This window comes from Halobellus limi, assembly GCF_004799685.1.
Classification (GTDB): Archaea; Halobacteriota; Halobacteria; order Halobacteriales; family Haloferacaceae; genus Haloquadratum; species Haloquadratum limi.
Genome location: NZ_CP031311.1, coordinates 1740826 through 1851892 on the forward strand (window position 1 = coordinate 1740826; position 111067 = coordinate 1851892).

109 protein-coding genes, 1 tRNA gene and 2 pseudogenes (2 of these 112 running past the window's edge) are annotated in these 111067 nt (G+C 69.1%); 52 read left to right on the forward strand and 60 right to left on the reverse strand.

Features of this window, described 5'->3' with window-relative positions; all coding sequences use genetic code 11:
• The 3 genes from DV707_RS08570 to DV707_RS18600 all read left to right on the forward strand — a co-directional run.
• Positions 1–1479: the 3' portion of an acetate--CoA ligase family protein gene (locus DV707_RS08570; protein WP_103992147.1), read on the forward strand. It extends 615 nt beyond the left edge of the window; 1479 of the gene's 2094 nt are visible here — the last part of the coding sequence; its start codon lies beyond the left edge, outside the window; its stop codon occupies positions 1477–1479.
• 6 nt (positions 1480–1485) lie between these two features.
• The gene (locus tag DV707_RS08575; protein WP_103992148.1) at positions 1486–2625 is read left to right on the forward strand and encodes a phosphotransacetylase family protein; all 1140 of its coding nucleotides are present in this window, start codon (positions 1486–1488) and stop codon (positions 2623–2625) included.
• A 134-nt stretch (positions 2626–2759) separates the two neighbouring features.
• Positions 2760–2936, forward strand: coding sequence for a hypothetical protein (locus DV707_RS18600; protein ID WP_170216824.1), 177 nt, complete (start codon positions 2760–2762; stop codon positions 2934–2936).
• A gap of 40 nt (positions 2937–2976) precedes the next feature.
• Here DV707_RS18600 and DV707_RS08580 read toward each other — a convergent pair whose 3' ends face one another.
• Complete coding sequence (locus DV707_RS08580) at positions 2977–3588, reverse strand: plastocyanin/azurin family copper-binding protein (protein WP_103992149.1); 612 nt, start codon at positions 3586–3588, stop codon at positions 2977–2979.
• A gap of 171 nt (positions 3589–3759) precedes the next feature.
• Here DV707_RS08580 and DV707_RS08585 point away from each other — a divergent pair, with 171 nt between their 5' ends.
• On the forward strand, positions 3760–4005 hold the full coding sequence (locus DV707_RS08585; protein WP_103992150.1) for a DUF7543 family protein: 246 nt from the start codon (positions 3760–3762) through the stop codon (positions 4003–4005).
• A gap of 91 nt (positions 4006–4096) precedes the next feature.
• Here the strand turns inward: DV707_RS08585 and DV707_RS08590 are convergent, their stop codons facing one another.
• Both DV707_RS08590 and DV707_RS08595 read right to left on the reverse strand, forming a co-directional pair.
• Positions 4097–4882 (reverse strand): CBS pair associated ParBc domain-containing protein, encoded by a 786-nt coding sequence (locus DV707_RS08590; RefSeq protein WP_103992151.1) that lies wholly within the window; start codon positions 4880–4882, stop codon positions 4097–4099.
• A 115-nt stretch (positions 4883–4997) separates the two neighbouring features.
• Entirely contained in the window at positions 4998–6473 is a 1476-nt protein-coding gene (locus DV707_RS08595; protein ID WP_103992152.1) for a DHH family phosphoesterase, read from the reverse strand.
• 289 nt (positions 6474–6762) lie between these two features.
• Here DV707_RS08595 and DV707_RS08600 point away from each other — a divergent pair, with 289 nt between their 5' ends.
• Positions 6763–7161, forward strand: a complete 399-nt coding sequence (locus DV707_RS08600) for an NUDIX hydrolase (protein ID WP_160113936.1) — start codon at positions 6763–6765, stop codon at positions 7159–7161.
• Positions 7162–7695: 534 nt separating this feature from the next.
• On the opposite strand, the gene DV707_RS08605 is transcribed toward DV707_RS08600, so the two are convergent.
• The 14 genes and pseudogenes from DV707_RS08605 to DV707_RS08670 all read right to left on the reverse strand — a co-directional run bounded on the left by DV707_RS08605 (position 7696) and on the right by DV707_RS08670 (position 22258).
• The gene (locus DV707_RS08605; protein WP_103992154.1) at positions 7696–9210 is read right to left on the reverse strand and encodes an NADH-quinone oxidoreductase subunit N; all 1515 of its coding nucleotides are present in this window, start codon (positions 9208–9210) and stop codon (positions 7696–7698) included.
• Positions 9210–10736: a complex I subunit 4 family protein gene (locus DV707_RS08610; protein ID WP_103992155.1), complete on the reverse strand. Its 1527-nt coding sequence runs from the start codon at positions 10734–10736 to the stop codon at positions 9210–9212. The genes DV707_RS08605 and DV707_RS08610 overlap by 1 nt, the downstream gene beginning before the upstream one ends.
• Complete coding sequence (gene nuoL / locus DV707_RS08615) at positions 10733–12751, reverse strand: NADH-quinone oxidoreductase subunit L (protein ID WP_103992156.1); 2019 nt, start codon at positions 12749–12751, stop codon at positions 10733–10735. The genes DV707_RS08610 and nuoL overlap by 4 nt, the downstream gene beginning before the upstream one ends.
• A gap of 1 nt (position 12752) precedes the next feature.
• Positions 12753–13055 (reverse strand): NADH-quinone oxidoreductase subunit NuoK, encoded by a 303-nt coding sequence (gene nuoK / locus DV707_RS08620; protein ID WP_103992157.1) that lies wholly within the window; start codon positions 13053–13055, stop codon positions 12753–12755.
• Positions 13055–13411, reverse strand: a complete 357-nt coding sequence (locus DV707_RS08625; RefSeq protein ID WP_103992158.1) for a proton-conducting membrane transporter — start codon at positions 13409–13411, stop codon at positions 13055–13057. Before DV707_RS08625 ends, nuoK begins: the two co-directional genes overlap by 1 nt.
• Positions 13408–13668 (reverse strand): NADH-quinone oxidoreductase subunit J, encoded by a 261-nt coding sequence (locus tag DV707_RS08630; protein ID WP_103992159.1) that lies wholly within the window; start codon positions 13666–13668, stop codon positions 13408–13410. Before DV707_RS08630 ends, DV707_RS08625 begins: the two co-directional genes overlap by 4 nt.
• Positions 13669–13781: 113 nt before the next feature.
• Positions 13782–14243: a NuoI/complex I 23 kDa subunit family protein gene (locus tag DV707_RS08635; protein WP_103992160.1), complete on the reverse strand. Its 462-nt coding sequence runs from the start codon at positions 14241–14243 to the stop codon at positions 13782–13784.
• Entirely contained in the window at positions 14240–15298 is a 1059-nt protein-coding gene (locus tag DV707_RS08640) for a complex I subunit 1/NuoH family protein (protein WP_103992161.1), read from the reverse strand. Before DV707_RS08640 ends, DV707_RS08635 begins: the two co-directional genes overlap by 4 nt.
• The gene (locus DV707_RS08645) at positions 15298–16968 is read right to left on the reverse strand and encodes an NADH-quinone oxidoreductase subunit D (RefSeq protein ID WP_103992162.1); all 1671 of its coding nucleotides are present in this window, start codon (positions 16966–16968) and stop codon (positions 15298–15300) included. Before DV707_RS08645 ends, DV707_RS08640 begins: the two co-directional genes overlap by 1 nt.
• Positions 16965–17675: an NADH-quinone oxidoreductase subunit B gene (locus tag DV707_RS08650; protein WP_103992163.1), complete on the reverse strand. Its 711-nt coding sequence runs from the start codon at positions 17673–17675 to the stop codon at positions 16965–16967. The genes DV707_RS08645 and DV707_RS08650 overlap by 4 nt, the downstream gene beginning before the upstream one ends.
• Positions 17672–18085 carry an NADH-quinone oxidoreductase subunit A gene (locus DV707_RS08655; protein WP_103992164.1) on the reverse strand — a complete coding sequence of 138 codons (414 nt, stop codon included), beginning with the start codon at positions 18083–18085 and terminating at the stop codon, positions 17672–17674. Before DV707_RS08655 ends, DV707_RS08650 begins: the two co-directional genes overlap by 4 nt.
• 93 nt (positions 18086–18178) lie before the next feature.
• A complete protein-coding gene (purE, locus tag DV707_RS08660) occupies positions 18179–18829 on the reverse strand; it encodes a 5-(carboxyamino)imidazole ribonucleotide mutase (protein WP_103992165.1) in 651 nt (216 codons plus the stop codon).
• Positions 18830–18917: 88 nt separating this feature from the next.
• A pseudogene (locus DV707_RS08665) lies at positions 18918–20077 on the reverse strand (5-(carboxyamino)imidazole ribonucleotide synthase).
• A 126-nt stretch (positions 20078–20203) separates the two neighbouring features.
• Positions 20204–22258 (reverse strand): flippase activity-associated protein Agl23, encoded by a 2055-nt coding sequence (locus DV707_RS08670; protein WP_136361838.1) that lies wholly within the window; start codon positions 22256–22258, stop codon positions 20204–20206.
• 211 nt (positions 22259–22469) lie between these two features.
• Here DV707_RS08670 and ribH point away from each other — a divergent pair, with 211 nt between their 5' ends.
• The 3 genes from ribH to DV707_RS08685 all read left to right on the forward strand — a co-directional run bounded on the left by ribH (position 22470) and on the right by DV707_RS08685 (position 25505).
• Positions 22470–22874: a 6,7-dimethyl-8-ribityllumazine synthase gene (ribH, locus tag DV707_RS08675; protein WP_103992167.1), complete on the forward strand. Its 405-nt coding sequence runs from the start codon at positions 22470–22472 to the stop codon at positions 22872–22874.
• A complete protein-coding gene (locus DV707_RS08680; RefSeq protein ID WP_103992168.1) occupies positions 22871–24019 on the forward strand; it encodes a pyridoxal phosphate-dependent aminotransferase in 1149 nt (382 codons plus the stop codon). Before ribH ends, DV707_RS08680 begins: the two co-directional genes overlap by 4 nt.
• A gap of 109 nt (positions 24020–24128) precedes the next feature.
• Positions 24129–25505, forward strand: a complete 1377-nt coding sequence (locus tag DV707_RS08685) for an MATE family efflux transporter (RefSeq protein ID WP_235010795.1) — start codon at positions 24129–24131, stop codon at positions 25503–25505.
• 23 nt (positions 25506–25528) lie between these two features.
• Here DV707_RS08685 and thiD read toward each other — a convergent pair whose 3' ends face one another.
• The 6 genes and pseudogenes from thiD to DV707_RS08710 form a co-directional block, all read right to left on the reverse strand.
• Positions 25529–26887, reverse strand: coding sequence for a bifunctional hydroxymethylpyrimidine kinase/phosphomethylpyrimidine kinase (gene thiD, locus DV707_RS08690; protein WP_103992169.1), 1359 nt, complete (start codon positions 26885–26887; stop codon positions 25529–25531).
• Complete coding sequence (locus tag DV707_RS18450; RefSeq protein ID WP_160113937.1) at positions 26884–27033, reverse strand: hypothetical protein; 150 nt, start codon at positions 27031–27033, stop codon at positions 26884–26886. The genes thiD and DV707_RS18450 overlap by 4 nt, the downstream gene beginning before the upstream one ends.
• Complete coding sequence (locus DV707_RS08695; protein WP_103992170.1) at positions 27030–28574, reverse strand: sodium:solute symporter family transporter; 1545 nt, start codon at positions 28572–28574, stop codon at positions 27030–27032. The genes DV707_RS18450 and DV707_RS08695 overlap by 4 nt, the downstream gene beginning before the upstream one ends.
• Position 28575: 1 nt before the next feature.
• A complete protein-coding gene (gene tenA / locus DV707_RS08700; RefSeq protein ID WP_103992171.1) occupies positions 28576–29259 on the reverse strand; it encodes a thiaminase II in 684 nt (227 codons plus the stop codon).
• Between the two features lie 183 nt (positions 29260–29442).
• A pseudogene (locus tag DV707_RS08705) lies at positions 29443–31124 on the reverse strand (aldehyde ferredoxin oxidoreductase family protein).
• Between the two features lie 54 nt (positions 31125–31178).
• Positions 31179–31811 carry a cyclase family protein gene (locus DV707_RS08710; RefSeq protein ID WP_103992173.1) on the reverse strand — a complete coding sequence of 211 codons (633 nt, stop codon included), beginning with the start codon at positions 31809–31811 and terminating at the stop codon, positions 31179–31181.
• A 157-nt stretch (positions 31812–31968) separates the two neighbouring features.
• Between DV707_RS08710 and DV707_RS08715 the strand changes: the two genes are divergently transcribed.
• Together DV707_RS08715 and DV707_RS08720 are read left to right on the forward strand one after the other, a co-directional pair.
• Positions 31969–33474 carry a sodium:solute symporter family transporter gene (locus DV707_RS08715; RefSeq protein WP_235010796.1) on the forward strand — a complete coding sequence of 502 codons (1506 nt, stop codon included), beginning with the start codon at positions 31969–31971 and terminating at the stop codon, positions 33472–33474.
• A complete protein-coding gene (locus tag DV707_RS08720) occupies positions 33471–33701 on the forward strand; it encodes a hypothetical protein (protein ID WP_136361839.1) in 231 nt (76 codons plus the stop codon). Before DV707_RS08715 ends, DV707_RS08720 begins: the two co-directional genes overlap by 4 nt.
• On the opposite strand, the gene DV707_RS08725 is transcribed toward DV707_RS08720, so the two are convergent.
• The gene (locus DV707_RS08725) at positions 33702–34670 is read right to left on the reverse strand and encodes an NrpR regulatory domain-containing protein (protein WP_103992176.1); all 969 of its coding nucleotides are present in this window, start codon (positions 34668–34670) and stop codon (positions 33702–33704) included.
• A gap of 224 nt (positions 34671–34894) precedes the next feature.
• Here DV707_RS08725 and DV707_RS08730 point away from each other — a divergent pair, with 224 nt between their 5' ends.
• The 4 genes from DV707_RS08730 (at position 34895) to rbcL (ending at position 40823) form a co-directional block, all read left to right on the forward strand.
• On the forward strand, positions 34895–36226 hold the full coding sequence (locus tag DV707_RS08730) for an aspartate aminotransferase family protein (RefSeq protein WP_103992177.1): 1332 nt from the start codon (positions 34895–34897) through the stop codon (positions 36224–36226).
• Between the two features lies 1 nt (position 36227).
• Positions 36228–37268, forward strand: a complete 1041-nt coding sequence (locus tag DV707_RS08735; RefSeq protein ID WP_103992178.1) for an agmatinase family protein — start codon at positions 36228–36230, stop codon at positions 37266–37268.
• Between the two features lie 67 nt (positions 37269–37335).
• Positions 37336–39387, forward strand: a complete 2052-nt coding sequence (locus tag DV707_RS08740; protein ID WP_103992179.1) for a DEAD/DEAH box helicase — start codon at positions 37336–37338, stop codon at positions 39385–39387.
• 149 nt (positions 39388–39536) lie between these two features.
• Positions 39537–40823: a type III ribulose-bisphosphate carboxylase gene (gene rbcL / locus DV707_RS08745; protein WP_103992180.1), complete on the forward strand. Its 1287-nt coding sequence runs from the start codon at positions 39537–39539 to the stop codon at positions 40821–40823.
• Between the two features lie 19 nt (positions 40824–40842).
• Here the strand turns inward: rbcL and DV707_RS08750 are convergent, their stop codons facing one another.
• The 5 genes from DV707_RS08750 to DV707_RS08770 all read right to left on the reverse strand — a co-directional run bounded on the left by DV707_RS08750 (position 40843) and on the right by DV707_RS08770 (position 43890).
• The gene (locus DV707_RS08750; RefSeq protein ID WP_103992181.1) at positions 40843–41454 is read right to left on the reverse strand and encodes a hypothetical protein; all 612 of its coding nucleotides are present in this window, start codon (positions 41452–41454) and stop codon (positions 40843–40845) included.
• A 119-nt stretch (positions 41455–41573) separates the two neighbouring features.
• Positions 41574–42542, reverse strand: coding sequence for a ribose 1,5-bisphosphate isomerase (locus tag DV707_RS08755; protein ID WP_103992182.1), 969 nt, complete (start codon positions 42540–42542; stop codon positions 41574–41576).
• Between the two features lie 80 nt (positions 42543–42622).
• Entirely contained in the window at positions 42623–43054 is a 432-nt protein-coding gene (gene trxA / locus DV707_RS08760; protein WP_103992183.1) for a thioredoxin, read from the reverse strand.
• Between the two features lie 168 nt (positions 43055–43222).
• On the reverse strand, positions 43223–43516 hold the full coding sequence (locus DV707_RS08765; RefSeq protein WP_103992184.1) for a DUF7521 family protein: 294 nt from the start codon (positions 43514–43516) through the stop codon (positions 43223–43225).
• The gene (locus DV707_RS08770) at positions 43516–43890 is read right to left on the reverse strand and encodes a winged helix-turn-helix domain-containing protein (RefSeq protein ID WP_103992185.1); all 375 of its coding nucleotides are present in this window, start codon (positions 43888–43890) and stop codon (positions 43516–43518) included. The genes DV707_RS08765 and DV707_RS08770 overlap by 1 nt, the downstream gene beginning before the upstream one ends.
• A 125-nt stretch (positions 43891–44015) precedes the next feature.
• On the opposite strand from DV707_RS08770, the gene DV707_RS08775 reads away from it, so the two are divergent.
• Positions 44016–45047, forward strand: a complete 1032-nt coding sequence (locus DV707_RS08775; RefSeq protein ID WP_103992186.1) for a succinylglutamate desuccinylase/aspartoacylase family protein — start codon at positions 44016–44018, stop codon at positions 45045–45047.
• 25 nt (positions 45048–45072) lie between these two features.
• On the opposite strand, the gene DV707_RS08780 is transcribed toward DV707_RS08775, so the two are convergent.
• The 4 genes from DV707_RS08780 to DV707_RS08795 all read right to left on the reverse strand — a co-directional run bounded on the left by DV707_RS08780 (position 45073) and on the right by DV707_RS08795 (position 48627).
• Positions 45073–46146, reverse strand: a complete 1074-nt coding sequence (locus DV707_RS08780) for a hypothetical protein (protein WP_103992187.1) — start codon at positions 46144–46146, stop codon at positions 45073–45075.
• A 6-nt stretch (positions 46147–46152) separates the two neighbouring features.
• The gene (gene glpK, locus DV707_RS08785; RefSeq protein WP_103992188.1) at positions 46153–47685 is read right to left on the reverse strand and encodes a glycerol kinase GlpK; all 1533 of its coding nucleotides are present in this window, start codon (positions 47683–47685) and stop codon (positions 46153–46155) included.
• Between the two features lie 200 nt (positions 47686–47885).
• Positions 47886–48092: a hypothetical protein gene (locus tag DV707_RS08790; protein WP_103992189.1), complete on the reverse strand. Its 207-nt coding sequence runs from the start codon at positions 48090–48092 to the stop codon at positions 47886–47888.
• Positions 48093–48111: 19 nt separating this feature from the next.
• Positions 48112–48627: a macro domain-containing protein gene (locus DV707_RS08795; protein WP_103992190.1), complete on the reverse strand. Its 516-nt coding sequence runs from the start codon at positions 48625–48627 to the stop codon at positions 48112–48114.
• Between the two features lie 132 nt (positions 48628–48759).
• Here DV707_RS08795 and DV707_RS08800 point away from each other — a divergent pair, with 132 nt between their 5' ends.
• The 5 genes from DV707_RS08800 (at position 48760) to DV707_RS08820 (ending at position 53149) form a co-directional block, all read left to right on the forward strand.
• Positions 48760–49602: an inositol monophosphatase family protein gene (locus tag DV707_RS08800; RefSeq protein WP_103992191.1), complete on the forward strand. Its 843-nt coding sequence runs from the start codon at positions 48760–48762 to the stop codon at positions 49600–49602.
• Between the two features lie 91 nt (positions 49603–49693).
• Positions 49694–50413 carry a YqjF family protein gene (locus DV707_RS08805; protein ID WP_103992192.1) on the forward strand — a complete coding sequence of 240 codons (720 nt, stop codon included), beginning with the start codon at positions 49694–49696 and terminating at the stop codon, positions 50411–50413.
• Between the two features lie 117 nt (positions 50414–50530).
• Positions 50531–50989: a CopD family protein gene (locus DV707_RS08810; RefSeq protein WP_103992193.1), complete on the forward strand. Its 459-nt coding sequence runs from the start codon at positions 50531–50533 to the stop codon at positions 50987–50989.
• An 8-nt stretch (positions 50990–50997) separates the two neighbouring features.
• On the forward strand, positions 50998–51465 hold the full coding sequence (locus tag DV707_RS08815) for a PH domain-containing protein (protein WP_103992194.1): 468 nt from the start codon (positions 50998–51000) through the stop codon (positions 51463–51465).
• 1 nt (position 51466) lies between these two features.
• A complete protein-coding gene (locus tag DV707_RS08820) occupies positions 51467–53149 on the forward strand; it encodes a PH domain-containing protein (RefSeq protein ID WP_103992195.1) in 1683 nt (560 codons plus the stop codon).
• Between the two features lie 97 nt (positions 53150–53246).
• On the opposite strand, the gene DV707_RS08825 is transcribed toward DV707_RS08820, so the two are convergent.
• The 6 genes from DV707_RS08825 to DV707_RS08850 form a co-directional block, all read right to left on the reverse strand.
• Positions 53247–55745, reverse strand: coding sequence for a DUF2309 domain-containing protein (locus DV707_RS08825; RefSeq protein WP_103992196.1), 2499 nt, complete (start codon positions 55743–55745; stop codon positions 53247–53249).
• Positions 55735–57231, reverse strand: a complete 1497-nt coding sequence (locus DV707_RS08830; RefSeq protein WP_103992197.1) for a proton-conducting transporter transmembrane domain-containing protein — start codon at positions 57229–57231, stop codon at positions 55735–55737. The genes DV707_RS08825 and DV707_RS08830 overlap by 11 nt, the downstream gene beginning before the upstream one ends.
• Positions 57232–57593: 362 nt before the next feature.
• Positions 57594–58058, reverse strand: a complete 465-nt coding sequence (locus tag DV707_RS08835) for an Lrp/AsnC family transcriptional regulator (RefSeq protein WP_103992198.1) — start codon at positions 58056–58058, stop codon at positions 57594–57596.
• A gap of 107 nt (positions 58059–58165) precedes the next feature.
• Positions 58166–58825, reverse strand: coding sequence for a bifunctional 4-hydroxy-2-oxoglutarate aldolase/2-dehydro-3-deoxy-phosphogluconate aldolase (locus DV707_RS08840; protein ID WP_103992199.1), 660 nt, complete (start codon positions 58823–58825; stop codon positions 58166–58168).
• Between the two features lie 41 nt (positions 58826–58866).
• Positions 58867–59628, reverse strand: coding sequence for an ABC transporter permease (locus DV707_RS08845; protein ID WP_103992200.1), 762 nt, complete (start codon positions 59626–59628; stop codon positions 58867–58869).
• Positions 59625–60626: an ABC transporter ATP-binding protein gene (locus DV707_RS08850; RefSeq protein ID WP_103992201.1), complete on the reverse strand. Its 1002-nt coding sequence runs from the start codon at positions 60624–60626 to the stop codon at positions 59625–59627. The genes DV707_RS08845 and DV707_RS08850 overlap by 4 nt, the downstream gene beginning before the upstream one ends.
• Positions 60627–60776: 150 nt before the next feature.
• Between DV707_RS08850 and DV707_RS08855 the strand changes: the two genes are divergently transcribed.
• Positions 60777–62216 (forward strand): PQQ-dependent sugar dehydrogenase, encoded by a 1440-nt coding sequence (locus DV707_RS08855; protein ID WP_103992202.1) that lies wholly within the window; start codon positions 60777–60779, stop codon positions 62214–62216.
• Between the two features lie 37 nt (positions 62217–62253).
• Here DV707_RS08855 and DV707_RS08860 read toward each other — a convergent pair whose 3' ends face one another.
• Together DV707_RS08860 and DV707_RS08865 are read right to left on the reverse strand one after the other, a co-directional pair.
• A complete protein-coding gene (locus DV707_RS08860; RefSeq protein ID WP_235010797.1) occupies positions 62254–63426 on the reverse strand; it encodes a DUF7547 family protein in 1173 nt (390 codons plus the stop codon).
• Between the two features lie 76 nt (positions 63427–63502).
• Positions 63503–64591, reverse strand: coding sequence for an NADH:flavin oxidoreductase/NADH oxidase (locus tag DV707_RS08865; protein ID WP_103992305.1), 1089 nt, complete (start codon positions 64589–64591; stop codon positions 63503–63505).
• A gap of 113 nt (positions 64592–64704) precedes the next feature.
• Here DV707_RS08865 and DV707_RS08870 point away from each other — a divergent pair, with 113 nt between their 5' ends.
• Complete coding sequence (locus DV707_RS08870; RefSeq protein ID WP_103992203.1) at positions 64705–64890, forward strand: hypothetical protein; 186 nt, start codon at positions 64705–64707, stop codon at positions 64888–64890.
• Between the two features lie 171 nt (positions 64891–65061).
• Here the strand turns inward: DV707_RS08870 and DV707_RS08875 are convergent, their stop codons facing one another.
• A complete protein-coding gene (locus DV707_RS08875; protein ID WP_103992204.1) occupies positions 65062–65853 on the reverse strand; it encodes a GTP cyclohydrolase III in 792 nt (263 codons plus the stop codon).
• A 165-nt stretch (positions 65854–66018) separates the two neighbouring features.
• Between DV707_RS08875 and DV707_RS08880 the strand changes: the two genes are divergently transcribed.
• The 3 genes from DV707_RS08880 (at position 66019) to DV707_RS18605 (ending at position 67961) form a co-directional block, all read left to right on the forward strand.
• Complete coding sequence (locus DV707_RS08880) at positions 66019–66831, forward strand: HAD-IIA family hydrolase (protein WP_103992205.1); 813 nt, start codon at positions 66019–66021, stop codon at positions 66829–66831.
• Positions 66832–66902: 71 nt separating this feature from the next.
• Positions 66903–67493, forward strand: a complete 591-nt coding sequence (locus tag DV707_RS08885; protein ID WP_103992206.1) for a DJ-1/PfpI family protein — start codon at positions 66903–66905, stop codon at positions 67491–67493.
• A 294-nt stretch (positions 67494–67787) separates the two neighbouring features.
• Positions 67788–67961 (forward strand): hypothetical protein, encoded by a 174-nt coding sequence (locus tag DV707_RS18605; RefSeq protein WP_170216826.1) that lies wholly within the window; start codon positions 67788–67790, stop codon positions 67959–67961.
• 46 nt (positions 67962–68007) lie between these two features.
• Here the strand turns inward: DV707_RS18605 and DV707_RS08890 are convergent, their stop codons facing one another.
• Both DV707_RS08890 and DV707_RS08895 read right to left on the reverse strand, forming a co-directional pair.
• Entirely contained in the window at positions 68008–68406 is a 399-nt protein-coding gene (locus DV707_RS08890; RefSeq protein WP_103992207.1) for an OsmC family protein, read from the reverse strand.
• A 132-nt stretch (positions 68407–68538) separates the two neighbouring features.
• Positions 68539–69255: a metal-dependent hydrolase gene (locus DV707_RS08895; protein ID WP_103992306.1), complete on the reverse strand. Its 717-nt coding sequence runs from the start codon at positions 69253–69255 to the stop codon at positions 68539–68541.
• Positions 69256–69380: 125 nt separating this feature from the next.
• Between DV707_RS08895 and DV707_RS08900 the strand changes: the two genes are divergently transcribed.
• The 12 genes from DV707_RS08900 to DV707_RS08950 all read left to right on the forward strand — a co-directional run bounded on the left by DV707_RS08900 (position 69381) and on the right by DV707_RS08950 (position 79063).
• A complete protein-coding gene (locus DV707_RS08900; protein WP_103992208.1) occupies positions 69381–70115 on the forward strand; it encodes a fumarylacetoacetate hydrolase family protein in 735 nt (244 codons plus the stop codon).
• A 276-nt stretch (positions 70116–70391) separates the two neighbouring features.
• Positions 70392–71003, forward strand: a complete 612-nt coding sequence (locus DV707_RS08905) for a gluconate 2-dehydrogenase subunit 3 family protein (RefSeq protein ID WP_103992209.1) — start codon at positions 70392–70394, stop codon at positions 71001–71003.
• Complete coding sequence (locus tag DV707_RS08910; RefSeq protein ID WP_103992210.1) at positions 70996–72603, forward strand: GMC family oxidoreductase; 1608 nt, start codon at positions 70996–70998, stop codon at positions 72601–72603. Before DV707_RS08905 ends, DV707_RS08910 begins: the two co-directional genes overlap by 8 nt.
• 133 nt (positions 72604–72736) lie before the next feature.
• Positions 72737–73834 (forward strand): histidinol-phosphate transaminase, encoded by a 1098-nt coding sequence (gene hisC / locus DV707_RS08915; RefSeq protein WP_103992211.1) that lies wholly within the window; start codon positions 72737–72739, stop codon positions 73832–73834.
• Positions 73831–74403 carry an adenylate kinase family protein gene (locus DV707_RS08920; protein ID WP_103992212.1) on the forward strand — a complete coding sequence of 191 codons (573 nt, stop codon included), beginning with the start codon at positions 73831–73833 and terminating at the stop codon, positions 74401–74403. Before hisC ends, DV707_RS08920 begins: the two co-directional genes overlap by 4 nt.
• Positions 74400–75023: a CDP-alcohol phosphatidyltransferase family protein gene (locus DV707_RS08925; RefSeq protein WP_103992213.1), complete on the forward strand. Its 624-nt coding sequence runs from the start codon at positions 74400–74402 to the stop codon at positions 75021–75023. Before DV707_RS08920 ends, DV707_RS08925 begins: the two co-directional genes overlap by 4 nt.
• Positions 75024–75304: 281 nt before the next feature.
• Positions 75305–75523: a zinc ribbon domain-containing protein gene (locus DV707_RS08930; protein ID WP_103992214.1), complete on the forward strand. Its 219-nt coding sequence runs from the start codon at positions 75305–75307 to the stop codon at positions 75521–75523.
• On the forward strand, positions 75523–75696 hold the full coding sequence (locus DV707_RS18610; protein ID WP_170216828.1) for a hypothetical protein: 174 nt from the start codon (positions 75523–75525) through the stop codon (positions 75694–75696). Before DV707_RS08930 ends, DV707_RS18610 begins: the two co-directional genes overlap by 1 nt.
• A 48-nt stretch (positions 75697–75744) precedes the next feature.
• Positions 75745–76857, forward strand: a complete 1113-nt coding sequence (locus DV707_RS08935) for a S1C family serine protease (RefSeq protein ID WP_103992215.1) — start codon at positions 75745–75747, stop codon at positions 76855–76857.
• 161 nt (positions 76858–77018) lie between these two features.
• Positions 77019–77558, forward strand: a complete 540-nt coding sequence (locus DV707_RS08940) for a multiprotein bridging factor aMBF1 (RefSeq protein WP_103992216.1) — start codon at positions 77019–77021, stop codon at positions 77556–77558.
• Between the two features lie 82 nt (positions 77559–77640).
• Positions 77641–78285, forward strand: a complete 645-nt coding sequence (tpiA, locus tag DV707_RS08945; RefSeq protein ID WP_103992217.1) for a triose-phosphate isomerase — start codon at positions 77641–77643, stop codon at positions 78283–78285.
• Positions 78286–78310: 25 nt separating this feature from the next.
• The gene (locus tag DV707_RS08950; RefSeq protein ID WP_103992218.1) at positions 78311–79063 is read left to right on the forward strand and encodes a DICT sensory domain-containing protein; all 753 of its coding nucleotides are present in this window, start codon (positions 78311–78313) and stop codon (positions 79061–79063) included.
• Positions 79064–79069: 6 nt separating this feature from the next.
• Here the strand turns inward: DV707_RS08950 and DV707_RS08955 are convergent, their stop codons facing one another.
• The 6 genes from DV707_RS08955 to aroC all read right to left on the reverse strand — a co-directional run bounded on the left by DV707_RS08955 (position 79070) and on the right by aroC (position 88026).
• A complete protein-coding gene (locus tag DV707_RS08955) occupies positions 79070–80911 on the reverse strand; it encodes an ATP-binding protein (protein WP_103992219.1) in 1842 nt (613 codons plus the stop codon).
• 543 nt (positions 80912–81454) lie between these two features.
• A complete protein-coding gene (locus tag DV707_RS08960) occupies positions 81455–82885 on the reverse strand; it encodes a DNA polymerase Y family protein (protein ID WP_103992220.1) in 1431 nt (476 codons plus the stop codon).
• A gap of 196 nt (positions 82886–83081) precedes the next feature.
• Positions 83082–83510: an HTH-type transcriptional regulator LrpA1 gene (gene lrpA1, locus DV707_RS08965; protein ID WP_103992221.1), complete on the reverse strand. Its 429-nt coding sequence runs from the start codon at positions 83508–83510 to the stop codon at positions 83082–83084.
• Between the two features lie 187 nt (positions 83511–83697).
• Positions 83698–84636: a thiamine pyrophosphate-dependent enzyme gene (locus DV707_RS08970; RefSeq protein ID WP_103992222.1), complete on the reverse strand. Its 939-nt coding sequence runs from the start codon at positions 84634–84636 to the stop codon at positions 83698–83700.
• A gap of 2 nt (positions 84637–84638) precedes the next feature.
• A complete protein-coding gene (locus tag DV707_RS08975) occupies positions 84639–86534 on the reverse strand; it encodes a 2-oxoacid:acceptor oxidoreductase subunit alpha (protein ID WP_103992223.1) in 1896 nt (631 codons plus the stop codon).
• Positions 86535–86874: 340 nt separating this feature from the next.
• Positions 86875–88026 (reverse strand): chorismate synthase, encoded by a 1152-nt coding sequence (gene aroC, locus DV707_RS08980; protein WP_103992224.1) that lies wholly within the window; start codon positions 88024–88026, stop codon positions 86875–86877.
• 138 nt (positions 88027–88164) lie between these two features.
• Here aroC and DV707_RS08985 point away from each other — a divergent pair, with 138 nt between their 5' ends.
• Positions 88165–88626 carry a pyridoxamine 5'-phosphate oxidase family protein gene (locus DV707_RS08985; protein WP_103992225.1) on the forward strand — a complete coding sequence of 154 codons (462 nt, stop codon included), beginning with the start codon at positions 88165–88167 and terminating at the stop codon, positions 88624–88626.
• Between the two features lie 46 nt (positions 88627–88672).
• On the opposite strand, the gene aroA is transcribed toward DV707_RS08985, so the two are convergent.
• Both aroA and DV707_RS08995 read right to left on the reverse strand, forming a co-directional pair.
• Positions 88673–89974 (reverse strand): 3-phosphoshikimate 1-carboxyvinyltransferase, encoded by a 1302-nt coding sequence (aroA, locus tag DV707_RS08990; RefSeq protein ID WP_103992226.1) that lies wholly within the window; start codon positions 89972–89974, stop codon positions 88673–88675.
• 86 nt (positions 89975–90060) lie between these two features.
• Positions 90061–91317: a PGF-CTERM-anchored ABC transporter substrate-binding protein gene (locus tag DV707_RS08995; protein WP_200820905.1), complete on the reverse strand. Its 1257-nt coding sequence runs from the start codon at positions 91315–91317 to the stop codon at positions 90061–90063.
• A 61-nt stretch (positions 91318–91378) separates the two neighbouring features.
• On the opposite strand from DV707_RS08995, the gene btuC reads away from it, so the two are divergent.
• The 3 genes from btuC (at position 91379) to DV707_RS09010 (ending at position 95078) form a co-directional block, all read left to right on the forward strand.
• A complete protein-coding gene (gene btuC, locus DV707_RS09000; protein WP_103992228.1) occupies positions 91379–92398 on the forward strand; it encodes a vitamin B12 ABC transporter permease BtuC in 1020 nt (339 codons plus the stop codon).
• Positions 92395–93741: an ATP-binding cassette domain-containing protein gene (locus DV707_RS09005; protein WP_103992229.1), complete on the forward strand. Its 1347-nt coding sequence runs from the start codon at positions 92395–92397 to the stop codon at positions 93739–93741. The genes btuC and DV707_RS09005 overlap by 4 nt, the downstream gene beginning before the upstream one ends.
• A 275-nt stretch (positions 93742–94016) precedes the next feature.
• Positions 94017–95078 carry a transcription initiation factor IIB gene (locus DV707_RS09010; protein WP_103992230.1) on the forward strand — a complete coding sequence of 354 codons (1062 nt, stop codon included), beginning with the start codon at positions 94017–94019 and terminating at the stop codon, positions 95076–95078.
• 125 nt (positions 95079–95203) lie between these two features.
• Here DV707_RS09010 and DV707_RS09015 read toward each other — a convergent pair whose 3' ends face one another.
• On the reverse strand, positions 95204–95719 hold the full coding sequence (locus DV707_RS09015; protein WP_103992231.1) for a halocyanin domain-containing protein: 516 nt from the start codon (positions 95717–95719) through the stop codon (positions 95204–95206).
• A gap of 101 nt (positions 95720–95820) precedes the next feature.
• On the opposite strand from DV707_RS09015, the gene DV707_RS09020 reads away from it, so the two are divergent.
• The 4 genes from DV707_RS09020 (at position 95821) to DV707_RS09035 (ending at position 97989) form a co-directional block, all read left to right on the forward strand.
• Complete coding sequence (locus tag DV707_RS09020) at positions 95821–96174, forward strand: Htur_1727 family rSAM-partnered candidate RiPP (RefSeq protein ID WP_200820906.1); 354 nt, start codon at positions 95821–95823, stop codon at positions 96172–96174.
• The gene (locus tag DV707_RS09025; protein WP_103992232.1) at positions 96171–97385 is read left to right on the forward strand and encodes a TIGR04347 family pseudo-SAM/SPASM protein; all 1215 of its coding nucleotides are present in this window, start codon (positions 96171–96173) and stop codon (positions 97383–97385) included. Before DV707_RS09020 ends, DV707_RS09025 begins: the two co-directional genes overlap by 4 nt.
• Before the next feature lie 78 nt (positions 97386–97463).
• The gene (locus DV707_RS09030) at positions 97464–97694 is read left to right on the forward strand and encodes a hypothetical protein (RefSeq protein WP_103992233.1); all 231 of its coding nucleotides are present in this window, start codon (positions 97464–97466) and stop codon (positions 97692–97694) included.
• Between the two features lie 91 nt (positions 97695–97785).
• Positions 97786–97989: a hypothetical protein gene (locus DV707_RS09035; RefSeq protein WP_103992234.1), complete on the forward strand. Its 204-nt coding sequence runs from the start codon at positions 97786–97788 to the stop codon at positions 97987–97989.
• A gap of 83 nt (positions 97990–98072) precedes the next feature.
• Here DV707_RS09035 and DV707_RS09040 read toward each other — a convergent pair whose 3' ends face one another.
• The 5 genes from DV707_RS09040 to DV707_RS09060 all read right to left on the reverse strand — a co-directional run bounded on the left by DV707_RS09040 (position 98073) and on the right by DV707_RS09060 (position 101724).
• A complete protein-coding gene (locus tag DV707_RS09040; RefSeq protein WP_103992235.1) occupies positions 98073–98762 on the reverse strand; it encodes a DUF7546 family protein in 690 nt (229 codons plus the stop codon).
• A 147-nt stretch (positions 98763–98909) separates the two neighbouring features.
• Complete coding sequence (locus DV707_RS09045) at positions 98910–99125, reverse strand: CbaC protein (RefSeq protein WP_103992236.1); 216 nt, start codon at positions 99123–99125, stop codon at positions 98910–98912.
• Positions 99125–100921 (reverse strand): b(o/a)3-type cytochrome-c oxidase subunit 1, encoded by a 1797-nt coding sequence (locus DV707_RS09050; protein ID WP_103992237.1) that lies wholly within the window; start codon positions 100919–100921, stop codon positions 99125–99127. Before DV707_RS09050 ends, DV707_RS09045 begins: the two co-directional genes overlap by 1 nt.
• A 1-nt stretch (position 100922) precedes the next feature.
• A complete protein-coding gene (locus DV707_RS09055; protein WP_103992238.1) occupies positions 100923–101438 on the reverse strand; it encodes a cytochrome c oxidase subunit II in 516 nt (171 codons plus the stop codon).
• A gap of 4 nt (positions 101439–101442) precedes the next feature.
• Positions 101443–101724 carry a ba3-type terminal oxidase subunit CbaD gene (locus DV707_RS09060; RefSeq protein ID WP_235010798.1) on the reverse strand — a complete coding sequence of 94 codons (282 nt, stop codon included), beginning with the start codon at positions 101722–101724 and terminating at the stop codon, positions 101443–101445.
• Between the two features lie 99 nt (positions 101725–101823).
• On the opposite strand from DV707_RS09060, the gene DV707_RS09065 reads away from it, so the two are divergent.
• The 7 genes from DV707_RS09065 to DV707_RS09095 all read left to right on the forward strand — a co-directional run bounded on the left by DV707_RS09065 (position 101824) and on the right by DV707_RS09095 (position 108421).
• Positions 101824–102039 (forward strand): hypothetical protein, encoded by a 216-nt coding sequence (locus tag DV707_RS09065; protein ID WP_103992239.1) that lies wholly within the window; start codon positions 101824–101826, stop codon positions 102037–102039.
• A gap of 42 nt (positions 102040–102081) precedes the next feature.
• On the forward strand, positions 102082–102882 hold the full coding sequence (locus DV707_RS09070; RefSeq protein ID WP_103992309.1) for a sulfite exporter TauE/SafE family protein: 801 nt from the start codon (positions 102082–102084) through the stop codon (positions 102880–102882).
• A gap of 147 nt (positions 102883–103029) precedes the next feature.
• Positions 103030–105774, forward strand: coding sequence for a heavy metal translocating P-type ATPase (locus tag DV707_RS09075; protein WP_103992240.1), 2745 nt, complete (start codon positions 103030–103032; stop codon positions 105772–105774).
• 5 nt (positions 105775–105779) lie between these two features.
• The gene (locus DV707_RS18810; protein WP_200820907.1) at positions 105780–106274 is read left to right on the forward strand and encodes a hypothetical protein; all 495 of its coding nucleotides are present in this window, start codon (positions 105780–105782) and stop codon (positions 106272–106274) included.
• Between the two features lie 82 nt (positions 106275–106356).
• The gene (locus tag DV707_RS09085; RefSeq protein ID WP_103992241.1) at positions 106357–107226 is read left to right on the forward strand and encodes a universal stress protein; all 870 of its coding nucleotides are present in this window, start codon (positions 106357–106359) and stop codon (positions 107224–107226) included.
• Between the two features lie 74 nt (positions 107227–107300).
• The gene (locus DV707_RS09090) at positions 107301–108293 is read left to right on the forward strand and encodes a class I SAM-dependent methyltransferase (RefSeq protein ID WP_103992242.1); all 993 of its coding nucleotides are present in this window, start codon (positions 107301–107303) and stop codon (positions 108291–108293) included.
• Positions 108294–108348: 55 nt separating this feature from the next.
• A tRNA-Thr gene (locus DV707_RS09095) sits at positions 108349–108421 on the forward strand.
• Positions 108422–108565: 144 nt separating this feature from the next.
• Here the strand turns inward: DV707_RS09095 and DV707_RS18615 are convergent.
• Positions 108566–108736, reverse strand: a complete 171-nt coding sequence (locus DV707_RS18615) for a hypothetical protein (RefSeq protein ID WP_170216829.1) — start codon at positions 108734–108736, stop codon at positions 108566–108568.
• 88 nt (positions 108737–108824) lie between these two features.
• Positions 108825–111067, reverse strand: the 3' portion of a protein-coding gene (locus DV707_RS09100) for an alpha-amylase family glycosyl hydrolase (RefSeq protein WP_103992243.1). It continues 289 nt past the right edge of the window; the window shows 2243 of its 2532 coding nt (coding positions 290–2532); its start codon lies beyond the right edge, outside the window — the gene reads right to left on this strand; it ends in the stop codon at positions 108825–108827.

Genomic DNA, 111067 nt, shown 5'->3' on the forward strand with positions numbered 1-111067 from the left:
GTCGTGATCGGCTACCTGGAGGGCATCGACGACGGGCAGGCGTTCATCCAGACCGCCAGGGAGGTCACCCAGGAGACGCCGATCGTCCTCGTCAAGTCCGGCCGCACCGACGCCGGCGCGCAGGCGGCCTCCAGTCACACGGGCACCATCGCCGGCTCGGATCAGGCCTACGAGGCGGGCCTCGAACAGGCGGGCGTCATCCGCGCGGAGTCGGTTCAGGAACTGTTCGACGCCGCGCGCGTCCTGGAGAGCCAACCCCTCCCCGAGACCGACGGCGTCGCGGTCATCACGAACGCGGGCGGCCCGGGCGTGATGAGCACCGACTCCATCGGCGACTCGCGGCTCTCGATGGCCTCGTTCGCCGACGAGACGCTCGAGGCCTTCTCCGAGACGCTGCCCGCGGAGGGGAACATCTACAACCCGGTCGACGTCGTCGGCGACGCGGACAACGAGCGGTTCCGCGACGCCCTCGACGTCGCCCTCGCCGACGAGAACGTCGGCAGCGCGATGGTGCTGGCCTGTCCCACCGCGGTGCTCGACTACGGCGAGTTGGCCGAGGACACGGTGGCGATGCAGGCGAAACACGACAAGCCGGTCGCCGCCTGCTTCATGGGCGGCGCGCGGGTCAAGCCCGCCGCGGAGACGCTCTCGGAGGCGGGCATCCCGAACTACTTCGATCCCGCGCGGGCGGTCGCGGGCCTCGACGCCCTCTCGCGGTTCCGCGACATCAGCGAGCGCGAGTACCGCGAGCCGACGACCTTCGACGTCGACCGCGAGCGGGCCCGGGAGATCCTCTCCTCGGTCGAGGGACGGACCGACACGCGCCTCGGCGTCGAGGCGATGGGCCTGCTCGACGCCTACGGGATCCCGACGCCCGACGGCGACATCGTCGACGCGCCGGCCGACGCGCTGGAGGTCGCAGAGCGGATCGACGGCGACGTCGTGATGAAGATCGTCAGCCCCGACATCCTGCACAAGTCCGACATCGGGGGCGTCAAGGTCGGCGTCCCGAACGAGGAGGTCTACGACGCCTACGAGGACCTCGTCTCCCGCGCCCGCAACTACCAGCCGGACGCGACGATCATCGGCGTGCAGGTGCAGGAGATGGTCGACCTCGACAGCGGCGTCGAGACCATCGTCGGGATGAACCGCGACCCGCAGTTCGGCCCGCTCCTGCTCTTCGGTCTCGGCGGCATCTTCGTCGAGACGCTCGAAGACACGACGTTCCGCGTCGCGCCCGTCTCCGAGCCCGAGGCCGAGGCGATGACCCGCGAGATCGACGCCGCGCCGCTCCTCCGGGGCGCTCGCGGCCGCGACCCCGCCGACGTCGAGGGCGTCGTCGAGACGATCCAGCGCCTCTCACAGCTCGTGACCGACTTCCCGGCCATCCTCGAACTGGACATCAACCCGCTCGTCGCCACGCCGGACGGCGTCGAAGCCGTCGACGTGCGACTCACCGTCGACCCCGACGAACTCTAGAGACCAATGAACACGCACACCCTACTCGTCACTTCGATCGCGGAAAGCACCGGCAAAACGGCAGTCACGCTCGCGCTCGGCGGCCTCGCTCAGGAGCGCGGTCTCACGGTGGGCTACATGAAGCCCAAGGGGACGCGGCTCCAGTCGAACGTCGGCAAGACGCTCGACGAGGACCCGATGCTCGCGCGCGAACTCCTGGGCCTGGAGAGTGAAATGCACCAGATGGAGCCGATCGTCTACTCGCCGACGTTCGTCGACGGCGCGATCCGCGGCCAGGAGGACCCCGACGAACTCGGCGGGATCGTCGAGGAGCGCTTCGGGGAACTCGCCGCCGACACGGACCTGATGCTGATCGAGGGCGGCGGCTCCTGGACGGTCGGCGGAATCGTCGAACTCACCGACGTCGACGTCGCCGACCGACTCGACGCGGAGGTCCTGCTCGTGGCGGACTACGAACAGTCGAGCGACCTCGACGACGTCGTCGCCGCCGCCGAGGCCTTCGGCGACCGGCTCGCGGGCGTGCTGTTCAACGGCGTGACCGACGCCGCCTTCGACGACCTCGAACAGGAGGCGGTCCCGTTCCTCGAAAGCCGGGGGATATCCGTCCTCGGCGTCGTCCCGCGCGAGCGAGAACTCGCGGGCGTCCGCGTCGACGACCTCGCCGAGGAGCTGGGCGCGAACGTCCTCACCGGCGGCGACGACGACGCCTACGTCGAACGGTTCCTCGTCGGGGCGATGGGCGGCGACGCGGCGCTGCGGTACTTCCGCCGGACGAAGAACGCCGCGGTCATCACCGGTGGGGACCGCTCTGAGATCATCGCGGCCGCGCTCGAAGCCCCAGGCGTCAACGCCATCATCCTGACCGGCGGTCACCGTCCGACGTCGGCGGTACTCGGCAAGGCCGAACAGCGCGGCGTGCCCGTACTCTCGGTCACCGGCGACACGCTCTCGGTCGTCGACCGCGCGGAGGGCGTCGTCAACACCGGCCGGGCCCGCGACGAGGAGACCATCGCGCGGATGCGCGAACTGCTCCACGATCACGCGGACGTCGACGCGATGCTCGGCGCGGAGGCGGCCGCAGCGGATGAGGACGTGACCGATACGGACGCCGGTCCCGACGCGGACGACGACCCCGACGCGGAGTGAGAGTCACCGTCGGCGGGTGACGGATCCGTCGTCGGACCGACGCGGGGTTTCTGACCGGTGAGTGCCGACATAAATGCCCTCCTTCCGGGCCGTAATCGGCGATTAATTATTACTACGCCCTCCCGTGTGGGTGTATGGACTTCGACTGGCCGACATACTTCGAGTGCGCGGCGTGCGGGTCCGAATTCCCGGCGAAGGACGTCCAGTACGACGATCTGGGCTATCCCGAGTGTCCCGACTGCGAGGCGCGCACCGGTCCGCTCGCCAGTCTGGAAGCCGTCGACGCGGTCGAGAGCGGTATCGCCGATTAGCGACGGTCGTGAACCGGCCCGCTGGGGCGGATCCCCTCGATCATCGCTCTTCTTCGTCCATCATCTCGTAGTCGCCCCCGTATTTCAAAAAGAAGTACGCGAGCGCGACGACGGCGACGAACGCACCCGTCACCGCCACGAGCAGAGTCTTCGCGGCGTCGGGGACGGTCGGGACCGCCGGTCCGCCCGCCTCCGTCTCCGCGCCGCCCGGCGTGACGTCGACGCTCCCGAGCATCCCCACGCTCTCGTGAGGGATACAGAAGTACTCGTACGTCCCTTCGACCTCGAAGGTGTGCTGGTAGGTTTCCCCCTCGGGGACGTCGCCGCTGTCGGGATCGCCGGCCGAGTAGGCGCCGCGCGCGTCCGCCTCGTTGTCGAACCCCCCCGACGCGAAGTACGCGGCCTCGTCGGGGATCTCGTCTTCGTAGGCGGTGACCGAGTGGCCGACGGTTCCGACGGTCTCCCAGACGACGGTGTCGCCGGGGGCGATCGTTATCGAGTCCGGATCGAAGACCAGGTCGTCGGTCATGTCGATGCTGTGGGTCGTTCCCTCCTGCGCGGTCGCCGTTGCGGTCGCACCTCCGGCCGCACCGACGCCGACCGCGGCCTGAAGGAGTCCGCGTCGCGAGAGCCGCTTCGAGGTCTGGGCCATAGGATAGGGACGCGGTGTCACGAATTAGTAAGTCGGAGATTTTCTCGATTTGATGCGGCTAACTGAGTCACGTTCGAGAGATTTCTCCGATCTCACGCGGACGCGGACGCGGTCGCGTCACGAACCCGGCGCAGTCGGAAGATACAGGCCGGAGACGCGCGACCGATCGGTATGGAGTGGACGCGGAACCGCAGCGAGGAGGACCTCGTCGAGTGGACGCGCGCGGACGGGTACGTGACGATCCGACGGCGACGCCGGGCCGACGGCGGGTGGGTCGTCAGACTCGACCGACTGTATCAGGCACCGGAGGGCAGCGGCTACCGGCGCGAACGCGTCGACGACGTCGAGTCGGCCGAGCGGTTGGTCGAAGCCTGGAAGGACGAGCACGGGGCGGCCGAAGAGCAGTCGTCCACGTGACCTAGTCGCCGCCGTGTTCCGATGTCGGGCGTCGCCGTCGGATCCCGGCATCGGCCGTCGCAGTGCCTCCGACAGCGGACGCCGTCGACCGTCACTCCTGAAGCCGGTGCGTCGTCTCGATGAGGGGATGCCGGCCGTAGTCGGCGATCTCGATGTCTTCGAGCGAGGAGAGCCCCTCCTTCTCGGCCGTCCGCTGCATCCCCAACTCCACCGGTTCGTCCAGGACGATCACGGAGGCGTCCATCTCCTCGATTCCGAGCTGGTGGGCGGCCATCACGCGGTGGTGGCCGTCGGCCAGCAGCAGATCGCCGCCGTTGTCGATCACGACGAGCGGTTCGGCGAGTCCGCGTTCGAGTTCGTACTGCCGCCCTTCGAGTTCGTCAGCGTACACGCGCCCCTGCGTCGGAGTGAGGTCGTCGAGTTCGACCACTCTCGGCTCCTGACGTAGCGAGATGCCGTGGATCTGTTCGAGCGTCCGCATCAGTTTCCCCACCTTTTCCGGCGTCGCGCGCTCGATCTGTGAGCGGACGACGTCCGTGTTCGAGATGATCCCGACGAGGTTGTCGGCGTCGTCGACGACCGGGAGCTTCTGGATCCCCGAGCGGAGGATCACGCGCGCGGCGTCGATCACGTCCATCTCGGGGTGGGCGACGATGATGTCCTCGGTCATCACGGTGAAGATCGGCGCCTCGTCGTCGACCAAGAGGAGGTCGCTGGCCGTGACGAACCCCTCGACTTTCCGACTCTGCGCGACCGGGAATCCGTTGTGGCCCTCGCTCTCTTTGATCCGCCGCGCGACGTCTGCGACGGTGTCCGTCGGCGCGACGGTTTGCACCTCGCGCGTCATGTACTCCTTGACTTTCGGTCGCCCACTCATTGTCGTGGGTACGCGGGCGGGCCGCAAAAACGTGCGCCTCTCGTCGTCGAGCACGTGCGCCCCTCTCGCCGACCGCGTCGCCACCGGCGATCGGACGGCCCACCGTGACCGATGATCACTCCTCGAAGGAGTCGAAGGGCGACTCGAACACCCACTCGGCGCCTTCCGGGCCGACGTCGAGAAGCGTCGTCGCGTCTTCGAGCGTCTCGAAGATCCGCCCGGCGATCACCTCCGTAACGATCGCGGACAGCTCCTCCGTGGATTCTTCTCCGGTGTCTCCCAGGATGCCGAGGGGGACCTGCGCGCCGGCCATATCGGCGTGGCCACCCGCGCTGCCGATCGCGCCGAGCGCGTCTCGGAGGGACTCGCCGAGGTCCACGTCGGTCCCGCGCGCCCGCCCGGAGACGTAGACCGTCCCGTCTTTGAACCCGTAGACGACCGCGATGCGGATCCCCTCCATATTCAGCAACCGGTCGGCGGCCTGAGCGAGCGCGTCGCGGTCGGAGATGGGGCCGACGTTCGACGCGAGCGCGTCGCCGCGGACGTCGCGGTCCCGGATCGCCCGCGCCAGCGTCTCCAGGACGGCGGAGGTCATACTCGGCGATTCGACTCGATCCAGCGCGGAGAGGTCGGCGTGCGTGAGCAGCCACGCCGCGGCCTCGAAGTCCGTCGTCGACACCTCCCGCGCGAAGTCGTTCGTGTCGATTCGGATCCCGAAGAGCAGCGCCGTCGCCAGCGACTCCTCGGGATCGATGCCCGCCCGGCGGAGGTACTCCGCCAGGAGCGTGCTGGTCGCGCCGATGTCGCGTCTGAGGTCGACGAAGTGCGCCTCGACGGGGGCGCGGGGCGGGTGGTGGTCGACCACGATGTCGATCTGGGTATCCTCCGGAAGCCCGTCGTTGACGCCGGGGCGAGAGTGGTCGACGAGCGCGACGCCGTCGTACGCGTCGAGGTCCGCCTCGTCGTCGAGTTCGATCAGATCGAGATCCAGCAGATTCACCAGCGCCCGGTTCTCCTGGTGGGAGATGTCTCCGAAGTAACAGGAGTCCGCCGAGACGCCCACGGCGGCGGCGATCCGCGAGAGCGCGAGCGCGCTCGCGATGGCGTCGGGGTCCGGGTTGTCGTGCATCACCACGGCCAACCGACCGTCGATGCGGCGAAGCGCGGCGAACAGTCGTTGCAGGCGGTTCGCACCGAGCCCGAGCGTCAGATCGCGGATCCGATCCCCGAGTACGCGTTCGGCGTCGACGACGCGGTCGGCGACGCGTTCGACCGTGGCCCGCGTTTCCTCGGCCGCGCCGACGCCGAGGTAGACGATCACCTGCGCGTCGGGATACTGCGCGCGCGCCCGGGCGGCGGCGTCGGCGTTCGTCTCGGCGTCGTCGCTCGCGACGAACACCAATTCGGCGTCCGGCGGGTACGCGCCCGGGTCCTCAGGCGCTCCACGTTCGACCGTGACGCCGCTGACCCCGGTCTGGAGGCCCTCGCAGCCACTCTCCGCGACGACTGTCAACTCGCCCGGCCACTCGGCGAGGCGCTCTACGGCCTCGCGCGCGTCCGACCCGCACCCGAGGACCAGCCGCCGTTGCATACTCTGCCGTCTGGTCGCCTGCGCAAAAACCCTGCCCCTCCCGAGGTTTGGGCGGACGAAACCCCGCCGTGAGAAACACGGACAGTTCGTTCGACGTGGGGCCTTCCCGGCCGGACCGCCAGAACGGGTATACGCCGTATAACCGGTTACTTGCTGATAAGCGGGCGGGTAACTATACTCGGAACGCCCGAACGAAGAGACTCCTATGGCGGATCATCGGCTTCGACCAGACCCGCAACGAACGTCTGCGATCGAGCAGGACATCGATAGCGCAGTCTCCCCCCGCGTGATGGACACGGTCCGAACCGGGGCGAAGGCGCTGTTTGCCTCCCGGTCGAGGGTCCTGCTGATCGAGGAGCGGCGGGCCGATGGCTCGACGTTCTGGACGTTACCCGGTGGCGGAGTCAAACCGACGGAATCGTTGCGAGACGGACTTCACCGCGAACTCAGAGAAGAGCTCCGCTGCGCTGCGCGCCTCTCTGAGGACGTGGACAGTTGTCTGTATCGTCACCGTACGAAACCCGACACCGTGACCCACTACACGATCGTCTCGGGAACACTACTGACGTCTCCCGACCCCAACGCATCGGAGGACGTCGTCGGTTACGAGTGGGTGGACCCGGAGAATCCCCCCGAAACAACGCTCCCTCCGATCCAGGACGTTATTCGCGACTCGGGGCCCCTGTAGGCTCCCCGCTGGTTAGTACGCGGGTCCAACAGTCCAGCGTCGCGAGCCGATCGGAACAGGGAGGTTTCGATGGCGGCGCAGCACACCGTCGACGAGCGGGTGTCTCACCGACGGAGCCGCCGGAGTTCCCGTGAGCGACTGACGGGAGCGAACGGGAGCACGGAAGAGCTCTGCTCTTCCGGAGGCGGCGGAGTCGGGCCCTTTTGATCCAGCTGTACTGGACGTTTCAGAGTACACGAGCGGGTTGCTGTCTCACCGATTTGTACCGCGAGGCGAGCCGGGCGGGACCGAAGGTCCCGCTGGAAGCCGGCGCGTAGCGCCGGCGACGAACGCGAGCCGAGCGGAATTTTTCCTCCGCCGTGAGACGCTGCGCGTCTCACGAGCCTTGCTTCGCTTCGCTCAGCAAGACAGGTTTTGCGCGGTGGGTTCCCGCAGCGAGCGGAGTTCCCGTGAGCCGAAGGCGAACGGGAGCACGGGAGAACGGAGTTCTCCCGGAGCGAGCGAGGAAACCCACCGCGACAAAAAGGTGGGTGGTTAGAACAAGGCGGCGGCGACGGCCTGGGCGGTCTCGATGACCGGGCCGAACGCCGGCAGCAGCAGCAGCGTACCGAGGCCGGCGAACAGCACCGCGGCGTAGAGGCCGACCGGTCGGCTCGTGATCTCGAAGTCCTGTGCGGGCGACTCGATCCACATCGCCTTGACGACGCGGCTGTAGTAGAACAGCGACAGCGCGCTGTTGATCGCGCCGACGGCGGCGAGCCACCAGAACCCGGCCTCGATGGCCGAGAAGAACAGGGCGTACTTCGAGAGGAAGCCGCCGAACGGCGGCAGCCCAGCGAGGCTGAACATGAACACCGTCATCGCCACCGCGGCGATCGGTGCGGTCGAGGCGAGGCCGTTGTAGTCCTCGAACGTCCGGCCGACGCCCCAGTGTTCGACCAGGGCGATGAACAGGAACGCGCCGGTGTTCATGAAGCCGTAGACGAGCAGGTGCGCCATCGACGCGCCGAGGACGTCGCCGTTCGGTCCGCCGGCGGTCAGCGCCGCGAGGCCGATGAGCGCGTAGCCCGCGTGACCGATCGAGGAGTACGCCAGCATCCGCTTGACGTTCTCCTGGGTCGCGGCGGCGAAGTTGCCGAGCGTCATCGTGACGACGGCGAGCACCTGGAACGCCAAGACCCAGTCGACGCCCGCCGGGATCGCGCCGAGCGGGAACGCCTCGACGAAGACGCGGAAGGCGACGGCGAAGCCGGCGGCCTTCGACGCCGACGAGAGGAACGCCGAGATCGGCGCGGGCGCCCCCTCGTAGGCCTCCGGCGCCCAGAAGTGGAACGGCACGGAGGCGGTCTTGTAGGCGACGCCGCCGACGATCATCAGCACGCCCATCCCGAGGACGCCGGCCATCTCGGTGTCGCCGATGGCGGCGGCCACGTCACCGAGCACGAGCGATCCCGTGACGGCGTAGACGAGGCTGATCCCGAAGACCATCACGCCCGAGGAGACCGAGCCGACGAGGAAGTACTTCAGGCCCGCCTCGACGCTACCGCGGTTCTTCTTGAGGAACGCGACGAGCGCGTAGGAGGGCAGCGACGCGAGTTCGAGGCTGATGAAGACCGTCGCCAGCGAGTTCGCCATCGACATCATCGTCATCCCCGTCGCGGCGAAGAGCACGAGCGAGTAGAACTCCGCGCGGTGGGACTGCTCGCGCAGGTAGTCGTAGGCGGCGACGGTCACCATCGCGGTGACGACGGTGAAGATGAGCGTGAAGAAGAGGCTCATCCCGTCGACGACCAGCGTGTCGCCGTACAGCGATATCGGGCCGCCGGTCCGCTCCTGTCCGGTGCCGGCGACGAGGAACCACGCCGCGACGGCGAACGCGAGGAGCGAACCGCCGGCGGACACGCCGGCCAGGAGCGTGTTGCTCGTCTCCTTCGGGGAGATGGTGTCGATGCCGAGAAGCACCAGGCCGGTCAGCCCGAGCAGCAGCGCCGGGGCGAGTGCGGTCCACGCGGCGGCGGGTTCGGTCTGCAGTGCGATCGTATCGAACATCACAGTCCACCTCCCGTGAGGATCGGGTTAACGGCCTCCTGGATCATCCCGAAGAAGAGGTCGGGAGCGACGCCGAGCACGATCGTGAGCAGCAGCAGCACCGCGAGCGGCGCGACGTCGTGGAACGGCGCGTTCGTGATCTCGTACTCGCCGTCGAAGCTGAAGGGGCCGAACAGCGTCCGCTGCATCGCGAAGAGCAGGTAGCCCGCGACGATGACGATGCCGAACATCGCCGCCGCCGTGAACAGCGGCATCCCCGCGTGGACGGTCGACTCGAAGGAGCCCTTGAAGATGAAGAACTCGCCCGCGAAGCCGGCCATCAGCGGCAGGCCCATGTAGCCGAACGCGCCGGCGACGAAGATGCCCGCGGTGAGGGGCATCCGGTCTGCGATCCCGGACATATCGCCGACCATCCGGGTGTGCGTCGTGTTGTAGATGACGCCGACCGCCATGAACATCAGCCCCGAGATGAGGCCGTGGGCGATCATCTGGAACGTCGCGCCGCCGACTCCGTAGGTGGTGTACGCGACGAGTCCGAGGATGACGTAGCCCATAGAGGACACCGAGGAGTACGCGACGATGCGCTTGAGGTCCTGCTGGGCCAGCGCCAGCATCGCGCCGTAGATGACGCTGATGACGGCGATGCCCGCGATCGGGACGACGAGCGCCGTCGCGACGTCCGGCATCATCGTGAAGTTGAACCGCAGGAGCGCGTACGTCCCCATCTTCAGGAGGACGCCCGCCAGCATCACCGACACCGGCGTCGGCGCTTCGACGTGAGCGTCCGGAAGCCACGTGTGCAGCGGCGCGACCGGCACCTTCACCGCGAAGCCGAGGAACGTCGCCACGAAGGCGACCGTCTTCAGCGTCGCGGCGTCGAGGCCGGCGAACGCGCCGAGTTCACCGGCGCGGAGCGCCTGGGCGATCTCGGGCAGGCGCATCGACGACACCGAGTCGCCGAGGCCGAACACCAAGGCGATGAAGCCGATGAACATCACGAGCGACGCGACGTTGGTGTACACGAAGAACTTGATCGCGGCGTAGCGGCGGTTCGGACCGCCCCAGACGCCGATGAGGAAGTACATCGGGACGAGGACGGCCTCCCAGAAGACGAACCACGCGAAGAAGTCGAGCGCGGTGAAGACGCCGATGAGGTTCGCCTCCATAAAGAGCATCAGTCCGTAGAACTGCGACTCCCGCTCCGTGATCGGCGTCCACGCGCTGACGATCGCCAGCGTGGAGAGGATCGTCGTGAGGACGACGAGCGGCAGACTGATGCCGTCGACGCCGACGAACCAGTGGAGGTCGAGGCCGCCCAGCGTCAGCCAGACGGCGTCCGTCTCGAACGCGATCGAGCCGCCCAGCAGGGCGTTCCCGCTCGCGTCGTACTGTGCCCACATCCAGAGGCTCCCGAGGATCGGGAGCGCGCTGAGTGCCGCCGCGAGTCGGCCGGCGTACTCGTCGGGGGCGACGAACACGACCAGCGCGGCGAGGAACGTGACTGCGATGAGCGCTTCGATTATCATACGAACCACCCTCCGAGAACTCCGAAGGCGAGAAGCAACGCGGTCAGGCCGAGCGTCAGGAGCGCCGCGTAGTTACTCACGACGCCGGTCTGGATCCGCCGGACGCGGCCGCCGGCGAACAGGCTGACGCCGGAGACGCCGTTGACGACGCCGTCGACGACGCCGCCGTCGAACTTGTTGGCCGCGCGGGCGACCGGTCGGGTCACCCCGTTGGCCAGCCAGACCTGGTACTCGTCCTGGTAGTAGTTGTTGTACAGCACTTTCTTGATGCCGCCGAGCCGGTCGGTGTGGCGGACCGGTTCGGGGACGTTGTACAGCAGGTACGCGAGGCCCGACCCCGCGAGCGCGAGCCCCAGCGAGACCGCACCGGGAAGCAGCGGGCTCAGGTGGAGCCCCGCCGCGCCGTAGCCGGCGAAGTCGTGCAGCAGCGTGCTGTAGTGCTCGGTCGTCAGGCCGGCGTATCCGTGTTCGAGCCACGTGTGGAGGAACTCGATGTGGAGTCCCGTCAGCTCGGCGACGGGAACCATGTTCACGAACCCGGCGACCGCGGCCAGCACGCCGAGCACGGCGAGCGGGAACTTCACGTTCCAGCGCACGCCGTGTGGGTCCTCTGCCGTCTGCGTCCGGGGCTTTCCGTGGAACGTCAAGAAGACCATCCGGAAGGTGTAGAAGCCGGTGAAGAAGACGGCGACGAGCCCCATCGCGTAGGCGGCGAGCAGGATCGGGTTCCCGTCGAGGCCGTGCAAGAGCGTCTCATAGAGCACCTCGTCCTTCGACCAGAAGCCGGCGAACGGGAAGATGCCCGCGAGCGCGAGCGATCCCGAGAGGAACGTGTAGTAGGTCACGGGCATCTTGTCCTTCAGGCCGCCCATGTCCCACATGTTCTCGTTGTGGTGCATCGCGATGATGACCGACCCGGCCCCGAGGAACAGCAGCGCCTTGAAGAACGCGTGCGTCATCAGGTGGAAGGTCGCGGCCACGTAGCCGCCGCCGCCCAGCGCGAGCATCATGTACCCGTACTGCGAGATCGTCGAGTACGCGAGCACCTGCTTGAGTTCGCGCTTGACGAGCCCCATCGACGCGGCGAACAGCGCCGTGAAGCCGCCGACGAAGGCGATGATCGCGAGCGCGGTCGGCGAGACGGCGTAGAAGCCGTACATCCGCGCGACGAGGTAGACCCCGGCGGCGACCATCGTCGCCGCGTGGATGAGCGCCGAGACCGGCGTCGGGCCCTCCATCGCGTCCGGCAGCCACGTGTGCAGCGGGAACTGCGCGGACTTGCCGATCACGCCGCCCAGCACGAGCAGGCCGACGATCGTGAACCACGTCTCCGGCGCGAAGCCGAACGTGGTGACCGAGGCCTCACCGCGGAGCGCGGCTTCGGCGAGCGCGGGGAACGACTCGGAGCCGACGAACGACGCCGTGCCGAACGTCGCGAAGACGGCGACGACGCCGACGAGGAAGAAGTAGTCCCCGAAGCGCGTGACGAGGAACGCCTTCTTCGCGGCGCTCGGCGGGCCCGGCTCCCGGAAGTGGAAGCCGATGAGCAGGTACGAGCAGAGCCCGACCAGCTCGAAGAACATAAACGCCATGAGCAGGTTGTCCGCGACGACGAAGCCGAGCATCGACGCCGTGAACAGCCCGAGACCGGCGTAGTAGCGCGGAAGGCCGGTCTCACCCTCGTCGTTCATGTAGCCGAGACTGAAGACGTGGACGAGGAAGGCGATCAGCGTGACGATGAGAAGCATCATCGCCGACAGCGGGTCGATCAGGACGCCGAACGTCAGATCGACCGCGTCGAGCCCCTCCGCCCAGGTGTAGACGGTCGCGTCGTACGTCTGTCCCCCGGCGACGGTCAGGACCGTCGCGATCGAGAGGACGAGCGATCCCGCCGTCGCGGCGATGCCGGCGTACGCGCCGCCCTTCGGGAGGCGGTCGCCGACCGCGAGCGCGACGAGGAACGAGACGAACGGCAACAACACGATCGCGGGTGCGAAGTCGAGTATTCCTGCCATCTTACCACCTCATCGTCGTCGCCTCGGTGACGTCGACGCCGTCGAAGTTGCGGTACAGCACCAGGATGATCCCGATCCCGATCGCGACCTCGGCGGCGGCGAGCGCCATCACGAACAGCCCGAACGTCTGCCCCGTGACGTTCCCCCAGACGAAGGAGAACGCGACGAGGTTGACGTTCGCGGCGTTCAAGAGCAGTTCGACCGACATCAGGAACAGCAGCGCGTTGCGCCGCGTCAGGATGCCGAACAGGCCGATACAGAAGACGGCGGCGGAGAGAAGCAGGTAGTACTCCGGCGGGACCATCACTCCTCACCCCCGAACAGCGTGCGTTTGAGTTCCCGACCGCCGTCGGCCAGGAGCGTCCGCCCGTCGCCGTCGCCCTCCCGCGTCGCGAGGTGGACGGCCCCGTCGAGGGCGACGTCCAGCGTCACCGCGATCAGGAGGAAGGCGACGAGGAAGCTCTCCCCGGCGACGTCGCCGAGATCGAGGTTGAACATCGCGTAGCCGATACTGGCCGTGATGTTCGCGCCCTCGGCGAACCCCTGCGGTTCGGGGAACGACGCCGCGAGGATCGTCGCGGCCATTACGACGAATAGGGCCGCGGCGGCGAGACCGGGAACCAGGTGCGAACCCAGGTTCAGTTCCGGTTTCGTGGTCATGTGCTACTCACCTCCGGTTGTGTGCGCGTCAGCATCACGGCGAACGTGATGAGGATGAGAACCCCGCCGACGTAGACGAGGATCTGCATTGCGGCGAGAAACTCCGCCTGCAACATCACGTAGTGCACCGCGACGCTCAAGAGCGCGCCCCCCAGCAGGAGTGCGGAGTGCCAGACGTCCCGCACGAGGACGACGCCCAGGCTGCAGCCCACGGTCACGAGGGCGAACAGCGCGAACGCGATGGTTTCATAAACCATTGTGTGTGTCTCCTTGAGGTATCCCTTTGAAGATTTCGAGAAGTCGCCGGCCGGACGCGCCCGGGCCGAGCGGACTTTGATCGGCTGTCTGTTCCGCGCTGTGAGAGATCACCTCACTGGTAGTCCACCTCGCCCTCTCCCTCGCCGATCCACGCGTCGCGGTCGGGCTCTCTGGAGTTGAGCGGGTCGATGTCCTTGTACCACGGAACGTTCTTCAGTTGCTCTTTGTTGTACACGAAGTCGTCCTTCGTGTCGGCGGTGAACTCGAAGTTCTGCGTGAGCAGGATGGCGTCGACGGGACAGACCTCCTCGCAGAGCCGACAGTAGATGCACTGCCCGATGTGGAGGTTGTACTGCTCGCCGTTGCGCTGGTCGTCCTGGACGATCTGGATCGTGTCGTTCGGACAGACGTTCTCGCACTGTCGACACCAGATGCAGCGCTCCTGGCTGAACTTGTGGACTCCGCGGAAGCGCGGGCTCACTTCGGGTGCGACGTCGGGGTATTCGACCGTGAACGTCTCCCCGTCCAGTGCGTGTTTCATCGTCGTCGCCATCGATTTGAGTACGCCGATCATGCTATCACTCCCACGATTACGGCCGTGAGCACCAGGTTCGCGAAGGAGAGCACGAGCATCCCCTTCCAGCCGACGTCGAGGAACTGGTCGATGCGGAGGCGGGGGATCGCGGATCGCGCCCACTGGGTGAACAGGTAGAACGCCCAGATCTTGATCGTGAACCAGACGAATCCCGGCAGGACCGGTCCGGCCGGGCCGCCGAGGAACAGCGTCGCCGCCAGCGCGCCGCCGAGGAAGATGTGGATGAACTCGCCGAGGTAGATGAGCACGAAGTACACCGAGGAGTACTCAGTCTGGAACCCGGCGACGATCTCGGTCGGCGCCTCCGGCACGTCGAAGGGGTTGCGGCCGACCTCCGCGAGGTTCGCGATCACGAACAGCACGAACGCGAACGGGTTGACGAACGCGAACCACTGCGGGATCGTGACGCCCGCGATAGAGAGCAGCGGGTCGGTCTGCTGGGCGACGATCTCGCTCATCTGCAGCGTGCCGGTGAAGATGATCACCGACGCCGCGGTGACGATCAGCGGGATCTCGTAGGCGATGTTGGAGGCGATCGCCCGGAGGCCGCCGAGCAGCGAGTACTTGTTGTTCGACGCGTAGCCCATCATCACGATGCCGAGCGAGGCGATCGAGGAGGCCGCGAAGGCGAACACCGCGCCCGTCTCGGGGTCGGCGAGGTGGATGCCGTTGCCCATCGGGATGACGGCGAAGCCGAGCAGCGCCGAGAAGGGAACCAGAAGCGGCCCCAGGTCGTACGCCGGTCGGTCGACGCCCTCCGGAATCACGAGCTCCTTCGAGAGCAGTCGGACGGCGTCGGCGACGATGACGACCAGGCCGAACGGGCCGACCCGGTTCACCGCGATGCGGTCGGTGAACGCGGCGGTGATCTTTCGCTTGGCCCACGGGCCGGCGACGGCCGTCTGGACGAGCAGTAGGTTGGCGATCAGGAACGCGCCGAGCAGACCGCCGACGATCTGCCCGACCGTCCCCGAAAGCCCCAGGAGGCCGGCGATCCGCTCGGGTAAGAGCACCTGCGACTGCAGCGGCACCATTATCGGTCCACCTCTCCGAGCACGATGTCTAAGCTACCCAGCGAGGCGACCATGTCCGGGATGTACTCGCCGGTGGACATCTCCGGCAGCGTCTGGAGGTTCGAGAAGCACGGACTGCGGATCTTAAAGCGGCCGGGCTTCTCGGTGCCGTCCGCGCGGATGTAGATGCCGAGTTCGCCCTTGGCGGCCTCGACGGCGCGGTAGATCTCCGTGTCGTCGTCGGGGCGGAGCGTCCGCGGCACGTTCGCCTGGATGTTCCGCTCGTCCTCGGGCCAGTCTTCGAGCAGGTCGACGCACTGCTCGATGATCTTCGCGGACTCTTCGACCTCGCGGAGGCGGACGAGCAGTCGGCTGAAGTTGTCGCAGCCGTCCTCCGTGATGACGTCCCACTCGAGTTCGTCGTAGTAGCCGTAGGGGTCGTCCCGACGGAGGTCGTAGTCGATGCCGGAGCCGCGAGCGACGGGGCCCGTCGCGCCGTAGGACTTCGCGACCTCCGGCGGGAGCACGCCCGTGTCGATCGTCCGCGACTGCAGGATCTCGTTGGAGGTGATGAGGTCGTGGTACTCCTCGACGGCCTGCGGAAGCTCGTCGAGGTAGTCTCTGATCATCTCGAAGAAGTCCTCGCGCGGCTCGGGGAGGTCCCAGACGACGCCGCCCAGGCGGAAGTAGTTGAACATCATCCGCTGGCCGGTGAGTTCTTCGAGGACGCTCTGGACCTTCTCGCGGTCCCGCATCGCGTACATGAAGATCGCGGTGAAGTCGCCGTAGACGTCCAGCGCGAACGTCCCGACCGCGAGCATGTGCGAGGCGATGCGGCAGAACTCCGCGCCCATCGTCCGGATGATCTGCGCGTACTCCGGGACCTCGATGTCGTTGAGGTCCTCCGCGGCGCGGGCGTACGCCCACTCGTTCAGGAGCCCGGAGGAGGCGTAGTCCCAGCGATCGGGGTACGGCATGATCTGGTGGCGGTACGTCTTCGTCTGACACATCTGCTCCTCGCAGCGGTGGAGGTAGCCGATGTCGGGGTCGACGTCCGCGACCTGCTCGCCGTCGAGCACCGTCTTGACGTGGAGGACGCCGTGCGTTGCGGGGTGGTGCGGCCCGATGTTGACGTACATCGTGTCGCCCTCCTCCTCGCGGTGGTCGTCGGCGAGGGGGTTCTCCCACTCTTTGAGCGTGACGATCTGCGGGCGGTCCTGGTCGTAGTTCTGCGAGAGCGGGTGTCCCTGCCACGTGTCGGGCAGGAGGATCCGACGCAGATCGGGGTGGTCGTCGTACTCGATGCCGATCAGGTCGTAGGCCTCCCGCTCGTGCCAGTCGGCCGTCCGGAACACCGGTTCGGCCGACTCGCTGACGGGGTCGTCCTTCGTCGTCGGGACGACGACGCTGACCTCGCGCTGTCGGTCGTCGAAGCTCGTGAGGTGGTAGATCGACTCGTAGCGGTCCTCGCGCTCCTCGGCGGTGACACACGAGAGGTGGTCGAACCCGGCCTCGTCGCGGAGGCGACGCAGCGTCTCTTGGACGCTGTCGGGCCGGATGACGAACCCGGGCGCGTTGACGTGCTCCTCGCGGTCGACGACGAGGTCGCCGAGCAGTTCGGCGATCTCGTCGCCCTCCGTCGGGAGGACCTCGACTGCGCCGTCCTCTGGGGTCGGTTCTTCGAGGCTCATGGCGAATCAGCCCAGTTGTACCGCATGACCAGGTCGTCCTCGTCGATCTGGTCGGCGAGCTTCTCGACGATCTCGTCCTGTTCGAGGTCGTCGAACTGTTCGAGCTCGTAGGGTTTGACCGTCACCGGGCTCGACTCGCCCTCGGCGATGCGCTGTTGCAGCTTCGCGACGCCGTAGATGAGCGCCTCGGGACGCGGGGGACAGCCGGGGACGTGGATGTCCACGGGGATGACCTCCTCTGCGCCCTTGATGACGTTGTAGCCCTCCTGGAACGGACCCCCGGAGATCGTACAGGAGCCCATCCCGACGACGAACTTCGGCTCGGGCATCTGGTCGTAGACGCGCTTCATCCGCGGGGCGAACTTCGAGACGATCGTTCCCGGAACGATGATCACGTCCGCCTGCCGCGGCGACGCGCGGGGGACCCCGGCCGCGAACCGGTCGAGGTCGTGTTTCACCGAGTAGGTGTGCATCATCTCGATGCTGCAGCAGGCGATCCCGAACTGCAGCATGAACATGGAGGAGCCGCGGACCCAGTTCATAAACTGGTCGAACTTGGTGAGGATGAACGGCGAGGAGCCGAACGCCTCCCGGAGTTTCGAGTTGAACCGGTTGTCCGCGCCGCCGCCCGTCATCCGGGCGTCCCGGGTGTCGGTCTGTACCTGCGTGTCGTCCGTGACGAATGGTGTGTCTCGTTCGCTGCTCATGCGTTTCTCTCCGTCTTCCGGCGGTTCGCCAGCGGGCTTTTGACCCACTTGACTGCGCCGTTGCGCCACGCCCAGACCAGTCCGACGACGAGGATGCCGACGAATGCGAGCATCGGCAGCAACACCGTCGAGAGGGCGACGCCCTGGTCCAGTGCGGACCGGTAGATGACGGCCCACGGGAAGATGAGAACGGTTTCGACGTCGAACACGACGAACAGCAGCGCGACCATATAGTACTGTATGTTGAACTGGACGCGCGCCGTGCCGGTCGGTACCTCACCGCTCTCGTAGGTGGCGCGTTTGCCTTGTTCGGGTACCGACGGGCGTAGTATCGCCGAGACCGCCATCATCCCCAGTGGGATTCCGACGGCGACGAGCCCGAGGGCCCCGATTGCGATCCATTCACTCATTCCGTAGTCTCCCTGACGTTCGATGGGTTAGAAGCGCCCCCCCATAAGCGTTGATTTATACCGCGGCTGCCCCCGCGACGGCCGAGGCCGCCGTCAGTCGTCGCGTCGGCTCTCGACGTACGCCTCGACCCCGAGGTCGTGGAGGTCGCGGGAGTCGCGTGCGACCCCGCCGACGAGCCCCTCGTGGTACTCGACCAGTCGCTCGCGCAGTTCCTCGTGCTCGCGGGAGAGTATCTGTGCGGCCGAGAGCGCGGCGTTGAACGACTTGCCGGCGTCGACGGCGACGATCGGCGCGCCGGTCGGCATCCCGATCACCGAGTCGACGGACTTCTCCTGAACCGGCACGCCCACGACCGGGAGCGGGTACGCGATGGAGGCGGTCATGTTCGGGAGGTCGGCGGACTTCCCGCCCGCGCCCGCGATCACGACGTCGAGGCCGCGGGCCTCGGCGGTCTCGCCGTAGGCGTACATCAGCTCGGGCGTCCGGTGCGCGGAGACGACGTACGTCTCGTAGGTGAAGCGCGCGTCGGGCGCGTCGCGGAAGTCGGTCTGCTCTTCGAAGCCGAGTTCGTCGAGCGCGTCGTGCGCGCCGGACATCGTCTCCAGGTCCGAGTCCGATCCCATGATGATCCCGACGTCGGGCGTCGACTCGGGGTCGACGTCGGCGTCGGCCTCGGCGTGCAGTCGGTCGATCAGGTCCTGTACGGTCACGTCGGCGTCGTCGTCGGGCGTGTAGTCTGTCATCGTGGGTGTGGTCTGGATAGTCGGTCGCGGGGCCGTCACGAGAGGTCGGCGAATCCCGTCCGTCACTCGCGTCGGCGCGTCCCGTCCGTCACTCGAAGGTCAGCGCGTCCCGAACGTCTCTCGCGTGCGCGAGGAGGTCGTCCGGAACGTGGTCGTCCCCCGCGCCGTTTCCGGTCACCGTGAGGTGGCCCATCTTCCGGAGCGGGCGGACCTCGTCCTTGCCGTACCAGTGCAGGGAGGCGTCCGGGTCGGAGAGGGCGGCCTCGACGTTCCCGAGCCGCGCCGATCGCGGCTCCTCGACGGTGCCGAGGACGTTCGCCGTCACGGTCGGACAGCGCAGGCGGGTCGACCCCAGCGGCCACCCGAGAACGGCGCGGACGTGCTGTTCGAACTGGGAGGCGCGCGCGCCCTCGATCGTCCAGTGCCCGGAGTTGTGCGGGCGCGGGGCGATCTCGTTGACCGAGATGGACCCATCAGAGGTCTCGAACAGTTCGATCCCGAACACGCCGCGTCCCGACAGCGTCTCCAGGACGTCGCGGGCGACCTCGTCGGCGCGGGCCTGCACCTCGTCGGTCGTCCGCGCGGGCAGGATCGTCTCCCGGAGGATCTCCTCCTCGTGGACGTTCTCGCCCGCGGGGAACGTGCGGACCTCGCCCTCGCCCTGCACGGCGATCACGGAGAGTTCGCGCGCGAAGTCGACGAACGTCTCGGCCATCGCGGGGCCGCCGACGGCCGCCATCGCGTCCTCGGCGTCGTCGGGATCAGTCACGGGAACGTTGCCGCGGCCGTCGTAGCCGCCGGTTCGGGCCTTCAGCATCACGGCGCCGAACTCCTCCAGGGCGTCGCGGAGGTCGTCGGCGTCGTCGACCCGACGGAACGGCGGGACCGGCACGCCCGCGTCCGCCAGCGCGCGCTTCTGGACGAGTTTGTCCTCGATCATCGAGAGCGTCTCGGGGTCCGGATTCACCGAGAGGTCGAACTCCGCGGCGACGTCGTCGAGCAGTTCGGCGTCGGCGAGTTCGATCTCGAACGTGAGCGCGTCGACCTTCGAGGCGAGTTCGCGGAAGGCCTCGGGGTCGTCGAAGTCGCCGACGATCTGATCGCGGGCCACCGGCGAGGCGGGACAGTCGGGCGTCGGGTCGAGGACGATCACCTCGACGCCGAGGGGGCGGCCGCCTCGGCGAGCATCCGGCCGAGTTGGCCGCCGCCGACGACGCCGAGCGTGGGTCCGGGTACGGTGACGGTCACGGGCGACGGTACTGGAGGATACTGAATAAAGTTTGCCGAACGGAACGGAAAGTGTGCACGGACGTGTCTATTCCGTGGGCGCACGACGGTCTCCACGCATCGACCGCTATCGGCACCGTCGATTCTTCACGACGACGGTTCGCCTTCCGAGGACGTCTCCGAAACCCGCTCCGGCGCGACGCGTTCCAACTGCTCGTTCTCGACGAAGACCACGACCCTGTCGTCCCAGAGGCGGAACCGGTGCTCGAAGGCGGTGTAGCCCGACAACTGCCGGGAGACCGCGTTGCGATCGTAGTCCTTCGCGATCACGACCGGCGGCGGGTCCGCGAGCGTCTCGCTCAGGTCGGCGTCGGGTGCCGAACTGGTCACGTTCGCGTCGTAGCGTTCCAGATACCAGGGGAGCGGCAGTCGGTCGTGCCACGCGGGGCCGCCCGGCGGCGCGGTCGACAGCGACGACTCGTTTCTGACGTAGAACACCTCGCCGTCGCCTCCCGGCGGCCGACTGCCGACGAAGAGGACGTCCGCGCCGTCGTCGTCGGCGGCCGAGACCTCGCCGACGACTTCGACCGTCGGCTTCAGGGAGTTCTCGGGCTGGGCCCACTGCAGCACCTGTCTGTCGGCCTCCTCGGTGGAGTTGAAGTACGCGGCGTTCGCGGCCAGCGCGCCGCTCAGGGCCGCGAGCACGACGAGCGCCGCGAGGCCGACGCTCACGGCGTCGCGGGCGGCGAGCGCCTCGCGCGCGGAGTCGATCACGAACCCGACGCCGACCGCGGCCGGGACGGCCAGCGGCACGACGACGTGGACCGCGGCCCAGGGGGCCTGGATGTCGGTCGCGATCGGGTAGCCGAACAGCGACGCGACCGCCCAGTAGGTCGCGAACGTGACGGTCTCGCGCGGTCCCTCGCCGGTGAACCCGTACCGGTCGACGACGACGCCGACGAGGCCGAAGGCGAGGACCGCCGGCGCGCCGTAGATCAGCGTCTCCGCGAGATCGCCGAGGTAGGGCAGGTACGGGTGGTCCTGATGCCCCCCGCCGCCCCAGGTGTCGAACAGCTTCTCGGCCGCGCCGACGGTTCCGGCGTCGACGACGCCCGGGAGCTGTGCGGGGTTCGCGAGGGCTCCCCAGAGGTCCGGTCGCGGCGCGTAGAAGAACACGGTGATGACGAGAAAGAGCGCGACGCTCCCGAGTGCGGTCCCGAGTACGCGAGCGAGTGAAGCCTGCGCCGACGACCCGTGGCCCAGGAGCCGCTCCCGGGCCGACGCCCCCCACGCCGCGAAGACCGCGCGGGCCGACTCGCCGCGGGCCCGCGCCCCGAGCAGTCGGTGGTCCGCGAGCAGCGCGCCCGCCCCCAGGAAGCAGAGCACGTAGAGAAGCGCGTTCGCCTTCGTCGTGAACGCCAGCGCCAGCGAGACGGTCGCGGGGAACGCGTAGCGGAGCCGACCGGTGTCGAGCCCGCGGACGACGAACCCGAGGGCGACGACCGAGAACGCGGCCACGAGGACGTCGTTGCGCATGAACCGCGAGTAGTAGACGACGAGCGGGTTCAGCGCGAGCACCGCCGCGAGCGCGACGAGTTCGGTGTCGCGCAGCCGCTCGCGGAAGAGCCACGCGACGAGCGGGAACAGCCCGCCGACGAGCGCGACCGGGAACCGCGCCGCGAAGTCGGAGACGGGAATCAGGGCGAACAGCCAGTCGTTGACGATCGGGAGGAAGGGGCCGTGGACGATCGGTCGGTACGTGTGCACGCCCGTCTCGTGGTACCGGAGGATCCAGTAGCCGACGCGGCCCTCGTCCCAGTGGAAGATCCGCCCGCCGAGCGCGACGAGGCGGAGGCAGAGTGCGACCACGGTGAAGCCGACGACGCCGAGGAGGACGCGGCGCTCCCGGAGCCGTTCGGCGGTAATTCCGTCTGCGATCGTTTCGGGGGTATCGGCGACCGCGGATTTCTTCGGGGTATCGGCGGCCGCGAACTTCTCGGGGGTATCGTCGCCCGCGGGGCTCCCGGCGGCGCCGACGTCCGAAGGCGTCTCGACGGCGTCGCTCCGGGCGGCCCGGTCGTCCCGTCCTTCCCGGCGTACACCGTCGCTCGCGCCGTCGACCGGCGAATCGGAGGGAGGGTCTGACGCACCGTCGGGGTCGGGGGCCCCGTCCGTCTCGCGCGGGCCCTCGTCAGGGCTCATTGCTGGTGTGTGTCCACCAGGCGGTTACAACTCTTGTGTTTGCCGACGCGCGCGCCGGCCGCAGTCCGTCGCGGACCGCTCGCCACGTCCGTTCGGATATCAGACACGTTGTGCTCGCGTCGGGAGACCGACCGCCTATCGCGCCCCGCGCCCCGCGGCCTGCCGGCGGCGTGCCGATACCTCTTTGACGCCGCCGGCGGACCGCATCGGTATGGTAACGCTCGGATTAGTGGTGGCCGAGTTCAACGCGTCGGTCACCGAGGGAATGGCGTCGGCCGCTCGGGAGGCCGCCGCCGAACGGGACGTCGAGATCGCAGCGGAACTGTCGGTCCCCGGCGCGTACGACTCGCCGCTGGCGGCCGACCGCCTGGCGCGGCGCGAGGACGTCGACGCCGTGGCCGTCGTCGGCGCCATCGTCACCGGCGACACGGACCACGACCGCGTCATCGCCGACGCGACGGCGAAGTCGCTCACGGAGGTGAGCCTCGACCGCGACGTGCCGGTGACGTTCGGGGTCTCCGGCCCCGGGCAGAGCGGGGCCGAGGCGCGAGAGCGGATCGACAAAGGTGCGGAAGCGGTAAACGCCGCGGTCGATATGGTGGAGACGTTGGCATGAGTTTCGACTTCGCAGCCCGCGTCGAACGGGTGGAACCGAGCGCGACGCTGGCAATCAGCAACAAGGCGAGCGAACTGGAGGCGGAGGGCGTCGACGTCGTCGACCTCTCGGTCGGCGAACCCGACTTCCCGACGCCGGAGAACATCGTCGCGGCCGGCCAGGACGCGATGGACGCCGGACACACCGGTTACACGTCCTCGAACGGGATTCCGGCGCTTCGGGAGGCGATCGCCGCGAAGCTCCGCGGCGACGGCATCGACGCCGCGAGCGAGGAGGTCATCGTCACGCCCGGCGGCAAGCAGGCGCTCTATGAGACGTTCCAGACGCTCATCGACGACGGGGACGAGGTCGTCCTGCTCGACCCCGCGTGGGTCTCCTACGAGGCGATGGCGAAGCTCTCGGGCGGCTCGCTGAACCGCGTCGACCTCGCGCCGTACGACTTCCAGCTCGAACCCGCGCTGGAGGACCTTTCGGAAGCAGTCTCGGACGACACCGAACTCCTCGTCGTCAACTCGCCGTCGAACCCGACGGGCGCGGTCTACTCCGACGAGGCACTCGAAGGCGTCCGCGACCTGGCCGTCGAGCACGACGTCACCGTCATCTCCGACGAGATCTACCAGCAGATCACCTACGGGGTCGACCCGACGAGCCTCGCGACGCTCGACGGGATGAGCGAGAGAACGGTCACGATCAACGGCTTCTCGAAGGCGTACTCGATGACGGGCTGGCGGCTCGGCTACCTCCACGCGCCCGAGTCGCTGATCTCCCAGGCCGCGAAGCTGCACTCCCACTCGGTGTCGTGCGCCGTGAACTTCGTCCAGCACGCCGGCCTCGAAGCGATCGAGAACACCGACGAGGCGGTGACTGAGATGCGCGACGCGTTCCGCGACCGCCGCGATATGCTCGCGGATCTCTTCGCCGACCACGGCGTCGACGTCCCGGTCGGCGACGGCGCGTTCTATATGATGTTGCCCGTCGCCGATGACGATCAGGAGTGGTGCGCCGGCGCGATCGAGGACGCCCACGTCGCGACCGTTCCGGGCTCGGCGTTCGGCTCGCCCGGCTACGCGCGGATCTCCTACGCCGCCAGCGAGGAGCGACTCCGCGAGGCGGTCGATCGGCTCGCCGAGCACGGCTACATCTAGTCGGCATCGCTGCCTTCTGGACGACTTCCCCCGACCGATCCGCGTTTCTTCCCGCCGCTCAGCCCGCCGGACACAACCTATTTTATCCGTGCACGCGCACCGTCGAGCGTTGCTTCCCCGCCTCGACGACAGGGCGCGTTCGGTCGGGAGAGAGGCCCTCGACCTCGGGTGGCCGGTCGCCGTCCAGCAGACGCTCAACACGCTGATGCGGACGGTCGACATCCTCGTCACCGGCTTCTTCTCACCGGTCGCGGTCGCGGCGATCGGACTCGCGGACCTCTACTCGCGCATCCCGCTCCGGATCGGGATGGGCCTCGGAAGCGGGGCGATCTCCCTGTCGAGCCAGGAGACGGGCCGGGAGTCGACGGCGACCCGGGACCGCGCTGTCTCTCAGGCGCTGCTCATCGGGGCTCTCTGTGGACTCCCGCTCGTCGCCGTCGGCCTGCTGTTCAGCGAGGCGCTGATCGCGCTGCTCGGTGCCGACGCCCCCGTCGCGCGGGAGGGCGGCCGCTACCTGACGATCGTGTTCGCCGCCGCGCCGATGCGGATCGTCGGCTTCGTCGGCGCGCGGGCGCTGCAGGGGAGCGGCGACACCCGCACCCCGATGGTGATCAACGGCGGGGCGACGGGGCTGAACATCCTCCTCTCGATCACGTTGGGGCTGGGACTCGCGGGGGCGCCGCGCCTGGGGATCGTCGGCGTCGGCGTCGCCACGGCGGTCGGCCGGACCGTCGAGGCCCTCCTCGTCGTCGGCGTGCTCCTCAGCGCGCGCACGTCGCTGTCGCTGGCCCGGCCGCGCGGACTGCTCCTCACTCGCCAGTTGCTCGAAGTGAGCGTCCCCGACATCGCCGGCGGGCTGAGCACCGAGGTCGCGAACTTCCCGTTCAACTCGCTCGTGCTGCTCTTCGGGACCGAGGCGAACGCCGCCTACCACATCGGAAAGCGGATCTACCAGCAGTTCACCGCCCCGCTGTTCAGAGCGTTTCGCACCGTCTCCAGCATCCTCGTCGGACAGGCGTTGGGGGCCGCGCGCCCCGACGAGGCGCGTTACACCGCCCGCGCGATCTCGGGGTTCAGCCTCGCCGCTCTCGGGGCGATGGGCGTCCTGCTGTTCATCGCCGCGGAACCGCTGGCGACGCTCTTCACCCGGGACGCCGCGACCGTCGGGTTCGCGACCGACTTCAACCGCGCGTTCGCCGTCGCGATGGCCTTCATCGGGATCTACTTCCCCCTCTCGGGCGCGCTGAAGGGCGCCGGCGACACGCGGACGCCGTTTTACGCCGGGGTCGTCGGCTCGTACGTGTTCCTCCTGGGCGCGTCGTACCTGTTCGCGGTGGTCCTCGACTTCGGGCTCTCCGGCGTGTACCTCGGCATCGTGCTCTCGTACGTCTCGCGAGCGGCGATCGTCGGGGTCGCGATCCGCAGCGACGACTGGACGGACCTGGCCGCGCGGATGATCGCCGAGCGGGACTCGGCGGACGGGTGAGGCGGCCGCCGTGGTCCCGCGGTTCACTCGCCGTCGCCGACGGCGTCGTCCAGTTCCGAGAGGCGTTCCCGGAGTTCGGCCGGCGAACCCGCGAACAGCCGGCACATCGCTTCCTTCCCCACCGCGCCGCGGTCGTATATCGCGTCGGGCACCGATTCGCGGCCGCGCATCGCGCGCTCGACGGTCCAGGCCATCGTCCCGCCCGCCCGCGCCTCGGTCGGGTCCGCGTCGGGTTCGGTGGTCCTGTCGACCTCGACGGCGTCGAACCGCTCCTCGACCGCGGCGGCGACGGTGTCGTCGAGGCGGACGTTGGCCGCGGCGCCGAGGGTCGGATCGCGATCGCGAGCGGCGAGCAGGAGCCGAGCGACGTGGCTCGACGCGCCTGGCCGGACGTCGCCCGTCGCGGCGACGCCGTCGACGGTCCGGTGGAGTCGCCCCTCGACGGCGGCCACCTCCTCCGTCGAAACCGCGTACGGCGTCGCGACGGCGACGTTCAGCCCGACCTCGGGGACGAGCGCGGAGACGTCGCGGTCACAGAGCGCGCGAACCACGCCCCTCACTGACTCTACCGCGTCGTGCCGGGCGGCGTCGTTGCGGACCCCCGCCAGGTGGTGGACGGATCCGGCCCCCCCGCCGACGTCGAGGCCGTACCGGACCGCCCGGTCGACGAGCGCCTCCGCGCGCCCGACGGCGGCGTGGAGGTCCTCGCCGCCGGCGAGCCCCGCGGCGACGGCCGAGGAGAGTGTACAACCGCTTCCGTGGGTGTTCGCGGTGTCGACGCGGCGCTTCCGGAACGTCCGCGTCTCGCCTCCGGAATAAAGGACGTCGACGAGTTGGTCCTCGGCGAGGTGGCCGCCGGTCACGAGGACGGCGTCGGGGCCGTCGTCGGCGATGGTCTCGGCGGCCGCGCGCATCTCGCGCTCGCCGCCGACGTCGACGCCGGCGAGGACCGCCGCTTCGGGGAGGTTCGGCGTGACGAGCGTCGCCCGGGGGAGCAGTTCCGTCCGCAGGGTCGCCTCCGCCTCGGGAGCGAGCAGTCGGTCCCCGCTCTGGGCGACCATCACCGGGTCGACCACGAGCGGGAAGTCGTAGCCGGCGAGGCAGTCCGCGACGGTCTCGATGATCGCCGCGGAACTGAGCATCCCCGTCTTCGCCGCACCGACGTCGAAGTCCTCGGCGACGGCGCTGATCTGTGCCTCGATCACGTCCGTCGAGACGTCTTCGACGGCCTCGACGCCGCGGGTGTGCTGCGCGGTGACGCTCGTGACCGCGCTGGTGCCGAAGACGCCCAGCGCCTCCATCGTCTTCAGGTCCGCCTGCACGCCGGCGCCGCCGCCGCTGTCCGACCCGGCGACCGTGAGCGCGACGTCGCGGTCGGTCATCGCTCGGCCCTCCGGCCGGCGCTTCTCGCCCGCCTCTCGGTCACGTCTTCCCGAAGCACGACCCACAGCAGACAGCCGAAGGTGACGACGACCGACGCGAGGCTTCCCCAGACGAGCACCGCGAAGGCGCCCGCACCGAGAGTCATCGGTCCACCCCCGTTCCGCCGTCCACGACGGCGTTCCCGTCCTCGGGACTCCGAGCCGACCGATCGTCGAGCGAGTGGACCTCCGACGCGAGCGAACCGCCGTCGAACCGGCTGTCGGTCGCCCGCCCCGCGACTACCGAGAGGACGGCCGAGACGGCCGCCGCGCCAGCGAAGGCGTGGACGAACGAAGCGCCGGGGAGGATCGGGCCGACCACGGGGAGACCGGTCAGAGCGCCGTGGAAGGTCGGGAAGTAGGCGAGTCCGACGGCGAGTCCCAGGACGCTCGCGACCAGGGCGCCCCACTGGGTGGCTCGTTCGGAGTAGAGCCCGTGCAGGAACGGAACGAACGTCGCGGCCCCGAGCAGGTCCGCCAGCAGGAACAGCTCGAGGACGCTGTATCCCTGTGCGCCGACGGTGATCGCACCGGCGGCGACGACCGCGGTGAGCCCGCGAGCGACCGCCTGGAGGGTTCGTTCGTCGGGGTCGTCGAGCACGCGGGACAGGTCGACGGTGACGAGGCTCGCCAGCGCGTTGAACATCGTGTCGGCCGAACTCGTCACGAGCAGGACGACCAGCACGACGACGGCCAGCGTCGCCCACTCGGGGAGCGCCTCCGCGACGACGAGGAAGAAGGCGACGCTCGCGTTGCCCTCCGCGAGCAGCCCCAAACCCGCGGCGGCGACCCCGAACAGCCCCGCGAGCAGGATCATCGGGACGCCGGCGATCGCTGCGGCCGCGAACCCGCGGCGGACGGCGGCGTCGCTCTCGGCGGCGAAGACGCGCTGCCACTGGCCCTGGTTGAACACGTTCGCGCCCGTGATGCCGATCGTCACGAACGCCCCGAAGGCGACCCCCGGCAGGAACGTCGGATCGAGGAGGTCGGGGTTCGTCGCGAACACCGCGGCGTGTATCTCGCCCGGACCGCCGAGTCCCAGGACGACCGCCCCGAAGCCGACCGCGAGCAGCGGCAGGACGACGAGCGTCTGGACCGTGTCGGTGAAGATGCTTGCGACCAGTCCCCCGTAGCCGGTGTACGCGAGTACGAACGCGCCGATGGCGCCGGCCGTGACCCAAGTCGGCACTCCGGCGACGTACGCGAGAGCGCCCGAGGCGGCCGTCATCTCCGCCGCCAGGAAGATGAACATGTAGAACGACGCGATAGCGACGGCGTAGGCGTACATCCACGCGCCGTAGCGCGCGTAGACGTATTCCGTCAGCGAGTGCCCCCGGGGAATGGACTCGCGGATTCGCACGCCGACGGAGACGAAGAGCAGGAGCGGGACCGCGCTGCCGATCGCGTAGCCGAGGACCGCCGCCACGCCGCCGAAGGCCGCGCCGGCCTCGGCGGGGCTGAACAGGATCCACGCGCCCATCCCGGAGGCGACGAGCGTGGCCGCCGTGCCGCCGGTGCCGGTCGACCCCCGGGCGCTGACGTAGTCCTCGACCGAGAGCATCCGCCCCCGCGAGTAGAGCAGCCCCGCGACGGTTACGCCCGCGAGCGTCAGCACCGTCGCGCCCAGTGCGAGCCCGGCTTCGACCACTCTAGACCACCTCCGGACCCGCTCGCTCGTGCGGCCACCGCTCCTCGGTGTAGGCCATCTCCCAGAAGGCGTGTTCGAGTTCGGCGCTCCGGCGGAAGGCGGCCTCCATCTCCTCGCGGAGCGACGGATGCTCCTCGGCGCAGCGGTCGACCAACCCGCGCATCCAGGCGACGGACTCGCGGAACGCCTCGCTCGTGTACTTCTCGATGAAGGGCGTGTATCGGTGCTCGCCGTCGGCGCGGTCGGCCATATGCTCGGCAACGTCGAGGTACCCCCGTCCACAGGGGAAGATGGCCGCCGCGCCCACCGGAAGGGGACTCCCTCGCGCCGTCCGGAGCAGGAAGTCGGTGTACGCCTCGCACGTCGGCGTCTTCCGAACGTCCGTGAGGTCCGCGGCGGTGAGGCCGTGCTCGGCGGCGAAGGACCGGTGGAGGTCCATCTCCTCGTCGACGATGGCGTTCGCCACCTCGAAACAGTGCGCCATCGTCCCCTCGTCGGTCGCCTTCGTCCCGAGGATCGCGAACGTCCGCGCGTAGTCGAGCAGGTACAGGTAGTCCTGTTCGAGCCAGGTTCGGAACGCCGCCTCGTCGAGGCTGCCGTCGGCCAGCTCGCGGACGAACGGGTGTCGCTTCTGTGCGTCCCAGAGACTCTCCCCGGTTTCGAGGAGGTGGTCGCTGAAGCCCATATCCGTCCGGAGCCTCAGCCGCCGCGAATATATAACTGACGAATACAACCAAGTAATATCGAAGTACACGGCCTCCCGGTCCGATGAGTTCGGTTCCGGAGGTCGTCGGGTCCCGGGGGCTCGCCGACGCCAGCCGCAGCATTCCGACTCGGGTCTTATCGGCTCCCCGGCGGCTCGACGCCGTCAGTCCGCGGCCGCGGAAGGCGCGCCCGGCTCCACGTCGGGGACGACGCCCTCTTCGGTCCACCCGCGGGCCTCGTAGTAGTCGTCCAGCGCCGTCTCGAAGCCCTCGATGTCGTAGGGGAGCCGGTCGTCCGCGCGGTCGAAGCCGCGCTGGTTGTTGAAGTGTCGCTCCAGTTCGACGACCCGCGACCCGACGTCGAGGAGGTCCTCGTAGTCCGCGTCGAACAGCGCCTCGAAGCGGTCCGGCGTCATGAAGTCACGCGAGAACCGGCAGACGACCCCGCAGTCCTCGAGCGCCCGCGCGTTCTCCAGTTCGACGAGCTTCTCGGCCTTCGCCGCGTCGAGGCCGTCGGGATCGAACGCGTCCTGGCGCGGGACGAGCGGGTACTCGTAGGCGTAGAAGGTCGCGTACATGTGGTCCGCACCGCGGTTGGCCGTCGCGAACGAGAGTCCCTGCCCGTTCAGCGCGCGGCCGTCGTGAGCGGGGAACTCCAAGCCCTTGACGGTCCAGTTCTCGATCCCCAGTTCCTCGTGGGCGCGGTCGATCCCCTCCGCGAGCGTGTCGCCGACGCCCTCGCGCGCGGCGATCTTCTCGACGGTCTCGCGGACGAGTTCCGCGTCGCCGAAGGCGTCCTCGCTGGCGAGGTAGCCGGCGACGGTGTCGCCGCAGGAGATCACGTCCAACCCGAGGCGGTCACACAGCTCGTTCGACCGCATCACGTCGACGATGTCGTCGACGCCGCAGTTGCTGCCGAAGGACATCACCGTCTCGAACTCCGGACCCTCCGTCTCGACGCCGGTGGCCTCGTCGCGGGTCGGGAGTTTGCAGGCGAACGCACACTGCGAGCAGGTCCCCTTCTTGTACTTCTTCTCCTCGACGCGGTCGCCGTTGATCCCCTCCGCGCCCTCGAAGGACTGCTCGGCGAAGTAATACGAGGGCAGCGCGTCGGTCTCGTTGGCGAGGTCCGTCACCGACGTCGTCCCCTGTCGCTTCATGATGTGGTCGTCGGTCGCGGCCTCCCGGTGGACCTCCATCTGGACCGAGGGGATCTCGACGCCCGGGTCGGCGTCGCCCGCGAAGGTGAGGAGCTTGACGTTCTTCGCCCCTAGCACCGCGCCGAGGCCGCCGCGGCCGAACGCCCGCGACTCGCTGGTCATAATCGACGCGAACCGAACCCGGTTCTCCCCGGCGGGGCCGATGCAGGCCGTGTGCTCCGGTTCGAGCCCGTGTTCGTCGGCGGCGTAGGCGACGGTCTCGGGGACCTCCGCCCCCGCCAGTTCCGGCACCTCCTCGAACTCGACGCCGTCCTCGCGGACGTGGACCGCCAGGAGTTCGTCGCTCTCGCCGGTCACCTCCACCGCGGCCTGGCCCGCCCCGACGAAGTTCCGCGAGAGGAAGCCGCCGGCGTTCGACGAGAAGAGCCCGTCGGTCAGCGGCGACACGCCGGTACAGTTCATCCGACCGGTGAACGACATCCGCGACGCCTGCATCGGACCGGTCGTGAAAAACAGGCTGTTCTCCGGGCCGAACGGGTCCGCGTCGAACGGGATCCGGTCGTGTGCGAGCGCCGTCGCCACCCCCGACCGCCGACGAACTCGGCGAGCGTCTCCTCGATCGGTTCGGTCGCGGTCTCGCGTGCACCCACGTCGATCGTACGAAGCGGTCCCTGCGTGTGCAACATACGAATTTCAACTCGGGGCTCGATAATAAAATGGTGGCATAGATGTGCCGGTGTTCAGACGACCCCGACCGCCCTGACGGGGGCACCGTCGCCGCCGAGCGCCAGGGGGTAGGCCCGGAGTTCGAACCGGTCTTCGACCGCATCCAGACCGGTGAGGTTCTCCAGGACGAGACAGTCGGCCTCGAGCAGCGCGTGGTGGGCGGCGAACCCCTCCGGTTCGCCGTCGTCGGCCGCCGGCGTCGGCGTCGGATCGGGGTTCAGCGTGTCGGAGGCGACGGCCAGTCCCCGATCGGCACACCGCCGTGCGGCCGCCGGCGAAAGGTACGGGTGATCGGCGTATCGGTCGGACCCCCAGTGGTCGTCCCAGCCGGTCCAGAGCACCAGACACTCCGCCTCGGTCGCGGGAACGCGCGCTGCGGGGATCGGTTCGCGCGCGCCGAGGTCCCGGCAGTCGACGCGCACCGCGTCGAAGACGAACCGGTCGAGGGGGTAGTCGTCGAGCGTCTTTCCGTCCGGAACCACGTGCGAGGGGGCGTCGACGTGCGTTCCCGTGTGGCTGCCCAGGTCGACCGACGAGACGCGGTAGCCGTCGGCGTCGTGCGACGCGTGGTCGTGAACTGCCACGTCCGGGTCCCCCGGATACGTCTGCATTCCCGTCTCGATCGGATGGGTCAAATCGACGTGCATTCGAGCGGTGGTTCGTGCTACGGGTACGTAAGCCATGTCACTCGCCACCACAATTTTTATATGTGTCGTCTCACTCTGCTTCTCTTGATATGGTAATACATTACCACCATCGGTGTCGGGCGGGCGATCGGTTCTCCGACCGGGGTGATCGGCCGTGGTGACGCAACTCACGGGCGCCGGGCTCTTGGCGGCCTGGGGGGTCGCGATGATCGCGCTGAGTTACTACATCTACCAGCGGCAGTCGGTGAACGACACGGAGGAGTTCATCACCGCCGGCGGGCGAGCCCAGGTCGGGCTGACGACGGCCTCGTTCGCCGTGACCTGGATGTGGGCGGGCGACATCCTCGGCGTGCCACAGTACGTCGGCATCACCGGCGTCGCGGGCACCTGGATGTACGCCGCCCCCGCCGTGCTCTCCTCGTTCGTGGTCATCCCCTTCGCGCTGCGGATGCGCAAGCTCTTCCCGCAGGGACTGACCTACAGCGAGTACTTCATCGAGCGGTTCGGCAAGTGGGCGCATCTGGTCGTGATCTTCGTGATCCTGTACACGATGGTTCTCGGCGGGGTGATCCAGCTGTTCGTCGGCGGGACGGTCATCGGTGGACTGACCGGCATCGACCCCAACATCGTGATGGCGGTTCTGATGGGCGTCATCGGGGTGTACATCCTCCTCGGCGGCCTCTGGGGGTCGATGACGACCGACTTCGTCCAGTTCGTCAGCGCGCTGGTGTTGACGCTGGTCTTCGTCCCGCTCCTGCTGCTCGAAACGGGAGGACCGGGCCAGGTGTACGACCAGATGGTCGCGAACCTCGGGTCGCAGGCGTCGTCGTTCCTCTCGATGGCGAATCTCAACGCCATCGAGGGGCTGTTCCTCCCCTACGCGCTCGGGCTGGGCGTGTGGGGCGTCGTCTCGCTCGCGACCTGGCAGCGCGTGTTCGCCGTCCGCCGCGACAAGACCTCGCGGTTCCTCACGATCGGCGGGATCGGCGTGTTCACGACCATCGCGATGTACTCCGTCATCGGGTTCGTCGGCCTCGCGGCGTTCACCGACGTCGCGCCGGGCAACCTCTCGATCGAGGCGCTCGGCCTGCTGCCCGACTGGGCGGCGATCCTGTTCCTGCTCGTGGCGCTTATGGTCCTGGGATCGTCCGTCGACTCGTACCTGACGGCCATCGCCAGCCTCACCTCGCGTGACATCTACTACCGACACCTCGACACCGGGGCGTCGGACGAGCAGCAACTCCGGGTCGCCCGCGCCGCTTCGATCGGGTTCGCGGTCGTGATCTTCGTGGCCACGGTGTTCGCGCTCGGTTCGATCAGCTTCGTGCAACTGCTCCTCATCGGCGGCATCGGCGCGTCCGCGCTCGTCGGCCCGTTCGCGCTCTCGCTGTTCTGGAAGAAGACCTCGCAGGCCGGGTTCGTCTCCGGCGTCGTCGTCTCACAGGTCGTGACGGGGTACCTGCTCGCGGCGAGTTACGGCGTCGTTGTCAGCACGCCGGCGCTCAAACTGTGGGAGATAATGGCCGTCGGCCACCTGGTGTCGACGGGGCTCGCCGCCGCCCTCAGCGCGGCCGCCCCCGACGACTTCCGGTTCGATTCGATCGCTCAGAAGGGCTCAGAGATCGCTGCCGACGGCGGCGTCGACGGAGGTGAGGACCGATGATGAGCCAGGGCCTCTTCACCGGGATGATCGTCCTGTTCTGGGTGGCCGAGGCGCTGTTCGGCGCGCTCGTCGTGTACTGGTTCCTCACCCAGGGGTTCGACAGCGATCGGGAGACCGCCGACACGGGGCCGGTAGAGCTCGAAGACAGGACGGAGACGCTGCGGTCGCTGGGACTGTGGGCCGCGTTCTTCGGCGTGCTCATCGTCGGCATCGTCGTCGGCGCGTAGTCACAGCCGTTCGCGGAGCGTCGGCGCCGGTTCGAACGCGCTCCGCGGTCGTACTCCGCCCAGCGACTCCCACTTCCGTAGTAGGTCGTGTTCGTACAGCAGCGCGAACGCCGCCTCGCTGACGCCGCCGTAGGTGAGCGAGGCGAACTCCCAACCGGACCGACCGGCCGGGATCTGGCCGGTCTCCCGAGGACGACGGAAGTCGAGCACGCCGCCCAGTTGGTCCCGTGCGGCCGTCGAGAGGTCCCGCGCCTCGTCGAACCGGGTCAGCGGAAACTCCCGGCTGTCGACGATCAGGATCCCCTCGCGTTCCTCGAGGATCGCGTCGACGTCCGTCCGACCGGCCTCGACGAGCAGGCGAACGACGTCCATCGTCGAGCCCTCCCCGCTGATGGCGTCGATGTAGCGGTCGATTTCGCCGTCGTATTCGACGAGACCGCCGGTGACGAGCCGAGCGTTGATCCCGCGGGAGAGGAGGATTCCGTCCAGCGTGATGCTCGACGGGGCCGCGATCTCCACCTCGGACTCGGAGTCGGTCTCGATCAACGAGACGGGGACCGGACCCACGGACGACCGGTGGAGCGCGGTCAGCAACGCGAACGCGTCGTCGACCCGGTCGGCCGGCACTCGACCGGAGCCGAACACCACTTCGCCGCCGTCCTCGGAGGGGTCGTAGGTGACCTCGCTCGTCAGGGTGGCGATCCGCTCGCGGATCCGCTCGAACCGACCGCTCACGTCCCCGCGCCGGAGTTCCTCGCGTCCCTCGGGCGTCAACCGCCGCCCCTTTCCGGTGACTTTCTCCGTGAGGTTCTCCTCGTCGAGTTCCGACAGCATCAGGCGGATCGTCCGGTCCTTGATCGAGTAGCCGCGCTGTTGCATCAGATCGACGAGCCGGATGCTCCCGATCGGTTCGTTCTCGTCGATGAGGCGGAGCAGATCGTACCGTCGCCTCTCTCCACCGGTGGCCATTTGCTTACTTCGAGCCACGACAGGGGCGGGTAAAAATCCTCCACACCCACGGATCTAAGCGGAAACAGATTACCATATCTCATCCCGACGATCCGTCGCACGTACCGCACCGGGAAATCGCTATTCGCATCTTTGACCCGTTTCTGGTCGGCTCGCTCACCTCAAGATTTTTGAACGCATCGAAACAAGAGCCACTCAAGGTGGAATAGGGATTCCATATAAATATGTCACAGCAAACAGACTCACCACCGTCGAACGAGCGGGTCGAAGCACAGTACGACGAGTATCTGATGCCCATCTGGAAGAATCTCAACGTTCCGATCAAGCGCGCGTCCGGGAGCACGGTCGAGGACTTCGACGGCAACGAGTACCTCGACGTGTTTTCGGGGATCTCGGTGACCAACGCGGGCCACAACAACGAGGCCGTCGTCGAGGCGGCCAAAGCGCAACTCGACGAGTTCGTCCACGGGTGCACGTACGTCCATCCGAACCAGCCGGCCGCGGCGCTGGCGGAGCGACTCGCGGAGGTCACGCCCGGCGACCTCCAGAAGACGTTCTTCTGTAACTCCGGCACCGAGGCGGTCGAGGGCGCGATCAAACTCGCGCGGAAGTACACCGGCTCGAAGGAGGTGCTGGCCCTGGAGATGTCGTTCCACGGCCGCACGCTCGGCTCGCTCGCGCTGACGGGCAACAAGTCCTACAAGGCGGACATGGCCCCGACGATCAACGACGTCGCACACGTCGCGCCGCCGTACGCCTACCGCTGTCAGATGTGCGACGGCGGGCCGTGCTCGTGCGCCTGCGCCGAGGACGTCGAACGCGTGATCGAGACGCACACCGCCGACGACCTGGCGGCCGTCGTCGTCGAGCCCGTGATGGGCGAGGGCGGAATCATCGTTCCGCCGGAGGGGTGGCTCTCGCGCGTCAAGGAGATCGCGCACGATCACGGCGCGCTCCTCGTCGTCGACGAGGTGCAGGCCGGGTACGGCCGGACCGGCGAGATGTGGGCCTCGGACCACTTCGACGTGGTCCCCGACATCATGCCGCAGGCGAAGGGCATCGCGAACGGCCTCCCGCTCGGCGCGTTCACGGCCAGCTCGGAGGTCGCGGACGCGTTCGAGGCCGGCGACCACCTGTCGACGTTCGGCGGCAACCCCGTCGCGTGCGCCGCCGCGCTGGCGACGATCGACGAACTCGAGGGCGGCCTGATCGAGAACGCGAGCGAACAGGGCGCGTGGCTGAGCGACCGGCTCGCGGAACTGGAAGCGGACTACGACGTCGTCGGCGACGCGCGGGGACTGGGGTTGATGCAGGGCATCGAACTCGTCGATCCCGACGAGACCGGACCGATGGGCGTCGCGCCCGCCCCGGACGCCGAACTCGCGAAGTCGGTCGGAAAGCACCTCCGAGAGCGGGGGATCATCATCGGCGTCGGCGGCTTCCACAAGAACGTGATGCGGTTCCAGCCGCCGCTGTCGATCTCCCGCGACCAGCTCGAACGCGCCGTCGAGGGGCTCCGGACGGCCGTCGAGGCGACCCGCGACGGGGGCGCGTGAGATGGACCGAGGCCAGGGAACCAGCGGCGCCGCCGGGGGCCAGGGCACCAGCCGCGCCGCCGCGTTCCGCGAGTCCAACCCGGGGAGCGCGGTCGAACTCCCCTACGCGGGCTTCGACACGTTCCTGAAGCGCGAGATCGCCGACGTCGAGGAGGTCGCCGGCGCGGACGCCGCCGTCCTCGGCGCGCCGTACGACGGCGCGGTCAGCAACCGGCCGGGGACGCGCTACGGACCCCGCGCCCTCCGCCGCGCCAGCGGGTGGCTGGCGTACCTCTCGGGCTACAAGGGCGGGTTGACGAACGTCCGGACCGGCCGCGAGGTCGACTTCGGCGCGCTCGACCTGGTCGACTGCGGCGACGTCCCCGTCTTTCCGATGGACCGCGAGACGACGGCCGAGTCCATCTCCGCGCACGTCGCGACCGTGGCCGACCAGGGCGTGATGCCGGTCCTCCTCGGCGGCGATCACTACTGCACGTTCCCGTCGTTCAGGGGGTTCGCCGAGGGCAGTGACCACGACACCGTCGGCCTGGTCCAGATCGACGCCCACACCGACACGGTGGCCGAGAGCGCCGTGCTGGGCGAGCACTTCCACGGCTCCTCGACGCACCACATCGCCGAGTCGCCGCACACCGACTACGAGCACGTCTCGCAGGTCGGCATCCGCGGCTACGAGTCGCCCGGGTTCTTCGAGTTCGCCGAGGAGAGCGGGCTGTCGCTCTTCACCGTCCGCGACGTCGAGCGGGAGGGGATCGAAGCCGTCGTCGAGGCGGCCGTCGCCGACGCCGCGGCCGACGCCGACGCCGTCTACGTGACCTTCGACATCGACTCCGTGGACCCGTCGGTCGCGCCGGGGACCGGGACCCCCGAACCGGGCGGGTTGAGCGCCTCGCAGGCGCTGACCGTGATGGAGACGCTCGGGCGGCACGGCTCGGTGGGGGCCGTCGACCTGATGGAGGTCTCACCGCCGCTCGATCCGACCGACAACACCTCGCGGCTGGGCGCGTACCTGCTCACGACGCTCCTCGAACAGCGGTTCGCGTAGTCGGGCGCGACTTCCGACTTCGGTGGCACGCGGGAGTTTTTATGTGATGACGCGCCCACTCGGAGGTGTGCACGTCAGCGACCTCCCCGTCCCCGCGGCCGTCCGCGAGCACTACCGCGCGTCGGGCATCGAGGAACTGTACCCGCCGCAGGCCGCCGCCGTCGACGCCGGGATCACCGAGGGCGAGAACGTCGTGGCCGCGATCCCGACGGCGTCGGGGAAGACGCTGATCGCGGAACTGGCGATGCTGACCGCCGACGGCCCGGCGCTGTACGCCGTTCCGCTGCGCGCGCTCGCCCGCGAGAAGTACGAGTCGTTCGCGGAGCTTCCGGGGGTGAGCGTCGGCATCTCGACGGGCGATTTCGACTCGCCCGACGAGGAACTCGGCGAGGAGGACGTCGTCGTCGCGACGGCGGAGAAGGTCGACTCCGCCATCCGGAACGGGGCCTCGTGGGTCGAAGACCTCGCCTGCGTCGTCGTCGACGAGGTCCACCTGCTCGGGCGGGAGCGTCGCGGCCCGACGCTGGAGGTCACGCTCGCGACGCTGCAGCGGCGCGCGCCGGGCGTCCAGATCGTGGCGCTGTCGGCGACGGTCGACAACCCCGAAGACGTCGCCTCGTGGCTCGACGCCGAACTCGTCGAGTCGACGTGGCGGCCGGTGTCGCTCCGGACGGGCGTCTACGACGGCGACGACGTGACGTTCGACGACGGGTCGACGCTCGGAGTCGACGTGCGCGACGTCGGTCCCGACGAGGAGCGCGACACCGAGGCGACGGCCTCGTTGGTGGAGGGGGCGATCGACTCGGGCGGGCAGTGTCTCGCGTTCGTCCGCTCGCGCCGGGAGGCGGAGTCGCTGGCGGCGCGGCTCGCCGAGGCGGAGCTGGCCCCCGACGCTGCCGCCGCGGGCGACCTCGCCGAGGAGATCCGCGGCGTCGACGGGACCGCGACGGGGAGGCGCCTGGCCGCGGCCGTCGAGTCCGGGGTCGGATTCCACCACGCGGGGCTCGTCGACGAGCACCGCGCGCTCGTCGAGTCCGCGTTCCGGGACCGCGAACTCGGCGTGATCTGCGCGACGCCGACGCTGGCGGCGGGGGTGAACGTCCCCGCGCGGCGCGTCGTCGTCCGCGACCTCGAACGCTACACCGGCGAGGAGATGTCGAAACTGCCGGTCCTCGAGGTCCACCAGATGTGCGGCCGCGCGGGCCGGCCGCACCTCGACCCCTACGGCGAGGCCGTCCTCGTCGGCGACGAGCGCACGGCCGAGGACCTCTGGGACCGCTACGTCGACGCCGGCCCCGAGGCCGTCGAGTCGCAACTGGCCGCGCGGGAGGCCCTGCGGACGCACGTCCTCAGCGTGGTCGCCTCCGGGTTCGCCGACTCGACGGCGGGCGTCCTCGACCTGCTCGACGCGACGTTCTTCGCCCCCCAGTCGCCCGACGTCGACCTCTCGGGGCTGCTCGCGACGGTCGCGGGCGAACTCGCGGAGATGGAACTGCTCGACGTGGACGGCGACGCGGGCGGCGCCGCGAGCGCCGACGCGGAGCGGGGTCGCGGGGACGGACCGGATCCGAGGGCGACCGCCAGCCGGGCCCTCGCCGCGACGGACCTCGGGGAAACCGTCTCCAGACAGTACGTCCGCCCGGAGACGGGCGCGCGGTTGATCGAGGGAGTCCGGACGATCGAGTCGATGGCGGACGCCGACGTCACCGCGCTCACGGCGCTGGGCGTCGTCTGCGCGACGCCGGACATGCGCGGGACGTACCTCGGCAACCGCGAGCGCGCCGACGTCTACCGGTACGCCTCGCGGCACGCCGCGGAGTTCACGACCGCACCGGAGGAGGCCGAGGACTTCGAGGCGTGGCTCTGTGCGGTCAAACTGGCGCGACTCGTCTTCGAGTGGAGCGAGGGCGCGTCCATCGAGGCGCTCGTCGACCGCTACCGCGTCGGCCCGGGGGACGTCGAGTCCCACGTCGAGCGCGTGGTCTGGCTCCTCGGGGCCGGCGACGCCCTCGCGGGGACGCTCGGCGCAGACGTCGACGTCTTCGATCGGGTTCGGCGGCGACTCGCCGATTCGGTCGAGGACGCGCCCGGTGACGAGATCGGACGACAACCGCGGTGACGTCGCTGACGACACGAGATCGGACGACAACCGCGGTGACGTCGCGGACGGCGCAGGGACGGGTGACAACCGAAGCGACGTCGGGGCGGGCGGACGACAGCGCCGCCCCCGACGAGGTTTATCAGCCTCCGCCGTGAACTTCGACGGGTATGGCTGGAATCACCTACGAGGACTTCATCGACCTGTCGTTCGAGCCGTCCGACGCCGACCTGGTCTGTACGTTCCGGATCGACCCCGCCGACGGGATGGGCGTCGAATCGGCGGCCTCCCGGGTCGCCTCAGAGTCGTCCAACGGGACGTGGGCGGCGCTCCCGACGGGCGAGGGGTTCACCGATATGCGGGCGATGGCGTTCGAGATCGGGGAGATCGACGACGACTCGGGCACGGGCGCCACGACCGACGCCGCGGAGATCAAGGTCGCCTACCCAGAGGGCCTCTTCGAGCCGGGGAGTATGCCGCAGATCCTCTCCTGCATCGCGGGCAACATCATGGGGATGAAGGCCGTCGACACGATCCGGCTCGTCGACTGCGAGTGGCCCGAGGGGCTCGCGACGTCCTTTTCGGGCCCGCAGTTCGGGTCGTCGGTGCGCCGGGAGATCTTCGGCGTCGACGACCGGCCGATCCTCGCGACCGTGCCGAAGCCGAAGGTCGGCCTCTCGACCGAGCGGCACGCCGAGGTGGGCTACGAGGCCTGGACCGGCGGCGTCGACCTCCTGAAGGACGACGAGAACCTCACTGACCAGGAGTTCAACCCGTTCCACGACCGCCTCGTCGAGAGCCTCGCCGAGCGCGACCGGGCCGAAGACGAGACCGGCGAGCCGAAGTCGTACCTGATCAACGTCACCGCGGGCACGAACGAGATGCTCGAACGCGTCGACCAGGTCGCCGCCGAGGGCTGCGAGTACGTGATGGTCGACGTCGTCACCACCGGCTGGGCCGCGGTGCAGACGGTGCGGGAGCGCTGCGAGGAACTGGGCCTGGCGATCCACGCCCACCGCGCGATGCACGCGGCGTTCGACCGCCTGCCCGAGCACGGCGTCTCGATGCGCGTGCTCGCGCAGGTCGCCCGCCTCGTCGGCGTCGACCAACTCCACACGGGAACGGCCGGACTCGGCAAGCTCGCCAACGAGGACACCGTCGGCATCAACGCGTGGCTCCGTGACGATCTACACGGCCTCGACGACGTCCTGCCCGTGGCATCGGGCGGGCTGCACCCCGGACTGGTCCCGGACCTGCTGGACGCGACCGGCACCAACGTCTGCGTGCAGGCCGGCGGCGGCATCCACGGCCACCCCGACGGCACGCACGAGGGCGCGAAGGCGCTGCGTGCGGCCGTCGACGCCTACGCCGAGGACCGGTCGCTGGAGTCGAAGGCCGAGGAGAGCCCCGCGCTCCGGGCGGCGATCGACGAGTGGGGGACGGAGACGCCGCGGTAAGAGACGAGAGCAATCAGTATCAGTCGGTGTCGGTCCCGACCGGGTCGCCGCCGTGATCGGCCGCCGCCGATCCCGACCGAACCCGGCTCCGATACAGCGCGGTCGCGGCCGCGAAGACGGTCGCCCCGGTCGTGTTGAGGACGAGGTCGACGACCGTGTCCTCCACGTAGAACGCCAGGGACCAGCGGTGCCAGAACGCCTTGAAGAGGAACTCGTAGACCTCGAAGCCGGCCCCGATCGCGAGGACGGCCGGGACGAGCCAGACGGGTGACCGAAGCGTCGGCCCGCGGAAGGTGAACGCCAGGAGCGCCGCCACGCCGAGGCCGCCCATGGCGTGGGTCATCAGGTCCCACCACGGCATCGTGGTGTAGACGTTGTAGTAGACGCCGCCGAAGTGCAGCCCGGAGACGGCGACCGACCAGAGCGCGACCGCGACCCACGCGGCGGTGAGGTGGTCGCCGCGGGGGAGTTCGTTTCGGAGCCGCGAGCCGAGGACCTTCGGCCACGCGGGAAGCGACCGCTCTGCGGGGTAACCCGACGTGCGCATCGTCGCCCACGTCGCGACGAGCGCCAGGAGGAGGGAACCGACCCCGACGACGAGTTTCGGGGAGAGGTGCGGGGGAGTCGCCATCGCTCCTGGGTCGCTCCCACGTCGGTAAAACTCTTCTGTGGCGGATCTGCGTCGCTTCGGTGCGGCCGGCAGTGCCCGACGCGGTCGTCTGCGCCGGCGGACCACTCGTGGACGCCCGCTCAGGCCTCCGCCCACGGTTCCGTCGTGCTCTCGCCGAACAGCTCCCGCATCAGGCTGACGATGCTCTCCGGCGGGAACTGACCGCGCTCGGTGACGATGGCGTCGACGTAGCGCGGCGGCGTCACGTCGAAGGCGGGGTTCAGAACCTCCGGGTCGCCGATCTCCTCGGCCGTCTCCCTATCGACCACCTCGCGCTCGTCGCGCATCTCGATGTCGACGGTGTGGCCGGTCAGGGTATCGGGGTGGAGCTTGATCGTCTGGGCGGCGCAGACGATCGGAGTCCCCCGGTCGCGGGCGTTGACCGCGAGGCCGCTCGTGCCGATCTTGTTGATCACCGACCCGTCGGCGGCGATGCTGTCGGCCCCGACGAGGACGTGGTCGACGTCGTTGAGGTACCGCCGCGCCGCGGAGTCGACGATCAGCGTCACGTCGACGCCCAGCTCGCCGAGCGCCTCGGCGGTGATGTGACCCTGGTTCCTGGGCCGGGTCTCTTTGACGAACGCCGACAGCGACTTCCCCTGCTCGACGGCGGCCTCGACGCAGGCGAGGACGTCCGTCGAGTGGCAGTGGGTCATGATCGTGTCGCCGTCGCGGAGGCGGTTCGCACCCACGCGTCCGAGGTCGGTCTGTGCGTTGTCGAGCCGTCGACAGAACTCCGAGACGCTCGCCCGGACGCTGGCCCGGAGGCGTTCGACGGTCTCGCCTTCGACGTCGCGGAGGACGTACCGGAGCGCGTTCGGGAGGCTGACCGCCGTCGGACGGGTGTCGTAGAGGACGCGGGCGGCCGCCCGGAGTTCCGCGCGGAACGCCTCGGGGGAGTCGGCGTCGCTCCCGGCGGCCTGTTCGCCGAGCGCCTCGGCCGCCGCGGCGGCGATGGTCGCCGCGCCGCGGATCTCCATCGAGCCGATGTCCTCGGCGGTGCGGGCGACGGCCGGCGATACCTCGACCTCGGGTGGCGAATCGCTCATACGGCTCCTTCGGGCCCCCGACAAAAAAGCGCGCGCCCGGCGCCGCGGCGGTCACGCGAGGGGCGGCCGGCGCGGTCGCTCTATAGGTACTGCTCGATCAGCGACCGGAGCGTCGACTCGTCGCGGACGCCGACGACCTGCTCGACGGCGTCGCCGTCGCTGAAGAGCTGGAGGGTCGGCACGCCGCGGACCTGGTACTGCTGGGCGAGCTGCTGGTTCCGGTCGATGTCGACCTTCGCGACCGCGGCGTCGGTCGAGGCCGCCAGCGACTCGACGGTCGGTTCGAGCATCTTGCACGGACCGCACCAGTCCGCGTAGAAGTCGACCAGCACGACGTCGTACGTCGAGATCGCGTCCTGTAGCTCGTCGGACCCGTTGACGTGGATCGGTTCGCCGGGCACGGAGGCCTCCTCTTCGGACTCGTCGGCGGTCTCGTCCCCGTTCAGCTGGGAAGCAAGCTCCTCGCGCTTCTGCGCGCGGATCTCGTCGATCTCGTTGGGTGATTCGCTCATCACCACCTCGTTGGAGGGCGTAGAATAAAACAGTTTTGCAAACTACGGGCAATACAATCGCACAAAACGATCCGGTACCGGGCGTCGGGCGGATGCCGGAACCGCGGGAGAAAGTGAGACGTTCGACCGACGCCGGCCGACGGCGGGTGACGGCCGACGCGGCGCCGATCAATCGGCGTACAGCGAGTAGGTGATGACGGCGAACCCGACGAACGTGAGGATCGCGTCGATGAGCAGTCCGGTCGCGAGGTCGACGCCGAGGATGAAGTCGAACGTTCCACCGAGGAGCGCGCCGAGGGTGATGATGCCGAATCCCATCGCGAGCGCTCGCAGCGCCCTCGTCCCGGTCTTGCGGTACGCCTTCAGCGAGAAGTACGTGATGAGTCCGCCGAGGATGAGGATCCCCGTCTTCACCACGATGATTCCCGTCGCGATACTCGTCGTCGTAGTCGTGTGTACCATTATGTTTCCTCCCGTACGGCGGTCCAGATGTCCGCGAGCCGTTCTTCGGGCCCCTGTTCGAGGCGAGCGACCTCGACGTCGAGCTCTCGGGACTCGGTGAGCGCGATCCGGACTTCCTCGAACGCGACGGCGTACGTCGTCGTGTGATGTCCGTCCGAGCGGATCTCCGTGCCCTCTTCGAGCAGTCCCGCGTCGGTGAGTAGATCGAGCTTTCGGTACGTCGTCGACAGCGGAATGTCGCACTGTTCGGAGAGCTCACTCGCCGTTCGCGGCTCGTCCAACGCCCGGACGATAGCTCTCGCGTCTTCGTCGTCGAGCGCGTCGAGGACGGACTGGAGGTCCGCCGACTCGTTCGCGGACGGCTCGCGCGCCATTATCAGATGCTGGAGTACCGCCCGTATTAATCTCCCGGGATGTACTCGCTCGGCGGCGCGGGCCGTCCCGCGGTCGACGCGAAAACGCAGCCGCTACTATATGACGCGCGGTCGAAGCCCGGCGCGTGAGCGACCCGAAACCGTTCAGATACGACACCGAGGTGCCGCCGGGGCAGACGCGGCACCTGCGATACGAGATCAGCGAGACGTACCTCGGCGACCCGGTCGAGATCCCCGTGACCGTCGTCAACGGCGAGCACGGCGGGCCCACGGCGTTTCTCTCCGCGGCGATCCACGGCGACGAACTCAACGGCGTGAAGGTCCTCCAGGAGGTCGCCGACCGGTACGATCCGGCCGCGGTCCACGGCACGATCGTCTGCGTGCACGTCGCCAACGTGCCCGGCTACCTCGCACAGCAGCGGTACATCCCCATCTACGACCAGGACCTGAACCGCTCGTTCCCGGGGAGCGCCCGATCGAACACCGCCGAGCGGATGGCCAACGTGATCTACGAGCGATTCGTCCGCCCCTGCGACTTCGCGCTCGACTTCCACACCTCGACGCGCAACCGGACGACGATGTACCACGTGCGGGCGGACACCAGCAGGCCGGAGGTCGACAGGCTCGCCCGCGCGTTCGGATCGAACCTCGTCCTCTCGGGCGAGGCCGACGCGGGGTCGCTTCGCACCGTCGCGACGAACGACGGCATCCCGACGATCACCGTCGAGATGGGCCGCGCCCACCGGTTCCAGCCGGAACTGATCGACCGCGCCCTCGACGGCGTCGAGAGCGTCTTCGCGGAGTACGGGCTGTTGCCCGACGCCGCCGTCAGGTGGCCGGGGTGGACCCGCGTCGTCGACGGCAACGGCGACAAGAAGTGGCTCCGCGCCGACACGGGCGGGCTCGTCGAGATGCAGTACGGACCCGTGCCGCTGGTGTACGAGGGCGACACGATCTGTACCGTCTCGGATCACTTCAAGGAGCGCGAAAAGCGCGTCGCCGCCCCGTTCACCGGCCTCGTCATCGGTTCGTTGCAGAACCCCGTGGCGGCCCCGGGGCACCCGCTGTGTCACCTCGTCGGCGTCGACGACGCGACGCTCCGGGAGATCGAACGCGAGATAGACGCCGGGGAGTTCTCCGAACGGCCCTGGGTGTGACGCCCGCGCCACCCGCCGAACCCGATCAGAACGCGAGGTAGCCCGCGTTCGGGAGCAGCCCCGAGAGGTACAGCAGCGCGACGGCGGTCATCGTGACGGCGATGGCCATCGCCGGCGGATCGACGTGCGTCCCCGAGTGCGCGTAGAACACGCGCTGGGTGACCTCGCCGACGATCCCGGTGAGCCCGCCGAACGCGCCGGCGACGAGGAGGACCAGCGGGTCGCTGCCGACGACGGGGAGCGCGACCACCGCGCCGACGCTGCCCAGGAGCGTGACGTGGTGGGTGACGGGGATCCGCTCGACGCCCAGGTTGAGAAACAGCAGGCTCATCGCCGAGATCGCATACCCCAGGAACACGCTCCCGGTTTCGAGCCAGATGTAGCCCGCGAGGACGCCCCCGACCAGCCCGATCGCCGTGACGCCGCTCCAGGTGTACTGGTGCGGGAGCCACGGCTCCGTCGCCGGCCGCCCCTCGACCGTCCCGCCGTCGGGCGCGGGCCGCGGCTCGTCGCGCTCGAACGGCGACATATCGAGGACGTTGCGGCCGGCGATCCGACCGACGATCGGGTACCCGAAGGCGACGCGAGCGAGCAGGGCCGTCGCGACGACAGACAGCGCGATCGTGTCCGTCGGAGCCCCGAGGCCGCTCGCGAGGCGGGTGATGAGCATCCCGAGGACGCCGAAGATCCCCCCGACCGCCAGGACGTCCGGTTTCGTCCCGAACGCGAAGCCGATGTTCTTCCCGAAGTGGTAGCTCCAGCCGTCGGGCTCCATCTCCGGGTAGCGCTTGGCGGCGTAGGCGGCCGCGGCGACGCCGCCGGCGAAGGAGACGTGCGGGCCGGTCACCATTCCGAACCCGATCACGCTCGTCACGCCCGTCGCGAGTTCGCCCTGCGGGGCGAGATCGACCGCCTCGATCTCCCGCTGGAGGATCCCGAGTCCCTCCCCGAGGAAGACGACGAACCCGGTGAAGACGAACGCCGGGAGCGCGCCGAGCGCCGCGCCGAACGCCCCGCCGGCGAGGGCGGCGATCACCAACACCGCGAGCCCTTCGACGCCGACCCCGAGCAGCGGCACCTGGAGCGGCAGGTCCAACACGGGCCCTTACTCCTCTCTGGCCCAGTCGAGGGAGCGTTCGACGGCGTCGCCCCACCGCCCGTAGCGTCGATCGGCGGTCGCAGCCGGCATCTCGGGGGCGAACTCCCTGTCGATCTGCCAGTTGTCGCGCAGTTCGTCGACGCTCCCCCAGTAGCCGACCGCCAACCCCGCCGCGTAGGCGGCCCCGAGCGCCGTCGTCTCGTCGACCTGCGGGCGGGCGATTTCGATCCCGAGGACGTCGGACTGGAGCTGACACAGGAAGGAGTTCTTCACGGCCCCGCCGTCGACCCGGAGCGACGTCGTCTCGATGCCCGAGTCGGCCTCCATCGCCTCGGCGACGTCGCGCGTCTGGTAGGCGATCGACTCCAGGGCGGCGCGAACGATGTGTTCCTTTCTGGTCCCGCGGGTCATCCCCACGATGGTCCCGCGGGCGCGACCGTCCCAGTGGGGCGCACCGAGTCCGGTGAAGGCCGGGACCAGATACACGCCGTCTGTCGACTCTACCGAGCGAGCGAGTTCTGCGGTCTGGGCGGCGTTGTTGATGAGATCCACGTCTTCGAGCCACTCGATCGCCGCGCCGGTGATGAAGATCGACCCTTCGAGCGCGTACTGGACCGGCTCGCCCGAGAGCTGGAACCCGATCGTCGTCAGCAGGCCGTGATCGGAGTCGACCGCCTCCGTGCCCGTGTTCATCAGGTAGAACGATCCCGTCCCGTAGGTGTTCTTCGCGTCGCCCCCGTCGAAGCAGGTCTGGCCGAACAGCGCCGCCTGCTGGTCTCCGAGCGCGCCCGCGACCGGAACTGCGGCTCCGAGGAACCCCTCGGGGTCCGTGTGACCGTAGAGCGCCTCGTCGGAGGACGGCCGCACCTCCGGAAGCATCTCCGCCGGCACGTCGAACTCCGCGAGGAGGTCGTCGTCCCACGCCAACTCGTGGATGTTGTACAGCATCGTCCGCGAGGCGTTCGTCACGTCGGTGACGTGGTTGCCGGTGAGGTTGTAGATCAACCACGCGTCGACCGTCCCCATCAGCAGCTCGCCCGCCTCCGCCCGCGATCGGAGGTCGTCGTCCCGCCTGCTCTGCATCTTCAGCGGTTCGGCGTTGTCGAGCAGCCACTCGGTCTTCGTCGCCGAGAAGTACGCGTCGGCTTCGAGGCCGGTCTTCCCGCGGATCCACTCGACTTTGTCTGCCGACTCCAGCTCCTCGACGCGGTCGGTGGTGCGGCGGTCCTGCCACACGAGGGCGTTGTGGACCGGCCGCCCGCTGTCGGCGTCCCAGACGACCGTCGTCTCGCGCTGGTTCGTGATCCCGAGCGCGTCCAACCGCTCGGCCTCGATACTGGCCTCCCGGAGACCGCGCTCGACGACGGCCTGCGTGTTCTCCCAGATCTCGACGGGATCGTGTTCGACCCAGCCCGGCTCCGGGTAGATCTGCTCGTGTCTCTCGTAGGCGTTCGCGACGATCCGTCCGCTGTGGTCGAACGCGATGAACCGCGTTCCGGTCGTCCCCTGATCGATCGAACCGACGTAGGTGGTCGTCATTGATAGCTCTCGGGCGGACGAGCGAGATCGGCGGATCCCGACGTTGTCCTACCGCAGTGACGGCCTCCGCGTGTATAACGATTCCCCACACAATTTCACAGAGGTCAATTTCTGGTGGTATCTGCAGAAATTCAGGTAGAAAAGATCCGAATAGGCGGATACATATCGAACGGGATCGGCTTCGCGTCTCCGGGTCCACCTCAGTCGCCGGAATCGGCCTGTTCGTGCGTGTGGTGGTAGAACCGGACCCGCGCCTCGCCGTCGACGAGGACGGGGTCGAAACAGACCCGCCGGTACCGCTCGTTGTCGAGGAGGTTCACCATCAGTCCCGCGGCGTGTTCGGAGACCGAGTCGTAGTCGGCCCCGCAGACGGGACAGTTCGCCGGGGAGTCGTCTGGAACGTCCATCTGGTGGCAAAGTCGCTCGTCACTCGCGGCCCGAACGGACCTCGTCGGCGACGCGCGAGACCGTCTCGTACCCGTCGTCGCCGTACGTGATGAACCGGACGTCTTCGAGCGTCGCTGGACGGTACGACCGTATCTCCTCGGCGATGATGCGCGCTCCCTCCGCGAGGTCGAACCCGGCGACGCCGCACCCGAGCGCCGGGATCACGACCGACTCGCAGCCGAGGTCGTCGGCGCGTTCGAGGCTGTTACGGGTCGCGTCGCGGACGCTCTCGGCGGTCGCCTTCCCGTCGCCGTAGTGAGGCATCGCGGCCGCGTGGATCACGTACGCCGCGTCCAGATCGTAGGCGTCGGTGACGGCGACCTCGCCGAGGTCGACCGGCCCCTTCGTCACGGCGGCCTGGTTCAGCGCCTCCCCGCCGGCGCGACGGAGCGCGCCCGCGACGCCCGATCCCATCTGAAGGCTCGTCCCGGCGGCGTTGACCAGGGCGTCCGCCGACTGCCGTGCGATGTCGCCCTGGATGACGGTGAACTCCATACCGCCGGTTTGGTCGGCCACGGACAAAAATCTCGGCGGCCGTCGGTCCGACGGCGCGAGGACCGAACCGGGTTCCGGAACCGACCGCGAGAACCGAACGGTTCTTTCCGCGTCCGCCCCCTGCTCGCAGTTATGAGCGACCACGCAGTCGATCCGCCGCTGCTGGAAGCCGTCGCCGCGCGAGCGGTGCGGGCGGGCGGCGACTACCTCGCCGACGCGTTCCGCGACGTCGACGTCGAGGCCGAGTACGGCACCCACGACGTGAAATCGGCCGCAGACCGGATCGCCGAAGACCGCGCGCTGGCCGTCGTCGAGGACGCGTTCCCCGACCACGCCGTGCACGGCGAGGAGTCCGGTCGCGACGGCGAGCACCGCTACGAGTGGGTCGTCGACCCGCTCGACGGAACGAACAACTTCGCCGCCGGACTCCCCTCGTTCGCGACGGCGGCGTGCGTGCTGGAGGAGGGGACTCCGCTGGTGTCGGCCGTCTACGAACCGCTCCCCGACTCGCTGTATCTCGCGCGCCGGGGCGAGGGCGCGACGGTCGACGGCGAGCCGCTGGCCGCCGACAGCGACCTCGAACTCCCGCAGGGGACCGTCTCCTTCGTCGTCGGGCTTCCCGCGGTCCGCGACGACGACCACCGGGCCGTCGCCCGCGAGGTCGAATCGGCTGTCGACGCCCGCTGCAAGCGCGTCGTCAACACCTGGTCGCCCTGCGTCGACTGGGGGCTCCTCGCCCGCGGGGGACTCGAGGGCCTCGTCGCCTACCGCCCGGACGTCTACGAGCAGTACGCCGGCGCGTTGCTGGCCGAGGAGAGCGGCGTCATCGGCCGCGCCTTCGACATCGGCGCGGGTGGCGGCGACCTCCAAGAGGCCGCGGACCCGAGGGCGACCGGCGTCGACGGTCTCTACGTCGCGGCACCGGACCGCGAGACGTGCGACCGACTCGTCGAGGCGGCGACAGAGGCACTGTAGCGGCCCTTCGCGGACCGATCCTCGCCTCGGGCACGACGCCCGACTCGCCCGCCGGAGAAGCCCGAAGTACCTGCGGACCCTACGTTCGGGTATGGATGTCCTCCGAATGCGGTGGACCGACGCCCTGTTCGCACACTGGCCGGTCGACCCGAGCGTCGTGTCGGCCCGGCTCCCGGCGGGGTTGGAGGCGGCGACCTACGACGGACGGGCGTGGCTCGGCGTCGTCGGCTTCGCGATGGAGGACATCAGGCCGCGGGGGTCCCCGGTCGGGCTGTCGTTCCCGGAACTGAACCTCCGGACGTACGTGCGACGCCCCGGGAGCGACGACCACGCGGTGTACTTCTTCAGCCTCGATGCGGACGACCGGGTCGGCGTCGCCCTCGCTCGAAGACTCTTCAGACTGCCGTACTTCCGCGCGGAGATACGCGTCACCCGCGAGAGCGGGGAAATGATCGACGACGACGCAGGAACTCGTGACGACGCGGTGACGCTCCGACACCGGCGGACGCACGCGGACGCGCCGCCGGCGCGGTTCGGGGGGACGTACCGCCCGCTCGAAGATCCCTCGCCGCCCGCCCCGGAGACGCTCGAACACTTCCTGACGGAGAACTACCGGTTCTACACCGAGGGGGACCGGCTGTACTACGGCGACATCGATCACCCGCCGTGGCCGCTCGCAGCGGCCGAGGTCGACATCGAGTCGAACACGCTGTTCGCGGCGAACGGCTTCGAGCGCCCCGCAGGCGACCCCGTCGTTCACTACGCGCCGGGAACGGAGGTGACCGCGGGCCGGCTCCACGCCGTCCGGTAGGTCGAAATCGCGGAACCGCCCCGGTCGCGTATCAACTGCAGAGAACCGCGACGCCGGGGGCCGACGCCCGCGACCGAACCGCCGGGTTTCAAGCGCCGTCGGTCCTTCTCGCACCCTATGGTACTCGACACCGTGATGACGACCCTGCACGTCCTCGTCGGGGCGCTGTGGGTCGGCAGCGTCGTCTTCGTCGCCGGAGCGATCCTCCCCGCCGCGGTCGAGGGAGCCCTGGACGCGGCCCCGCTCGAGAAGATCGCCGACCGGCTCGTCTACCTCTCTCGCGGGTCCTCGGTCGTGATGTTCCTCACCGGCGGCCACCTCGCCGGCACGCGGTACACGATCGAGACGCTCACCGGCACCGGCCGGGGACACCTCGTCCTCGCGATGCTCGCGCTGTGGCTCGCCCTCGCGGCGCTCGTCGAGGTCGGACGGAGCCGACTGGTCGACGGGTTACAGGAGAAGCGCGTCCGGACGCCCGCGGCCGAGGTGACGACGGTCTTCCGCGTCGCGGCGGTCGTCGGAATCCTGCTCCTCGTCGACGCGGGACTGCTCGCCTCCGGACTCGCGCTCTACTGATCGACCAGATGAACCGACTCCACCCCCGCATCCGACTGCTCTGGGTCGGCCGATCCCTTCTGACGGCCGTGATTTTCGCCGGCATCGTCTTCGGGGTCGGCCGCGTCGTCGATCCCGCCTGGCTCCCCGCGTGGGCGCCCGCGGCGGTCCTCGTCGCGTTCGGCGGGCTCGGGTCCGCCTTCGCCGTGCTCCGGTACCGCGCCTGGCGCTTCGAGGTCCGCGAGGACTCGCTGTACCTCGAACGCGGCGTGCTCACGAAGGTCCGGACGGTGGTCCCGTTCGTCCGCATCCAGCACGTCGACACCTCGCGCTCGCCGACCGAGCGACTCGCCGGCCTCGCGAGCACCGTGGTCTACACGGCCGGCTCCCGCGGTGCCGACGTCTCGGTGCCGGGGCTGACCCCGGGCGACGCCGACGACCTCCGCGAGCGGCTGAAGCGGCTGGCGATCCGTTCGGAGGGCGAGGACGCCGTCTGAGATGCCCCGATCGCTCTCACCGCTGTCGGTCCCGTACCGCGTGCTCCAGCGCGGCGGCGGTCTCGCCGTCGGTCTCGCGTTCGTGCTGAGCGGCGGTGTCAACCTCCCGTTTCTCGGTCCCGCCGGGCCGCTCGTCGTCCTGGCCGTCGCCGGCGTCGCGGCGGTCGCGCTCGTCGGCTACGAGACGGCGTACGTCCGCCGGTTCAGCTACGAACTCACCGCCGACACGCTCGATATCGACTCCGGCGTCCTCTCGCGCCGGAGCCGAGAGATCCCGCTCCGTCGGATCCAGAACGTCGACATCTCGCGGAACGTGATCCAGCGGCTGCTCGGCATCGCCGTCGTCTCCTTCGAGACCGCCGGCGGCGGCGAGACCGAGGCACAGCTCCGGTACGTCACCTTCGAGGAGGCCAAGCGGCTGCAAACGGAGCTCGCGCGGCTGAAGCGGAGCGCGTCGACGGACGCGGAGGGTTCCGCGGCCGACGCCGCCGACGCGGGGTCGGTCGAACCGGAATCCACGGAGCTGTTCGCGCTGGACCGAGGCGAACTCGCGATCCTCGGCGCGCTGTCGGTCGACCTCCGGGTCCCCGGGGTCCTCTTTCTGCTCGTCTCGACGCTCGGGTCGACGGTCGTCTCGACGTACCTCTCGGCGGTCCCCGGCGCCGCGCTGGTGGTCGTCGCCGGCGTCCTCTTCGTGGCCGTCGCGGCCGTCTCCTGGATCGTCGGGGCCGCGGCCGCGATCGTCGAGTACTACGACTTCAAGTTGGTCCGCTCCGGCGACGAACTGCAGTACGAGCGCGGCCTGCTCCAGCGCTACGACGGGTCGATCCCCTTCGACAAGATCCAGACGCTGACGATCGCGGACAACCCGCTGAAGCGGCACTTCGGCTACGCGACGCTGTACATCGAGACGGCGGGCTACACGCCCGGGGGCTCCTCGGGGTCGCGCGGGTCGGAGGCCGCGATCCCGCTGGCCGAGCGCGAGCACGTCCTCGACCTGGTCGAAGAACTCGAACCGGTCGGGGACGTCGACTTCGAGCGGCCGCCCCGTCGCGCGCGGCGGCGGTACCTCGTCCGCTCGCTCCTCGCGGTCGGCGCCCTGACGGGAGTCCTCTACGCCGCGCGCGCGCTGCTGTCGACACCGTTCCCCTGGTGGCCGCCGCTGCTTCTGCTCCCGATCGCGGTCCTGTACGCGCACGCGACGTGGCGTCACCGCGGCCGCTGGCTGGGCGACCACCACGTCGTCACCCGCAACGGCGTGCTCAGGCGGAGGACGAAGATCGTCCCCTACTACCGGATCCAGACGATCATCGACTCGCGGAGCGTCTTCCAGCGCCGACTCGACCTCGCGACCGTCACGGTCGACACCGCCGGGTCGCTCTCGCTGGGCGGGCAGGACGCCGCGGCGGTCGACGTGTCGGGGGCGACCGCCGACGGACTCCGTGACGAACTGGAGACGCGTCTCAGTCGCGCAGTCGACGCCTACCGCGCCGGCCGCGCCGGGATCGGGATCGAGGACGAGTACGCGCACGGACAGAACGGGGCGACCTCCGAGGACGGCGGCGACTCGGCGGCGAACACGGGAGCCGATCCCGGAGCAAACACCGGGGAAGGTCCGGTGAAAGACACCGACGGTGGCGACGCCGGAAATGCACGGACGTCGTCCTCCGACGAGGACGCGTGACGCGCCCTGACGGCTCTCGTCCTGTCTGAGGGGTGCCCGTGAGTAATTCGCTGCCTCGCGGTAGCGGACATCTCGAAGACGCGAACGGCCGACAGCGTCAGTCGTCGGCGGCGGGCGGCGCCACCGCGCGCTCGGGGGAGACGGGTTCTGCCTCCGCTTCCAGGCCCGTCCACGAGAGTTCCTCCTCGTAGTGGAAGGGCTCGTGTCCGCGAGTCGGATCGACGACCGTCAGCGAGAGCCAGTCGTTGTCGAGGAGCGTGGTGAGTTCCGGGTGCTCGGCGAGGACGTCGGTCACGCGGTCGACGGGCGCGTGGATCACCGTCGAGAGCCGGAGCGGCTGGTGGTGGGGTTCGCCGTCCGTGCCCGTCACCGACTGGAGGGGAAGCCCGCGCATGAGGTCGCCGCCGTTGCCCTGGAAGACGCCGACGTTGCCGACAGGGTTGTGGGTCACCTTCGAGCCGCTCCCGTAGACGGCCGTGTCGACGGTCGCGAAGTAGTACTGGGCGCTGATCCACTGGGTGACGACCATCGGGCCGGTGAGGATCCCCTCAAGCGCGTCGCCGTCTGGGTCCGCGCGCCAGTCGTAGGAGTGGAGGAAGGCGCGCCCGTTCAGGTCCAAGTCGGCGGTGAGGTCCCGCGGCCCGACGACGAACCCCGCGTTGCCGGCGAGGCCCCACTCGGGGCGTGTTTCGGCCCAGTCGCCGGCGCGCCGTTCCGTCTCGCGCTCGGGGTTCGAGGGGTCCGCACTCAGCGATTCGGCGCGCTCTGCGGCCGCGCCCTCGGCGGCGGTCGCGAGGTCGGCGCGCAGCCGCTCGACGTCGGCCTCGTGGCTGGCGGGGACGGCGTCGTCGTACAGCGACACCTCGTCGGTCGTGGTGTTGTGTTCGGCGGCGACGAAGACCGTGTCGTCGGGAATCTCGATGCCCCGCGACGCGAGCGCCGCGCGCACCGCGTCGTCGTTGCAGATCGACGCGAGGACGCGGGCGTTCGGGCCGCCGGGGTTGCCGGCGCAGGCCCCGCAGTCGAGGCTCGATCCGAAGGGGTTGTTCGACGTCTCGCTCGCGTGACCCGCGAACACGACGACGCGGGCGAACTCGTCCCACCCCATCAGCTCGAAGGCCGTCGCGGCGTACTCGACGCGCTCTTCGAACGTCATCCCCAGCGGGAGGTCGTCACCGGCGTCCTCGTCGCGTTCGAGGGTCTGACCGCAGAACTCCCGCGCGTTCGGAACCCGCTCGTCGACCGCGCTCAGGAGGTCGCGGACGCGACCCGGCAGGAGCGTCCGGGCCGCGAGCGCCGCCCCGTACCCGCTCCCGGACGTCTCCACGAAACTGAACGCGGTCGCGGCGTTCGACTTGAGCGAGTGGAGGAGCGTCTCGCCCGCCTCGACCGCGTCGGTCCACCGGTCGTGGCTCGCGTGGCGGTGGTCGTGGCCGTCGGTCGGGCGCTCTTCGATCCGGTGGGCGGCGTCGACGATCGGCGGACACGCGTCGGTTCCGACGTCGGAACCGTACCCCTCGTAGCGCATCGGGACGCCGAAGAACCCGGCGTACCCGTGCGTCTCGTAGTCGCCCGTCGATTCGATGTGCCGGCGGACGACCTCCGAGCGCGTGTCGATACAGAAGACCAACTGCGCGTCGGGGCGGTCTTCCTCTTCGGCTTCCTCGCGGGCGGCGCTCTCCTCGGCGACGGCGTCGACTAGTTCCCCGCGGTACGTCGCCTCCCAGGCGTTCAGCCACGCCTCGGCCAGCGGGACGTCTCCGTCGCCGTCGACCTCGGCGCCGGCGGACGTGACCGGGACGTCCGCCGTCTCACCCACCGCCGCTTCCGGCGCGATGGGCGCACCGAACGCGTCGGCGAGCGTCAGCCGGACGGCCAGGTACCCCGGGAGCGAGATCGGGTGCGCCGACTGCCAGGGACCGCCGTCCTCGACGCGCTGTCTGATCAGGCCCGTCCAGCCGGGGAGCGCCGAGAGGTGGTGCTCGAAGATTCCCACCCACTCGTCCCGCGAGTGCCCGTCGAGACGGTCCGCGAGGGCGTCGATCGGGTCCTCCGGGAGGTCGGCGATCGCTGCGCTGTCGGGAATCTCCCCGTCGTAGCGTGCGACGGACCGGAACGCGCGGTAGAACCCCTCCGAGCGGTCCGCCATCGGCCACTCCGCGCGGCCCTGATCGAGGAAGGCAGCCAGCCACTTCGTCAGGACGCCGTCGACTCGATCCGACGGGGTCGTCTCGGACTCGTCGTCGGCGTCGTTGTCGGCGGCGGCCTCGACGGACGTGTCACCGTCATCGGACTCTGCGGACGCCATCCGATCGAGGAGCGTCTCGGGGTCGGCGTCGTACCCGTTCCGCTCCAGTTCCTCGCTGAGGACCTCCGTGTCGATCCGTCCCCGCTCCCACGCGCGGCGGAAGACCGCGGCGCTCGGATACCCGTCGCCGCCGAACAGCCGCTCGCCCTGGGCCACCGCCTCGTGGAAGGGCCGGTCCTCGAACCCGGCGAGAGGGTTGGCCGTCACGAACGAGTGGAGCGGCCAGACGCGGCCCACTGCGCTCTCTGCCTGCTCGATGCTGTCGCGGATCGCGGTCTCAGTACTCATTGTAGTCCTCCGTCGAATTCAGCACCGTCGCGGACGGCGGGCGGGACGCGTTCAGGAGCGTCACGTAGAGACGCCGACTGCGACGGTAGACGCCCGTCTCGATCGCGAGGTACGCCAGGACGAACGCGGCGGCGACGAGGCCGTGCCCCGCGGTCAGCGGCGCCGGTGCGGCGACGACCGGCAGTCCTGCCAGTACGGCCTCCACGGCGCGATAGACCATTCCGTAGACGGCGATTGCGGGAAGGAACACCAGCGGGACGACCGCTGCCCGGGCCACCACCGGGAGCGCGGTCTGGGAGATCGTCTCCCGCGTCGCGTGCAGCGTCGTCAACACGACGACGAGCGCCAGCAGGAGTCCGCTGTCGAGTCCCGCGCCCTTGCCGGTGAGCCACACGAACACCGCCCCGCCGGCCACTGCCGAGAGGATCGTCGCGACCGTGCCGACGGCCCCCAGGGAGTCGCCGTTGGACTCCGCTGTCGGGCTCGTCCGTTCGACCCGGCTCCCCGACGAGAGGAACTTGTAGGCCTTGTAGAACCCGTGCAGGACGAGGTGGGTGATGGCCGCGCCGAAGAAGCCGAGGCCGGCCTGCATAATCATAAAGCCCATCTGACCGACCGTCGAGCAGCCGAGCCGACGCTTGACGTCGGGTTGAACCGACTTCAGGAGCTTCCCGCCCAGCGCGCTGACGGCACCGACGACGACGATCCCGAGCATCACCTCCGGGTTCGCCGTCACGACGGGCGCGAACCGCACCAGCAGGATCCCGCCCGCGTTGACGAACCCCGCGTGCATCAGCGCCGACGCCGGGGTCGGGGCGGTCATCGAGGCGAGGAGCCAGGCGTGAAACGGGAGCAGCGCCGACTGGATCATCGCCGCCAGCACGAGGAGTGCGGAGACGAGAAGCACCGTCGACGCCGGGAGGGACCCGACCGATGCGGCGATCCCGGCGACGGTCGTCGCGCCGGTCTGCCACCACAGGACCGCGACGGCGAGGCTCAGCAGGCCGCTGCTCGCGAGGAAGTACCGGCGGGCGAGGGCGGCCGCCGCCTGCGCCTGCGGCCACCCGCGGACGTGACCGATCAGGTCGGCCATCACGAGCCCCATCGCCAGCCACGCGACCGCGAAGAGCGCCGCGTGGTTCGCGGCGACGAGGACCATCACGACCAGCGTGAAGGCGAACACTCTGGTGAAGAACCGGGCGACCCCGTCGTCGCCGGCCATATACCGGCGCGAGTAGCTGTGGACGATCCCGCTGAAGAACGTCACGACGACCCACAGCAAGAGCGTCAGTCCGTCCACGGCGACGACGTCACCGAGCGTCCCGGTCGCCGACCACCACCCCAGGAGTCGCGCGGCGAGCGCCCCGAGGCTCGCGACACAGAGCGCCCACACGAGTCGCGTGAACGCGACCGGCACGAGCGTCGTCCGCTCCGGACTGGCGTTCGGCAACTCTCCGACCGTCGTCGACTGGTTCTCTCCCGTCATTCTCGAACTTGTGGTCGGTCGGGGACCGCGGCGGCGGATCGGACCGCCACGAACGGAACCCGTCCGAATCACCTCTTCGTAGAACAAATTGCCTATTAAATCTACTTATCTGAACAGAACGTTCTATAATAGAACATTATAGAACATTATGTTCTTGGAGAGAAAGGGAACGAAGGGGGAGGAGAGAGGTGGGGACGAGGAAGGAAAGAAGAGGGTAAGCAGGGGGAGACGAAGGGAACCCCGACTGGTCGGTCCGCCGCTGCGAACCGGCGAGTACCGCGGTACCCACCGGACACCGGACCCAGCGCTCCGGGCGAAAATGAGTCGAGCGGTCGACAGCGCCGTTCGGTAGCCGGTTCCGGTCAGTCGGGGTCGAACGCGCCGAACGGTTTCGTCTCGTGACTCCGGACGAGCACCTCGTCGGCGACGGTCAGGCCCATCTCCAAGAGTTCCTGTGCGACGGGCGTGATGTCGTCGTCCGTGTGCCCGACGACGGTGACGAGGAGGTTGCGCTCGCCCGTGACTAGCTCCTGGACCGAGACCACGCCGTCGATCTCCAAGATGTCCTCGACGAGTTCGCCGCGTTCGGGGATCGAGGCGGTACAGAAGAGCAGCATCCGGAGCGGGTACCCGGAGGCCTGGTAATCGACCTCGGCGCTGTACCCCTTGATGATCCCGTCGTCTTCGAGGCGGCGAATTCGCTTACGGACGGTGCTGTCGGAGGTCCCAGCACGTTCGGCGATGTCGCCCGACGACACGTTTCGCGCGTCCTCCTGGAGCGCGTGGAGTATCGCCTTGTCGACGCCGTCTATCTCCCGGTCGGACATAGCGGGGCGTTCACGCGGCGCAGACTAAGGTACTTCGGCTCGGTCGGTGTGACGAGGGGTATCGCGACCGCCGGCCCCGGAGCGGTTCGCGTTCGCGGCCGACCGGATCACGCCTCTCGGGCGTCTTCGATCTCCCGTCTGAACTCCCGCGCCGTCTCGGTGATCGTCTCGAACTCGCCCGCGGCGATCGCCTCCTCGTCCATGATCGCGCTGCCCGCGCCGACGACGACCGCGCCCGCTTCGACGTAGTCGGCGACGTTGTCGAGGTCGATCCCGCCGGTCGGCATCAGCGGAATCTGCGGGAGCGGCCCCGCGATGCTCGACAGGTGCGAGGGCCCCATCGACGAGGCGGGGAATATCTTCACCAGATCCGCGCCCGCCTCGTAGGCGCTGATCGCCTCCGTCGGGGTGAGCGCGCCGGGGGCGACGAGCGTCCCGTAGCGGTTGCACGTCTCGACGACGCCCTCGTCGACGGTCGGGCCGACGACGAACTCGGCGCCGCTCGCGATCGCCGACCGGGCCGTCTCCCCGTCGAGGACGGTGCCCGCGCCGACGATCGCTTCCTCCTCGGTGAACGACGCCGACACCTCCTCGATCAGGCCCATCGCCTCGGGGTTGTCGGCGGTGATCTCGAAGGCCGTGACGCCGCCGGCCGCGAGCGCGTCCGCCACCTCGATGATCGTGTCCGCGTCGGCGCCGCGCATCACCGCGACGACGCCGCTGTCCACCAGCCGCTGCATGTCCTCGCTCGCGTCGAGTGTGACCATCTCCCCTCAGTGTGTGAACTGCGTCGAGATAAATCCGACCGTCAGTCCGTCCGCGGGACGGCGAGCGCGCCGGCGACGAAGAACGCCACGGCGAGGACGGCCACCACGAGGAGGTTCGGGAGGGCGGCCGTCGCCGCGTCGGCGTAGGTCACCGCGCGGATTCCGCGGGCGACGTAGGTCAGCGGCGAGAGTCCGAGCGCGGGGCGGAACCAGACGGGCAGCAGGTCGGGCGTGACGAACGTCTCCGAGAGGAACAGCAGGGGAAGCGCGATGGCGTTCGAGGCCGCGATGACGCCGTCCTGGGAGTCCGCGACGCGTCCGATGACCGCGCCGAGCCCGCAGAACAGCACGACGCCGAGCGCGACGAACGGGACGACGAGCAGCGTCGCGGGCGTCACAGGCAGCGCGGTCCCGGTGACTGCGACCGAGAGCGCGAGCAGCAGGAGCGCGGCGATCCCGATGACGACGACGTTGACGAGCGACTGGGCGAAGAGCCACTCCGCCCGGGTCAGCGGCGTCGTCGCCAGCTTCTCGAACCGGCTCCCCTCGCGGTATCGCGCCACAGTGCTCCCGATCCGCGACAGCGGCGTGAACAGCACGACGACGGCGAGGTAGCCCGCGACGTAGTAGCCCTTCGGCTCCGCGAAGAGCCCCCCGCCGGTCGGCTGGGTCTGCACCAGCGCGCCAAAGATCACCACGATGATCGCCGGGAAGAAGAACGTGAAGAAGACCGCCGTCCGCCGACGGAGGAACGCGTGCCAGGCGGCGGTGAACTCCGCACGGACGCGTCCGAGGCGGGTCATCGGTCCGCCTCCTGCGATCCGCTGTGGTCTATGTCGCCGTCGACACCGGGGCCGACGGCGACCCCGGTGTCGCCACCCCCGTCCGCGAAGAACTCGCCGGTGAGTTCCAGGTAGACGTCTTCGAGGTCGGGCTGTTTCCACGTCAGCGACTCGAAAGGGACGCCTCGGTCCTCCAGCGCGTCGACGACGTCGCCGATCTCTCTGGGATCGACGCCCTCGACGACGAGGCGACCTCCGGAATCCGAGACGTCGAAATCGAATCCCTCGCCGTCGAGGTCCGCGAGCACGGCGTCGGACCCCGCCACGTCGGCATCGGTGTCGACGAGCAGCCGACTCCGACCGCCGTGGGTCTCGATCAGGTCGCGCGGGGGGCCGACCGCGACGAGGCGCCCGTCCTTCAGGAATCCGACCCGGTCGGCGAGCCGTTCGACCTCGGCCATCGAGTGGCTGGTGAGGAACACGGTCGTCCCGCCCGCGGCGAGCCCCTCCAGCAGTTCCCAGAGGTCGCGGCGGCCGGCGGGGTCGATCCCCGTCGTCGGCTCGTCGAGGAAGAGCACCTCCGGGTCGTTCACGAGCGCGATCGCGACGCAGACGCGCCGCTTCTGCCCCCCCGAGAGCGTCTCGTACCACTGCTCGGCGGTCTCGCCCTCGATACCGACGTCCGCGAGCACCGCGTCGGGGTCGCGCGAGTCGTCGTAGAGACCCGCGTACTGCGCGAGGAGTTCGCGGGCGGTGAGGCGCCCGGCGGGCGAGAACGACTGCGGGAGGAGGCCGATCCGGGACTTCTCGATCTCGGCCGGGTCCGCGCTCAGGACCGAGACGCCCCCCTCGACCGCGGTGGTCCCGGTGAGCGCGCGGACCAGCGTCGTCTTGCCCGCGCCGTTCGGGCCGACGAGCCCGAACACCTCTCCGGTGTCGACCGAGAGCGAGACGCCGTCGAGCGCGGTCACGTCGCCGTAGGACTTTCTGACGCCCTCGGCGACGAGTGCCCCTGTCATACCTCCCCGTCGGGACCGTCCGGTGGTAAGCCGTTCGGATCCGGTCCGTCGGCGTCGACTCCGGTCCCGTTCGACACCCGCCGGACGACCGCCCGGTTCGCCCCCGGCGGCGGCCGAATCGTCCTTGTGTCCAGGGACCGTCGTGCGGATATGGACCGTCTCCGTCGCCGCCGGTTCCTCCGAACCGGTCTCGCCGCTGGAATCGCCTCCTTCGCCGGGTGTGCGACCTTCGAGCGTCACGAAGAGGCGGCGGGCTCGTCGGGAACGGAACCGGCCGACGCGGGGGCGGAATCCGAATCCGATGCCGACTCGAACGCCACCCCCGGCGAGTCGGGAACCGAACCGCGAATTCCGACGCCGCGCGAGACCGGCGGTCCCCGGCCCGCCCTCGACGACGCGGCGGTCGCGCTCGACCCGGTCGCCGACGGACTCGCGGCCCCGCTGGATTTCCTCGCGCCCGCCGGAACCGACCGGCGATTCGTCGTCGACCGCGACGGCCGGATCTGGGAGGTCGGCGCCGGCGGCCGGCGGTCGGCTCCGTTCCTCGACCTCTCCGATCGGGTCCTCCTCGGGGGCGAGCGCGGCCTCCTCGGTGCGGCTCCTCACCCGGAATTCGCCGACAACGGGCGGCTGTACGCCCGCTACAGCGCTCCCGCCCGACCGGAAACGCCGGGCGACTACAGCCACACTTCCGTACTCGCGGAGTTCACCGTCGACCCGGAGGCGGACGTCGCTTCCGACGCCGAGGAACGGACTCTCCTCGACGTCCCGCAGCCGCAGTCGAACCACAACGCCGGCGCGCTCGCGTTCGGCCCCGACGGCTACCTCTACGTGGGGTTCGGGGACGGCGGCGGGGCGAACGATATCGGGTCAGGTCACGTCGACGACTGGTACGACGCCGTCGACGGCGGCAACGGTCAGGACGTGACCGAGAACCTGCTGGGGAGCATTCTCCGGATCGACGTGGACGGCCGCGGCGGCGTCGACCGCGACGGAGAACGGCCGTACGCGATCCCCGAGGACAACCCGCTCGTCGGCCGCGAGGGCCTCGACGAGCAGTACGCCTGGGGCTTTCGGAACCCCTGGCGGTTCTCCTTCCACGGCCGGGACTGCTACGTCGCCGACGTCGGGCAGAACGCCTGGGAGGAGCTGAACCTGCTCGAAGCGGGGGGCAACTACGGCTGGAACGTCCGCGAGGGCGCCCACTGCTTCCGAGCGGAGGGGTGTCCGACCGCGACTCCCGACGGCGATCCGTTCGTCGATCCCGTCGCGGAGTACCCCCACGACGGCGACGGCGTCAGCGGGATCTCGATCATCGGCGGTGTCGTCGTCGAGAGCGATACTGTCCCCCACGTCGGGGGCGCGTACCTCTTCGCCGATTACGTCGCGCAGGGACGGCTGTTCGCCGTCGACCCCGGCTCGGAGCCCCCGTGGACGGTTCGCACCGTCCCGGTCGTCGGCGGCGACGACCTCGGGCGGTTCGTCCTCGGGTTCGGTCGCGATCAGGAGGGAGCGGTGTACGTCCTCACGACCGACGAGAGCGGGGGCGACGGCAGCACGGGCGCGGTGGCGCGACTGGCCGCGCCCTGACGCGGAGCGACCGGACGTGATCCGCTCGCTACGATACCTACCGCCCCGCGTCGGTTCCGTTTCCGACGCCGCGGTCCCCCCTCTCGTCGACGTCGTCGGCTTCGTCGGTCTCACCGGCCGCCTCGTCCGGTTCATCGCCTGCCACGTCGTCCGTCCCGTCCCGTTCGGCGTTGTCGTCCGTCTCGTAGTCAGGCCGTTCAGCGTTGTCGTCCGTCCCGTCGGCGTCGTCACCGGCCTCGCCAGCGTTGTCACCGGACTTATCGGCGTCGTCACCGGCCTCGCCAGCGTTGTCACCGGACTTATCGGCGTCGTCACCGGCCTCGTCTGCATTGTCACCGGCCTCCTCGGCCGCCTCGCCGCCGGCGTCCTCCGCAGCGCCACCACGGCCCGCTCGCGGTTCGACCTCCTCCTTGATCGACGCCAGCTCCGCCTCCACGTCGACTTCGGGAGCGTCGTCCGCGACGCCGTCGTCTCTCCTGCCGGAGTCGCTCCCGTCGTCTCCCTCCTCGTCCGTCGTCTCGTCCTCCGCGCCGAGTCCCGCGTCCGTGACCTCGATCTCGACCGGGCCGGAACCGCCGCTCGCGTCGGCCGCAGAACGGCCCCCGGGCGTTCCGCCGGCGTTCGACGCGCGTCGGGAGCCCGAACGCCCGCGTTCACGCTCCCCGGAGGCTTCTGCGAGCCGTTCGGACACCTCTTCGGAGAGCCGCCTGGCGTCTTCGAGGAGGTCTCTCGCGGGCTCGTCCTCGGGGAGTTCCGATTCGGAGAGGGCCGTCTGGAGTTCCGAGAGCGCGCGTTCGACCCCCGTGACCGCGCCGCGGCCGACGCCCGCGACGCCGTCGGTCATCCGTGCGGCTGACGACCGCCCCGAACGGTTCTCGGGATCGAACGCCGAGCGTTCGGGGTCGGCCAGTCGGAGGACGCCGCGGAGCAACTCCAGCGACTGGATGGCCGTCTCCAGCGTCGCGATGAGCGTCGGCAGCGTGTACTGTTCGGTGAACCGAAACAGCTCCGAGAGCGACGGCGGTCGCGGACGCTCCGGAACCGATCGCCGAGCGGGACCCGCCCGTCGGCCCGCGCGGTCCCGCACCGGATCGGATCGGCCGCCCTCTCCGCTCCCGCCCTCGCGGAGTTCACCGCGGAGGTCCGTGAGCGTCGCTTCGAGTTCGTCCACCAGATCACGGAGGTCGTCGTCGCGGTCGGCAGGGGGCATACCCGACCTTGGGTTCGCGCGGGCAAAAGCGTGTGCGCCGCGGTCGGCAGCCAGTTCTCCGCGTCGCCGGAGACGATCAGCGGAACCGACCGCGCTCGTACTGCACCGGCCACTCGACGTCGACCCCGAGTTCGTGGGCGGCCTCCAGCGTGAAGTACGGGTTCCGGAGGTGCTCACGTCCGACTATCGCCAGGTCCGCGCGGTCGTTTCGGATCAACTGATCGGCCTGCTCCGGCGTCGTGATCCCGCCGACGGCACCGACGGCGGCGTCGGTGGCCTCGCTCACGCGCTCGGCGTAGGGAACCTGGTAACCGGGGCCGCTCTCGGGGACCCGCTGGTCGGGGTGGATCCCGCCCGAACTGACGTCGATCAGATCCGCGCCCGCCGCGGCGAGAAGCGGCGCGAGCCGCGCGGAGTCGTCGAGGTCCCACGACGGCCGGTCCGGCAGCCAGTCGGTCGCGGAGATCCGCGCGAAAACCGGTCTGTCGTCCGGCCAGACGTCTCGGACCGCCTCGACGACTTCGAGCGGGAAGCGGGCGCGGTTCTCGAAGGACCCGCCGTACTCGTCGTCGCGGTCGTTGGCGACGGGCGAGAGGAACTCGTGGAGGAGGTAGCCGTGGGCGAGGTGGACCTCCGCGATCCCGAACCCGACGTCGCGGGCGCGTTCGGCCGCCAGCCGGAACTGCTCGATCACCCGCTCCATATCGTCCCGCGTCATCGCGCGGGTCGGGACCGGTTCCCCGTCGGGGTGCGGGTACGGGACCGCACTCGGCGCGAGCGTCTCCCAGCCGCCCTCGGATTCGGGGATCGGTCCGCCGCCATCCCAGGGGCGTTCGACGCTGGCCTTGCGTCCGGCGTGGGCCAGTTGGATCCCCGGGACCGCCCCCTGCTCGCGCATAAACTCGACCGTGTCCGAGAGGGCCTCGGCGTGGTCGTCGGACCAGATTCCCAGGTCGCCGGGAGAGATCCGTCCGGCCGGCGAGACCGCCGTCGCCTCCGTCATCACGACGCCCGCACCGCCGACGGCGCGGCTCCCGAGGTGCACCCGGTGCCACTCCGTCGCGAACCCGTCGTCCGCCGAGTACTGACACATCGGAGAGACCATCACGCGGTTCGGCAGCTCCGTCTCGCGGAGTTCCAACGGGGTGAAGAGCGAGTCGGTCATCGTCGGAGCCTCGTTCCGAGCGCTCATACGCTTGACGTCCGCGGAATATCCGAACGACGGATCGTTTTAGGCCTACCAAAAGCATTATCACCGGTCCACGACCTCCCTCTGGTATGGACCTGAGGGACGCCGTCGACGGAGCGAGAACGAATCAGGAAGCCGGCGAGGAACAGCGGGCGGAGTCACCGGCCGTGTCGGCCCTCCGATCGTCGCCGGATCGCGTCGTCTTCAGCGAGGACGGGAACAGCGACGGCTGGATCTCGATCGACGCGGAACTGACGTTCCAAGTCGAACGGTAGCGGCGAGATCAAATCGATCGATAGCAGCGGGACGAAAACCGACCGATAGCGGCGAGATCAGACCGATAGCGACGGAGCCCGACGGACGCTCGTTGTTCGGTGCTCGCTACTCGGCGGTCACGACTCCTCGTCTACGGCGGCGTCTGCGATCGACCGCCCACCCGATCTGACTCAGTCGGTCGTGATGCCCACTTCGTCGACGGGACGGCTGAGTTCGACGACGGTGCCCTCGTGTCGACACGTCTCGAGCGCGTGTTTCGCGTCCATCCCCGCGACGTGGGGATTCGAGGCGACGCCGACGCCGACTTTGAGTTCGACCCCCGCCTCCGCTTCGACGTGGTCGATCGCGTCGCGGTAGTCGTCGCCGTCCATCGCCGGACAGATCGAGATGATGTTGTCGCCGCCGACGAAGAAGGAGAGCGCGCCGTACTCCTCGCGGAGGTACCGCATCAGGGTCGCGTACCCCTGTTCGATCTGGATGAACGAGTCGAACTCGTTGAGCTGATCGGTGTACTTGCCGGTCGCGTCGTTGACGTCGAAGTGTGCGATCTGGACGTCGGAACTCGTCCGCTCCGGCTCGGCGAGGAACTCCCCCGACAGCACTTCGCGACGGTCGCCGTCCTGGGCCGATCCCGCGTGTTGGAGCCCGGCCGTCGCCGCTTCGAGCGCTTCGACCGGGGAGGCGTCGATACCGGTGCCGAGGCTGATCGTGACCGGATACCGGTTCCCGATCGTCTCCTGTAGCAGGCGGTGGTCGTCGGCGTCGAGCCCGTTGGTGATCGCGACCATGTTGTCGAAGCGCGTGAAGAAGACGTACCCGTCGCGACTCCCGACGAACTGTGCCAGGTCGGCGAAGAGCCGGGACTGGAGCGTCTGGAGGTCCATCTCGCGTCGGGGTTCCGGCGTCACGGTCCACGGCCCGTAGTTGTCGATCTGAACGAGGGTGAGCTGGGAGTTCGTCACAGTCGTTTTCTGGGACCTCGCATATATGCCTCTTTCCGTATCAGATTAGATTACCTTCTCAGTTCTGAGATAGCGCGGGACCGACCCGTCCGTCACCCCGAACGGATCGCGACGCCTGCGGGCGCGCCCGTCACGTTCAATATTTACACCTCCCTACGGCGTCCGATGGGTGTTCGCGGAGTCATCTTCGACGTCGACGGGACGCTGGTGCGAGGCGAGGAACCGATAGCCGGCGCGGGGGCCGGACTCGACGCCGTCGACGCGACGGGGCTGCGCCGCCTGCTGGTCTCGAACAACCCGACGAAGCCGCCCGAGGCGTACGAGCGCCGGCTCCGTCGCGCGGGCTTCGCCGTCGATCCGAGCGAAGTCATCACCGCCGGGTCCGTGACCGCGCGCTACCTCTCGGAGAACCACCCGGAAGACGAGATCGCCGTCGTCGGCGAGTCGGGCCTGATCGATCTGCTCCGGGCGGCCGGACTCGCGGTCGATCCCCTCGGCGGCGACGCTTCCCCTCGGGCCCCGGACGTCCTCGTCGCCTCCGTCGATCGGGAGTTCTCCTACGAGACGCTCCGGCGCTGCCTGCAGGTCCTCGAAGACCGGTCCGTCACGTTCGTCGGGACCGATCCGGACGTCGTCATTCCCGCCGCGGACGGCGACGCGCCGGGGTCGGGCGCCATCATCGACGCCATCGCGAACGTCGCGGGTCGCGACCCGTCGGTCGTTCTCGGGAAGCCGAGCGAGAGCGCCCGAGAGATGGCGCTCGAACGGCTCGGTCTCCCCCCGGAAGACGTCCTCGTCGTCGGCGACCGACTCGATACCGACGTCGCCTTCGGCGAACGCGCCGGGATGACGACGGCGCTGGTCCGGACCGGGATCGCCGGCGCGACCGATCCCGGGGCGCCCGGGATCGACCCGGATTACGTGCTCGACTCCCTCGAAGGACTCGATTCCGTTCTCGACGACCTCGCGACGTCCTGATCGCGGGAAGTGCCGAACGTAGGCAACAATAGTTATTGATCCTGCGACGAAACGTTCAACGAGGTAAAACGATGAGCAAACAGATCCTGATGATCGTCGGCGACTTCGGCGAGGACTACGAGACGATGGTACCGTACCAGGCCCTAGAGATGGTCGGCCACGAGGTCGACACCGTCTGTCCGGAGAAGGAGGCCGGAGACACGGTCAAGACGGCGGTTCACGACTTCCGCGGCGATCAGACGTACCTCGAGACGCGCGGGCACGACTTCGAGGTGAACGCGACGATGGACGAGATCGACCCGGCCGACTACGACGCGCTCGTCGTCCCCGGCGGGCGGGCCCCGGAGTACCTCCGCACGTACGAGGAAGTCTTAGACGCGGTCAGGCACTTCTTCGAGGAGGACAAGCCGGTCGCGGCGGTCTGCCACGGGCCGCAGATCCTCGCCGCCGCCGGCGTCCTCAACGGCTACGAGATGACGGCGTACCCGGCGGTTCGGGCGGAAGTCGAGGCCGCCGGCTGTTCGTGGGTCGACGAGGTCACCGTCGACGGCAACCTCGTGACGGGGCAGGCCTGGCCCGACCACCCCGAGTGGCTGGCGGCGTTTCTCGACCTCCTCGGGACGGAGATCGAGACCGGCGAGGCCGCCGTCGCCGACGATTAGGGTCGGACGTGTCGCCGTCGTCGACGAGTCGATCCGGACGCGCGTCGTCGGCGACGAGCGCGGGATTGGACGGGCCGTCGTCGTTGAGGAGTGATGCCGGACGGGCCGTCGTCGTCGACAATAGAGGCCGGACGGGCCGTCGTCGTCCACGAGTGAGGCGCCGAAACGGGAGTCGACGCGGCCGCCGCAGGGGAACCGTCCTGTCCACGCTCCCGTACGTATCCGCCGCGGACGACCGAGTGGTGTGGTACCGTCTGACAAAGGTTTATGTACTATCGAGACGTTCCTGAGAGTATGGACAGTCAGCCGAACAGTCCGTACGTCTACTCCGAGGACGTCTCGGAGCCGGCCGAACCGTACGTCTCGCACGACGAAGTCGAAGAAGACGCCTTGCCCGACCCCGAGGGTCGAGACGTGATCATCGCGGACGGACAGGCGATGAGTTACCGCGCGTACCACCGGCGGTGAACTCGTTTTCGGAACTGTTCGATCGAGGCGGCGAGAGCCGCTCGCCCTAGAACGCGTCGCCGTGGACCGTCGCGTCCGCGTGGAGTTCCTCGCGGAGCGCCGAGTGGACGTGACAGATGCCCTTCGCGCGCTCGAGGATCTCGTCGAGCGTCTCCTCGTCGAGGTCCGCCTCGACGTAGATGTCGAAGCGGATCGCTTCGAGGTCGTCGTCCTCGTCGAGGTCCGCGTCGGCGTCGATCTGGACCTTGCCGAGGTCGTCGTGGCCGCGCTGTTGGCCGCCGACGCGGAAGGCCGGCAGGAAGCAGGAGGCGTAGTCGGCGACGAGAACGGCGTTGGGGTTCGGTCCCTCCTCGTCGGTCGCGTCGATGGTGAGCTCGAAGTCGCCCACCTGGCTGGTGCTCGCGAACCCTTCCTCGCTGACGGTCGAAGTCTGAATGTCGCTCATTCTGACTGAGGGGACGGTCGGGAGCGCCCTAAAGGTTGGCTACCGGGTCGTTTTCGCCCCGATCTGTGACCGACGAGAGCGCGGACCGAACCGGCGTGGTGCGGGCGGTTCCGGCGCTACGCCGCTCTGACGCTACTCCAGGGTGAACGACTCGTCGCCGTCGAGGACGTGAACGTCCGCCGAGGAGCCGGTCGCCTTCACCTCGCGGACGAAGTCGTCGGTGTCGATCTCGATCGGCGGGAACGAGTCGTAGTGCATCGGGAAGACGTGATCGACGTTCAGCCAGTCGGTGGCGATGGCCGCCTGCACCGGGCCCATCGTGAAGTGGTCGCCGACGGGCAGCGCCGCGGCGTCCGGCTCCAGGTACGGCCCGATGACGTCTTTCATTTCGGACATCAGCCCGGTGTCGCCGGCGTGATAGAACGTCGTCGCGTCGGCGTCGGACTCCTGGGTGGGCTTCTTGTCGCTGATCAGGAAGCCGACGGGGACGCCGAGGCTGGTCTCATAACCCGTGTTGAGTCCGTTCGTGTGGTCCGCCCGGTGCATCGTCACGAAGGCCTCGCCGCACTCGACGGTGCCGCCGATGTTCATCCCGATACTCTCCCCGAAGCCGACCTCGGACTCCATATAGCCGGTCATCTCGGGGACGCCGACGACCGTCGCGTCGGTGAATTCCCCGGCGTCGCTGATGTGGTCGGCGTGGCCGTGCGTCAAGAGCAGGTAGTCCGGGGTCTCGACGTCCGCCGCCGAGAGGTCGGTCTTGGGGTTGTCGAAGAACGGGTCGATCAGGAAGGTTGTGCCGTCGACGTCGACGTGCCACGTCGAGTGGCCGTGCCAAGTGAGTTCCATCGTCATGTTCCACCTCTACATTCCATCGGATCGACAATAAAGCGTACTGTAGACAGATAATCACACGCACACCTCTGTCCGCGGAGATGGAAAGAACGAAGCGACGCGCCGCCGACTGCCCGCGTATGCGCACGGTCAGATTCAGAGACCCGGCGGGATCGGTTCGAACGGGCGAGTGGCACGGCGACGGCGTCTCCTTCGGCGGGGAGACCTACGACCTCGGCGACGTCGACGTGCTGCCGCCGTCGGACCCGACGAAGATCGTCTGCGTCGGCCGCAACTACGCCGACCACGCCGCGGAGATGGACAACGAGATCCCGGACCGGCCGCTGCTCTTTCTGAAGCCGCCGAACGCGCTCTCCGGACACGGCGACACGGTGACGCTGCCCGCCGGCAAGGAGCGCATCGACCACGAGGCGGAGATCGCCGTCGTGATCGGCGAGGCCGCCCGGAACGTCGACGCCGCCGACGCGATGGACCACGTTGCGGGCTTCACCTGCCTGAACGACCTCTCGAACCGCGACGACCAGCGCCGGGAGACCAACTGGGTCCGCGGGAAGGCGTTCGACAACGCCGCCCCGACGGGACCGGCGCTGGCGACGCCCGACGAGGTGCCCGCCGACGCCGACATCGAACTGCGCGTGAACGGCGAGACGAGGCAGTCCTCCTCGCGGGACCACCTCGCCTTTTCGGTGCCCGACCTCATCGAGGAGATCACGGACTATCTGACGCTGGAACCGGGCGACGTCGTCGCGACCGGAACTCCCGGGGGCGTCGGCCCGCTGGAAGACGGCGACACAGTCGAAGTCGAACTGGAGGGCGTCGGCACCCTCGAACACGACGTCCGAATCCCGGAGTAGAGCGGAGAGCGCCCGCGGCGACGGATCCGACGATCGACGCAGCGTTACGCGGTCGGTCCCTCCCCGACGAAGGCGTCGAGGAGGGACTGCTCTCGCGCGTCGTCAGCGGGTCGCTCACGCTGTCGGTGCTGGAAGACCTCGACACCTCGGTGCTCCTGGTGGAGCGCCCTCACTCGCGGTCGATCGCGGAGCGGCTGTTCGGCCGGTGAGCACGTCGCCGATCCGACCCGGTCCGAAAGGACAACCCCTAAGTTTAGGTTCGCCTAATTCGAGGGCGTGGAACTGACTCGACGCGACGCCCTGGCGGCGCTGGCGGCCGCGGGCGCGACGATTGGCGGCGGCGTCCTCGCCGGGCGGATGGAGCCGCCACGCGCGGACAGCGAGGGACCGGCGTCCAACGGCTCGGACCCCTCGACGGAGCCGTCGCTGTCGACCGATCTTCTGGACCTCCTCGACGCGCTCGCCGGCGTTCTCTATCCGGACGGCGTCGATGGGCGCCGGGAGTTCGTCGAGACGTACGTGCTGGGGCGCATCGGAGACCGCCCGGACTACCGCGCCGGACTCCAGGAGGCGGCCGCCCAGCTCGACGCCGTCGCCCGCGACTGGGAGGACGCCCCGTACGCCGACCTCGACGCCGACGCTCGCGACCGACTGCTCCGGAACCTGGGCGTCGCGGCCGCCGATCCCGACCCCGAGGGGCCGATCTCGGATCGGATCCGCTTCTTCCTCGTCGACGACCTGCTCTTCGCCTTCTACTCGTCGCCCGCCGGGGGTCGGCTCGTCGGCATCGAGAACCCGATCGGCCACCCCGGCGGCATCGAGAGCTACCAGCGCGGGACGATGCCCGACGCAGCCGGCGGCCAGAACGGCGGTGAGAGCGATGGCTGAGGACGGCGGCGTCGGCGACGGCGTCGACCGCGCGCCCGCCTCCCGCGCGGACGTCTGCGTCGTCGGCTCCGGACCCGCTGGGGCGCTCGTCGCGCACCGCCTCGCGGAGCAGGGCGCCGACGTCGTCGTGCTCGAAGCCGGCCCGCGGTTCGACTTCGCCGACCGACGCGAACAGCAGGAGCGGCACATCCGTCCGGGGATGGACGACCCCTGGGAGATGGGCGGGCCGCGGGACGACTACACGACCGCCGGGCGTCACTACCCGCTGAACGCCGCGCGGGTGAAGGGAGTCGGCGGGTCGACCCTGCACTGGCAGGGGATGGTGATGCGCCTGCACGAGCGCGACTTCGAGATGGAGACGCGCCACGGTGTCGGCGTCGACTGGCCGATCGACTACGAGGACCTGCGGCCGTACTACGCGGACGCCGAGCGGGCCCTCGGTGTCGCGGGCGCGATGGACAACCCCTACGCGCCGCCGCGCGAGGAGCCGTATCCCCTCTCGGCCTTCCCGCCCTCCTACTCGGACTCGCTGTTCGCGGAGGCCTGCGAGCGACTCGGGATCGATATGCACTCGGTCCCGAACGCGCGCAACTCCGAACCGTACGACGGTCGCGCGCCCTGCCAGGGGTACGGGACCTGCCGGCCGGTCTGCCCCTCGGGCGCGAAGTACACCGCCGAGTCCCACGTGGAGAAGGCCGAGTCCGCCGGCGCGCGAGTGATCGATCACGCGCCCGTCCAGCGACTCGAACACGACGACGCGGGCGACGTCGTCGAGGCCGCGGTCTACGCGACGCCGGACGGCACCGGGCACCGGCAGACCGCCCGGCGGTTCGTCCTCGCCTGCGGCGGCGTCGAGAACGCGCGCCTGCTCCTCCTCTCGGCGTCCGAACAGCACCCCGACGGCCTGGCGAACTCCTCGGACGCCGTCGGTCGCTTCTTCATGGACCACCTGTTCGCCGGCGCCGGCGGCCGACTCGACGAACGGACGCGGCAGAACCACGTCGGGTTCATCACCAGCGAGTGCCACCAGTTCTACGACGACGAGGACCCGATCGAGGGGACGAAACTGGAGTTCCTCAACTACGCCGGCCCCTCGCCGGTGATCGAGGCGCTGCACGCCGAGACGTGGGGCGACGAGCTCTTAGCGCAACTCCGGGAGTCCTACGGCACGCACATCGCGATGGGGGGGCTCGTCGAGCAACTGCCCGAGGCCGAGAACCGGATCACGCTCGACCCCGAACGACGCGACGATCACGGCAACCCGGTCCCGCACGTCGAGTGGTCGCTCTCGGAGCGAACGAAGCGAGCCGTTCGACGCGCGAACGACGTCCAGCACGCGATTTTAGAAGAGCTCGGCGTCGACATCGAGTGGACCGTCGGCCCGGAGGCGACGGGGCCCGCCTACCACCAGATGGGCACCACGCGGATGGGGACGGACCCCGACGAGAGCGTCGTCGACGCCGAGTGCCGGACGCACGACCTCTCGAACCTCTGGGTCGTCGGCTCCTCGGTGTTCCCCACCGGCGGGGCGATGAACCCGACGCTCACCATCGCCGCGCTCTCGCTCCGTGCGGCGGCGTCGCTGTCGGCGTCGCTGTAGGTCCCGACGGTCCCCCGTAGGCGCTCGTCGCGGACAGCCGTCCCCGACGCCGGTAGCCGCCGGCGCGTCGAATCCGCGCCGAGCCCGCACCGGAGACGCACCCTTAAAGACCCGCGGGCGACAGCGTACGCGTATGCAACCGAGGGACCTCTCCGAACACGAGGCGTACGTACCCGGCCGCGGGGCCGAGGAGGTGGCCCGCGACCTCGGGATGGACCCCGAGGAGTTGACGAAACTGTCCTCGAACGAGAACCCGCACGGGCCGAGTCCGGACGCGGTCGCGGCCGTCGAGGCCGCCGCGCCCGACGTGAACGTCTACCCGAAGGCCTCCCACACCGACCTCACCGAACGGATCGCCGAGAAGTGGGGACTCGACGACTCGCAAGTGTGGGTCAGCGCCGGGGCGGACGGCTCGATCGACTACCTCTCTCGCGCCTTCCTGGAACCCAACGACGACATCCTCGTCCCGAAACCGGGCTTTTCCTACTACTCGATGTCGGCGCGGTACCACCACGGCGACGCGTCGACGTACCGGATCTCGAAGGACGACGACTTCGAGCAGAGCGCCGAGGCGATCCTGTCGGCGTACGACGGCGAACGGATCGTCTACGCGACGACGCCGCACAACCCCACGGGATCGGTGCTTCCACGCGAGGAGATCCGGACGCTCGCAGAGGAGGTCGACGAGCAGACGCTCGTCGTCGTCGACGAGGCGTACGCCGAGTACGCAGCGGAGCCCTCCGCGATCGACCTGCTCGACGAGTACGACAACCTCGCGGTGCTCCGGACGTTCTCGAAGGCCTACGGGCTCGCGGGGCTCCGGATCGGCTACGCCGCCGTCCCGTCGGCGTGGGCCGACGCCTACGCCCGGGTGAACACCCCGTTCGCGGCCAACGAACTCGCCTGTCGCGCCGCCCTGGCCGCGATCGACGACGAGGAGCACCTCGAACGCTCCGTCGAGACCGCCCGGTGGGCCCGCGAGTACTATCACGAGGAACTCGACGTGCCGACGTGGGACTCCGGCGGCAACTTCGTCCTCTGTGAGGTCGGCGACGCGACCGCCGTCGCCGAGGCGACACAGGAGCGCGGCGTCATCGTCCGCGACACCTCCAGTTTCGGTCTCCCCGAGTGCGTCCGCGTCTCCTGCGGGACGCGCGAGGAGACGAAGACGGCGGTCGAGGTGCTCAACGGGGTCGTCGCCGACCTGCGCCCGGAGGCCTCCGAGCCGTGAGCCGAATCGCGCTCACCGGAACGCCCGGAACAGGGAAGACGACCGTCTCAGAGCTCGTCGCCGAGAAGCTGGACATCGAGGTCGTCCACCTGAACGACGCGATCCGCGAGGCCGACCTCGTCGAGGAGCGCGACGTCGAACGCGACTCGCTGGTGGCCGACCTCGACGCCGTCGAAGCGTGGCTCGACGATCGGGAGTCGAAAGGCGCAGACGGAGCCGTCGGCTCCGACGGGGCCGCTGGGGAGCACGAACGAGACGTCCTCGTCGAATCGCACCTCTCGCACCTCCTCGACGTCGACCGCGCTATCGTGCTCCGCTGTCACCCCGACGAACTTAACCCGCGGCTCCGCGAGCGCGGCGAGTCCGAGGACTCGATCGCCGAGAACGCAGAGAGCGAGGCCCTCGACGTGATCCTCGCGGAGGCGGTCGAACGGCACGGCGCGGAGTCGGTCTGGGAGATCGACACGACCGGCCGCCCGCCCGAGGCCGTCGCCGACGACGTGGCGGCCGCTATCGAGGGCGAGGCCGAGCCCCGCGTCGGCGTCGTCGACTTCGTCGAGTACCTATGACGCTGGATCAGTACCGCGACCTGGCCGATCGGCTGCTCGGGCCGTTCGTCGCCGCCGCCGACCGGGCGGGCTTGAGCCCCGACGGGGTCAGCGTCGTCGCCTTCGGCTTCGCGGTCGCCGCCGGCGGCGCGTTCGCACTCGCGGCGCCGGCGTGGTACGTCCTCGGCGCGCTGTTCGTGTTCTGCAACGGCTGGCTCGACCTCGTGGACGGCGCGCTGGCCAGGGAACAGGGCGTCGAGAGCGACGGCGGCGACCTCCTCGATCACGTCCTCGACCGCTACGCCGACATCGCGATGCTGGTCGGTCTCGCGGCCGGAATCGACGCCTACGCCCTCGGACTGGCGGCGGTCACCGGCGTCCTGATGACCTCCTACCTCGGGACGCAGATCCAGGCCGTCGGGCTCGGCCGCGCCTACGGCGGCCTCGTCGGGCGCGCGGACCGACTCGCGATCATCGGCGTCGTCGCCTTCGCCGCCGCGCTGTCGCTGGCGGTGGCGTCCGTCCCCGTCCGGCCGCTCGGCCTGTCGCTCGTGGGGTGGCTCCTCGTCTTCTTCGCCCTCGTGGGACACCTCACGGCGCTGCAGCGGTTCTGGGGCGCGTGGTCGGACCTGTCGGCGTAGCGAGGTCGGCACCGCCGGAGAAGCGTCTCCGGATAGGGGCAGGTTGGCGTACAGTCGGCACCCGCTCGCGGCGACATCCTCGCCAGCGACGCAGTCGGTTTCCGCAACGCCGACCGCGTCGTCGCCGTCATTCCCCGCGTCGACGTGCCGAGCAACCGCGGCCCGACGCGGGGTGACTGTCAGATCACGGAGCGTCTGGTTCCGGGTTTCTATATAAACTCTCGCCGATCGGGTGAGGGCGCGGGACAAAATTGATGCCCGATTCCCGTCTGGGTTGACGTATGGTCCCCCAACCTGACACCGACCGCGGCTGCCCGAAGTGCGGCCACACCGAGACCGACGTCGGGACGATCTCGACGACCGGCGGCGGGCTCTCGAAGATGTTCGACATCCAGACGAACAGCTTCAAGGTCGTCTCGTGTACGAACTGCGGCTACTCGGAACTCTACCGCGATACGACCTCCGGCACCAGCGACATCGTCGACGTCTTCTTGGGCTGATGGCAGAGGGCGCGCTCCTCGTTCTCGTCCTCCTGTTCGCCGTCGGAGCGCCGCTGGTCCTCTACGCGCTCGTGCGAGCGGAGCACGACCAGCGGTCGACGATGGACCGTCGCGACGCCGAGCGGGCGGCGCGGCGGGATACGACGGAAGAACCCGGCTCCCGCGACCCCTGATCGAGTCCGGTGGACCGATAAGCCCCCACCGCCGAGACGCGGTCAGGAATGGACGATCCGACCCCGACGCGACGGCGGTTCCTCGAACTCGGCGGGACGGCCGCTCTCGGTGCGATCGCGGGCTGCAACACGGATGCACCGAGCGCCGGGACGGGGTCGCCGCGGGAGTCGAGGTCCCCGACGACCGCACCCAGTGACCACGCCGTCGACGCGCCAGAACCGTCGGAGGCGACGGCAGTAGACAGCCCGTACGCGCGAGTGTATCGGCAGGCCGTCGGTTCGGTGGTGCAGGTCCGGACGGACGGGGGCCGCGGGACGGGGTTCGTCGCCGAACCGTCGCACGTCGTCACGAACGCCCACGTCGTCGAGGACGCGTCGGCCGTCGACGTCCGGTTCAGTGAGAGCCGGTGGAGCGAGGGGGACGTCGTCGGCACCGACCCGCGCACCGACCTCGCGGTGATCGGACTGCCGGAGTCGGCTCCGAAGCCGGAGCCGTTGTCGTTCGCCGCCGCCGATCCGACCGTCGGGCAGGAGGTCGTCGCCATCGGCAACCCGTTCGATCTCGACGGCACGCTCACCACCGGAGTCGTGAGCGGCGTCGACAGGTCCGCGCCCGCGCCCACCGGGGCGCAGATTCCGGACGCGATCCAGACCGACGCGGCGATCAACCCCGGAAACAGCGGCGGCCCGCTGATGTCGCTGGACGGCCGCGTCGTGGCCGTCATCAACTCCGAGACGGGCGAGAACATCGGGTTCGGTATCTCGGCCGCACTCGCCCGGCGCGTGGTGCCGCGGCTCGTCGAGAACGGCTCGTACGATCACTCGTTCCTAGGCGTCACGCTCGCGGGAGTCACTCCCGGCCTGGCTCGCGCGCTCGGACTGTCCGGGCCGCAGGGAGTACTCGTCACCTCGGTCCTCGACGACGGCCCGTCGGCCGGGCGCCTCCGCGGCGGCACCGAGACGCGTCTCGTCGACGGAGCCCGTGTCAGCGTCGGCGGCGACGTGCTCCTGTCGATCGACGGAGAGACGCTTCGGACGACGGAGGACCTCAGCAGCCACCTGGCCCTCGAGACGCGACCGGGAGACACGGTGACGTTGACCGTCCGCAGAGACGGGTACGTGACCTCCGTCGACGTCGAACTCGGAACCCGACCGGAGTAGCGACGCCGGCGGAAAGTGCCGTCACGTCGTCGGAATCGCGTGAGAAGGCTGTCGAAACGGGGCCGTCACGTCGTCGAAACGGGGCCGTCACGTCGTCGGAACGAAGCGCGCCCCGTTCCCGCGGCGTGTGCTTTATATCGCCCCCTCGACTACGGCAGGGTATGCCCCAGTGCGAGATGTGCGGCAGTGAGCGGCCGTCCCTGACGACGGTCAAGGTCGAGGGGGCCGAACTCGAACTGTGCGACGACTGCAAGGAGTTCGGCACCGAGGTCCGCACTGAGTCGAGTTCCTCCCAGTCGACGAAGTACTCGACGTCGAGCTCCTCGCAGTCCTCGGGTTCGAGCGGCTCTTCGAGCACGTCCTCGTCGGCCGGGAGCGGTTCCTCCGGCGGTTCGACCCGCCGCCGCGATATGTTCGACGATATGGACGAGATCGCTGCCGACTACGACCAGCGGATCCGCGAGGCGCGCGAAGGCCTCGGCCTGAGCCAGGAGGAACTCGCGCAGTCGCTCAACGAGAAGGCGAGTCTGATCCGCAAACTCGAACGCGGCGACATCCTCCCCCCCGACGACGTCCAGAAGAAACTCGAACGGAAGCTCGAGATCTCGCTCGTCGAGGGCGGCGACACCGACGACAGCGACTGGTCGGGCGGGTCGTCGACGACGACGACGCTCGGCGACGTGGTCAAGCGGAAGGACTGATCTTCTGACCCGTTCGGGTCGAACGATGTCGGTACCGATTCCGATCGGTAATTTATTTCGTCGCGGGGTTGCAACCGCATACGTGTTCATCCTAGTCAATCTGAAGGCCTATCCGTGTGACCCGATCGAGGTGGCGACCGCCGCGCGCGACGTCGCCGAGGAGTCCGACGTCCGCATCGCCGTCTCCCCGCAGGCGGCCGACGTCGCCCGCGTCTCCGAGACCGGCGTCGAGACGTGGGCCCAGCACGTCGATCCGAACGGTCACGGGAGCCACACCGGCAGCACCCTCGCGGAGTCGGTCGCCGAGGCCGGCGCGGACGGAACGCTCATCAACCACTCCGAGAAGCGACTGAAACTCGCTGACATCGACGGCTCGGTCCGGGCCGCCGAACGCGCCGGACTCGAGACCTGCGTCTGCGCGAACAACCCCGCACAGATCGGCGCGGTCGCGGCGCTCGGCCCCGACAGCGTCGCGGTCGAACCGCCGGAACTGATCGGCGGGGACGTCTCCGTCGCGACGGCCGACCCCGGCATCGTCGAGGACGCCGTCGCCGCCGCCGCGAACGTCGACGAATCCGTGGACGTCTACTGCGGCGCGGGCATCTCCTCGGGCGAGGACGTCGCGACCGCGGGCGAGTTGGGCGCGACGGGCATCCTCCTCGCCTCCGGCGTCGCGAAGGCCGACGATCCCCGCGCGGCGCTCGAAGACCTCGTCGCGCCGCTCTGAACGGATTTCGGATGCAAACTCCAGTATGACGCTCCGGCGATTTCTCGATCGGGTCGAGGATCCGAACAGATCGCTCGTCGTGCTCAACAGGCGGGCGCCGGATCCGATCCAGCGGATGCTGGGGAACCTCTTCGAGAACCAGCCGATTTCGATCGAGGAGGTCGACGTCCCCGACGGCGACGAGGACGTGGTTCTCGTCGTCGAAGACGGCTCGATCGTCGCCCAGTCACCGCTGGAGGAACTGCAGGACTCGATCCTGCTTATCAACTCCGACCTGTTCGTCACCGGGGCGCGTGAACTGGAGGAGGTCGAACTGCCGTCCGTGATCCGACGGCTCGACGACGTGCCGTTCTTCCTGCGGGGCTACCCCCAGTCGCACTCGGAGAAACTGCTCTTGATCCTGCTGTCGCGATACATCGAACGACGGGCCTGGGAGCGACGGGCCGGGACGCTCAGGGCGTCGTTTCAGGACCTCTCGCGGATCGAAGACGAGATGGGGACCAACAGGGTGTACCGCACGCTGGACGATTCGCCGGTCGACGTCCACGTGTACGGCACGCCCGGTTGGGAGCCCCCGCGGGACTCGACGATCACGATCCACGCCGGGTACGAGGAGGACTTCCTCGACTCGTGGTTCGTGGTGTACACGCCCCCGGAGGGCGACGAACACGTCGCGCTGCTCGCGCTCGAAGAGAGCCCGAACCAGTGGGCGGGCTTCTGGACCTACCGGCGACCGCTGGTGGCGGACATCAACGAGTACATTATGCGGCGGCTGTGAGGGCTCTCAGTCGTCTGCGGCCTCTGCGTCCGTCTCCCGTACGTCACTCCCGCCCGTTTCCCGTTTCCCGTCCTCGCCGGTTTCCCGCTCTCGGCGGTCCGTCCCGTCTCCAGCCGTTGCCTCCGTCTCCTTCCCGGCGCCCTCGCCGGGTCTGAACGCGGCCTCGACTGCGGCGACGACCTCGCGCAACTCCTCGTCGTCGAGGCGGTCGGCGAACTCCTCGCGGACGAGTTTCGGCAGCGCGTAGGCGTACCGCCCGCGGCCGACGTGCTCGACGAACCCCGCGCGGCGGAGGAGTCCGTTCCGGCTGTAGGCGAGCTGCTTGTCGCCGACCTCGCCGGCCGCGACGTGCGCGTCGACCGGGTCGCAGGCGTCGATCTCGCGGTAGAAGGCGAGCATCCGCCTCGACGCCGGCGGCAGCGACCGAACGACGTCGCGCAGTCGCTCGATCACGTCCGCTCGGCCGGTCAGCGCCGCCGTCTCTTCGTGCGTGCGTTCGGGCGGAACGTCGGGGTCGGAATCGTCGGTCTCCGCGTCGTTCTCGGGAACTCCGCCGAGATGGATCTCGCCGTCGCTCCCGACGTCCATATCGAGTCCGGGATACGCGCCGGCGGCGGCCTCGCTGACGGCGACTTCCTCGTCGTCGACGGCGTCGTCCGGTCCCGATGGGGCCCCGTCGGCGTCCCGATCGTCGGTCTCGGCGACGGTGACGTCCGGGTCGTACTGGTCGAGTGCGGCCTGCTGCTCCTCGGGTCGACTGAGGTTTCGCCCCTCCCCGCCCCGGTAGGGCGACTCCGCGGTCTGGAACATCGCCTGGGTGAACTGCTCTGCCATCTGCGAGAGGTCGCGTGCCTCTTCGAGTTCGGATTCGAGCTGTCGGATCTTCGCCTCCTTCTTCTCCAGTTCCTGCTTCAGATCCGCGATCTCGCTCTCCCGGCGCGCCTTCTCGTCGGAGATCTCCTGAAGCTCGGAGACGAGATCGCCGTCGATCGATTTCAGTTCGGGTCGCTGGAAGTCGTCCAGGCCGGGGGTCGCGCCCGCGTCGAAGGTCTGTTTGCGGTGGAACTGGACGCGGCGGATCGACTCGTCCCAGTCGGTCATCACGAACGCCTCGCCGTTGCCCATATCCTCGATCGCGTCGGCGTACTCGGACCCGAGGATCCGACCGACGACCTTCGTGTCGTTGTTCCAGGTCAACCGGTGCCAGACGAGCCAGTCGCACTGCGTGATGAAGTCCTTCTTGACGTTCGCGGGTCGCTGGCTGATGCCGACGATCCCCAGGCCGTGCTTCCGGCCGCGCTTGCCGATCTTGATCAGCATCTTGCCCGCCTCGGTCATCCCGCCGCCCTCGGGGATGTACTCGTGACACTCCTCGACGAGCATCAGGAAGGGCTTCTTGAGCTTCTTCTCCTTCGCGAACAGTTTCTTCGCGACCTCCGTGAGCAGTTCCTGTGCCTCGGCCTCTTCGAGGTAGCCGGAGACGTCGAGGATGATCGGGACGTTCTGTTCGAGTGCGAGGTTCGCAAGCTTCTCGGCGTGTTCGGGACTGACGACGATGTCGCACTCGTCGTCCGCTCCGGCGTGGAGGAGCTCGAACTGCTCTTTGAGTCCATAGTACTCCCCATCCGTGTCGACTACGAGCACGGGAAAGTTGTTCGAGAGGAGGTTTTCGATGATCACCGACGCGGTATTCGACTTCCCGGAACCCGACTTGCCGGTGACGAACCCGCGACCGGTGAGAATGTCGACGACGGGGAGTTCGACCTCCGTTCCCGGCTCTCGGGTCCCGTCGCCCCCCGGCCCCTCACTGACGGTCGCGACGCCGATGGTCTCGGTGTCCTCGGTCATCTATCGGATGCTCGCCCCCGCGTGGCATAGTTCCTTCCCCGTCGAACCGCGGGAACCCCCTCCGGGTCGAATGGTACTGTTTAGTTAGGAGTGAAATCGGTGGGAAGGATGCAGGGAAGCCCTCGGAAGCCCCCGCGTTCTCGACTCGATGCGCTCGCTGTGCTCCTCGTCGCTCACTGTGTTCGCTCCTGCGGTGCTTACGTCGCGCGTCGAGTCGAGAACGCGGCCCCTTCCATTCCCACCCGTCGGTGGTTTTCCGGGTGGGAGTCGCTTAACTAAACGCGACCGGTCGAATTCGGCGTACGTTTATTTACCAAGACGAGGCCAGGGTCCCCGTGACGTAACGAGTGTCCCGCGTCGGGGAGCGGTCGTTCGGCACGACGACGCGGGAGCGGAGGGACGGAATTTCCGTCCGGCCGGTGCCGACTGCTCGCCATTTGGCGTCCTCGAGCGATGCGACCGCGACTCTATGGTCTGTCTGTCGAGGACGGTGTCCCCGTCGCCGTCGAGACTGGTGTCCCCGTCGCCGTCGAGGACGGCGTCTCACTCCTCGCCGTCGAGGACGGTGTCCCCGTCGCCGCCGAGATCGTCGAACGAGAGTTGTCCCTCCGGTTCCGCGTTCTCCCCGTCGGCGAGGTCGGACAGCTCCTCGCCTTCCGCGCCGTCGTCCGCGTCGCCACCGTTCCACCCGTCGAGTCGGGACTGCTCGCCCGACGCGAACGAGAGGTTCGAGACGCGGACCCCCAGTTTGCGGACGGCGTCGCCGTCGAACTCCGAGAGCAGTTCGAGCGCGACGTCCTCGACGAGGTCCGGATCGTCGACCGGCCCCGGGAGCGACCGCTCCCGGGTGTTGACGTCGTACGGGGGCACGACGGCCTTGATCCCGATCGTCCGGTAGGTCGCGTCCCGACTGCGAGCGCGGGCCGCGACGTCGGCCGCGAGCGCCGCGAGCGCCTCCCGCTTTTCCTCCCAGTCGTCGGTCGCCTCGGCGAACGCCGACTCCCGCGAGAGGCTCTTGGGCCGGCCGGTCGGCGTCACCTCTCGGTCGTCGATCCCGCGGGCCCGGTCGTGCAGTTCCACCCCGCGGGACCCGAACGCCGAACGGAGCGCCGTCGGGTCGGCCTCGGCGAGGTCGCCCGCGGTCTCGATACCCATCTCCGCGAGCCGGTCGGCCGTCACCGGCCCCACGCCGTGGACCGCGTCGACGGACAGCGGTGCCAGAAATTCGCTGACCTCGCCGGGTTCGACGACGACGAGTCCGTCCGGCTTGTCGTGATCCGAGGCGATCTTCGCGGCGGACATGTTCGGCGCCACGCCGACGCTCGCCGGGACCCCCACCTCCCGCGCGATCCGCTGTTTCACGTGTCGCGCGTACCCCTCGGCCAGGGTCCGGTCGCCGTCGGGCGTGCGCTGCCAGGCGGTCTCCTCGGTGACGTCGAGGTACGCCTCGTCGATGCTGACCTCGCGGACGACGTCGGCACACTCGTGGAGGATCTCCTTCACCGACGCCGCGACCGACTTGTAGAAGTCCAGATCGACCGGTCGGTAGTGGCCCGTCTCGGTGGAGTGCGCGTCGTCTCCGACGGGCGTGCCGCCGGCGTCCGCATTACCGTCACCGGCGGCGCCGTTGCCGCCGGCCGCGTCGCCGTCGTCGATCGCGTTCTCACCGCCGCCGCCGCCCGCGTCCGGGTCGGATTCCGTATCGGTATCTGTCTCGGCGCGCGGGAGTCGCTCCAGCGCCTCCGAGATCGGCTGAGCGCTCTCGACGCCGTATTCGCGCGCCTCGTAGCTCGCGGTGGCGACCGCGCCGAACGTCTCGCCGGACTCGTATCCCATCCCGACGACGACTGGCTCACCGCGGAGAGAGGGTTCGCGCAGTCGCTCACAGGAGGCGTAAAAACAGTCCATATCGACGTGGAGGACGATCCGCGAGGGCGTCGACTCCTCGACGCCGGGGAGCGTCTCCCCGCTCATCGTCCGCTGGCCCTCGCGCGGTCGGTTCGGTTCGTGAGTGACATCTGCGGTCGTCCGTCCCGGTGACGGTCGGTTCTACGCGAGGCGCTCTCAATAGCGTTCTCAAACCGGAGCGGAAGTAGAGCGGGCCGGAGCGGTGGAGGATCGATCAGAAAATCGGACGGGAGCGGACGGCCGTCTTACCTCGTGGGAGAGGTCACTTCAGTCGTTCCTGCAGGAACGACGGGTGGGCGGCGGTGATCCCATCGATCGACAGCAGCGTCTCGGCGATGACCTCGCCGAGAGCGTCGCCGTCGGGCGCGCGGACCTCCGCCATCAGCATGTGATCGCCCGAGGAGGTGTACAGCGACTCGACGGCGTCCAGTTCCTTGAGTTCGCGCGTCGCCTCGACGTAGCGCTCCGAGGCCACGTCGAGTCCCACGAGCGCGATCGAGGTCTCAGAGAGCTTCTTCGGGTCCACGTCCGCGGAGTAGCCGACGATGATCCCCTCTTCTTCCATCTGCCGGATGTACTTCCGGACGGTCGGCTTCGAGACGTCCGCCCGCTCCGCGATCTCGGCGTACGACGCCTGGGCGTCCTCCTCGAGAACGTCGAGGATGCGCCCTTCCGTCGAAGTGGCTTCCATACCCCTATCTTTCGGATGGCAGAAAAAATACCTTCCGAACCTGAAAAGCGAACTTCCGACGACGAAACCCTCGGTCGGATGGAGTGCGCGTACGACTCACAGAACAGATGCGACCGCGCCGTCGAACCGACTCGGTCTCGTTCGGAGAAGCGAGAGAGATGCCGTTTCAGACGGCCGCAGACGACGCCTACTTGTGCTTGTCGAGGAACGTGTCGTAGACGCGTTCCCACTCGTAGTCGTCGTCGAAGTACCGCTCTGCGAGCGGTTCCTCGGGGATCTCGCCGATCCGCTGTTTCTCCTGCTGGTAGGACGGCCGGTCCTCGTCGACGTAGTAGCGGCCGGTGAGGACGGTCCCCTCGTGGAGGACGTTCTCCGTCTCGTGCATCATCTCGGAGGCCTCCGAGCGGTCGGTGTTGTCGAACTCGTAGTCCTCGGAGTCGTTGATGTCGATGTAGGGGACGTACTGCTTTGCGTCCTTGTTCCAGGTCGGACACTGCGTGAGGAAGTCCACGTGGGAGAACCCGTCGTGCTCGATGGCCTCGACGATGATGTCCTTCGCCTGGTTCGGGTTGACGGCGGCCGTCCGAGCGATGTAGGACGCGCCGGCCGTCAGCGACAGCGACAGCGGACGGATCGGGTCCTTCGCCGACCCGTGGGGCTGGGTCTTCGACTTGTGGCCCTTCGGCGACGTCGGCGACGTCTGGCCCTTCGTGAGCCCGAAGATCTCGTTGTTGAACACGATGTAGGTCATATCGTGGTTCTCGCGGGCCGTGTGGGTGAAGTGGTTGCCGCCGATCCCGTAGCCGTCGCCGTCGCCGCCGGCGGCGACGACGGTCAGTCCGGGATTGGCCAGTTTGGCCGCCCGGGCGACCGGCAGCGACCGGCCGTGGATCGTGTGGAAGCCGTAGCTCTCGAAGTAGCTGTTCAACTTGCCCGAGCAACCGATGCCCGTGCAGACGAGCATCTCCTCGGGGGACAGTCCCAGTTCGGCTGCCGCCCCTTTCAGGGCCTTCAGCACCCCGAAGTCGCCACAGCCGGGACACCAAGTCGGCTGGGGTTCGAGGCCGGGCGTGTACTCGTTACGGTCGCGTTCGGCGTTCTCGCCGATTGCACTGAATGCGCTCATTGTTAATCACTCGCTGCGGGGACGAACTTGGTCTCGTGGCCGGGCAGCGACCCGTCCTCGACGATGCTCGTGACGAACCCGTCGACGATCTCGGCGGGCTCGAAGGGGTTGCCGTTGTACTTCAGGAGACTCGAGAGCTTCTCGCCGAAGCGACCGAGTTCCTTCTGCGTCAGGCCGCGGAACTGCGCGGAGGCGTTCATCTCGACGACGAGCACCTCGTCGACGCTCCGGATGAACTCGGTGACCTCCTCGACCGGGTACGGCGCGAGTTCGGAGACGCCGAGCATCTTCACCGAATGGCCGTCGTCGTTCAGTCGGTCGACCGCCTCCTCGGCGGTTCCCTGCTGGGAGCCGAACGTCATGATCCCGTACTCGGCCTCTTCGGGTCCGTAGTGGGTGTTCGTCTCCTCGTCGCCGTCGAGGTCCGCCCGGATGGCCTCCATCTTCTGCATCCGACGGTTGACCTGATTGACGCGGTTGTCGGGGTCCTCGGCGATGTGACCGGCGGGCATGTGCTCGTTGCCAGTCGCGAGGTAGCGGCCGCCTTCCTGTCCGGGGAGCGAGCGCGGACTCACGCCGTCTTCGACGTCGTGCTGGAAGCGGTTGTACTTGCCCGAGGGGTCGTGCGGCGCGTCCGCGAGTTCGGCCTCGGAGATGACCGACCCGAGGTCGGGGTTCGGCTCCTCGTCGAAGACGCTGGCGGGGACGTTCCGCATCTCGCCGCCGTTCTTCTGGTCGTAGAGGACGATCGACGGGATCTGGTACTCGTAGGCGATCTGGAACGCCCGCCGGGTCTGCTTGTAGGCCTCCTCGGCGCCCGAGGGCGCGAAGACGACCCGATGGGAGTCGCCCTGCGACGTGTAGAGGACGTGTTCGAGGTCGGCCTGTTCGGGCTTCGTCGGCATCCCAGTCGAGGGACCGGCGCGCATCGCCTCGACGAGGACGACCGGCGTCTCGGTCATCTCCGCGAGGCCGAGCGGCTCCGACATCAGCGCGAAGCCGCCGCCGGATGAACCGGACATCGCCTTGACGCCGGCGTGGGAGGCCCCGACCGCGAGCGCCGCGGCCGCGATCTCGTCTTCGACCTGCTCGGAGATCCCGCCGACCTCCGGGAGGTTCTGCGACATGATCGTGAAGACCTCGGTCCACGGCGTCATCGGATAGCCGGCGATGAAGCGACAGCCCTCGTCGAGCGCGCCGTACGCGATGGCGTCGGACCCCGAGATGAGCACCTGTTCCTCCTCGTGCTCGCCCTCCGGTACCGACACGTCCGGTGCGTCGGCGTCGAACTCCTCGAGGACGGTCTCGTAGGCGTCATCGAACACCGACATATTCGGCTCGAACACCTTCTCCGGCATCGAGTCCTCCATCAGGCTCTTGATGACGTCGGGTTCGATCCCGGCGATGGCGCAGGTGACGGCGACGCCCGCGGTGTTCCGCATCACTTCGCGGCCGTGCTCGCGAGCCATCGTTCGGAGGTCGATGTCGTAGACGTGCCAGCCGTTCTCCTCGACCCGCTCGTCGAAGTTCGGGATGTCGTCGGTGTCGAGCAGCCCCGAGTCGTAGACGATGACGCCGCCCTCGTCCAGTTCGTCGAGGTTCTCCGACAGCGGTTTCACCTCCTCGTTGCCGTAGTAGGCGTTCTCCTGCGGATTACGGGCGAAAGAGTCGCCCAGTGCGAGGAGGAAGTTGTACCCGTCGCCGCGCGATTTCACGGGCTCCGACGAGACCCGGACCTCCGTGTAGGTGTGGCCGCCGCGGATGCGCGACGGGTAGTGACGATGCGTGAATACGTGTAGGCCCGCTCGCATCAGGGCCTTTGCGAAGTTCTGGCTGGTCGAGGCGATCCCGTCTCCGGAACCACCCGCGATTCGCCAGATGAGTTCGTCGTCAGTCATATCTGAGCTCACGGCCCGGGTGGGCCACTACCGAAAACTTTCGGAAGGAGTCGATTAAAGCCTTTGCTATAAGTTACCAAGGAAAGATGATGATGTTCCTAATATGTGTCCACAACACACGATATATTGAAGAATAGTACGTGTTCGTCCACTGTATTCACGTAGATTTTAACGGGTTCGAATCACAGCGCGAAACCTTGCGCAGAACGACACAACCGAAACGGCGGCGGCTCTGGTTCTTTCGGCCGTTTCTGAGATATTCGGCTATCGATCCGATATGCTCGCAAAGAAACCTGTTTCCCACGTCGGAGAGTACGCCGACGGCCGCCGATGGTGGCGGCTACTCGTTGTCCGGGCTCGACGGGTGGTAGTCGGTGTCGTACTCGCCGGGGTCGTCGTCGAGGCGGTCGGGGTTGATCCGGCCGCCGAGGAGCATGAAGTCGAGGATCGTGAGGTTCAACATCGCCTCGACGACCGGCACCGCACGCGGCGGCAGCACGGGGTCGTGCCGCCCGACGACCTGGATCTCCTTCTCCTCGCCGGTCTCCCAGTCGACGGTCTTCTGCTTCTTCGGGATCGACGTCGGCGCGTGCCAGGTGACCTCGCCGTAGATCGGCTGTCCGGTCGTGATGCCGCCCTGGAGCCCGCCGTGTTTGTTGCCCTCGGGGACCGGGTCGCCGTCGGAGTCGAATTCCCAGTCCTCGTTTCGGTCCTTTCCGGTCCACTCGCGGGCCTCCGTCCCGAGACCGAACTCGAAGGCCGTCGTCGCCGGAATCGACATCATCGCCTGGCCGAGTCGCGAGGGGAACGAGTCGAACCGCGGCGCGCCGAGTCCGCGGGGGACGCCCTGGGCCTCGAAGTAGATCGACCCCCCGATGGAGTCGCCGGCCTCCTGGTAGTCGTCGATCAGCTCGCGCATCTCCTCCGCCGTGTCGGGATCGGCGCACCGAACCGGATTCTCCTCCGCGTGTTCGAGCATCTGCTCGAAGCTCACGTCGGGTGCCTCGATGTCCCCGATCTGGTTCACGTGCGCCTTCACCCGAACGTCCTCGGTCTCCAGTATCTTCTTCGCGACGGCGCCCGCGGCGACCCAGTTCACCGTCTCGCGCGCCGAGGAGCGGCCGCCGCCGCCCCAGTTGCGCGTCCCGAACTTCGCCGAGTAGGTGAAGTCGCCGTGGCTCGGACGCGGGGCCGTCACGTACGGCTCGTACTTGCCCGAGCGGGCGTCCTTGTTCTCGATGACCATCCCGATCGGCGTCCCCGTCGTGTACCCGTCCTGGACTCCCGAGTTGATCGAGACCGCGTCGGGCTCGCCCCGGGAGGTCGTGATCATCGACTGACCCGGCTTTCGTCTGTCCAGTTCCGCCTGGACGTCGTCCTCGTCGAGTTCGAGCCCGGCCGGACAGCCCGACACCGTCACGCCCATCGCGTCGCCGTGGCTCTCGCCGTAGGTGGTGACCTGGAAGAGCCGGCCGAATCGGTTCCCGTTCATTACCTCGCCGTCGTGCTTCCGGGCATATATACGTTGCAGAAAGCCGCAATCGGCGGGGAGGGAGTCCCGCTCGCGACCGCCGGGGGAACTATGCTGCGCGCCCGCGAAAGAGAGGTACGGGAGCTCCCGGAACTTCGTATGGACAACATCGAATACGCGTACACCCACGGAATGGACGACGCGGCGGTCGAAGAGCGACTGGAGACGACCGGGACCGGCGTGCTCGCGCTCTCGGAGGGCGACGACAGTTATGCCATTCCGCTGGCACACTACTACGACGGCGAGCGGCTCTACTTCCGCCTCGGCGTCACCGACGGGAGTCGAAAAGGGCGGTTCCTAGAGACGACGGACACCGCGTCTTACGTCCTCTACGGAACGGCGGACACCGACGACCCGCGGGGGATCGACTCTTGGAGCGTCCTCGTCACCGGAACGCTCACCGAACTTCCGGAGTCCGAACACGAGCGGTTCGACACCGCCGAAATAAACCGCGCGTTCTCGCCGATCCGCGTCTTCGACGAGGACGTCGAGGAGATGGAGATCCGCATCGTCGAACTCGAGATCGAGTCGATCACCGGACGGCAGACCGCCGAGGCGTAGCCGGCGGAGCCGCCGACTGGACTTCTCTGTGGGCTCGCCGGCCCGACTACTCGGCCCGCTCGACGTCGACGCCGAGCGACTCCAGCGCGTCGAAGAAGTCCGGGAACGACACGTCGACGTGTTCGCCGCCCTCGATGACGGTGTCGCCGTCGGCGACGAGGCCGGCGACCGAAAGCGACATCACGATCCGGTGGTCGGCGCGGCCGTCGACCCGCGCCCCGACGAGGTCGCTCTCTCCCCCGTGGACCGTCAGCCGGTCCCGTTCTTCAGTCACGGACGCGCCGAGCTTCTCCAGCTCCTCGGCCATCGCGCTCACGCGGTCGGTCTCCTTGTAGCGGACGTGCTCGCAGTTCTCGATGACGGTGTCGCCGTCGGCGACGGCGCCGAGCGCGGCGATCGTCGGGAGGAGATCGGGGGTGTCGCCGACGTCGACGGTCGTCCCCGACAGCGACGCCCGCGGGACGGTGATCTCGCCGGCCTCGCGGTCCCACTCGACGGCCGCGCCCATCGACTCCAGAATCCCCACGATGGCGCTGTCGCCCTGCGCGCTCGGGCGTGCGCCCTCGACGACTACCGCCTCGCCGTCCGCGGCGGCGACCGCGCCCGCGGCGAGCAGGTACGACATCGACGAGAAGTCCCCGGGGACGGCGTACTCGCCGCCGGTGGGGTCGTAGGACTGACCACCGGGAACGGTAAAGCCCTCGGCCGTCCGCTCGGCCTCGACGCCGAAGTCGCGGAGGACCTCCAGCGTGATGTCGACGTACGGCGCGGACTTCAGTTCGGTTTCCAGGTCGATCTCGATGCCCTCCTCGGTCACCGCGCCGGCCATCAAGAGCGCGGTGATGTACTGCGAGGAGACGTCGCCCGGGATCGACACCCTTCCGCCGCCGGTGTCGCCGCCGACGACGAGCGGCGCCTGCCCGTTGCCGCGCGTCGACTCCGCGCGGCCGCCGAGTTGGTCGATCGCGTCGAGGAGGGGTCCCTGCGGTCGCGAGCGCAGGGAGTCGTCGCCGGTGAAGACGCAGAGACCGTCGGCGAGCGCGCCGCAGGCGGTGACGAGCCGCGTGGTCGTCCCCGAGTTCGCGCAGTCGACGACGTCGTCCGGAACCTCCGGCCGGCCGTCGAAGCCCTCGATTTCGAGTCGCGCGTCGTCGCCGGAGCGGTCCACCGACCCGCCGAACGCCTCGACCGCCCGCATCGTCGCGCGGGTGTCGGCGCTCACGAGCGGATCGGAGACGACGGCCTCGTCGCCGTAGCCCGCCGCCAGGATGGCTCGGTGCGTGTAGCTCTTCGAGGGCGGCGCGCGGACTCGCCCCTCGACGCGCGACTGCGAGATAGTGACGTCCATACGGGTCGTTCTCGGTGGCGGGGGTATGATACTTACTGTCGACGGTCCCGGCGTTCCACGTGGCCGCGCGGGAACCGCCCGCCGCGTCAGCGACGCATCGCCAGCAGCGCGGCGGCAGCGAGGGCCGCGAGCGTCACCGCCGGACCGAATCCCGGCGTGTCGGTTGACGTCGTCGGCGACGCGTCGGGAGTCACCGTCACGGGCGGCGTGCCGTCGTCATCGGTCGTGGCGTCGGTACCGGGCGTCGCCGTCGACGCACCGGACTGGAGCGCCCGGTACTCCTCGTAGGCCTCGGGGTGGACGCGCCGCATAATCACCTCGGCGGCCTGGACCGACCGCGGGGCGGGCTGCTGGAGGTAGTTCGTGTCGACGCGAATCACGTTCCTCTCCTGTACGGCCGTCGTGCTGTTGTAGGCGGCGTTCTCGGGGATCGGGCTCCCTTCGGGCGCGACGATCCACTCGGGGTTCATCTCGACGACCGTCTCGTCGTTGATCGGTTGGAACCCAGAGATACCGGCCTCCGCAGCGCCGTTCTGCAGCCCGGCGGTCGTCATCAGGTCGCCGATGAACGTGTTCGCGCCCGAGGTGTAGCCGTAGAAGACGTTGAGCCCGACCGGTCGCTCGGTGCCTTCGAGCGCCCGCTCCATGTCGTCGACCGACTGGCGGATCTCCGCGGCGCGCGCAGCGCCAGCCTCGCAGTTGCCGGTGAGCCGACCGATCCGCTCGGTCTTGTCCGCGACGAATTCGAGCGACTCCGGCTGGCCGAACACGTAGACGGGAACGCCCTGCGCGCGGATCTGTTCGACGCGCTCGGCGGCCGCCCCGTAGGAACTGTTCGGGACGAGAACGAGGTCGGGTTCGGCGTCGATGACGGTCTCGACGCTCGGGCCGCCCGCGCCGGAGACGTTCGCCTTCTCGTCGGCTCCTTCGAGGTAGGAAGCGTACTGGGAGACGCCGACGACTTCGTCGCGCGCGCCGATCTCCCACATCGTCTGGGCGGCGCTCGGGTTCAGGGTCACGATCCGGTCGGGGTCGGACTCGATCGTCACGTTGGCCCCCGTCGCGTCGGTCGTCTCGTAGGGGAACGTACAGGTCTCGGCGTCGGCATCGGATCCGGAGTCGGCGTCGGCATCGGATCCGGAGTCCGACTGGTGGTCGTGGGGCGGTGCGTCGTCGAGGGCGTCGACGCCGCTCTCCGGCGTCACCGCGTCGCCGGCCGCGTATCCCGCGGAATCAGCGGACGGAGCGGACGGAGCGGCCGCCGCGCCCGCTGCGGGCACGACTGCTACGCCGACTGCGGCGACGACGAGGAGCATCGAGAGAGCGACTGCGCTGCGTTGCATACTCGGGACTGAACGCTATCGCAACAAGTATTTGCCTAATCCAACTGAAGTTGAGATACTCGTGAGTATCCGAACGCGGACCGTCGCGTGGTCTGTCGCGCTCTCGGGCGCGCTCGCCGCCGTCGTCGTCGCCAGCGCCGGCATCGGCCCGGTGTCGATCCCGCCGGCGACGGTCGCGAAGGTGCTTTTGTCTTCGGACCCGCTCCCCTTCGCCTTCGACGTCGGCCGGACGAACCGGATCATCGTCCGCGACGTCCGCCTCCCGCGGATCGCGCTGGCCGCGTTCGTCGGCTTCGCGCTCGCGACCGCCGGGACCGTGATGCAGGGGTTCTTCCGGAACCCGATGGCGGACCCCTCGATCATCGGCGTCTCCTCGGGCGCGGCCGTCGGGGCGGTCGCGACGATCGTCGTCCCCTACGCGCTCCCGTTCGGGCTGGAGCTCCAGGGCGCGGCGTTCGTCTCGGCGGTCCTCACCGCGTTCGGCGTCTACCTCATCGCGACTCGCGACGGCCGAACGCCGACCGCGACGCTGCTTCTCGCCGGCGTGGCCGTCCAGACGTTCCTCGGAGCGATCATCTCGCTTCTGCTCCTCCACAGCGGCCAGAGCATCCGCCGCGTCGTCTACTGGCTGATGGGTCACCTCGGCGGGACGACGTGGGCGGAGGTGCGAGTGATCGCGCTCGTGCTCCCCCCGCTGTTCCTCCTCTTGCTCCTGTACGCCCGCGATCTGAACGTCCTGCTGCTCGGCGAGGAGGACGCCCACGCGCTCGGGATCGAGGTCGAGCGGACGAAACGGCTCCTCCTGGCCGCCTCGAGCGTCGTCACCGCGGCGGCCGTCGCCGTGACCGGCGTGATCGGCTTCGTCGGGCTGATCGTCCCGCACGCGATGCGCCTCCTCGTCGGCCCCGACCACCGGATCCTGCTCCCGACGAGCGCGCTCGCCGGCGCGTCGTTCCTCGTCGCGACCGACACGCTGGCGCGCTCGGGCCCCACGGAGATCCCCGTCGGCATCGTGACCGCGGCCCTCGGCGCGCCCTTCTTCCTGTACCTGCTCCGCTCGCGGGAGGTGACCGGGCTGTGAGCGGACCCGAGCACGGCGCCGTCGATGTCGGCGTCGGTCCGCGAACCGAGGTCGACGACCCCCTCGTCGAGGTCGCGGACCTCCGGGTCGGCTTCGGCGGGACGACCGTCCTCGACGGCGTGGACGCCGCGATCGACCGCGGCACGTTCGTCGGCCTCGTCGGTCCCAACGGGGCGGGGAAGACGACGCTGCTCCGGACGCTCAACGGGACGTTGACGCCGTCGTCGGGGGCGGTCACGATCGACGGCGAGCGGATCCACGACCTCTCCTCGAAGGCCGCGAGCCGCCTCGTCGCGACGGTCCCGCAGGACACGACCGTCGCCTTCGAGTTCGACGTCCGGACCGTCGTCGAGATGGGTCGGAACCCCCACCGCTCGCGGTTCGGCGGCTGGAGCGAGGCCGACACCGAGGCCGTCGCGCGGGCGTTCGAGTGGACCGACACCCGGCAGTTCTCCGACCGCGGGATTTCGACCCTCTCCGGCGGGGAGCGACAGCGCGTCCTCCTCGCGCGGGCGCTCGCCCAGGAGAGCCCGCTCCTGCTCTTGGACGAACCGACGGCGAGCCTCGACATCAACCACCAGGTCCGGACCCTCGAACTGGTCCGAGAACTCGTCGCCCGCGGGAAGACCGCGATCGCGGCGATCCACGACCTGAACCTCGCCGCGCAGTACTGCGACGAACTGCTGTTGCTCTCCGGCGGCGAGGTCGCCGCCGTCGGGCCCCCGGAGTCGGTCCTCACGGAGGACGCACTCGGCGCGGCCTTCGACGCCAACGCCGTCGTCTCCAGGCATCCGGTCACCGGATCGGTGTACGTCACCGCGCTGCCGGAGGGACGCCGCTCGGACGTCGGAGCGGAGAGCGGCCGAGTCCACGTCGTCGGCGGCGGCGGAACCGCCGCGCGGTACCTCTACGTCCTCGACGCCGCGGGCTTCGAGGTGAGCGCCGGCGCGCTCAACGAGGGCGACACCGACGCGGAGGCCGCCAGGAGCCTCGCGCTCGACCTCGTGACCGTCGACCCCTTCGCCGGCGTCGACGCCGCGGCCCGGGAGGCGGTCGAGACGCGGGTCGCCGCCGCCGACTGCGTCCTCGTCGCCGACGTGGAGGTCGGGACCGGTAACCTCCCGAACCTCAGGGCGGCGGCGAACGCCGACAGCGTCGTCCTCGTCGAGGAGCGACCGTTCGCGGAACGGAACTACGTCGGTCCGGAGGCGCGGCGCGTCTACGAGGAACTTCGCGCCCGCGCTCGCGTCGTCGACCCCTCTTCGGTCCCCGCCGCCGTCGCCGCGGCCGTCGAGGAATCGGCGCCCGACGGCTCGACGCCGTCGCAGTCGCGGCCGACCTAGACGGACGGGAACGTCGCTGTCCTCGACGGCGCCCGACCGCCCCGCTTCGGGGGATTCTCGCCCGCCTCCGGACACGTCAATCGAAGAGTATTTCATCAGTGTATTGATACCGGATCGCACACTCGCCGGCGGCTCCGAGAGCGAGTCCCTACCGTCGGACGTATCGGCTCGGTATTGTGTTCGCACACGGCCGACACATTTTTTAGGCGCGCCTACAAATGCGGTATTGAGAACGAGGCGGTGGTACGGTTCTCACCGTCCTCCCGTGAACCAAAATGAGTGACGCCCTTCACACGCGCGCGCGAGACGGAACTGAGCGAGAACGAAAGTGGCGCGATCACGACGCCGACGCGACCGAGAACGCCACTGCCGACACCGAAGAGCAGGAGCAGTCGGCCGACGAGGAGACGCTCCAGTGTCCCGAGTGCGGTTCGACGGACCTCCAGACGGACGACGAGCGCGGAGAGACCGTCTGCGGGGCCTGCGGCCTCGTCGTCGACGAGGACTCGATCGACCGCGGCCCCGAGTGGCGCGCCTTCGACAGCGCCGAGCGAGACGAGAAGTCCCGCGTCGGCGCGCCGACGACGAACCTGATGCACGACAAGGGGCTGTCGACCAACATCGGCTGGCAGAACAAGGACGCCTACGGCAACTCCCTGTCGTCGACGCAGCGGCAGAAGATGCAGCGGCTGCGCACCTGGAACGAGCGCTTCCGAACCAGGGACTCGAAGGAGCGCAACCTCAAGCAGGCGCTCGGCGAGATCGACCGGATGGCCTCGGCGCTCGGCCTCCCCGACAACGTCCGCGAGACGGCCTCGGTCATCTACCGCCGCGCGCTCGACGAGGACCTGCTGCCCGGGCGCTCCATCGAGGGAATCGCGACCGCCTCGCTGCACGCCGCCGCCCGGATGGCACAGGTCCCCCGGAGCATCGACGAGGTCGCGCGCGTCTCCCGCGTCGACGAGGACGAGTTCGAGCGCGCCTATCGCTACGTGGTCCGGGAGCTCTCCCTGGAGATCCAGCCGGCGGACCCCTCGGAGTACGTCCCCCGGTTCGCCTCGGACCTCGAGATCCCCAAGGAGACCGAGCGGACGGCCCGGGAACTGCTGGAGAACGCCAAGCGGAAGAACGTCCACTCGGGCAAGTCGCCGGTCGGCCTCGCCGCCGCGGCGCTGTACGCCGCGGCCCAGCTGACGAACGTGGAGCTGACGCAGGCGGAGGTGAGCGACGTGACGGACATCTCGGAGGTCACGATCCGGAACCGCTACCAGGAACTGCTGGAAGCGTGGGACCTCGACTCGCCGCGCGGCGGCCGGCAGAGCGCCGCGGAAGCGTAAGCGAGCGAACGAGCGGCGCTAGTTTTTGCGAGGCCGCGGTCCGGTTTCGTTCGTGTGCCGACCGCGACGTGAACCGAATCTGGTCCGGCCGCTTCGGCGAGCCAGGGATCTTCCGCCGACCGTCGCTACTCTTCGACGACCACGACGCCCTTCATCCCGATCGTCTCGTGGGGCGTGCAGTAGTACTTGACCGTGCCCGGTTCCTCGAACGTCTGCGAGAAGGTGTGGCCGGCCTCCTGCACCTGTTCGGACTCGAAGGAGCCGTCCTCGGCGACGACGTTGTGGAGGCTGCCCTTGCCGTTCCACTCCCAGACGACCGTGGTTCCGGCCGAGACCCGAACCGCTGCGGGTCCGAACCCGAAGTTGCCGCCGTTGGCCTCGGCGCCGACGGTGACGGTCACCTCGTCGCTCCCCGTCTGATCGACGACGCCGTCGTAGTTCGAGGTCCCCGAGAGGTAGCCGTCGAACGAGGGCGTCGACCCGCCGTCGCCGGAGCCGCCGCCGTCGCCGCCGGATCCGTCGGAACCGCCGCTTCCGTCTCCCGATCCGCCGCCGGAACCGCCCGAACAGCCGGCGAGACCGGCGGTGATCGCTGCGGTTGCACCCAGAAACGTCCGGCGAGTCGGTGTAGATCGTGGCATCACCCGCCGTAGGGGTTCCGTTCTTTAAGCGCCTCCGACTCGTTCTCACTGACCGAAAACGGGCGGAACCGGTTCGGGGGTCGACCTACGTGTACGGAACGATGACCGACTCGAAGAGAATGCGCGTGACCGAGCCGCGGGGCGATACGACGCCGGAGTGGGAAGTGTTCCTCCGCGCGGACCGGAGCGAATCGCTGCGACACGTCGGGAGCGTGTCGGCGCCGAGCGCGGACGTCGCACGGGAGCAGGCGAGCAGCCTCTTCGGGTGGACCGCACACACCCTGTGGGTCTGTCCGGCCGAGGACGTCGTGCGGTTCACCGAGCGGGAACTCGGCGAGAGCCGGTCGGGGGAAAGTGCAGGAACGGAAGCGGCGGATCCCGCAACCGACGATGGGACGCGGAGTGCCGCGACCGGCACGGCGACCGACGGCGACACCGGGGAGGCGTCGCGATGATCTCGATCAGCAAGCTCCTGTGCGACCTCGACGCCGAGGGCGACGGGCTCCGGTACGACGACGGCCGCGACTCCGCACGCGAGCAGATCACCGAGGAGAGGACGACGAAACCGGTGGTCGTCTGGAACCTCACCCGCCGCTGCAACCTCTACTGTCAGCACTGCTACGCCGGCGCGGACCTCGACGCCGCGCCGGGGGAACTGACGACCGACGAGGGGAAACGACTGCTGGACGAACTCGCCGAGTACGGCGTTCCGGTCGTGCTCTTCTCCGGCGGCGAACCGCTCGTCCGCGACGACCTCGAAGAACTGGTCGCCCACGCGGCGGACGTCGGAATCCGGCCGGTGCTCTCGACGAACGGGACGCTCGCGACGCCGGAGCGCGCGGCCGCGCTCCGGGAGGCGGGCCTGAAGTACGCCGGCGTCTCCGTCGACGGGATGCCCGAGCGCAACGACGAGTTCCGGGGCGAGGAGGGCGCGTTCGACGCCGCCGTCCGGGGCATCGAGAACTTCCTCGACGCCGGTCTGAAGACCGGCCTCCGCTACACGATCACCGAGAAGAACGCCGCCGACATGGAGTCCGTCGTCGACCTGCTCTCGGAGGTCGGGGTGGACCGCTTCTGCTTCTACCACCTCGACTACGGCGGCCGCGGCGGCGAGATCGCCGACGCCGATCTCGCGCCGTCGGAGCGCCGCGAGGCCGTCGAACGGCTGTGCGAGACGACGCTTGAGTACCACGACGAGGGCGAGGAGATCGAGACGTTGCTCGTCGGCAACTACTGCGACGCCGCGTTCCTCGTCGAGTACGCCAGAGAGCGGTTCGGCGAGGCGAAGGCCGCGGCGGTGCGTCGCTACCTCGAAGTCAACGGCGGCGACCCGACCGGCGAGCGCGTCGCCGACGTCGACTACCAGGGCAACGTCCACCTCACCCAGTTCTGGCAGGGCTACAGCCTCGGGAACGTCCGCGACCGGCCGTTCGGCGCGATCTGGGAGGACGAGTCGAACCCGTTGCTCGCGGCGCTCCGGAATCGAGAAGAGCACCTCACGGGCAAGTGCGCGGAGTGTCGGTACCAAGATATCTGCCGCGGCGGATCCCGCCTGCGGGCGCTCGCGGGCAGCGGCGACGTGTTCGGCCCCGACCCGCAGTGTTATCTGACCCGCGAGGAGCGGCTCGGGAGCGCCGTCGACGTTCCCGGATCAGCGGCCGACTGAGCCGCGCACACCCCGATTCCCGACGATTGGGAAGCAGTTTCCATTTATATACCCTCTCGTGTCGTATCCGTAACCGAGATGAGCCACTCACGCCCAACCCGTTCGGTCGGGATCGACCCCCTCAAGATCGCACTCGGCGTCTTCGTCGTTCTCGGCGTCGTACTGACCGCCGTCGCCGGATACGCGCTCTTGGATTCGTTCGGCGCGCTGAGCGCGCTGCCCCCCGAGTTGGCGATGACCGTCGTCTTCGGCGCGGCGCTCCTCCTGACCGGGGCCGCGGCCCGTCGCGCCGTCCCGAAGCGTCACTGACGCCGAACCCTGACGTCACTGACGCCGGATCGTGAGTCGCTCGCCGCGGCGTAAGGCTTACTTACTGTGTCGTGGTACCAATGACCAACCAATGGCGAGCGCCGACCTCCCGTTCCCGCAGTGCTGTTCGGCCTGTCCCCACCGCAACGCCTTCACGGCCTCCTGCACCCACGACTACCGACAGTCGGTCTTACAGACCGTCGACGACTCCCGGAGCTGTCCCGTCTACGTCGACGAGAAGACCGAGGCGATGCGAGCGTTGGCCGAGTCCCTCGACGGAGTCCAGCGATCCTGAGGAGGGCCCTATCGCTCCGGGCGGGCAAGGGCAGAGGTCGGGCACGGATCGGGCACGGATCGGGCACGGATCGGGACCGTAGACTAGCGGAGCGTCGCCCACAGCGCGGCGACCGTGAGGACGAACAGCCCCGTCGAGAGATCGTAGGCGTACGCGCCCGTCGTCACGCCGAGGATCGTCGCCGACGCGCCACCGGCGGCCGCCGTCGACGCGCCGCCGAGGAGCCCGGAGACGACCGCCGCGAGGACGGGACCGACGCAACTCACGCAGGTCACGAGGCCGACGAGCCCCGAGAGGACGCCGGCCGCGGCCCGGCCGACGCCGACGTAGACCAAGATCGCGAGCGCGACGTAGCCGACCGTCTCGAACGGAATCAGCGCGATAGACACCGGACCGCCGACGAGTAACACCGGCCCCCATCCGGGCATCGCCGGCGCGATTCGGAACGAGAGCGCGCCGCCCGATCCCGCCCCGACGAGCCCGCTCGTCCACGCGAGGACGAGCAGGTAGCCGGCGGCGACGACGGCCGCACCGACCGAGCGGCGGTCCGCCGGTACGGGAACGTCGACGGCGCGGACCGCGAGGACGGCGAGGTTGATCCAGACGAACGGGTAGAGCAGGTACCGTAACGACAGCACCGCGGCGTCGGTCGCGAGGAGATACGTACCCACGAGAACCGACTCGACGGCCAGCAGGGTACCCAGGAGCAGCACGGTCGACTGTGCCGGTCGCGGAACCGATGCGCGAAGCGTCGAGCGTTGGCGTTGGGTCATCGGTGGATCTGTTTGGATCGGGGCGGGCGGTTGAGACGGTCCGTGTCGGTCGAGGCGAACCGTTCGCGCGGTCCTGCACCGGTCGAGTCGAGCGCCGGAGTGCGAGAGGAACTGGATCGCTAGACCCGAGCGTTCTTCGCCAGCCGACTACGGGGTCGCCGCGCCCTCGTCCTCCTCGTCCGGCGTGAGGCGCCCGAGGACGTAGATCGCGGTGATGACCGCCAGCAACACCGCCTCGAAGGCGATGACCGCGACGAACGGCAGTTCGATCCCGAAGAACCCCGCTACCGTCCGGAACTCGACCGCGACCGGGACGGTGAAGGCCACGAGCACTAAGAAGAGCGCCGGCGAGATCCGACGCATCAGCGACGCACCTCCGCGAGGCGGTCCGCGACGGTGTCGGCCGGCGCGACGCCGGCCAGCGAGTCGAGCGAGAGGTTCCCGAGGGCGCCGACCGTGGCGTCGACCACCCACTCCAGGGAGATCGTCACCGGGAACCCGGGGCTGCTCCCGAGGAGGCCGGCGTCGTTGACGATGCTCGCGAGCGGCAGCGTGTAGGCGAGCACGACCAGGAGGACCGCGATGCCGGTCCACAGCGCGAGGTTGTCGAGGACGAGCGGGGCGCCGCTCGACGGCGAGAGCGGCTCGGGGATCGTGTCGTCGACGGGCGTGTCGACGCGGTCGTCCGCCCACGTCGCGGCGACGTTGAACAGGAACAGCACGACGCTGAGGAACAGGAGCAGGCCGCCGAAGGCGATCTGCATCCTGATCTCGCCGACGCTGCCGACGGCCGCCGCGAAGTCGAAGTTCTGATACTGCGGCTCGGCGGTGCGCCGCGGGACGCCGAAGAGGCCGGCGCGGTGCATCGCGTTGGACATAAAGACCATCCCGATGAACCACAGGATCACCTGAAGGAGACCGATCGGACGGCTGTACACCGCCTTTCCGGTGAGCTGCGGCAGGAGCCAGTAGGTCCCCGCCATCATCGTCAGCGCCACGGCGGTCCCGACGGTCATGTGGAAGTGTCCCGGAACCCACAGCGTGTTGTGGACGAGGTAGTTGATGTTCATCCCGGCGTTGATCATCCCCGAGAAGCCGCCGGCGGCGAACATCAGCCCCGCGAGCGCCATCCCGGCGAAGGCCGGGTCGCGCCACGGCAGCGCGCCGAGCCAGCTGAGGTACCCTTCACCGCCCCGCTGGCGCGCGCCGTGCTCGACGCTCGCGACGACGGTGAACGCCGTCAGGAGCGACGGCAGCAGCAGGAACATCGTGTTCGTCATCGCGATGAACTTGAACCCCTCCGCGATGCCGGGGTCGACGTACTGGTGGTGGATCCCGACCGGCGTCGACAGCAGGACGAACAGGACGAAGACGACGCGCGCGAGCGGGTCGCTGAACAGCCGCCCGCCGGAGAGCTTCGGCAGTACCGTGTACCACAGCAGGTACGCGGGCATCAGCCAGAAGTAGACGACCGGGTGGCCGAAGTACCAAAAGAGCGTCCGCGTGAGCAGCGGGTTGACCGTCTCGATGAGGCCGAGCGACCACGGGATGAGGAAGAACACGACCGAGACGGCGACCCCGAGCGTCGAGACGTACCACATGATCATCGTCGTCAGGACCATAAACGCCTGCAGCGGGATCCGGCTGTCCGGGTTCTCGCCCCGCCAGCCGCGGTAGGTGAGGAACCAGTCCGCCCCCGCCATCCACGTGCCGATGATGAACATCGCCAGCCCGATGTAGAAGATCGGGTGCGCCTGCAGCGGCGCGTAGAACGTGTAGAGCACGTCCGCGCTCATCGGGATCTCGGGGAACAGCCCGGCGACGATGGCGACCGTGGCCAGCACCGTGCCGGTCGTCATCAGCCCGAACCACGCCCAGGTCAACCGAATGTCCGGAAGCGGCCGGTCGAAACTCCGGGTGACCGCCCAGGTGAACAGCCCGACGAGGAAGAAGATCGTGAACACCAACGCGAGCAGGACGCCGTGGGCCGTCAGGAGCGTGTAGTAGTCGACCGAGTCGATGACGCGGAGCACGTTCGTCCGGTGGAGCGCCTGGATCAGTCCGAAGAGCGCGCCGATGCCGAGCGCGACGAACGCGACCGCGAACGACGCCTGTACGACCTTCGCTTCGTCCGGGTAGTTGTCGACGAACGTGGCCATCTCAGTTCACCACCATACTCTCGTTCCACTCGCTCTGCGGGACGACTTCGATCTTCCCCTCCATCGCGTGGTGGGCGCTCCCGCAGTACTCGTTACAGAGGAGTCCGTACTCGGTCGGTTCGCCGAACTCGACGGTGATCGTCGCCACCTGGCCGGGAATCGCCATCGTGTTCGCGTTCGTCCCGACGATCTCGAACCCGTGGATCACGTCGGGTGAGGTCACGTGGAACGTCACCGTCGAATGTGCTGGCACGCGGATCGGCTCCGACGTGCCCGGCTCGAAGAGGAACTGCCTGGCGACGACGTAGACGTCGTACTCGTTCTCGCCCGACTGGTAGGTCCCGGGCTCCCCGAACCGCGGGTGATCGTCGAGCGAGGCCGGATCCACCTGTCCTCCCTCGTCGTCGACCATCGCGATACCCGCGCCGACCGCGCCGTAGGAGACCGTGGCGATGAACCCGACGATGAGAAGCAGTGCGCCCGCGAGCCAGATCTTTTCGTACCTGTGTATCTCCATTATATCACCCGATCACCGTGAGATCGCCGCCCAGGAACTCGACGAAGTACATAAAGATCCACATCGCGCCCACGATGACCATGTAGATCGCGATGAGGACGAGCGTCCCGACCGGATCGAAGTCGTCGTGGTCGATCCGCCGGACGATTCCGGACCGGCCCGACCCGATGACGTACCCCTCGTCGTCGACCGACTCGGGGTCGGGAATCGGTGGTCCGTTCTCGCTGGCTGCGTCCCCCGACGGGGTCGCAACGTCTCCTGGCTCCGTGTCCGACTCCGCTGACATACTGCTCCCTATCGACGGGACGTTCTTTAACGAGCAGAGAGATTCCTACGTTGTGGGAATCGGCGAAATGCGGAATCAAACTGGGTCGAACGTAGGGGTATGGAACTGACGCCACGACTCGCCGGGATGGTCGCGTTACTAGCGTTCTTACCTGTCCTCGCCTTCGGACTCTTCCGGACCTGGTGGGCAGGCGCGATCACGCTGGTCAACGTCGTCATTATCGCCGTGAGTCTCTATCTCCTGATGTCGCCGACCGAGGAGGAAGGACACACCGCCGACAACGGCGTCGAGAACGCGGGCGACGAAGCGCTCTGATCGGCCGTGTCCGCACTGTCGCTCGGCGATCCGGTGTTCGGCATCGTCCCCCTTTCTGCAGTCGACGTCGGCGACCTCGCCGCTTCGAACGTCGAGGCGGGCGTCTTTCTGGTCATCGGTGCGCTCGGCGGTGCACACTGTCTGGGGATGTGCGGCCCGCTCGTGAGCGTCTACGCCGACCGGCTCGAAGCGACTGAGGACACTGACGTCGGACTGTCGCTCCGGCAGGTCCGACAGCACGCCCTGTTCAACCTCGGACGGGCCGGTGGATACGCGATCGTCGGAGCCGTGCTCGCACTCGTCGGCGCGGTCGCGGTCGGGGCGGCGGACTCGGTCGTCGCGTTCGGAAACGGAATCAGGGCGGCGACCGGAATCCTCGTCGGCACCCTCATTATGGTGACTGGCGTCTCCTACCTCCGCGGCGGAACCGGCGGAACGGTGCGTCTGCCGGGGCGACTCTCGGCCGTGTTCACCCGCGTGAGCACCGCGCTCACGAGTCGAGTCGACGCCCTCGTCGGCGACGCCAGAATCGCCGGGCTCGGCTTCGGACACGCGTTCCTCCCCTGTCCGATCACGTTCCCAGCGTACCTGTACGCGTTCGTGATCGGCGATCCGGTCCGCGCGGCGTTCCTCCTCTCGCTCCTGGGACTCGGGACGTTCCCGACGCTGTTCGTCTACGGGACGGCGCTGGGGTCGCTCTCGGCGGGCCGTCGCCGGTCGCTGCACCGCGTCCTCGGGGCGGCGTTTCTCCTCCTGGGGTATCTGCCGCTGGCGCACGGCCTGATGCTCGTCGGCATCCACATCCCCCACCCGATGGTCCCGATCTATCAGCCGCTGGGATAGCACTATGATTCTCCGCGTAGAGACACGTACGTCGAAGCGCGCAAACGGCGCGCTGGGGCGGACGGATGCGAGCATCGCACACCCGACAGACGGGACCACACGGGAGGCCCTCGCGCCCCCGACGCCCGGGGTCACACGGGAGAACGAATGGCAGACCCACACGAGACGTGCCGGAGCGGGCCGATGAGTGACGACGACGACGCAGCGACGTGTTCGCTCTGTGATCTGCCGACGCCGGACCCGCCGCTGACCGGCGAGGACGTCGGGGGAACGTACTGCTGTCGCGGCTGCCTGGAGGTGTCGCGGGCGCTCGGCGGCCCCGAGGCGGCCGCCGACGCCGCGGAGTCCGACCTGGCGGGAGCGCTCGGTGCCGAGGAGGCGGGAATCCCGGCCGGGACGGGGACCGACGGCGCCGCCGACGCGGATCCGCCGGAAGGTGCCGATCCGCCGGAGGACGCCGAACAGACGTACCTCTCGGTCGACGGGATGCACTGTGCGACCTGCGAGACGTTCATCGAGTCCACTTCCGAAAAGGACGACGGCGTCTACGCGGCCGAGGCGTCCTACGCGACGGATATGCTCTCTGTCACGTACGACCCCGAACGGACCGACGTCGACGAACTCGGCGACCACCTCGGCCGGTACGGCTACGACGTCGACGATCCGGAGGCGACGACCGACGACGACCGGTCGGGGCTGGCGTCGTTCCTCATCGGCGGCGGCGTCTTCGGGATGATGGTGATGGTCTGGTACGCCGTCTTCCTGTACCCCACCTACCTCGGCTTCGAACCGCTCGTCGACCTCGGCGGGTTCGACGGCCTCTACGTCCTCGGGAACGTCTGGGTGATGTCCTCGATCGTCCTGTTCTACACGGGCTATCCGATCCTCCGCGGGGCGTACGTCAGCGTCCGCGCGGGCCAGCCGAACATGGACCTCCTCGTCGCCCTCGCGGCCGTCGCGGCGTACGTCTTCAGCGTCGGCGCGATGCTCGCCGGGCGGACGCACGTCTACTTCGACGTGAGCGTCGCCATCGTCCTCGTCGTCACCGTCGGCAACTACTACGAGGACCGGATCAAACGCGGCGCGGCGAGTCGGCTGACGGACCTGACGAGCGCCCGCGTCGAGGACGCGACCCGGCTCCGGCCGGACGGAGCGACGGAGACGGTCCCCGTCGAGGACCTGACGTCCGGCGATCGGGTACTCGTCAGGCCGGGCGAGCGGATCCCCGTCGACGGCGTCGTCGCCGACGGGAGCGCCGCGGTCGACGAGTCGCTCGTCACGGGCGAGTCGCTGCCGGACCGGCGCGTCCCGGGCGACGACGTCCTCGGCGGGACCGTCGTCACCGACGATCCGATCACCGTCGAGGTGGGCGAGACCGCCGACAGCACGCTCGATCGGCTGGTCGAGCGGCTCTGGCGGATCCAGTCCTCGCGCTCGGGCGCCCAGCGGCTCGCGGACAAGCTCGCGACGGTGTTCGTCCCGCTCGTCCTGACGCTCGCGGCCCTGACGACTGCGGGGCTCCTCGCGACCGGGGCGCCGCTCGCGGCGTCGGTCCTGACCGGGCTCACCGTGCTCGTCGTCTCCTGTCCCTGCGCGCTCGGACTGGCGACGCCGCTCGCCGTGGCCGCGGGCGTCCGCGATGCCGCCGACGCGGGCATCGTCGTCGGCTCGGACGCCGTCTTCGAGGAGGTCCCCGACGCCGACGTGGTCGTCTTCGACAAGACCGGGACGCTGACCGACGGCCGGATGCGGGTCGTCGACGTTCGCGGAGAAGACCGCTCGGGCGACGCCGGGTCGCCACAGCGGGTCGGGGCCGCGCCCGACGGCGGCGAGGTCGACCGCGCCCTCGGAGACCACGGCGACCGGGACGTCGAGAGCGGGTTCGATGACCGCGAGGACGGCGAGAGCGCTGCCGACTTCGAGGACAGCGAGGGCGCTTTCGGAGTCGGTGACCCAGACGGCGGCGTCGCGGTGGCGCTCGAACTCGCCGCCGCGGTCGAGCGGTACGACTCGCACCCGATCGCCGGGGCCGTCGTCGAGGCCGGTCCCGAGGCGCTCCCTGACGTGCGCGACCCAGAGACGCACCCGAAGGGCGTGACGGGGGACGTCGACCTGACGAACTACGGCGGTCCGGCGGCGGGTAGAGAGGGGGAGACCGAAATCGCGGTCGGGCACCCCGACCTCCTGAAATCGCGCGGGATGGAGATCCCCGACGGACTCGCGACGTCGGCGAACGCGGTTCGGGCGGACGGGCGCGTGCCGGCGCTCGTCGGCTGGGGCGGCCGTGCGCGCGCCCTCCTCGCGGTCGGCGACGCGCCGCGGACCGAGTGGGACAGAGTCGTCACAGACCTCGGGGGAGACCGAGAGATCGTCGTGCTCACCGGCGACGACGAACGGGCGGCGGCGCAGTTCGAGCGTCACCCGGCCGTCGACGAGGTGTTCGCCGGCGTGCCACCGGAGGCGAAGGCCGAAACGGTGGGCCGTCTCCGCGACCGCGGCACCGTCGCGATGGTCGGCGACGGCTCCAACGACGCGCCGGCGCTCGCGACGGCGGACGTGGGGATCGCGCTCGGCTCCGGCACCGACCTCGCCGGCAGCGCGGCCGACGCCGTGATCGTCGACCGCGGACTCGACGCCGTCTCCGACGTGTTCGACGTCGCCGGCGGGACGCACCGCCGCATCCGGGAGAACCTCGGGTGGGCGTTCGTGTACAACCTCGTGGCCGTCCCGCTGGCGATCGCCGGCCTGCTCAACCCGCTCTTGGCCGCCGTCGCGATGGGCGCGAGCAGCCTCCTCGTCGTCACCAACTCCTCCCGGTCGATCCTCCCGTCGCCCGCCGCCTCGAACGACGAACCGGGAGCCACGAGTTCCGGGGTCGCCACCGACGAGTGACGCCGATGAACCACGAGGAGGACGCGATCGATTCCGCGGACCGGCCCGGCGACGAGACCGTTTCGGCCGACGACGGGCTCCCGTCGGTCCACCTCGACGGCCGCTTCGGACCCGGGGATAGCGACGGCCGGTCCCGATTATCGCACAACGACGGCCGTTCCGGGTCCGACGACGGTGACGAACCTTCCCAACCCGACGACAGCGGCTCGGAGTCGGCGGACTCCTACGGCGTCGATCTCCCGGCCGGGTGGTCGGCGCGCTCGGGCGACCGGACGGCGGTGTACGAGAGTAGCGGTGGCGCCCACCGCGTCCGCGTCGTCGAGTTCTCCAGGGGGCTGTCGCTGTACTGGTGGGTCGACGTCTTCGTCCGCGACGGCGGCGAGTGGCGGCGGCTTGCGGTCGGCCTCGGAGACAGTTACACCGACCCCGAGGCGGCCGCCGCGGCCGTCGAGTCGTATCTCGACCGCGTCGGCGGCGGGAGAGGTCCCAGCGGTCAGTGATCGTCGTGCCCCTCGGCCGGGGTGGGATGCCCGACCGCTCGTATGGGTCGGATTTTTTTCGGTGCCTCGCGAACCCTCCGGTATGAGCCAGCAGGCGGCCGTCGAACTCCGACGAATCCTGGTCCCGGTCGACGGGAGCGAGGGTGCGGATGCGGCGCTCAATCACGCGATATCCCTCGCCGGAGCGGTGGGCGCCGAGATCCGTCTCCTCTCGGTGGTCGATCCCTACGTACTCTCCACGGTGACAGAGCGCAAGGAAGTCGAAGAAGAACTCGAGGCGGTGGTCGAGGAGGCGGCGGCCCGCGTTCGGGACGCCGGCGTCGAAGCCAGTACGGCAGTCGAGACGGGCTTTCCGCACGAGGAGATCCTCGACGCCGTCGCAGACGACGACATCGACCTCGTGGCGATGGGAACGCACGGACGGCGCGGACTCCAGCGGTTCGTCCTGGGCAGCGTCGCCGAGAAGGTCGTCCGCCTCTCGCCGGTCCCCGTGCTCACCGTGCGGACCGGTGCAACCGGAAGACGCCCCTACGAGAACATCGTCGTGCCGACGGACGGCAGCGACGCGGCCCTGCCCGCAGAGCGCCTGGGCGTGAACCTGACGGGTCAGTTCGACGCCGTCGCCCACGCGCTGTCCGTCGTCCCGAAGGGTCGCATCCGGTCGAGTGAGACGGTCGAAGCACAGGAGGAAGCGGCGCGGAAGGCGGTCGACCGGGTCGTCGCGCTGGGCGACGCCGCGGGCGTTCGCGTCGAGGAGGCGGTCGAACACGGCGTCCCGCACCGAGTCATCGTCGACTACTGCGAGAGTCTCGACGCCGACCTCGCGGTGCTCGGCACGCACGGCCGAACCGGCGTCGAGCGGTTCGTCCTGGGGAGCGTCGCCGAGAAGGTCCTCCGCCTCTCGGAGACGCCGGTGCTGGTCGTACCGTCGGGGTGGGAAGCCCGCGAGTGAGGTCGTGGCTTCGGCCTGCATCTCTGTGAGCCGGGAAACGTCACGCTTACTCCGGTCACTCGCCACGCTCGGGTATGGGAGTCCCCTGCGTCCGCGTCCCGACCAGCGAGGGCGAGGCGACCCGTACCGCGCTGGCGGATCGCGACCTCGTCGACCGCGAGCACGAGATCACGGTCGAGTCCGGCGACCTCTACATCCCCGTCGTCGACCCCGCGAGGGTCCCGGCGGGGTACGAGGTCGTCGACCGCGACGTCCCCGCCCGCGAAACCCAGACGACGCCCGCGGATCTGCTGGGGTTCGAGCCCTCCTACGAGCGCCTCGGCGACGTCGTGATCCTCGACGAGGACGACGCCGAGCGGGCGCGCCGGATCGCCGACGCCATCGTCGACTCCGACCTCCGCGCGCGGACGGTGGTGAACCGCGCCTCGAAGGTGAAGGGCGAACTCCGGGTTCGCGAGTGGGACGTCCTGGTCGGCGAGTCGACGGAGACGGTCCACCGCGAGTACGGCCACGAGTTCGCCCTCGACATCGCGGAGGTGTACTTCTCCCCGCGACTCGCGACCGAGCGCCACCGCGTTGTCTCGCAGGTCGCCGCCGACGAGCGCGCGATCGATATGTTCGCCGGCGTCGGGCCGTTCGCGGTCCCGATGGCCGGCCGGGGCGCGGAGGTCGTCGGCTGCGACCTCAACCCGGTGGCCGTGGAGTACCTCCGGGAGAACGCCCGCCGGAACGGCGTCGAGGACCGCCTGACTGCGGTCGAGGGCGACGTCCGAGACCTCACCGAGGAGTACGCTGGGTGGGCGGATCGACTGGTGATGAACCTCCCGCACAGCGCCGGCGACTTCCTCGAGACGGCCGTCGAACTGGCGGGAGAAGAATGCGTCCTCCACTATTACGACATCCAGCACGAGGACGACCCGTTCGGTCCGGGCGAGCGCGCCATCCGCGAGGCCGTCGCCGACGCCGACGATGACTACGCGGTGACCGTCGAAACCGAGCGCGTCGTGCGCTCGTACGCCCCACACGAGTACAACGTCTGCCTCGACGTCCGTCTGACCGAACACTGATTCGGAAGCCTTATTTTACTCATCGCAGTACGGACGAGTGCGTCTCGACGACCGCGCCGGGGTAGCTCAGCTGGCAGAGCGATTCCTTCGTAAGGAATAGGTCGAGGGTTCAAATCCCTCCTCCGGCTTTCTGCTGCGAACAATTGTGAGCAGCGGAAGCCACGGAGGATTTGAACCAGGGAGGCGCCTCGCGCCGACCGTGGTTCACGATCCTCTCCTCCGGCTCTTCTGCCGAACGTAGCGAGGTTGGAGAACCTCGGCCAATCTCTAGGCTAGGCCCCCTTCAGCACCCGTGGGACGACCACCAGTTCGACGGCGGCGACGCCGAGCAGGAGCCACCGAGTCGTCCCCTCGAAGAACGTGAAGGCGACGAACGCGATGACGAGAGCGCTCCCGACGCCCATCCCCTGGCGGATCTCCGAGCGTTCGAACGGGGAACTCATAGCGGAAGAGGGAGCCGAGAGCGGAAAGTCGTTGCGCCGGTATCGAAGGGTGGCGCACGGGATCCGGCCCGCGCTGTCGCCTCGATCGCTACGCGGCGTCCGAGTTCGTTCGAACCGTCGGCGTCTCGTCGAGCGGCTCCTCGATCGCGAACACGCCGACCGTCCCGACGGCCGCCGTCGATCTGGAATCCACCCGCTCGTCGCCGTCGACGGAATCGGCCCGATCGACGTCCGCCACCAGGTTCTCCGGGTCGGTCCCCGCCGGGAGATCGACGAGGAGGGGGTCAGCCTCGAAATTGAGGACGACGAGCACACGTTCGGGATCGGCGCCGTCGACGTCGCTCGCGTCCCGGACGAAGAGCGTCGCGGCCGCGTCGGACGGCCGGTCGAGCGGTTCGAGCGCGGCGTCGGCGTGCAGCGCGTCGAGGTCGTGATACCGATCGATCAGCCCCCGATAGAACGTCAGGTGGTCCCCGTCGTATCGCTCCCAGTTCATCAACGCCCGCTGCCGGCCGCCGGGGCGGACGTCGGCGTCCGGGTCGATTTCGCCGTTCGACCGCACTCCGCGGTCGTCGGCATCGTCGGCGTCGTGGACGCGTCCCGCCCCGTAGCGGCTGATCTCCCGCTCCGCGCCGTAGTAGACGGTCGGGACCCCGGGCAGCGTCACCGCGGCGGCGAAGCAGGCCCGCTGGAGCGCGGCGGCCCGCTCCCACTCGGCGTCCGTGAGGTCGTCGCAGTCGGGGTCCAGCGGATCGACCGCGGCGGCGTTGAGCAGGCGGTGTTCGTCGTGGTTCTCGACGCTGTTGAGCAGCAGGGAATAGTCGGGGTGGCCCTGCTCTCGGCGTTCGAGGACCGCCTCGACGAGGTCTTGCGGGTGTGGGTGGTCCCCGGATTCGAGGTGCGATCTGCGGGCGGCCGCGAACGCGGGCTCCTTCCCGTCGGTGGTTTCGGAACGCCGGGCAGTCGAGTCAGACGGAGATCCGCCGGGACGACGCGCGAGCCACCGAACGAGGTCTCGTGCGGCGTCCGTGAACCCGGTCGTGTCGACGTGCACGTCGAACTCCGACGCCGAGAAGGACGGGTCGTTCGGGATCGCCTCGTCGAGCAGGACGAACTCGCCGTCGTTCGCCTTGACCAGTTCTCTAAGCTCCTTCCAGAACCCGTGCTGGACGCCGAAGGCGATGTCGCACCGGAACCCGTCGACGCCGACCTCGCGGGACCAAAAGTCCGCGACGGCGAGCACGTACTCCCGGGCGGCGACGTTGTCGTAGTTCCAGTTCGGCATCCACCGACTGCCGGCGAACCCGGTCGAACGCGGGGCCGCTTCGAGGATCGTCCCGTCGGAGGCCAACCGAGGAACGTCCGCGCGGTCCCACCAGTCGAACGTGCGGGCGTCTCGATCCCACCGGAGGATCCGGAACCCGTCGATATCGCCGTCGTTCGGAACCGACCCGGTCGACCACGCGATCGACGAGGTGAACTCGTCGATGCCCAGCCCCGCGTGGCTGACCACCAGATCGAAGACGACTCTGATCCCCCGGTCGTGACAGGCGTCGACGAACTCGCCGTAGGCGTCGAGTGGATCCGCTTCCGGCGGCGCGAGGTCGGGCGCGATTCCGAAGTAATCGAGCGTTCCGTACCCGTGCGGGCCGCCGGGCGGGTACTCCCGCGTCGGACTCACGGCGGGGACGACCGGCGTGAGCCAGACGACGTCGACGCCGAGTTCCGCGAGGTACTCGACGCCCCGGGCTCCGGTCGACTCGTCGCCCCTCACGAGCGTCTCGAACGTGGTCTCTGCGCGCTCTCCGGCCCACGACCGCGGGAAGATCTGGTACAGGACCGCGTCCCGGAGCCACTCCGGAGGCCGGTTCGGACGGTCGATCGCCCCGTCGGGCGACAGTTCGATCACGTCCTGCACGCTCGCGGTGTGACCGTCGTAGGCCGCCGCGTGGACTCGACCCCGCTCGCCGTCGAGCGCCTCGATCGGGACCGTCGCAGAGCGGCCGTCCGCCGCCGTTTCGATCGCGTCGGTCGCGAGCGGATCGCGGTCGTCCGCCAGGAAGACGACCACCGGCGCTCCGATCGCGGCGTCGCTCCCCGGGGCGAGCGCGGCGTTCGATTCGACGTGAAACCCTCCGGTCGACGGATCGAATCTCCCGTCGAGTTCCAGCCGCGGCCGCGACTCGGTCGTCTCGCGTTCGGGAAAGGCGAAGACGGTCAGCTCGTGGACGCCGTCCGGCGCGTCGAGGGCGAGGACGTACTCGCCGGGGGCGTCGGCCTCGAACTCGGCGACGTGATCGAGCCCGTGGTCGTACCTGGGGAGCGCCGTCG

Excerpts from the sequence above, each read along its gene's own strand:
- DV707_RS08575 (WP_103992148.1), top strand. The coding sequence starts at position 1,486 with ATGAACACGCACACCCTACTCGTCACTTCGATCGCGGAAAGCACCGGC.
- DV707_RS18600 (WP_170216824.1), top strand. The coding sequence starts at position 2,760 with ATGGACTTCGACTGGCCGACATACTTCGAGTGCGCGGCGTGCGGGTCC.
- DV707_RS08580 (WP_103992149.1), bottom strand. The coding sequence starts at position 3,588 with ATGGCCCAGACCTCGAAGCGGCTCTCGCGACGCGGACTCCTTCAGGCC.
- DV707_RS08585 (WP_103992150.1), top strand. The coding sequence starts at position 3,760 with ATGGAGTGGACGCGGAACCGCAGCGAGGAGGACCTCGTCGAGTGGACG.
- DV707_RS08590 (WP_103992151.1), bottom strand. The coding sequence starts at position 4,882 with ATGAGTGGGCGACCGAAAGTCAAGGAGTACATGACGCGCGAGGTGCAA.
- DV707_RS08595 (WP_103992152.1), bottom strand. The coding sequence starts at position 6,473 with ATGCAACGGCGGCTGGTCCTCGGGTGCGGGTCGGACGCGCGCGAGGCC.
- DV707_RS08600 (WP_160113936.1), top strand. The coding sequence starts at position 6,763 with ATGGACACGGTCCGAACCGGGGCGAAGGCGCTGTTTGCCTCCCGGTCG.
- DV707_RS08605 (WP_103992154.1), bottom strand. The coding sequence starts at position 9,210 with ATGTTCGATACGATCGCACTGCAGACCGAACCCGCCGCCGCGTGGACC.
- DV707_RS08610 (WP_103992155.1), bottom strand. The coding sequence starts at position 10,736 with ATGATAATCGAAGCGCTCATCGCAGTCACGTTCCTCGCCGCGCTGGTC.
- nuoL (WP_103992156.1), bottom strand. The coding sequence starts at position 12,751 with ATGGCAGGAATACTCGACTTCGCACCCGCGATCGTGTTGTTGCCGTTC.
- nuoK (WP_103992157.1), bottom strand. The coding sequence starts at position 13,055 with ATGGTCCCGCCGGAGTACTACCTGCTTCTCTCCGCCGCCGTCTTCTGT.
- DV707_RS08625 (WP_103992158.1), bottom strand. The coding sequence starts at position 13,411 with ATGACCACGAAACCGGAACTGAACCTGGGTTCGCACCTGGTTCCCGGT.
- DV707_RS08630 (WP_103992159.1), bottom strand. The coding sequence starts at position 13,668 with ATGGTTTATGAAACCATCGCGTTCGCGCTGTTCGCCCTCGTGACCGTG.
- DV707_RS08635 (WP_103992160.1), bottom strand. The coding sequence starts at position 14,243 with ATGATCGGCGTACTCAAATCGATGGCGACGACGATGAAACACGCACTG.
- DV707_RS08640 (WP_103992161.1), bottom strand. The coding sequence starts at position 15,298 with ATGGTGCCGCTGCAGTCGCAGGTGCTCTTACCCGAGCGGATCGCCGGC.
- DV707_RS08645 (WP_103992162.1), bottom strand. The coding sequence starts at position 16,968 with ATGAGCCTCGAAGAACCGACCCCAGAGGACGGCGCAGTCGAGGTCCTC.
- DV707_RS08650 (WP_103992163.1), bottom strand. The coding sequence starts at position 17,675 with ATGAGCAGCGAACGAGACACACCATTCGTCACGGACGACACGCAGGTA.
- DV707_RS08655 (WP_103992164.1), bottom strand. The coding sequence starts at position 18,085 with ATGAGTGAATGGATCGCAATCGGGGCCCTCGGGCTCGTCGCCGTCGGA.
- purE (WP_103992165.1), bottom strand. The coding sequence starts at position 18,829 with ATGACAGACTACACGCCCGACGACGACGCCGACGTGACCGTACAGGAC.
- DV707_RS08670 (WP_136361838.1), bottom strand. The coding sequence starts at position 22,258 with ATGAGCCCTGACGAGGGCCCGCGCGAGACGGACGGGGCCCCCGACCCC.
- ribH (WP_103992167.1), top strand. The coding sequence starts at position 22,470 with ATGGTAACGCTCGGATTAGTGGTGGCCGAGTTCAACGCGTCGGTCACC.
- DV707_RS08680 (WP_103992168.1), top strand. The coding sequence starts at position 22,871 with ATGAGTTTCGACTTCGCAGCCCGCGTCGAACGGGTGGAACCGAGCGCG.
- thiD (WP_103992169.1), bottom strand. The coding sequence starts at position 26,887 with ATGACCGACCGCGACGTCGCGCTCACGGTCGCCGGGTCGGACAGCGGC.
- DV707_RS18450 (WP_160113937.1), bottom strand. The coding sequence starts at position 27,033 with ATGACTCTCGGTGCGGGCGCCTTCGCGGTGCTCGTCTGGGGAAGCCTC.
- tenA (WP_103992171.1), bottom strand. The coding sequence starts at position 29,259 with ATGGGCTTCAGCGACCACCTCCTCGAAACCGGGGAGAGTCTCTGGGAC.
- DV707_RS08710 (WP_103992173.1), bottom strand. The coding sequence starts at position 31,811 with ATGCACGTCGATTTGACCCATCCGATCGAGACGGGAATGCAGACGTAT.
- DV707_RS08720 (WP_136361839.1), top strand. The coding sequence starts at position 33,471 with ATGATGAGCCAGGGCCTCTTCACCGGGATGATCGTCCTGTTCTGGGTG.
- DV707_RS08725 (WP_103992176.1), bottom strand. The coding sequence starts at position 34,670 with ATGGCCACCGGTGGAGAGAGGCGACGGTACGATCTGCTCCGCCTCATC.
- DV707_RS08730 (WP_103992177.1), top strand. The coding sequence starts at position 34,895 with ATGTCACAGCAAACAGACTCACCACCGTCGAACGAGCGGGTCGAAGCA.
- DV707_RS08735 (WP_103992178.1), top strand. The coding sequence starts at position 36,228 with ATGGACCGAGGCCAGGGAACCAGCGGCGCCGCCGGGGGCCAGGGCACC.
- rbcL (WP_103992180.1), top strand. The coding sequence starts at position 39,537 with ATGGCTGGAATCACCTACGAGGACTTCATCGACCTGTCGTTCGAGCCG.
- DV707_RS08750 (WP_103992181.1), bottom strand. The coding sequence starts at position 41,454 with ATGGCGACTCCCCCGCACCTCTCCCCGAAACTCGTCGTCGGGGTCGGT.
- DV707_RS08755 (WP_103992182.1), bottom strand. The coding sequence starts at position 42,542 with ATGAGCGATTCGCCACCCGAGGTCGAGGTATCGCCGGCCGTCGCCCGC.
- trxA (WP_103992183.1), bottom strand. The coding sequence starts at position 43,054 with ATGAGCGAATCACCCAACGAGATCGACGAGATCCGCGCGCAGAAGCGC.
- DV707_RS08765 (WP_103992184.1), bottom strand. The coding sequence starts at position 43,516 with ATGGTACACACGACTACGACGACGAGTATCGCGACGGGAATCATCGTG.
- DV707_RS08770 (WP_103992185.1), bottom strand. The coding sequence starts at position 43,890 with ATGGCGCGCGAGCCGTCCGCGAACGAGTCGGCGGACCTCCAGTCCGTC.
- glpK (WP_103992188.1), bottom strand. The coding sequence starts at position 47,685 with ATGACGACCACCTACGTCGGTTCGATCGATCAGGGGACGACCGGAACG.
- DV707_RS08790 (WP_103992189.1), bottom strand. The coding sequence starts at position 48,092 with ATGGACGTTCCAGACGACTCCCCGGCGAACTGTCCCGTCTGCGGGGCC.
- DV707_RS08795 (WP_103992190.1), bottom strand. The coding sequence starts at position 48,627 with ATGGAGTTCACCGTCATCCAGGGCGACATCGCACGGCAGTCGGCGGAC.
- DV707_RS08800 (WP_103992191.1), top strand. The coding sequence starts at position 48,760 with ATGAGCGACCACGCAGTCGATCCGCCGCTGCTGGAAGCCGTCGCCGCG.
- DV707_RS08805 (WP_103992192.1), top strand. The coding sequence starts at position 49,694 with ATGGATGTCCTCCGAATGCGGTGGACCGACGCCCTGTTCGCACACTGG.
- DV707_RS08810 (WP_103992193.1), top strand. The coding sequence starts at position 50,531 with ATGGTACTCGACACCGTGATGACGACCCTGCACGTCCTCGTCGGGGCG.
- DV707_RS08815 (WP_103992194.1), top strand. The coding sequence starts at position 50,998 with ATGAACCGACTCCACCCCCGCATCCGACTGCTCTGGGTCGGCCGATCC.
- DV707_RS08820 (WP_103992195.1), top strand. The coding sequence starts at position 51,467 with ATGCCCCGATCGCTCTCACCGCTGTCGGTCCCGTACCGCGTGCTCCAG.
- DV707_RS08825 (WP_103992196.1), bottom strand. The coding sequence starts at position 55,745 with ATGAGTACTGAGACCGCGATCCGCGACAGCATCGAGCAGGCAGAGAGC.
- DV707_RS08830 (WP_103992197.1), bottom strand. The coding sequence starts at position 57,231 with ATGACGGGAGAGAACCAGTCGACGACGGTCGGAGAGTTGCCGAACGCC.
- DV707_RS08835 (WP_103992198.1), bottom strand. The coding sequence starts at position 58,058 with ATGTCCGACCGGGAGATAGACGGCGTCGACAAGGCGATACTCCACGCG.
- DV707_RS08840 (WP_103992199.1), bottom strand. The coding sequence starts at position 58,825 with ATGGTCACACTCGACGCGAGCGAGGACATGCAGCGGCTGGTGGACAGC.
- DV707_RS08845 (WP_103992200.1), bottom strand. The coding sequence starts at position 59,628 with ATGACCCGCCTCGGACGCGTCCGTGCGGAGTTCACCGCCGCCTGGCAC.
- DV707_RS08850 (WP_103992201.1), bottom strand. The coding sequence starts at position 60,626 with ATGACAGGGGCACTCGTCGCCGAGGGCGTCAGAAAGTCCTACGGCGAC.
- DV707_RS08855 (WP_103992202.1), top strand. The coding sequence starts at position 60,777 with ATGGACCGTCTCCGTCGCCGCCGGTTCCTCCGAACCGGTCTCGCCGCT.
- DV707_RS08860 (WP_235010797.1), bottom strand. The coding sequence starts at position 63,426 with ATGCCCCCTGCCGACCGCGACGACGACCTCCGTGATCTGGTGGACGAA.
- DV707_RS08865 (WP_103992305.1), bottom strand. The coding sequence starts at position 64,591 with ATGACCGACTCGCTCTTCACCCCGTTGGAACTCCGCGAGACGGAGCTG.
- DV707_RS08870 (WP_103992203.1), top strand. The coding sequence starts at position 64,705 with ATGGACCTGAGGGACGCCGTCGACGGAGCGAGAACGAATCAGGAAGCC.
- DV707_RS08880 (WP_103992205.1), top strand. The coding sequence starts at position 66,019 with ATGGGTGTTCGCGGAGTCATCTTCGACGTCGACGGGACGCTGGTGCGA.
- DV707_RS08885 (WP_103992206.1), top strand. The coding sequence starts at position 66,903 with ATGAGCAAACAGATCCTGATGATCGTCGGCGACTTCGGCGAGGACTAC.
- DV707_RS18605 (WP_170216826.1), top strand. The coding sequence starts at position 67,788 with ATGGACAGTCAGCCGAACAGTCCGTACGTCTACTCCGAGGACGTCTCG.
- DV707_RS08890 (WP_103992207.1), bottom strand. The coding sequence starts at position 68,406 with ATGAGCGACATTCAGACTTCGACCGTCAGCGAGGAAGGGTTCGCGAGC.
- DV707_RS08895 (WP_103992306.1), bottom strand. The coding sequence starts at position 69,255 with ATGGAACTCACTTGGCACGGCCACTCGACGTGGCACGTCGACGTCGAC.
- DV707_RS08900 (WP_103992208.1), top strand. The coding sequence starts at position 69,381 with ATGCGCACGGTCAGATTCAGAGACCCGGCGGGATCGGTTCGAACGGGC.
- DV707_RS08910 (WP_103992210.1), top strand. The coding sequence starts at position 70,996 with ATGGCTGAGGACGGCGGCGTCGGCGACGGCGTCGACCGCGCGCCCGCC.
- hisC (WP_103992211.1), top strand. The coding sequence starts at position 72,737 with ATGCAACCGAGGGACCTCTCCGAACACGAGGCGTACGTACCCGGCCGC.
- DV707_RS08925 (WP_103992213.1), top strand. The coding sequence starts at position 74,400 with ATGACGCTGGATCAGTACCGCGACCTGGCCGATCGGCTGCTCGGGCCG.
- DV707_RS08930 (WP_103992214.1), top strand. The coding sequence starts at position 75,305 with ATGGTCCCCCAACCTGACACCGACCGCGGCTGCCCGAAGTGCGGCCAC.
- DV707_RS18610 (WP_170216828.1), top strand. The coding sequence starts at position 75,523 with ATGGCAGAGGGCGCGCTCCTCGTTCTCGTCCTCCTGTTCGCCGTCGGA.
- DV707_RS08935 (WP_103992215.1), top strand. The coding sequence starts at position 75,745 with ATGGACGATCCGACCCCGACGCGACGGCGGTTCCTCGAACTCGGCGGG.
- DV707_RS08940 (WP_103992216.1), top strand. The coding sequence starts at position 77,019 with ATGCCCCAGTGCGAGATGTGCGGCAGTGAGCGGCCGTCCCTGACGACG.
- DV707_RS08950 (WP_103992218.1), top strand. The coding sequence starts at position 78,311 with ATGACGCTCCGGCGATTTCTCGATCGGGTCGAGGATCCGAACAGATCG.
- DV707_RS08955 (WP_103992219.1), bottom strand. The coding sequence starts at position 80,911 with ATGACCGAGGACACCGAGACCATCGGCGTCGCGACCGTCAGTGAGGGG.
- DV707_RS08960 (WP_103992220.1), bottom strand. The coding sequence starts at position 82,885 with ATGAGCGGGGAGACGCTCCCCGGCGTCGAGGAGTCGACGCCCTCGCGG.
- lrpA1 (WP_103992221.1), bottom strand. The coding sequence starts at position 83,510 with ATGGAAGCCACTTCGACGGAAGGGCGCATCCTCGACGTTCTCGAGGAG.
- DV707_RS08970 (WP_103992222.1), bottom strand. The coding sequence starts at position 84,636 with ATGAGCGCATTCAGTGCAATCGGCGAGAACGCCGAACGCGACCGTAAC.
- DV707_RS08975 (WP_103992223.1), bottom strand. The coding sequence starts at position 86,534 with ATGACTGACGACGAACTCATCTGGCGAATCGCGGGTGGTTCCGGAGAC.
- aroC (WP_103992224.1), bottom strand. The coding sequence starts at position 88,026 with ATGAACGGGAACCGATTCGGCCGGCTCTTCCAGGTCACCACCTACGGC.
- DV707_RS08985 (WP_103992225.1), top strand. The coding sequence starts at position 88,165 with ATGGACAACATCGAATACGCGTACACCCACGGAATGGACGACGCGGCG.
- aroA (WP_103992226.1), bottom strand. The coding sequence starts at position 89,974 with ATGGACGTCACTATCTCGCAGTCGCGCGTCGAGGGGCGAGTCCGCGCG.
- DV707_RS08995 (WP_200820905.1), bottom strand. The coding sequence starts at position 91,317 with ATGCAACGCAGCGCAGTCGCTCTCTCGATGCTCCTCGTCGTCGCCGCA.
- DV707_RS09010 (WP_103992230.1), top strand. The coding sequence starts at position 94,017 with ATGAGTGACGCCCTTCACACGCGCGCGCGAGACGGAACTGAGCGAGAA.
- DV707_RS09015 (WP_103992231.1), bottom strand. The coding sequence starts at position 95,719 with ATGCCACGATCTACACCGACTCGCCGGACGTTTCTGGGTGCAACCGCA.
- DV707_RS09020 (WP_200820906.1), top strand. The coding sequence starts at position 95,821 with ATGACCGACTCGAAGAGAATGCGCGTGACCGAGCCGCGGGGCGATACG.
- DV707_RS09025 (WP_103992232.1), top strand. The coding sequence starts at position 96,171 with ATGATCTCGATCAGCAAGCTCCTGTGCGACCTCGACGCCGAGGGCGAC.
- DV707_RS09030 (WP_103992233.1), top strand. The coding sequence starts at position 97,464 with ATGAGCCACTCACGCCCAACCCGTTCGGTCGGGATCGACCCCCTCAAG.
- DV707_RS09035 (WP_103992234.1), top strand. The coding sequence starts at position 97,786 with ATGGCGAGCGCCGACCTCCCGTTCCCGCAGTGCTGTTCGGCCTGTCCC.
- DV707_RS09040 (WP_103992235.1), bottom strand. The coding sequence starts at position 98,762 with ATGACCCAACGCCAACGCTCGACGCTTCGCGCATCGGTTCCGCGACCG.
- DV707_RS09045 (WP_103992236.1), bottom strand. The coding sequence starts at position 99,125 with ATGCGTCGGATCTCGCCGGCGCTCTTCTTAGTGCTCGTGGCCTTCACC.
- DV707_RS09050 (WP_103992237.1), bottom strand. The coding sequence starts at position 100,921 with ATGGCCACGTTCGTCGACAACTACCCGGACGAAGCGAAGGTCGTACAG.
- DV707_RS09055 (WP_103992238.1), bottom strand. The coding sequence starts at position 101,438 with ATGGAGATACACAGGTACGAAAAGATCTGGCTCGCGGGCGCACTGCTT.
- DV707_RS09060 (WP_235010798.1), bottom strand. The coding sequence starts at position 101,724 with ATGTCAGCGGAGTCGGACACGGAGCCAGGAGACGTTGCGACCCCGTCG.
- DV707_RS09065 (WP_103992239.1), top strand. The coding sequence starts at position 101,824 with ATGGAACTGACGCCACGACTCGCCGGGATGGTCGCGTTACTAGCGTTC.
- DV707_RS09075 (WP_103992240.1), top strand. The coding sequence starts at position 103,030 with ATGGCAGACCCACACGAGACGTGCCGGAGCGGGCCGATGAGTGACGAC.
- DV707_RS18810 (WP_200820907.1), top strand. The coding sequence starts at position 105,780 with ATGAACCACGAGGAGGACGCGATCGATTCCGCGGACCGGCCCGGCGAC.
- DV707_RS09085 (WP_103992241.1), top strand. The coding sequence starts at position 106,357 with ATGAGCCAGCAGGCGGCCGTCGAACTCCGACGAATCCTGGTCCCGGTC.
- DV707_RS09090 (WP_103992242.1), top strand. The coding sequence starts at position 107,301 with ATGGGAGTCCCCTGCGTCCGCGTCCCGACCAGCGAGGGCGAGGCGACC.
- DV707_RS18615 (WP_170216829.1), bottom strand. The coding sequence starts at position 108,736 with ATGAGTTCCCCGTTCGAACGCTCGGAGATCCGCCAGGGGATGGGCGTC.